The sequence below is a fragment of the Ruegeria sp. AB8 genome (assembly GCF_056542605.1).
Map to the genome: position 1 here is coordinate 56,693 of NZ_JBQGAB010000001.1, position 113,977 is coordinate 170,669.

Genomic DNA, 113,977 nt, shown 5'->3' on the forward strand with positions numbered 1-113,977 from the left:
CTACCAGTTCCAACTGGAACAGGCGGGGATGACCGATGCCGAGTTCGAAGCTGATCTTCGCAAGGAATCCGCGCGGACCATTGTCCAAGGGGCGGTTGTCGGCGGCGTCGTAATGCCTGCAACGCTGTCGGACGTATTGACGGACTATGTCGGCGCACGGCGCAGCTTTACCGTCGCGACACTTGGGGCCGATGCCCTGACCGCACCGATTGCTGAACCCACGGACGAGCAGTTGCAAACGTATTACGACGAAAACACGGATCGTTTCACCCTGCCCCGCACCAAACGCCTGACGTACGCGATCCTGTCGCCCGAAATGTTGCTCGACAGCGTTGAAATCCAGGACGACGCCTTGCGCAGCCTTTATGATCAGCGCATCGCCGAATTCCAGCAACCGGAACGACGCCTCGTCGAACGGCTGGCCTTTTCGGACGAAGCGGCCGCTATGGATGCCATGGCGCAGATCGAGGTTGGCGGCACGACATTTGAACAGCTCGTGCGCGATCGCGACCTCGAACTGAGCGACATTGATCTGGGCGATGTGACCCGCGAAGACCTCGGCGAAGCGGCCGATGCTGTTTTTGGGGCTGATCTTGATGCGGTGGTTGGACCTCTGCCGTCCGTGTTTGGCCCTGCTCTGTTCCGGATCAACGGATCACTGGCAGCAAACAACATCCCGTTTGAAGACGCTGCCCCTGACCTGCGCGAAGAACTGGCAGCCGAGCGTGCACGGCGTCTGATCGAGGCGCAGGCCGAGGACATCAACGACATGCTTGCCGGTGGGGCCACCCTGGAAGAACTGGCAGGCGAAACCGAGATGGAACTGGGCCAGATCGACTGGACCCGTGAAAACGAAGAAGGTGTCGCCGCGTATGAGGGCTTTCGCGCCGCCGCCGAAGCCGTTCGCGAAGGCGACTTCCCCGAAATCGGCTTTCTCGAAGACGGCTCGATTTTCGCGTTGCGCCTGAATGAGGTTCTGCCGCAGCGGCCTGAACCGCTTGAGACCGCCCGTGACCGTGTGGCCGAGGCATGGGTTCAGGCTGAAACAGGCAAGGCCCTGCAGGATCAAGCCAACACTGTCTTGACCCAACTGGCGACCGACGGCGACTTTGCCGCGAAAGGTTTGCCGTTCCGGGTAGAGAACGCATTGACCCGCACCGCCTTCCTTGATGACGCTCCGGTCGGATTTATGACCCAGGTCTTTGAAATGGAGCCGGGTGAGTTGCGGGTTGTCCCCGGCAATAATGCCGCCCTGATCGTCAGGCTGGACGAACTGCTGCCGCCGGCTGAGACCGACGAACTGCGCCAGATGAAAGCCGCGCTGGAAGTCCAGATGAACCAGGCGCTGGCTCAGAACATTTTTGACGCCTATGTGCGCGATGCCCAGACTCGTGCCCGCCCGGTCATTGATCAGCGTGCGCTGAACGCCGTGCAGGCGAGCTACTAAAAGAGAGCGGACATGGCCCTGACCCCAGAATTTGACGCATTCGCGCGTGCCTACGAGGCAGGCGAGAATCAGGTCGTCTATACCCGCCTGGCCGCCGATCTGGACACGCCCGTCTCGCTGATGTTGAAACTGACGGGGGCTCAGAAGGACGCTTTTGTTCTGGAATCGGTCACGGGGGGCGAAGTCCGCGGGCGCTACTCGATCATCGGTATGAAGCCGGACCTCATCTGGCATTGCCATGGCGAGACGTCCTCGCTGAACCGCTCTGCCCGGTTCGATCCGGACGCCTTCGTGCCGCAGGACGGCAATCCGATGGACAACCTGCGGTCGCTGCTGGCCGAATCCCGCATCGACCTGCCTGAAGAATTGCCGCAGGCTGCGGCTGGCCTGTTCGGCTATCTTGGCTATGACATGGTGCGGCTGGTCGAATACCTGCCGGATGTGAACCCCGACCCGTTGGGCCTGCCGGATGCGGTGATGCTGCGCCCGTCGGTGATCGCGGTTTTGGATGGGGTAAAAGGCGACGTGACGGTCGTGTCCCCTGCCTGGGTCAGCGAAGGTCAATCCGCCAAGGCCGCCTATGCGCAGGCTGCCGAACGCGTCATGGATGCTGTCCGCGATCTGGAACGCGCGATGCCGACCGAATCCAGGGATCTGGGTGATGCGCATGAGATCGCCCCGCCCGTTTCGAACTTCACCAAATCCGGCTACATGGAAGCGGTTGAGAAGGCCAAGGAATATATCCGCGCAGGCGATATCTTTCAGGTGGTTCCGGCCCAGCGTTGGACACAGGAATTCCCGCTGCCGCCCTTTGCGCTTTATCGATCCCTAAGGCGCACAAATCCTTCACCGTTCATGTTCTATTTCAATTTCGGCGGATTTCAGGTTGTCGGCGCAAGCCCGGAAATTCTGGTACGTGTCTTCGGGGATGAAGTTACGATCCGCCCCATCGCCGGCACCCGTCCGCGCGGAGCGACGCCGGAAGAGGACAAGGCGAACGAAGTCGATTTGCTTGCCGACAAGAAAGAACTGGCCGAGCACCTGATGCTGCTGGATCTGGGCCGCAATGACACCGGGCGCGTTTCCAAAATCGGCACCGTGCGCCCCACGGAAGAGTTCATCATCGAACGCTACAGCCACGTGATGCATATCGTCTCGAACGTGGTTGGCGAACTGGCAGAGGACAAAGACGCACTGGACGCGTTCTTTGCAGGGATGCCTGCGGGCACGGTCTCGGGTGCCCCGAAGGTGCGCGCGATGGAAATCATTGATGAACTGGAACCCGAAAAGCGTGGTGTATACGGCGGCGGCGTCGGATATTTCAGCGCCGGCGGCGACATGGACATGTGCATCGCCCTGCGGACGGCAATCGTTAAGGACCAGAAACTGTACATTCAGGCCGGCGGCGGTGTTGTTTATGACAGCGACCCCGAGGCGGAATATATGGAAACGGTTCATAAATCGAACGCGATCCGGCGCGCTGCGGCGGACGCCGCCCGATTTATGGGATCAGGAAACAGCTAAAGAAAAAGGCGGCGATACACCGACCAGCCGCCTTTTATTGAATTTTCCCTGACGTTTACTGAACTTCTTTCAACATCACGGCCGAGATCGGCGCCATTGCAACCCGGTTGCCGCGGTCCTCAAGCCCCCACAGCAGCAGTGCGGAAATCGTTTCTGGTCTCAAACGTCCCAGCATCACGACCGTTCCCTGCTGCCCGGCCCGGAATGCAGCCTGATCCAGAAAGCGGCGCATGATCTTCGGGTCCTGCCTTGCTCCGTCAATGTCGCGGAACACGACACCTGAAGGTGTCCCGTTGCGGGCGGCGAGTTTCTGAACCGTGTTCAAACCGTTGTCCTGCGTGATCAGACCGCGCCCGGTTCCGGCCGCAATCGCCGCAACCTGATCAGCCACCTGACGATTACCCTGAATGCCGGTGTTTACACCTTCCAGAATACCCACCGTTTCCGGCAGCGTCTCGAACCAGACCGCCAAAGACACCTCGGCGTCCTGTGCATTTGCGGCTTCCGGCAAGTCCGCGATGGCCATTACTTCAAAACCGGCCTCGCGGTGGCGCGCCATCTTTTCAGCGGCGTCAGGATCCGACGGGCTGATCGCGAAACTCAGCGGATAGGGAAAATCACGCAAAGCCTCGGCCCCAAAGGCACCTTCGTCGTCAATGAGGATGATCGACATCAAAGGCTTGGATTCCGGGTTTTCGAAGCTGGCGGCGTATGCCTCGATCGGTTTTCCGACCGGCACCTGCTCGGTCTCTTCGGCTTCCACAACAGGATCATCCCGTTCCGTCAGAGGAACCACACGCCTGCCAATTGTCGAGCCTGGCGTTGCGGGCTGATCGCCCCCGATCTGCGGCAAGGTTGCGATACGGGGCAGATTGCGAGGAAGAGTATCCTCATCCCCTTCCACGGCAATGGGGCTGTTTTCAAACGGGTTCTCGACCTTCGGTTCTTCCGGCGTGCCCGGCAGTGGTGCAGGCTCAGCTTCCGGTTCCAGAACGGCCACATCTTCGGCTGGCGGCGCCGGAGGTTCAGGCGCGGTATCGGCCACCTCAGGCAAAGCTTCGACCTGTGGCGTGCCAGCGGCAATCGCAGGAGCCGGTGGTGCAACTGGTGCGTCTGGGGCGACCGCAACTTCAGGTTCGGGCGCTACGTCCGGCATTTCGATTGCGGGGTTACTCTCTCCTACAACGGGTTGCGTATCCGGCGTGGGGTCGACATTTGTCACCCCAGCAAGGGAATCTGATTGTTCATCGACCGGTTCCGGCGCTTCAGGCGGCAGTTCGACCAGATCGGCGTCGGCCCCGGCATCCGGTGCATCGGCCGTCGACACCGGATCCTCGAGCGGCGCAGGGTCGGGTGCGTGCGTTGAGACGGCCGGTTTTGACGACAAAGGCGTGTTCAACGACAGAACCGCGCCCAAAGCCAGCACGACAACCGCACCGGCGATTATTCCTCCGACAAATCCGCCCATTTCTTTTGCCTCTCGTCTTTCTCTGCGTCGATCGCTTCTGCGCCGTCTGCTGCGGCAATTCCCTGTCAGGCCCGTCCTTTGCGGGATGTCCCCTTGACGCTGCCCCACAAGCCTGAGCATGTATGTCCCGACATTATACCGTGGCCCGTGGTTGCATCGCCAGCCCGAAATGCCCAAGCCGAGACAAGTGCCCAAATGCTGCTGCTGATCGACAACTACGACTCGTTTACTTACAACCTGGTACATTATTTGGGCGAACTCGGTGCCGAAATGGTCATTCGCCGCAATGATGCGCTGGACGTGCAGGAGGCAATGGCCATGAACCCGGCCGGCATTCTGCTCAGCCCCGGTCCCTGCGACCCGGATCAAGCCGGGATTTGCCTGGCCCTGACGCAGGCGGCCGCCGAGACACGGACTCCGTTGATGGGTGTATGTCTTGGACATCAAACCATCGGGCAGGTCTTTGGCGGGAAAGTCGTGCGGTGCCACGAGATCGTACATGGTAAGATGGGCATCATGCACCACACAGGCAAAGGGGTCTTCTCGGGCCTGCCTTCCCCGTTCGAAGCAACCCGGTACCATTCACTGATCGTGGAGCGCGAAAGCCTGCCTGATTGCCTTGAGATCACGAACGAACTGGAGGACGGCACCATCATGGGTCTGCAGCATCGGGATTTGCCGATCCACGGCGTCCAATTCCACCCCGAATCCATCGCATCGGAGCATGGGCACGCACTGTTGAAAAACTTCCTGCAAGAACTGAAAGTCCCCGCATGAGCGACGCACTGAAACCGCTGATCGGGGCCGCGGCCGACCGCCCGCTGACCCGTGCCGAGGCCGAGCAGGCCTTTGGCATCCTTTTTGATGGCGAAGCCACGCCCAGTCAGATTGGCGGGTTGCTGATGGCAATGCGCACACGCGGTGAAACCGTGGATGAATACGCCGCGGCCGCCGCCGTCATGCGCGCAAAGTGCAATGCCGTCAAAGCACCACCCGGGGCAATTGACATCGTTGGCACCGGTGGCGATGGCAAGGGTACGCTGAACATCTCCACTGCAACCGCCTTTGTTGTGGCCGGCGCGGGTGTAACGGTGGCAAAACACGGCAATCGCAATCTCAGCTCAAAATCCGGTGCAGCAGATGCGCTGGGGCAACTGGGCATCAACGTGATGGTCGGTCCGCAAACAGTTGAAAAAGCTTTGAAAGAAGCTGGCATTGGCTTCATGATGGCGCCCATGCATCATCCGGCAATTGCCCATGTGATGCCAAGCCGACAGGAACTTGGCACACGAACGATCTTCAATATCCTCGGCCCGCTTACGAACCCCGCCGGAGTAAAACGGCAGCTGACCGGCGCGTTCAGCCGCGATCTGATCCGGCCCATGGCCGAAACCCTGGGCCTGTTGGGGGCGGAGCACGCCTGGCTGGTTCACGGCTCGGACGGAACCGACGAACTGACAATCACCGGCGTCAGTTGGGTTGCCTCTTTGGAAGACGGGACCGTTAAGGAGGTTGAACTGCACCCCGAAGATGCCGGACTGCCCGTGCATCCGTTCGAAGATATCCTTGGCGGCACACCGGAAGAAAACGCAGTTGCGTTCCGGGCACTACTGGATGGCGCACCATCGGCCTATCGTGACGCCGTTCTGCTGAATTCTGCTGCGGCGCTTGTCGTTGCGGATGCTGTTAGTGACTTGCGCGACGGCGTAGAAATGGCCGTTGAGAGTATCGACAGCGGCAAAGCCCGGGAAAAAATCACAACTCTTGCCCGAATTACACAGGAAGCCGCATGACAGAGACCGTTCTGGACAAAATTAAAGCCTACAAACTGGAAGAGGTTGCGGCAGATAAGGCGAATAAGGCACTGGAAACGCTGGAAAGCGAGGCACGCGAAGCACCCGAAGTTCGTGCGTTCGCCGAAGCATTGCACACCGCCGCGCGTTCTGGGTATGGGCTGATCGCAGAGATCAAAAAAGCCAGTCCGTCGAAAGGGTTGATACGCCCGGATTTTGATCCTCCCGCACTGGCCAAAGCGTACGAGGATGGTGGTGCCGCCTGCCTTTCTGTTCTGACCGATACCCCCAGTTTTCAAGGCGCGAAGGAATATCTTGTTCAGGCGCGCGAGGCCGTTTCCTTGCCCGTTCTGCGCAAGGATTTCATGTACGACCCCTATCAGGTGATTGAGGCCCGTGCGCTTGGTGCCGATTGCATTCTGATCATCATGGCGTCCGTCGAGGACTCTCAGGCCGCCGAATTGGAACAGACCGCATTCGATTGGGGCATGGACGTCCTGATCGAAGTACATGACGAGGCAGAACTTGAACGCGCGGCAGCTTTGAAAAGCCCTTTGATCGGAATAAACAACCGTAATCTCAAAACGTTCGAGACCACTCTTGACACAACGCGGCGACTATCAAAGCTGGTTCCGGCCGATCGAACCATCGTCTGTGAAAGCGGTCTGGGATCGCCGGAAGATCTGGCTGATATCGCTCGGTACGGCGCGCGCTGTTTCCTGATCGGCGAAAGCCTGATGCGTCAGGATGATGTCGAGGCAGCGACCCGCGCCCTGTTAGCACGTCCTCTGGTTCCCGGAGGGATGTGATGCCATTGACTCATTTTGACGCTCAGGGTCAGGCGCACATGGTGGATGTGTCTGACAAGGCCGTGACGGACCGTATCGCCGTTGCAGCCGGCCACATCAGGATGGCACAGGAAACCTTTGAAATTATTTCCGAAGGTCGGGCCAAAAAGGGTGATGTCCTGGGTATTGCGCGCCTTGCGGGCATCATGGGTGCAAAAAAGACGCCAGACCTGATCCCTCTGTGCCACCCCCTGCCTGTGACGAAAGTATCGGTGGAACTGATGCTTGATCCCGATCTGCCGGGTGTACGGATTGAGGCGACGGTTAAGACGTCCGGCCAAACCGGCGTCGAGATGGAGGCGCTGACCGCCGTGTCTACCGCTGCATTGACGGTGTATGACATGGCCAAGGCCGTGGACAAGGCAATGGAGATCGGGGGCATCCGCGTTCTTCTGAAAGACGGCGGAAAATCAAGGCGTTATGAGGCGGAATGATCACCGTTGATGAAGCCCGGGAACTGCTGTTTGACCTGGTTGAACCATTGCCAGTCGAACATGTCCCGCTTGCCCAATCCGCAGGCCGCGTTCTGAATCAAGATGTAGCAGCCACACGAGATCAGCCTCCATTCGCGGCATCATCAATGGACGGATACGCCGTCAAATCGGCCGAAGTTGAACTTCATGCGATGTTCAAACTGGTGGGTGAATCCGCAGCAGGCCAACGTTTCGAAGGAACTGTCGGCCCGGGACAGGCCGTTCGGATCTTCACCGGCGCCCCGGTACCGGATGGTGCCGATTTCGTGGTCATTCAGGAAGATGTCGAGCGCCGGGGGGATCTGATCACCATAACGGATACACCTGGTCAGAAAACGAACATACGTCCTGCCGGAGTGGATTTCAGAGCCGGTGCCAAAATCACCGCGCCGCGCCAGATTCGTGCCGAAGACGTGGCTCTGATGGCTGCCATGAACATCCCGGTCGTACCGGTGACACGCAAACCGGTGGTCGCGTTGATCTCGACGGGCGATGAACTTGTAATGCCCGGCGAAATACCCGGCCCGGATCAGATCATTGCCTCCAACACCTTTGGCTTGCATGCATTGCTGCAGGGGTTGGGCGCCGAGGTGCGAATGCTGCCGATCGCACAGGACACGGTCTCATCACTTGAAACCGCGTTCGCTCTGGCGAAAGGAGCGGATCTGGTGGTTACGATTGGTGGTGCGTCAGTTGGCGACTACGACCTAGTGTCTGACGTTTCGCAAGGCCTTGGGATGCAGCGCGCCTTCTACAAAATCCGTATGCGCCCGGGAAAACCGTTGATGGCAGGACGTTTAGGGGATGCAGCTATGGTGGGTCTGCCGGGCAACCCGGTCAGTGCCATGGTATGTGGCTACCTGTTCCTCGCTCCCATGGTTCGACGCATGCTGGGGTTGGAGCAGACGCTGCAACCGCTCAGATCCGCGAAACTGACTGAACCAGTAGGGGACAACGGCCCGCGCGAACACTATATGCGCGCCGTTCGGGACGAAAACGGTATCCGGGCCTGTGCGGATCAGGACAGTTCCCTGCTTAGTGTACTTGCACAGGCAAATGCGCTGATCGTTCGCCCTCCGCACGATCCCGCACGCGATACAGGTGACGAGGTTCAGTACCTGCCGATCTGAAAACGGCAAATCCGTTGACACAAAACGTGAACATGCGTAGAACAAAAGAAAACGCATGACCATCGAGGTGTGAGCAATGCTGACCAAGAAGCAATTGGATTTGCTGGAATTCATCCACAAACGCGTGCAGTCGGACGGTGTTCCGCCAAGTTTCGATGAAATGAAGGCGGCGCTGGACCTCAGATCGAAGTCCGGCATTCATCGCCTAATCACTGCATTGGAAGAACGCGGGTTTATTCGACGCCTCGCCCACCGCGCGCGCGCGATCGAGATCGTGAAGCTGCCTGAAAGTCTCGGCGGCGAACCCACGGCCGCATTCTCGCCCCGCGTGATTGAAGGTGACAAACCAGCGGGCCCGCGCCCTGCGAATTTCGAACCTGTTTCAGTCGACGCACTGGAATTGCCGGTCATGGGGCGGATCGCTGCTGGTGTCCCGATCGAAGCGATCAGCCATGTATCGCATCGCGTGGCGGTTCCCGGCACGATGGTGTCCGGCAAGGGCGAACACTATGCGCTTGAGGTTCGCGGTGACTCGATGATCGATGCCGGGATCAACGACGGTGACGTGGTTGTAATCCGGGAAACATCGACCGCAGACAACGGCGATATCGTGGTGGCCCTTGTTGAAGAGCAGGAAGCGACATTGAAACGGTTCTTCCGCCGTGGCCAAGCCATTGCGCTGGAAGCCGCAAACCCGGCCTATGAAACCCGTGTTCTGCCCGAGGACAAAGTCAGGGTTCAGGGGCGACTCGTCGGCCTGATCCGAACTTACTGACCGCTCAGGAGTTCCCGGGCCTGCCCGGGGACCATAGCCTTTGGCCCGACAGTTCCGAGCTTGTTCGCACAGTCTGACCCGAGATGGAAAGGCTGCCGGTCTGTCGCAGAATCCCAGCATCGATGATTTGGCATCCCCCGCTCAACGACAGTTCAAAAGCAGACACGATGATCTGGTTGGATTTGCATTCATCAAACAGTTGAACCGCCTTTTTGCCGGACAGATGTACCAGTTCAGTGCCTTTCAGGTCATATCGGGCGATTTTTTTATCCGTCTGCGGCCACCTTCCGGCTGCAAGCACCTGATCAACACCGTCACCGTCATTCTCAAGCCAGACCGACGCGACAAAGCCGCTTCCTTTCGCCTTGCTCAGCGCCCGACCGTTCTCGGTCATCACACCAACCAACGCGCCGGAATCGGCGATAAGAACCTCGGGGCGATGCCCCTGCCCCCACAACAGAAAAGCCGTGGCAACGGGCACCACACCGGCCCATCTCGCCTTGCCATGCCACAGAGATAACCACAAAGCACCCAGCGCAAACACCGGCAGCACAAAGTCTGGTGGGCTGGCGACAAAGCCCTGCGCGCCTTCCAGCCCTGACACCCATTCGGAAACGCCCAAAATCCAGCGCAGGCCGATTCCCATGACGCTTAACGCTAGTGCTTCCAGCCCAAAGGGTGACAGCAAGGCCGCAACCACGGCCGATGGGACCACGATTGTTCCCATCACAGGTACCGACAAAACGTTCGCCAGCAACCCGTAGTGCGACATCGTGTTGAAATGCGCCGCGCCGATCGGGGCAGTTGCCAGGCCTGCAATTGCAGATGACAGGAGGACTCCTGCAACCGGTCTAAGCCATTTGGGACCGGGAAGCGGGCCAAAATCTCGCAATGCACCAAACACAACAACCAGGGCTGTAGTGGCAGCAAATGACATCTGAAAGCCCGGGCTCAGCAAAGATTCCGGGCGCAGAACCAAAACGGCCAGCGCGGCAAACGCCACCGCGCGCAGCGAGATCGCTCGCCGGTCGATCAGCACAGCCCCAAACATGACACTAACCATGATAAAGGCTCTTTCCGTTGCGACATTTCCACCGGAAAGCAGCAGATAGATCACGGCGGCGAACAGAGCGCACAGCGCTGCCAGCTTTCGAACTGGTGCGCGCAATGCCAATGGAGGAACCGCAGAAAGCCCGATACGGCAAATCACATAAACGAACCCGGTCAGCAGCCCCATATGCAGGCCGGATATCGCAAGTAGATGTGCCAGATTCGAGGCCCGCAGGCTTTCAAGCGTGGATTGCCCCATGCCGCTGCGGTCCCCTGTTGTAACGGCAGCGGCAAATCCTCCGACCTCACCGGGCAGGACTGAACGAACCTTGCTCGAAATCGTGGCCCGCCAGGACGCGATCCAAATTTGGCCATCACCTACTGTCGCCGCTTCGGTGGTAAGTACTGGAACGCGCGTGTATCCAACGGCCCCCAGGCGCTGGAACCATGCATGTCGGCGGAAATCGAACCCGCCAGGTTCCACCGGACCATGGGGTGGCGAAAGATGAGCCGTTGTCATAATCCGTTGCCCCGGAACCAGAGGCCCCACACTACCGTGCAAAGAAAGCCGGATGCGCCGGGGCCTGCTGTTCACGGGTAGATCCCCTAGTCGTACCCGGTCCAGCGTGACCCGCAGCGCATCCGACGCAGAGCGATCCAGGGCCACGACCCGCCCCTCGACCGGGCCGTAGTAACGCCACGACAGGACCGGCTCTGCCACCATGTGGGAACGCGCGCCAGCAAGAATGAACCCGCCAGCGATCAGCGCACCCCCCAATGCCAACGCCGCCCAGCCGGACCGCAACCGAACCCCGAGGATCCCGATTGCCAAGCCAATTCCAGCCACCCAAACATACAGCTCCCGGTCCGGCTCGAACCGCAAACTGAAGTACAGGCCAATACCCGCGGCCAGACAAACCGGAGACCAGTGGAACAAAGACCCACTCTGGTTCCGCAGCGCGACCTCAATCCGTGCAAGAACGCGCATGGTTGCCCCCGTCCTTCGGGCTCGTTAGACAGGCGCCAAACTAAACCCGACACGGTTACCAAAAGGTTAATCAACACAATGTCCGATCAGGTCGTCACCCGTTTTGCCCCTTCCCCCACCGGCTTTCTGCATATCGGTGGCGCGCGGACCGCGCTGTTCAACTGGCTGTATGCGCGGGGACGTGACGGTAAGTTCCTGCTGCGGATCGAGGATACCGACCGTGAACGTTCGACCCCGGAAGCAACAGAAGCCATCCTGCAGGGCATGGCCTGGCTGGGTCTGGATCATGACGGGGATGTGATCAGCCAGTTCGAGGGCGCGGACCGCCACGCCGAAGTTGCGCTGGAGTTGCTGGCCGAAGGCAAGGCTTACAAGTGTTTCTCGACTCAGGACGAGATCGCCGCCTTCCGCGAACAGGCGCGCGCCGAGGGAAAATCGACCCTTTTCCGCAGCCCCTGGCGCGACGCCGACCCGGCCTCGCACCCCGACGCGCCGTATGTGATCCGCATCAAGGCCCCGAAGGAAGGCAGCACCGTTATCCGCGATCAGGTTCAGGGCGACGTAACCATTCGCAACGACCAGTTGGACGACATGGTTCTGCTGCGGTCGGACGGCACCCCCGTCTATATGTTGGCCGTCGTGGTCGATGATCACGATATGGGCGTGACCCACGTCATTCGTGGCGACGACCATCTTAATAACGCTGCCCGCCAGATGATGATCTATCAGGCGATGGGCTGGGATGTCCCGGTCTGGGCCCACATCCCGCTGATTCACGGGCCTGACGGCAAGAAACTCAGCAAACGCCATGGCGCATTGGGGGCACAGGAATACCAGGCAATGGGTTATCCTGCTGCTGGAATGCGCAATTATCTGGCGCGCCTGGGCTGGAGCCACGGGGATGATGAGTTCTTCACCGATGCACAGGCCAAAGAATGGTTCGACCTGGACGGTATCGGCAAAAGCCCGGCCCGTTTCGATCTGAAAAAGCTGGAAAACCTGTGCGGCCAGCACGTCGCGATTTCGGACGATGCTGCGCTGCGGCAGGAAATCGGAGCCTACTTGGCCGCCGCTGGCGAACCTGCTCTCAGCGCGACACAAAGTAGTGATCTCGAGCGTGCGATGTATTGCCTCAAGGATCGGGCACGGACTTTCCCCGAACTGCTTGAAAAAGCACATTTTGTGCTGACGTCGCGCCCCATCGAACCCGATGAGAAAGCGGCAAAAGCTCTTTCATCTGTATCCGATGGTATACTGGGAGAATTGACGCCGCACGTGCAAAATGTTAGCTGGACGCGAAGCGAGCTGGAGGACGCCCTGAATTCGTTTGCTGAATCTCAGGGGCTCAAGTTCGGCAAGCTGGCTGGTCCCTTGCGGGCAGTGCTGGCGGGTCGGGCTGTAACGCCTTCGGTTTTTGACATGATGCTTGTGCTGGGACGGGATGAAACCCTGGCACGGCTTTCTGATGCAGCGAAATAAACCCAATCTTCATATTCGGGTAACGCTGCTCGGCTAACACCCGGTCTGTACGCCTGCGTACAGCCGTCGCCGCAAGGTCGGACTGTGATCCGGCCAGCGCATGATTGAGGAAGGGATAAAGATGACCGACAGCAAAAAAACAGCCACTCTGAATGTCCATGGCAAGGATTATGAGTTGCCGGTTCATTCGCCGACCGCCGGGCCCGACGTCATCGATATCCGCAAACTGTACAGCGAGGCGGGTGTCTTTACCTATGATCCCGGCTTCACTTCGACCGCAAGCTGCGACAGCACGATCACTTACATCGACGGCGAAAAGGGTGAGTTGCTGCATCGGGGCTATCCAATCGACCAACTGGCCGAGAAGTCGCATTTCCTCGAAGTCTGCTATCTGCTGCTTTACGGGGAACTGCCGGTCGCAAAGGATCTGGAGAAGTTCGAAACCACAATCACGCGCCACACCATGCTGCATGAGCAGATGCAATACTTCTACCGTGGCTTCCGCCGGGACGCACATCCGATGGCGATCATGGTGGGCGTTGTTGGCGCAATGTCGGCGTTTTATCACGACTCGACCGACATTTCCGACCCACACCAGCGTGAAGTCGCGTCGCACCGTCTGATCGCCAAGATGCCGACAATTGCCGCCTGGGCGTTCAAGTACCACATCGGCCAACCCTTCGTTTATCCGCGCAATGATCTTGATTATGCGTCCAACTTCCTGAGCATGTGCTTTGCAGTGCCGGCAGAGGAATATGAAGTAAACCCGATCCTGAGCCGAGCAATGGACCGGATTTTGACGCTGCACGCAGATCACGAGCAGAACGCCTCGACCTCGACCGTGCGCCTGGCTTCGTCTTCGGGCGCGAACCCGTTTGCCTGTATCGCAGCGGGTGTTGCATGCCTTTGGGGTCCTGCGCATGGCGGCGCCAACCAGGCCTGTCTTGAGATGCTGGAAGAGATCGGCAGCGTGGATCGTATTCCGGAGTACATCGCCCGCGCCAAGGACAAGAACGACCCGTTCCGCCTGATGGGCTTTGGCCACCGCGTCTACAAGAACTTTGACCCCCGCGCCAAGGTGATGAAGCAATCGGCGGACGAGGTTCTGGACCTGCTGGGTATCGAAGACAACCCAAAACTGCAGGTTGCAAAGGCGCTGGAAAAGCAGGCGCTGGATGACCCGTATTTCGCCGAGAAGAAACTGTTCCCGAATGTCGACTTTTACTCGGGCATCATTCTTGAGGCGATGGGTTTCCCGACTTCGATGTTCACCCCGATCTTTGCGCTGTCCCGCACCGTTGGCTGGGTCAGCCAGTGGAAAGAGATGATCGCCGATCCTCAGAACAAGATCGGGCGTCCGCGCCAGCTGTATCTGGGCGAAACAATGCGCGACTATGTGGATATCGAAAACCGCTGATCGCCGCTGACTATTATGCAGAACGCCCCGGCCTGCCCGGGGCGTTTTTCGTTAGAAGAGGCTAAGTTGGTCCCCAGCCTGAGGCGGCCGTTCAAACAGGTCACACCGCAAAGGCGTTGTCCGGGTACTCAGTTGCAATCGTTTGGTCGCCAGCCTGAAGCGTTTGGCGATGATCTGCGCATATTCACCTTCGCCGCGCATTCTGTGACCCCAACGCGGGTCGTATTCACGTCCTCCATGCATGTCCCGCAACAATGACATGATCTTGTTCGCCCGTGCCGGCTCATGCTCCAACAGCCATTCGCGCCAAAGCTCCGAGACTTCCCGTGGCAGGCGCAGCATGATCCAGCTAGCGGACTTGGCCCCGGCCTCCTTCCCGGCCTCAAGCAGGTTTTCGAGCTCGTGGTCCGTCAGCCCGGGCACGACCGGTGAGGTCATGACACGAACCGGGACCCCTGCCCCAGCCAACTGCCGGATCATCCGCAGGCGGCGCTGTGGCGATGGTGCACGAGGCTCAAGCCTGCGGGACAGTTGCGCATCCAGCGTCGTCAAAGAAACCCCGACGCACGCCAATCCGCGTTCAGCCATGGGCGCCAGAATATCCAGATCTCGTTCGATCAGCGCACCCTTGGTGACAACCGCGACCGGATGCTGGAAGTCCTTGAGAATGGACAGGCACGACCTTGTAATCAAACGGGTTTTCTCGACCGGCTGATAGGGATCGGTATTCGTACCGATTGCTATTGGCGCAACCCGGTAGCTTTTGGATGACATCTCGCGCCGCAGGATTTCGGCGGCGTTGGGGCGCGCAATCAGACGGGTTTCAAAATCCAAGCCCGGCGACAATCCCAGATAGGCATGAGTCGGGCGAGCAAAACAATACACGCACCCATGTTCGCACCCGCGATAAGGGTTAATCGATCTGTCGAACGAAAGATCCGGCGACCGGTTATAGGTGATCAGGCTGCGGGCGGATTCATCTCGCAGTTCCGTCCGTAAGGGCGGAAGATCTTCTTCAATGTCCCAGCCGTCATCGCAGGCAATGGTTTGCAACCGTTCAAACCGCCCCGTTGCGTTTGTCGCGACACCTCTGCCACGAATGTTAGGTTGCTGCATCCCGTTGTTCTTTTTTTGTTCTATAGCAATTTAGATGCAGCTTTTCCCCGACACAAGCATCGATTTCCGCCAAATTATCGCCGCGCTACAGCGATGGAATCCAGAGCCAGGCCATAGGTCCGTGGCTTTGCCATAATCTGAATGAGTTGCAGGATCATTCTGCAAATTATTCATTCGGGCGGGTCAATAATTTGACCTATAAGTCGGTCCCGGAACGGCCGACGTCGCAATCGTCACAGTCGAACTGCGGCAAAATGGTCAAAACGGGAAAAACGCCACCACGGGCCAAGGGTCCGCACAGCTCAGGGAAATGCCCCATGTCCGATGAGGAAGACATCGTCCTGTCCGAACTGAATGACGACGAACTTGTCGAACAGATGTTCGACGATCTTTATGACGGCCTGAAAGAAGAAATCGAAGAAGGTGTGAACATCCTGCTGGAACGCGGATGGACCCCCTACGACATTCTGACCAAAGCGCTGGTCGGCGGCATGACCATCGTTGGCCATGACTTCCGTGACGGCATCCTGTTCGTTCCCGAAGTACTCCTGGCTGCAAACGCGATGAAGGGTGGCATGGCGATCCTGAAGCCGCTGCTGGCCGAAACCGGTGCCCCACGCGTGGGCAAGATGGTGATCGGAACCGTCAAAGGCGACATCCACGACATCGGCAAAAACCTCGTGTCGATGATGATGGAAGGTGCCGGTTTTGACGTGGTCGACATCGGCATCAACAACCCGGTCGAAAACTACCTGGAAGCGCTGGAATCGGAAGAGCCGGACATTCTGGGCATGTCGGCCCTTCTGACCACCACAATGCCTTACATGAAGGTGGTGATCGACACCCTGGTCGAACAGGGCGTTCGCGATGACTACATTGTTCTGGTAGGCGGCGCGCCCCTGAACGAAGAGTTCGGCAAAGCGATTGGCGCAGACGCCTATTGCCGCGATGCGGCCGTGGCTGTGGAAACCGCCAAGGACTTTGTGTCGCGCAAGCACAATCAAATGGCGGGCTGAAAAGCTCAGGACTGAGTTCGTTAAGCCGCCCGCCACTGGGCGGCTTTTTTGTTCGCCCGGTCGCAATTCTTGCCGTGTTGCCAATCGATTTCGCGACAGGGCTTGCCACATGGATGGATCGCGCCTTTTCTGATCAAAGGACTGCCGGGGAGGCAACGCAATGCAACAGGACCGCATACCTAACGATGCCAGCCTTACAAACGAAGGCTATTCCAGCGATGAAAAGCAGGGGCGCATCCTTTTGCTGGCTTGCGGCGCGCTGGCACGTGAAATACTGGATCTGAAAAAGCGTAACGGTTGGGATCACTTGGCGCTGACCTGCCTGCCTGCCATCCTGCACATCCACCCCGATCGCATCACTCAGGCCGTTGAGGACGCCGTCGCCAAACACCGCGACAATTATGACCAGATCTTTGTTGTGTACGCCGATTGCGGTACTGGAGGGCTGTTGCAAAAGGCGTGCGCCGAACTGGGTGTCGAAATGGTTCAGGGACCGCATTGCTATTCCTTCTTCGAAGGTAACACCCGGTTCGAGGCGCGCGGCGAGGATGAAACCACGGCTTTCTATCTGACCGACTTTCTGGCCCGCCAGTTCGATGCGTTCATTTGGAAACCTCTGGGCCTCGACCGGCACCCTGAGCTGCGCGACATGTATTTTGGCAACTACACCAAGCTGGTTTACCAGGCACAAACCGACGACCCCGATCTGACCGCTCGCGCGCGCGAATGCGCCGACCGCATGGGCCTGGAATTCGAGCGGCGGTTTACCGGGTACGGAGATCTCGAAACCACGCTGGCAGACTGGGCAGCCCGGTCTTCTTCTGTCTGAAAATACCTCGGGGTGCGCGCGACTGGCCGCTCGCCCGTCCCGATCAAGCGTTTTCCCGCGCTACGTCGCGAATCCGTTCGATCATCGAACGCAGGCCGTTGGACCGTTGCGCTGACAAATGATCATTCAGACCCAATCTCGCCAGTTCCCCGCCGGCGTCCACCATCGGCACGTCACGCACTGGCAACCCATTGTACAACGACCGCAACACCGCAATCAGGCCGCGCACGATCAGTGCATCGCTGTCGCCATCAAAACGAAACACACCGTTGTCGATCATCGGATGCAGCCAGACCTGGCTGGCGCATCCATGAACCTTTGTGGCCGGAACCTTCAGCGCCTCGTCCAGAGGTTTCATCGCCTTGCCCTGATCGATGACATGACGATACCGGTCTTCCCAGTCCTCAAGGAATTCGAAATCCTCGACGATCTCTTCAAAGGCAGGCGTTGCCATGTTGCCGCGGTCCTTTTGTTACCTTCACTTTTTTGACCTATGCCGAGCATGCGCGTCTGTCCAGTCCCAGTCCGGCTTTTCAAAGCATGGAAATTGCGCTAACCCATTGTCGGAACTACTGCTCAGGGCTTTGAGACCATGAAAAAAACACTCACCTTTCTAATGGTCGCATCGTTGACCCTGTCTGCCTGCAATAGTTGGCGCGATTCTCGGGCGAACCCTTCGAACTGGTTTGGTCCGGGCACGCCCCCAACGGAGGAAGTTCCGGTCGACGAAGCCAATGCGCTTATCCCGAAGCAACGCACCGGAACCGGCCTGTTTTCCCGCCCCGAAGAAGCGGATACGAGCGTCCTGCTGGCAAGGATCGATGAACTGAGGATCGATCCAACACCTTCGGGCGCAATTGTCTATGCATCCGGCACGGCAATACGCCAGGGCGCCTTCAATGCGCGTCTGGTTCCTGTTGTTAGTGAAGAGAACTCGAAAAACGGCGTTCTGGAATTTGGCTTTCGGGTAAATTACCCAAAAGCCCAGACGCGTCAGGGCTCCGAGCGGTCCCGGATGGTTTCGGACGCGATCAATGTCAGCCTGCAGGATCTGCAATCCATCCGTCTGGTGCGGGTGGTCGGCCAGCAGAACACGTTGGAATCGCGGCGGCGCTGATCGGCGTCAGAGGGAAACGACCTTCACGACCTGCCCTTTGGCGGCCAGGGCGATCTTGCCCTCACACAGTTTCAGGGCGTCTTCACCGAACACCTCAAACCGCCAACCCGACATGGCTGGCAGTTCACGTTCGCCCGCTGCGATCTGATCCAGCTCGGAACTGGTTGCAATCAGTTTGGCCGCCACACCCGAACTCTCGGTTTTTGACTTCAGCAGAACGCGCAGCAAGTCAGATAGCGCCGGGTTGACCTTGAGGTTGTCGCGCGCCTTGTCGACCAGCGGCAGATCCGACGAAGGGCAATTCACACCTGTTTCAACCGCTGCCAGAATCCCGTTGGCAATTGCGCCTTTGCGCGCCTCGCGCAGCAACAAACGTGAACCGCCCAGATCTGACGCCGTTTTCGGTTTGGTCGATGCCAGCTCGATCAATGCGTCATCCTTGAACACGCGGCTGCGTGGCACATTGTTTTCCTGCGCGTATGCCTCGCGAAACTTGGCAAGCTCACGCACGACAGCCAGAAATCTTGCCGAATTCGTGCGCGTTTTGACACGCTTCCAAGCTTCCTCAGGCCGCATTTCATAAGTCCCGGCCTCGGTCAGAGTGCGCAGTTCTTCAGCCACCCAATGGCTGCGGCGTGTTTTTTCCAGCTCAGCCGCCAGATGTTCGTAAATCTGACGCAGGTGGGTCACGTCCGCCAGCGCATAGGTCTTTTGCGCATCGGTCAGCGGGCGCCGTGACCAATCCGTAAAGCGAGAAGTCTTGTCGACGCCCTGTCGGCAAATCTTGCGCACAAGCGTCTCATAGCCGACCTGTTCGCCAAATCCGCAGACCATTGCGGCCACCTGTGTGTCAAACAAGGGTTTTGGGAAGACACCCGCCTCGACCCAGAAAATCTCCAGATCCTGACGCGCAGCGTGGAACACCTTGACGACGTCCTCATTCCGAAACAGGTCGAAAAGCGGTTCAAGCGACAGCCCATCCGACAGTGGGTCCACCAGAACGGCGCTGTCTTCGTCGTTGGAAGGGACGGCAAGCTGAACCAGGCAGAGTTTCGAATAATAAGTACGCTCGCGCAGAAACTCGGTGTCCACGGTGACATAATGGAAGTCCGCCGCGGCCTTGCAGAATGCGGCCAGTTCTTGCGTCGTTGTCAGGGTTTTCATTCGCCGTACTGTTCTTGCTCTTGTTCTTTTAACCGCCCGTTTTTGACCTCGTCCCGAGCCTTTGAGCAAACCATAGGCAGAATAACAGCCGCGTGTAAATCACTCACAGCGGATCACGGCAGCAGAACTGGCGACCTGTTGCCTTCTGCATACCTTCTCAGCACGGCAGGATAAAGTTTGTGTTCCCAGGCCAGCACGCGCTCCGCCAAAGATTCCGGCGTATCGCCATCTTCGACCCTGACTCGCGCCTGTCCCAGTATCGGTCCGTCATCCAGCGCGGCGGTGACTTCGTGCACCGAGCATCCATGCTCTGCGTCGCCCGCCGCGATAGCCCGGGCATGCGTGTCCAGACCTTTGTACTTCGGCAACAGTGAGGGGTGGATATTCAGCATTCTGCCCTGAAACTGTGAAACGAAATCGCCGGTCAGCACCCGCATGAATCCGGCGAGGCACACAATATCCGGCTGTGCTTCCTGCAAGGGTTTCAGCAGTTCGGCTTCGAAAGCGGCGCGATCGCCCTTGAATGGGCGGTGATCCACCACAGCGGTCGGAATGCCCCGATCCGTCGCCTTTTTCAACCCGTCGGCCTGCGCGTTATTGGCCAAAACCAGACAGGGCCGCGCCGGATGGTCGTCAGTCATACTGTCAACCAAAGACACCATGTTCGATCCGCCACCGGAAATCAGGATGGCGACGCGCTTATGGCTCACAGCAATTTCCCGGAATAGGACACACCGGACTGATCGGTAACGGTGCCAATGTGGGAAACGGCTTCTCCGGTCTCTGTCAGAAGGTTTGCCAAATCATCAGCACGGTCAGCGGCGCAGACAACGATCATGCCGATACCGCAGTTGAAAGTCTTGAGCATCTCGGCCTCGGCAATGCCGCCGACCTGAGCCATCCAGCCAAAGACCGGAGGTAGTGTCCACGAACTCAAATCGATTTCGGCACCCAGATCGTCGGGCAGAACCCGAGGCAGGTTTTCGTTCAGACCGCCGCCGGTAATATGGGCCAGCGCATGTACGCCCCCGGCCCGGATCGCCTGCAGTGCTTGTTTCACATAAAGCCGTGTCGGGGTCAGCAATGCCTCGCCCAACGACCCGTCACCAAACGGAGAATCTGCATCCCAGCCCAGGCCCGACATCTCGACCAGTTTGCGCACCAGCGAATACCCGTTGGAGTGCACCCCATTGGACGCCAGTCCCAGCAGAACATCGCCTTGCTGCACACCTGCCGGCAGATGCGCACCGCGTTCCATGGCACCGACCGAGAATCCGGCCAGATCGAAATCTCCTTCCGGATACATGCCTGGCATTTCCGCCGTCTCACCGCCGATCAGGGCACAGCCGGACTGAACGCAACCTTCAGCAATACCTTCGATGATCCGGGCGGCCGTATCGGTATCCAGCTTGCCGGTCGCAAAGTAGTCCAGGAAAAACAGCGGCTCGGCCCCCTGACAGATCAGGTCGTTGACGCACATGGCGACAAGATCGATGCCCACGCCGTCGACAACGCCAGTATCAATGGCAATCCGCAGTTTCGTTCCTACTCCGTCCGTGGCACCCACCAGGATCGGATCGGTGTATCCAGCGTCTTTCAGATCGAACAAGGCGCCAAACCCGCCCAGGCCGCTCATCACTCCAGAACGGTTGGTCCGCTTGGCCGCAGGTTTAATGCGGTCCACCAATGCGTTTCCCGCATCAATATCGACACCTGCGTCAGCATAGGTGATTCCGTTCTTGCCCGCTGTCATGGCCAACCCTTCCTGAATGCTATTCGCGCGGGTTATTCGATTGCGCCGCGCGTTGCAACGGTCAGGCGCAACAGGTGTGTCACTGAACGCCGCCGGATGTCGTGAACGCCAAGAATTTCAGATTGAGCACTGAACACTCTTGGCGTGCCGATAACATTGCTGTACGTAGCGCCTGTTCCTGGGGGATTAGCTCAATTGGTTAGAGCAGAGCGCTCATAACGCTTTGGTTGGGGGTTCAAGTCCCTCATCCCCTAGGAGAGTGGATTTCCCCATATTACGTTCAGGCACTGTTCGGGTGTTAGTTGGACAAGGAACAATAGATCCGATTCGCGGACCAGAATCATAACCTTAGCCAGTTGTGGCAAACCTTGTGCAGCGAGAGGGTGGATACCGGAAAAGTGGTGAGCCGTGCAGGACTCGAACCTGCTGCCTCCAAATTAGGAATTTGGCGCTCTATCCAGATGAGCTAACGGCCCTTGCCTCCCAAAGTAATTCGGGGAATGCCCGGACAATGTCAACGGTGTAACGCTTTTGCATTCACGACGACCGGCCAAGGCACTCAATTTGCTTTTAGCCGAAATATGAAACGAAGACCGAAAAGACAAAAATTTCTGGGTGTTCTTCCGGCGGAGCGCAGTTTGAACAAGCCGCACCGAAAACCCTCTGGAACAGTTGCCACGATTCGCGCCGGAACTGCCTTTACCGTCCAATAATGATATCCGCACACAGTCCGCCCAGTCGGCTGCTTTCGGCCAGCCGCAAAACGCCGCCATGCGCGCGGGCTATGTCGGCCACAATCGCCAGCCCCAATCCCACGCCGCTGCCCTTGTTTTGATTCCGGGACGGATCAAGCCGGGTGAAGGGCTTGACCGCCTCGGTGCGCTGTTCCGCAGGGATGCCGGGTCCGTCATCTTCGACCCTGACCCGCAACGACTTCTGCGTCAGGGTCAGACTGACCTCTGCCCTGTCGCCATAGCGAACCGCATTACCGATCAGATTTTCAACGGCGCGCCGAAATGCCGTCGGGCGCAACATCACGGTTCCTCCGCCTTCGACTGAAACCAATTCAACCGCAAGACCGGCGCGTTGTGCGTCGTCCACAATCTGCCGTAAAAGGATTTCCGGGTTCACTTCTTCCGGTGCGCCCTCGGCAGCGCCCCGCGAAAACTCCAAAAATGCATCCAGCAGCGATTGCATCTCGTCTACATCCTGCAATAGGGGCGCTGCTTCATCCTCGGGCAACATCGACAGACCCAGTTTCAGACGCGTCAACGGCGTTCTCAGGTCGTGGCTGACCCCCGACAACATCAGGGTACGTTGTTCCATCTGACGTTCGATCCGCGCGCGCATGTCCAGAAAGGCGCTTCCTGCCGCGCGGACTTCGGTGGCGCCTCCGGGTGAATACGGCACGACCCTGCCCCGCCCGAAGGCCTGGGCCGCGTTTGCCAGCCGGGTGATCGGTCGCAGCTGATTGCGCATGTACAGAAACGATATCGTTGTCATCACTATGGCGAAGAACACCATCGTCACAATCAACTGATGCGGTGTTGTAGGTGACAGACGGCGACGATCGAATGTCAGTTGTAGCAGTCCCAGGTCCGTATCCAGGTACAGCCGGGCTTCGTGACCGCTGGGAAGGGCCACAGCCGTCAGATTCGGAATCAACGCTCGCAATTCTGCTTCCACCTGAGGCGCGATGAAATCGTACCAGCGCCGCCTGCCGACATCGGGCTGTTCGTTCAGGTCAAGAAACCGAAGCTGCATTTCAAGCGTGGCCAGTTCGGGCCGTAACGCAGCCAACACCTGCTGCTGCGTTTCCGCGTGTTCAACGGCCTCGGTCACCAGCATCACTTCGCGCGACGTCGCGCGCGTCATCTGCGCGGTGACATCCTCCAGGTGTTTTTGCAGAAACGCGATTCCCACCACCAGCAGCAGGACAGCCACCGGCAGAACGATGATCAGGGCAGCCCGGGCGTACAGGCTGCGCGGCATATATGGTTTGAGCCAATGCGTTGACATGCGCTAAACCTAGCGAGCCGCACCGGCAAGAGAAAGAGCACATCGCCCATGCAAGCCCCTGACGATTTCGACCCGCCGACAGGACAGGCCGAGCAATTGCAACCCGGCCTCCGACGTATTGTGGCTCCAAACCCGTCACCGATGACGTATCGCGGGACCAATACCTATCTGCTGGGCTCATCAGGCGACGTCGCGGTTATCGACCCCGGCCCCCTCAGCGAACCGCATCTCGACGCCATTCTGGGCGCGCTGAACCCTGGGCAGAAGATCAGCCACATCTTTGTCACCCACAGCCATCTGGACCATTCTCCCCTCGCCGCTCCGTTGTCGGCCCGTACCGGTGCGCCGGTTCTGGCTTTTGGCGGCCCCGAGGCCGGGCGCAGCAACGTAATGCGCGAACTTGCGCAAAACGGCCTTGTTGGCGGTGGTGAAGGAATAGACGGGGATTTTCGCCCGCATGTCGAACTGGCAGACGGCGAAACCGTTGACGGCGACGGCTGGCAGGTCGAGGTTATTCATACGCCGGGCCATCTGGGAAACCACATCGCGCTCGCCTGGGGTGATGTGTGCTTTACAGCGGATCACGTGATGGGCTGGGCCAGTTCTCTGGTGTCTCCGCCGGACGGGGATCTGACCGATTTCATGGTCGCCTGTGAACGTCTTCGTGCCCGTGACTGGTCTGTCTTTCATGCGGGACATGGTGCACCCATTGCCGATCCCGCCGTCCGGCTGGACTGGCTGATCAGCCACCGAAGAAGCCGTGAAGCCCAGATACTGCAGACGCTCAGCCACAACCCCGGCACCGCCCGTGAGCTTGCCGCACGAATTTACACCGACACGCCAGAAGCACTTCTGCCGGCAGCCGAGCGGAATGTTTTTGCGCATCTTGTTGATCTTTGGGGAAAATCGCGCGTCCGTCCGACAGGAAAATTGTCGACCGACGCTTGTTTTCACAGGGTGGAATAAGTCGAAAAGAATTTTCGTTCTTCCGGTCGTTCTGCTCTGGACGGCGAAATCCGAGGTTGCTATACGGCCCTCAGTTCCGGCGTAGCTCAGCGGTAGAGCAGTTGACTGTTAATCAATTGGTCGTAGGTTCGATCCCTACCGCCGGAGCCAAATCTCCTCAAAGTTTCTGCCTCCTGTTTAAAGAACTTGCACTTCTTAAGAAGAATGTACGTCCTTGATGCCCATTCATTTCATTGCCAAGACTCCGGCGGCAACGAACAGGCAACGCCGCCATTCAGACAACAATCACCTGCTATCATTTTTTTGATAGCGCAAAACGGTAGTCAATGGATTCGAGACCAATCGATCATGGACGGCCTCAGAGCTGAAGATTGCAGCACCTTTCTGGAATAATCGGAATTAAGGATACCGATCGTTTACTGCGGCCTGTGAGGAGGGCTGCCTTGCGGACAAAACCACCTTTTGCCGCATCGTAGAGCTGAATTTGCAATCAAAGATCTGATGCCCGCATCAAGCGGAAGCTCATCGGGGCTAGAAACAGACCGATTCCTAGGGTCACGAGCCTTCAATCGAGAGGGGCTCCCAACCGCCATGAGTGTTTCACTACCGCCTGGTCGGCTGATCCTGACGTACTTTGGCATATATATCTCATTTTGTGACTCCCACAAAATGTGTAGCATTGACGTTATGGTTTGGTGCAATCCGGGATATTCTAATGTTCAAGTCACTTGTCTGTTCGGCAGTGTTCCTCGTGGGACTAGTTTCGACCGCATCCGCCCAAGACAGGCTCAATATCGTCTATTTTCTTGTCGACAACCTCGGCTATGGCGAGCTTGGTGCATATGGCGGCGGTATACTTCGCGGCGCCCATACTGAGCACCTGGATGCGCTTGCCGAAGAAGGCATGCAACTTATGAACTTTGCGCCAGAAACGCAGTGCACGCCGTCGCGTTCCGCCCTTATGACCGGGCGGTACTCAATACGATCAGGCAATCAGACTGTGGCTCTGGCCGGAAGCGAAGGCGGGCTTGTCACTTGGGAACGTACGCTTGCCGAACTCCTATCAGACATTGGGTACGCAACCTCGATCGTTGGCAAATGGCACATTGGCGCCTCGGAGGGGCGCTGGCCAACCGATCAGGGTTTCGATGAATGGATTGGGATTGCGCACAGCTACGACGAAGCCTTTTGGGCCGATGATCCATGGCATGACCCTGAAAGAGACCCCGTGGCCTATGTCATGGAGTCCATACGAGGAGAGGCACCACAGAACATTGAGGAACTCACCGTTCCTGTAAAACTCAGCCTCGACCGTGAATATCTTGATCGCTCGAAAGACTTTATTGATCGCAGCCTTGCCGCGGAAAACCCGTTCTTTCTTTATTTCAACCATACTCTGATGCACATGCCGGTTGCTCCGCGACCGGAATTCAAAGGCAAAACCGGTCATGGTGACTGGGCGGACAGCCTGGCCCAGCTTGATGCGGATTTTGCCGAGCTGATGGCATTTCTCGATGACAGGGGGCTGCGGGACAATACCATAGTTGTCTTCTCCGGAGACAATGGCCCGGAGGAACTGGAGCCTGATCGCGGCCATCCCGGATTCTGGAACGGCACATACTTCACTGGCATGGAAGGATCGCTCAGGACGCCGGCAATGATCCGGTATCCCGGCGTCGTTCCCGAGGGGCTGAAATCGAACGAGATAGTTCACATCACCGATATGTTTACAACCCTGGCGCTATGGGCCGGCGCAGAAGTGCCTCAGGATCGTATCATAGACGGGGTGGATCAACGCGCATTCTTCGAAGGGTCCTCTGAATTCTCGGCCCGCGACGGCTTCCCCTACTGGATGGGTGACCGGATGTACGGCGTAAAATGGCGCAACTTCAAAGTCGTCCTTGTTCTACAGCGAACTTTCACGGATCCGGCGCTTGAGCTGGCCACGCCGCACATCATCAACCTCGACGTCGACCCGCAGGAGCGCGAACCCTTCAATTATCCATACCTGCATACATGGGTCATTGCACATGCCGCCCGCATTGCCACCGAATTCAAGAAAAGCCTGGATCGGGAAGAGCCGGTACCGGTCGAAGCGCCGTTGGATTTTGTTCCGTCGTCAAGGAGAGAATAGTCCAGAAGAACCGTCGCCAGATTGCGCTCTGGCGGCCAACTCGTTTTGGCCGGTTGTGTTACACGTACCGTTCAGCTGGCACCTAAACCACTGTAGAAAAGTATGTTTTCATGATTTGACCAGCCTATTTCCCGGGGCAGCTTTGCGGAACGCACAAGGCGCAAGGATTGTTCAGTAGGATATGTGATCGTTGGGCATTTTGACCCTCTGGGCGGGCTGGCCAAAAAGACTGCAGAATACTCAGAGCAACCTGATATCTGAAGGGCGGTAGAATACAAAATTTGAATGCCGTCTTTGGGCTTAACGAGGCCGTTGGCCGCGCCGTCAAGGAAAGTCCGCCTTGAGTCGCCGCCGTATCAGATCAGAGGATCTTGTACTTCACTCCTCAAAAAAACGTATTTGCATCTGGACCTCCGCTTTGCCTGTTGATACACGCAGCTCAGTTCCGGCGTAGCTCAGCGGTAGAGCAGTTGACTGTTAATCAATTGGTCGTAGGTTCGATCCCTACCGCCGGAGCCAAATTTCCAGAAAACCAAGAGCTTAACCGGTCAGCGCATTCGCGTGATCTGAACGCAAAATGCGTTTCATCACCTTGCCGGTTGCACTCAGTGGAAGGACGTCGACAAAGACGACCTTGTCCGGGATTTGCCACGAGGCGATTTTCCCATCAAAGAACGACAATATCTCGTCCGGCGCCGGATCCTGCCCTTCGGCGCGGACCGCCACAAGCAGCGGGCGCTCGCCCCATTTGGGGTGCGGTACGCCGACAACGGCGGCCGTGGCCAGTTGTGGATGTGCAACGGCGATGTTCTCCAGTTCGACCGAACTGATCCATTCGCCACCCGACTTGATGATGTCCTTGGACCGGTCGCGGATCGTCATGTATCCGTCCGCGTCCAGCGTGGCGACGTCTCCGGTCGCAAACCAGCCATCCTGCAATAGATCCTCGTCCTGCATCCGGAAATAGCTGTCCAGCACCCAATGCCCGCGCACCAACAGATCGCCCTGCGTCTTTCCGTCGTGCGGCAGATCGTTGCCTGCGTCATCCACGATTTTCAGCTCGACCCCAAACGGCGGGCGACCTTGATTTTCGCGCAACCTGTGCTGTTCTTCAACCGGTAGGTCACGGTGTTTTGCCAAAGCAACATTCGCGGTGCCCAGGGGGCTCATCTCGCTCATGCCCCAGGCGTGCACCGTGTCGACACCATAGGATTCCCTGAACGTTTCGATCATTGATGGCGGGCATGCGGCACCACCGATCACCGTACGGTTCAGACTGGCCAGTTTGCTGCCGGACTGTTCGGCATATGCCAGCAAACCCTGCCAGATCGTCGGCACACCCATGGCCAGCGTAACGCCATATTTGTCGATCAGCTTGACCAGCGCTTCCCCGTGCAGATCAGGGCCAGGCAGAACCATGCGTGATCCGGACATGGCACAGGCATAGGGCGACCCCCAGGCATTGACGTGAAACATCGGAACAACCGGCAGGACCACATCAACCGCCGAAAACCCGATGACATCCGTAGCGTTCGACGCAAAGCTGTGCAGCACCGTCGAACGATGGGAATACAGAACCCCCTTTGGGTTCCCGGTTGTTCCGGACGTGTAGCACAGGCCCGCAGCGGTATTTTCATCAAAGCTGGGCCAATCAAAGTCCGCCTTGCCGGTTTCCAGTAGCTCGTCATAGAACTGCAATCCTGGGATCTGCGACAGGGCATCCTGATTTCTCGGTCCCATCAGTACGTAGTGCTGTACTTCGGTCAGTTTGTCGCGCAGCGCCGCGACCAAGGGGATGAAGGTCGCGTCAAAGAACAGGACCCGATCCTTTGCGTGGTTGATGATGTATGTAAGCTGTTCGGGAAACAGGCGCGGGTTCACAGTATGGCAGACATACCCGGCCCCCGAAGTTGCATAGTAGATTTCCAGATGGCGGCGGTTGTTCCATGCAAGGGTACCAATCCGGTCCTGCGGCTGCAGGCCCAGTTGCGCAAGTGCGGACGCAAGCCGACGCGCATTTCGTGAAATCTCGTACCAGTTGGTCTGTGTGATGGTTCCATCGGTTTCTACCGAATGAATCTCGGTCTGTCCGTGATAGCGTTCCGCATGATCAATCAGCGACGAAATCAGCAATGGCTGCGTCATCATCTGTCCCAGCATGGGCATCCTCCCTTTGGCTGCGCCGCAGGAGGCCTGCAGCGCTGATCCCTGATCATCAATCTGCACCGGACCAAGTCTCGGCGGTCTGATCAGAGCGTCTCCCCCGAAAAATCCTGCCAATCATTTAATTGTCTGACAATAAAAGATTGTACAAAACCGCGCTAAGGGCGCCGGTGTTATTAGGGAATTCAGGCTCTGTGACGCAGGGCGTAGTCTACCAAGGCAGCGGTCGAAACGTCCTTTTCCGAAGCCTTTTCGTCGCCGTCGACGATTGGTCCCAGAGATGTGGCAAGCTCTTTGCCCAGCTCAACGCCCCATTGGTCGAACGAGTTGATGCCCAGCAAAATGCCCTCCACGAACACCCGATGTTCATAGAGTGCAATGATCTGGCCCAGCACAAACGGGGTCAGCTTTGGATAGATCAGCGTCGAGGATGGACGGTTTCCCGGAAACACGCGGTGACGCGCCTGCCGCTCCAGCTCATCGCCCTTCAACCCCTTGTCTGCCATCCGCGACCGCGCTTCGTCCAGCGAACGCCCGCGCATAAGCGCTTCGGATTGGGCAAGGCAATTGGCCAGCAAAAGGCGGTGGTGATGCGCCAGTTCAGGTTCGTGTCCTTCTGCGGCCACCATGAACTCGCACGGGATTATGTCGGTGCCCTGGTGGATCAGCTGATAAAAGGCGTGCTGTCCGTTTGTTCCCGGCTCTCCCCAGACAACCGGGCCAGACGGCACGGTCAACGGGCTGCCATCCATGGCGACCGACTTGCCGTTCGATTCCATTTCAAGCTGTTGGAAATAGGCCGGAAGACGCAGCAAACGCTGATCATAGGGCAAAACGGCGCGGCTGGGATAGCCCAGTACCTGACGGTGCCATACACCAACAAGCGCCAGCATCACCGGCATATTCTCGGACCACTCAGCCGACCGGAAATGCAGGTCCATTGCCTGACCGCCACGCAGGAACGCGTCAAAGGCGTTGGACCCGACGGCGATCATCACCGGCAGGCCAACTGGCCCCCAGACGGAATAGCGCCCGCCGACCCAGTCGGCGAAACCAAATACGCGGTCTTCGGGGATGCCAAAGGCCTGCGTCTTGTCAAGCGCGCTTGACACGGCGGCAAATTGACGGGTCGGGTCGCCGCCGCCGTCCAGCATCCAGGCGCGCGCTGTCCGGGCGTTGGTCATTGTTTCGATGGTCGTGAACGTCTTGGAGGCGACTATGACCAGCGTTCGCGTGGGATCCAGCTGGCGCAAAGTATCCGCAATATGCGCACCATCCACGTTCGAGACATAGTGCAGCCTTGGACCGTCATGGTATGGCGAAAGCGCATGGGTGGCCATGACGGGCCCCAGGTCGGATCCGCCGATCCCGATATTCACTACATCCGTAAAGCTGCCCCCTGCCCCAACGATCGAGCCACCGCGCACTTCTTCCGCAAAAACGCGCATCCGCTGCAATGTGTCCAGAACCTCTGGCATCACATCCTGACCATCGACCTCAACCGGCCCGCCATCCAGATTTCGCAGCGCGGTGTGAAGGACCGCGCGCCCTTCGGTCTGATTTATTTTTTCTCCGCCGAACATGGCGGTACGCTTGTCGGCCAGACCCGCAGAATCGCAAAGCTCGGTCAAGGCATCACGGATTTCGGAGTTGATCAGGGTTTTGGAGTAGTCGAACAGCAGATCCCCGGAAGATGCCGAAAACTGGTGCGCCCGGTCAGCGTCGCTGTCGAACAGGTCCAGAATGCTGTGATCCTTCACAGATGTTGCCAGTGATTTGAGGGTGTCCAACTGCATTGTCATCACTCCGCCCAGTGAACCGTCAAACCGCTCAGAACCGCGGCGATCGGCGCTTCTTCCGGCGGCAGTGACATTGCGCGTTCCAGCGCCTCGCGCTTGGATGCGCCATAGATGACCAGATGTTTGGACAGCGCCCCATCCAGTACCGGCGCGGTCAGGGTGATGCGCGCTTCGGGCTGAACTTCGGTGCGAGCCACCGCCAGCGTAGGTGCGTGGCTGCTCAGGGCTGCTTCAAGCCCGTCCATCCCGGGAAACAACGATGCCGTGTGCATGTCTTCGCCCATGCCCAGCACCAGAACCGACAGAGGCAGAACCGGGGCAAGCAGGCTTTCAATCTCGGGTAAAATCTCTTCGGGCGCCTTGCCGGGAACATAAAGCGGAAGATATTGCGCGACCGAGGCCCGGCTGGTCAGCAAACGCTCGCGAATGAGACGTTCGTTCGAGCGGTCGTGATCCCCCGGAACGCAGCGTTCATCCGTCGGCAGGACACATACCCGGTCCCACTCAAGATCGGCGGCGCAAAGCCCATCGAAGATCGGCCCCGGTGTCGTGCCCCCCGGAACAGCCAAAGACACCACGTCATGGTGCAGCAAGGCCGCCTCAAGATCCCCGGCCAACGCGTTTGCCACATCGATGGCCAGCATGTCGCGGTCTGCATATTCCTGAATATTCATGGCTTTATCCCTTGCCAGTGGCGACCATCTCTTTTCATCAGCTGCTCGGCGTCGCCCGGACCGGTGCTGCCTGTATCATAGGGTTTCGGCACGTCACCCCGCGCCTGCCACCCGGCAATGATCGGGTCGGTCCAGGCCCACGCGGCCTCGACCTCGTCCCCGCGCATGAACAGGGTCTGGTTGCCCCGGATCACGTCCATGACAAGCCGTTCATAAGCGTCCGGCGGGTCCTGATTTTCGGGGCCCAGAGCAACGGCAAAGCTCATGTCCAGCGGCACGTCGATCAGGCGCATCCCCCCCTGTCCCGGTTCCTTGATCGTAACCTTCAGCGTGATGCCCTCATTTGGCTGCAGCCGGATGGACAGTGCGTTGGCATGCCGCCCGGATTCCTCACCAAAGATCGAGTGCGGCGCATCCTTGAACTGCACATTGATCACCGAGGACCGCGCCACCAACCGCTTGCCTGTACGCATGTAGAACGGCGTCCCCGCCCAACGCCAATTGCTGATATGGGCCCGCAAGGCTACGTAGCTTTCCGTGGTCGAACGCGGGTTGCCCACAACGTCACGATAGCCAGGCATGCCGCCGCCTGCCGCAAATTGACCGCGCACGATGTGGTGCGGCTCAACCGGGTCCAGTGCACGAATGACTTTCAGTTTTTCATCCCGCACCGCGTCCGGGTCGAACTTGGCCGGCGGTTCCATCGCGATCAGGCACAGAAGCTGCATCAGATGGTTCTGCATCATATCACGCATTGCACCTGCGCGGTCATAATACTCCTCGCGGCCGTCTATGCCGACGGTCTCGGCAACGGTGATCTGGATGTGATCGACATACTGGCTGTTCCACAACGGTTCGAACAGCATGTTCCCAAAGCGGACAGCCATCAGGTTCTGAACCGTTTCCTTGCCCAGGTAGTGATCAATCCGATAGATTTGCCCTTCTTCGAAATGCGCCGCCAAAGTCGCATTCAGGGCCCGCGCACTGTCCAGATCATGCCCAAAGGGTTTTTCAACCACGATCCGCGTTTGCGATGTCGCCAGATCGTTGGATTTGATCCTCTCCGCCAACGGTCCAAACAATCTTGGCCCAACCGAAAAGTAAAAGGCGCGGATGCGGTCGGTTGTCAGTTTTTCCGCCAGCCGATCCCATCCCACTGTCGACACGGCATCCAGAGCGACATAATCGACACGTTGAAGGAAGCTTTCCAGCGCCGCTTCGTCCTGACAATGCCGGGACGCGTGCTGACGTAAAGATTCGGCCACGATATCGCGGAACCCCTGACGGTCATGATCCCCTCGTGCCGCGCCAATGATCTGAACATCGTCGGGCCATTGCCTTGCGCAGAACCTCCGGAACAACGCAGGAAGAATCTTGCGCTTTGCCAGATCGCCGGTTGCGCCGAAAATGACCAGATCGAACGGGTCCACAGGTATGACACGAGAAACCATGGGTTTTCCTTACCTTGCCCCTGACGGCATGTCCAATGTTAGCGCAATCAATCTTCAATTCTCGCAGGTCATCAAAACTCTGTCAGGACCGCCGCGTCATACTTAACTCTGCTGTCCTGAAAGGTTAAGTCATTCTGACGACTGCAAGGAACCGGATACGGGAATGAAAGACAACGCTGCCCAAATCGCCAATGCTGGAAAATTTCAGGACAAACTGATGACAGCAGATGGTCAGATTCGCGCCTCGGTAAAGCTGAGCAATCCCGAAACGCTTTGGTTCAACACCGGAACCCTATGCAATATCGAATGCGTGAACTGTTATATTGCCAGCAGTCCTACCAACGACGCTCTGGTCTATATCACCGCGGCGGAAGTGACCGATTTTCTGAAACAAATCAAATCCAGAAACTGGCCGGTCCGCGAAATTGGGTTCACTGGCGGCGAGCCGTTCATGAACCCTGAGATGATCGACATGACCCGTGCCGCCTTGGACCACGGGTTTGAGGTCCTGATCCTGACCAACGCCATGAAACCGATGATGCGCCGCAAGATGCGCGAGGGCCTGTTAGGTCTGCAACGTGACTTTGGCGACAAGCTGACATTGCGGGTCTCGGTCGATCACTTCCTGCCCGAACTGCACGACAAGGAACGCGGCACAGGAAGCTTTGGAAAAACCCAGACCGGGATGGAATGGCTGCGCGACAACGGGATCAAAATGGCGGTTGCCGGTCGTACGGTCTGGGGGGATACCGACACAGAAAGCCGCGCCGGCTATGCGGCGTTTTTTGCAGAGCATGGCTTTGACATCGACGCGCACGACCCTGGTCAAACTGTCCTGTTTCCCGAGATGGACGAAACCGCCGAAGTACCTGAAATCACGACCGCTTGTTGGGGCATACTGGACAAATCTCCCGACAGCGTCATGTGCGCCTCGTCCCGCATGGTGGTCAAACGCAAAGGCGCGGATCGTCCGGCGGTTCTGGCCTGCACCTTGCTACCCTATGAGGCTGAGTTCGAGATGGGGCCGACACTTGCAGACGCTGAGGCGGACGTGCACCTGAACCACCCCCATTGCGCCAAATTCTGCGTCCTGGGCGGCGCAAGCTGTTCCGCCTGAACCTCAGTTCAGTTCCGGGGATTTCCAGTATTTGGTTCCGGACGCCCCGGCAGACACGCGCCAGCCCTTTTTGCTGAGCACAAAGAACGAACGCCCCTCGGTGAACCGGACCGTCTCGCTTTTGCTGTCATCGCCGTACATGGCACCGGATTCAGCCGTCGCGTCGTATCCGTAGGCGATAAAGTGCTCCAGATCTGCGGGGGTCTCGAACAGGATGACGAACTTGGTTTCAAAACCGCCGATGCCGATGGCCGCACCTACCCCACCTGTTCCCATATTCATGTAAGTGTGCTGACCTGTTTCTTTTGATACTGCCACTCCTCGGCCATATCCTGCGGAAACCGGAAAAACCGTGACTTTACGGGAATCAAACACCGCATAGCCTGCACTGATTTCATAAAGAAACGCCGCATCCGGGTTTTCCGCCAGTAACTGGGTCAGTACCGTTTCCGCCATAGCATCCAGCTTGGCGCGTGTTTCTTCCGGGGTGGCTTCGTTAGTCACCAGATCGGCGGTTGAATTGAGCGTCTCATCAACCGCGCCTGCGCCCTTCTTGAGTGTCCCGCCGACGGCTTCGGCCCCCTGACCGATGGCGTCCGCCGTGCTTTCAGCACCCTTTTTTATCTTGTCCAAAACTCCTTCGGACGATGCCGGCCCGCAAAACGTCAAACAGGCGGCAACCGCAATCATTACTCTCTGCATCAGGCTAATCCGTGTGTGATCCGAAGTCTGAAGCGCACCTTAACCGATACAACAGAAAATGACACAGGCAACATCAACAGCTGCCTTTCTGGTCCGTTTTCAGTTCACCCGAAATTCACCTACCATGTTACGCCATTCACCCGGTGCGATCATCTTGCGATGCGTGAACCGGACGGAATGAAGCGGCCCTTCGATTTCGCGTTGCCAAAAGTCAATGAAATCAAACAGCTTCGGGTGATCCGGCGCAAGATCGTAATCCTGCCAGATGAACGTATTCAGGACATGAATGTAGTCGGGCATGTGATAGAAGAATTCCGCTGTTGTCAGCCCGTACCCCTTTAACATCAGCTCCGTTTCACTTCGCTCCATGCAGACCTCCGATTTCTGTCAAGGTCTCTTCAGCATAGCATGCAAACCACCTAATCCTTACTTAACAATATGTTACTCTGATGTTACCGAGGTTATTCTTGCGCGATTACGCAGGTTGCTTGCACCTTATGTGCCGGGTCTGATAAGGTGCATCCACAAGATATAGACTCCGCACAAAGAACGGGCAGTTTACGTGAGCGATACGCCAGAAACCCCTGAAAACATGGACGAAACCCCACCGGCACGCCCCGCTTATGACGGCCCGACGGTGTCCATCGAATCCGAGATGCGCACGTCGTACCTCGATTATGCGATGTCCGTCATCGTCAGCCGTGCAATCCCCGATCTGCGCGACGGGCTGAAACCGGTCCACCGGCGTATCCTCTATGCGATGCACGAGACGGGGAACACGCACGACAAGGCATACCGCAAGTCCGCGCGTCCTGTTGGCGATGTGATGGGTAAGTACCACCCGCACGGTGACAGCGCGATCTATGACGCGCTGGTGCGGATGGCGCAGGATTTTTCGATGTCGCTGCCGCTTCTGGATGGTCAGGGCAACTTTGGATCGATGGACGGCGACAACCCGGCGGCCATGCGGTACACCGAAGTCCGAATGGACAAACCTGCTGCGTCGCTGCTGGCCGATATCGAAAAAGAGACGGTCGATTTTCAGGACAACTACGACGGCAAGGACAAGGAACCGACTGTCCTGCCCGCGCGCTTCCCGAACATGCTGGTCAACGGTGCCGGCGGTATTGCCGTTGGTATGGCGACCAACATCCCGCCACATAATCTGGGCGAAGTGGTCGATGCCACGCTGGCGCTGATCGACGATCCGGACCTGACCTCCGAGCAACTTATCGAATACGTCCCCGGTCCCGATTTCCCGACCGGCGGCGTGATGCTGGGCCGCTCCGGTGCGCGCAAAGCCTATCTGGAAGGCCGCGGCAGCGTCATCATACGCGCCAAGACCCGCGTCGAGGAGATCCGCAAAGACCGTTACGCCATTGTCGTGGACGAGATTCCCTATCAGGTGAACAAAGCTGCGATGATCGAAAAGATCGCCGAAGCCGTGCGTGAGAAACGCATAGAAGGCGTTGCTCATGTACAGGACGAGTCCGACCGCAACGGTGTACGCGTGGTGGTCGAGCTGAAGCGCGATGCAACGCCCGAAGTGGTTCTGAACCAGCTTTACCGGTTCTCGCCGATGCAAACCTCGTTCGGCTGCAACATGCTGGCGCTGAACGGTGGCCGCCCCGAGCAGTTGACCCTGCGCCGCTTCCTGACCTCGTTCATCGACTTCCGCGAAGATGTTGTCGCCCGCCGCACGGCATACGACCTGCGCAAGGCCCGCGAACGCAGCCATATCCTGTGTGGTCTGGCAGTGGCCGTTTCGAACGTGGACGAGGTGGTCGCCACGATCCGCTCATCCGCCGACGCCGCCGAGGCGCGCGAGAAGCTGATGACCCGCCGCTGGCCCGCTGCCGAAATCGAGGGCTACCTGCGCCTGATCGACGACCCTCTGTCAAGAATGAACGACGACGGCACCTATAACCTGACCGAAGTTCAGGCCCGTGCCATCCTCGAACTGCGCTTGCAGCGTCTGACTCAACTGGGCGTCAAAGAGGTCACGGACGAGCTGGAGCAACTGGCCGCCAAGATCAAGGAATACCTGGATATTCTGTCCTCGCGCGAGCGCATCATGGGCATCATCGGCGATGAGTTGCGCGAAGTGCGTGACCAGTTCGCCGTTCCACGCCGTACCGAGATCGTCGACTGGTCCGGCGACATGGAAGACGAAGACCTGATCGAGCGTGAAGACATGGTCGTGACCGTCACTTCGGGCGGGTACATCAAACGCACGCCGCTGGCCGATTTCCGCGCCCAGAAACGCGGCGGCAAGGGTCTTTCGGGTATGCAGACCAAGGAAGAGGACGTGGTTACCACCCTCTTCGTGGCGAATACCCACACGCAGCTGCTGTTCTTCACCACCGACGGGATGGTCTACAAGCTCAAGACCTGGCGTTTGCCGCAGTCCGGGCGCACCGGCAAGGGCAAGGCTATCGTCAACATCCTGCCGATCCCGACCGGCATCTCCATCGCGGCTATCATGCCGGTGGATGTCCCAGATGAAGAATGGGAAAACCTGCAGATCGTATTCGCCACCAGCGCCGGGGATGTACGCCGCAATGCGCTGAGCGATTTCACCAACGTCAAGCGCAACGGTAAAATTGCGATGGACCTGCCGGAAGGCGTGGAACTGGTGAATGCGCGCATCTGTTCGGAAGATGACGACGTGATGCTTGTCACCAATTCCGGCCGCGCGATCCGGTTCCAGACCACGGCTGTCCGGGTTTTCAAGGGCCGCAAGTCGACGGGTGTACGCGGCATCAAGCTGACCAACGGCGACCGGGTCGTTTCAATGTCGGTCATCCGCCATTTCGAGGCGACCTCGGACGAGCGTGCCGCTTACCTCAAAATGCGTCGCCTGATGGCCGGTGTGACCGATGAGGCCGAGGCCGACGAGGATGAAGGCAACGCCGACAGCGTTCTGCCTCAGGAGCGGTATGCCGAGATGTCGGCGGCCGAAAACCTGATCCTGACCATCACGACAGGCGGTTCGGGCAAGCTGAGCTCCAGCCATGATTATCCGGTTCGCGGGCGCGGTGGCATGGGCGTTGCGGCCATGGACAAAGCCATGCGCGGTGGCGAACTGGTGGCTTCGTTCCCGGTTGAAATCGACGATCAGATCATGCTGGCCACCTCCAAGGGTCAATCAATCCGGGTGCCCGTCGATGGCATATCGTTCCGCTCTCGTTCAGCGGGCGGCGTGAAAGTGTTCAACACCGGGAAAGGCGAAGAAGTCGTCAGCGTTGCCTGGATTGCCGATCAGGGCGACGAAGAGACTGAAGAGTAAATTCTGCCGGGCCGCGCGATCATTCTCTGCGCGGCCCGACAGCAAAAAGCGTTTCTGTCTCGGTATCTTCCGACTAGAGTGACGCCATGTTCATCCTGATCGCCTGCCTGCTGCTTGTCTCTGGTTTCTTCGGCTATCGCTACTGGTCCAAACGGCAAACGCGGAACTCTCTGCTGGCGTCTCCTTTGTCCGATCACGAGCGTGCCGTGATCGCCGATCAGGTTCCCATGATCAGACGGCTCCCGGCACGGTTTCGGACCAAGCTGGAGGGCAAGGTCAACCTGTTTCTCGATCAGGTCGAGTTTTATGGCTGTGACGGCCTGGACGTGACCGAGGAGATGCAGCTTTCGATCGCGACGCAGGCCTGTCTGCTCGTGGTGAACAGTGATCTTTGGTATAACAATCTGACCACGATCCTGATTTATCCCAGCGCTTTCAAATCCCGTCAGAGCCGACGCAGCGGTTACGTCGTGACCGAAAAAGAAATTGTCCGCACCGGTGAAAGCTGGGACCGCGGGCCGGTTATCCTGTCTTGGGCGCATAGCCGTCAGGGTGCGATGGATGATCGTGACGGGCAGAATGTCGTATTGCACGAATTCGCCCACCAGATCGACGACCTGTCAGGCGGCACAAACGGCGTACCAGTCCTGAGCGAAGGTCAGAGCTTTGCCGAGTGGGAAAGCGTCTTCCTTACCGCTTTTGACGCCCATGTTCACGCGGTCGAGGCCGGGCGTCGCACCCTTATCGACCCTTATGGCGCCACAGGGCACGAAGAATTCTTCGCGGTTTCTGTCGAGGTGTTTTTCGAACGGCCCCAAGCTCTGAAACACGAGGTGCCGGATGTATACGAACAGTTGTCCAAACTGTTCCGTCTGGACCCGGTGACGTGGGGTTGAACTGCGGCCAGTCTGCGAAACCCCGGGCGCAGTTCTTTTTTTCACAATCCGTAAATCGATCCGAACTTTTCTTCCAGATAGGTCAACAGCGGCTCTGGACCCGGCTCCAAACCACTGGCGCGGGCGATGATTTCCCGCGGCGCATACAACCCGCCATGACGCTGCACATTTTCGCGCAGCCATCCGGTTGCACTCGATGTATCGCCCTTGGCAAGCTGCGCATTCAACCCCGGAACTGCGGCGCGTAAGGCCTGATGCAGACACCCTGCATACACATTGCCCAGCGAATAGGTCGGGAAGTACCCAAACAGTCCGATCGACCAGTGCACGTCCTGCAAACATCCGTTCGAGGGCTTGTCGACTGCGTAACCGAAATCGGCCTTGAACCGGTCGTTCCAGGCAGCCTCCAAGTCACTCACCTGCAGATCACCTGCCATCAGCGCACGTTCCAGATCAAAGCGCAGCATGATGTGCAGATTGTACTGCACCTCATCCGCTTCGGTCCGGATGTACCCGTTGTGGACGCGGTTGACGGTTGCATAAAACGCTTCCGCATCGGCGGGAATTCCAAAATCGCCGAAAACCTCGACCATCTGACCGAACAGCCAGCCCGTGAAGGCGCGCGAGCGGCCCAGCTGGTTCTCGTATATCCGGCTTTGGCTTTCATGCACGCCCATGGACACACCGCTGCCCAGCGGGGTCAGCAGATAGGCACTGTCAATGCCCTGTTCATACGCGGCGTGGCCAACCTCGTGAATCGTTGAGTAGAAACAATTGAACGGGTCGGTCTCGCTGGTCCGCGTGGTAATCCGCACATCCAGACCAGAGCCCGAGCTGAACGGATGCACCGCCTTGTCCACGCGGCCGTTGTTCAGGTCATAGCCGAAGGCTACAGCCAGCTGTTGCGACAGTTTCATCTGCGACGCTTCATCAAATCTTCCGCTCAGCGCAGCCGGTTCCGTCCGGTCCAGAACCGCAGCACGCAGGGCAACCAGCCGCGGGCGCATCTCATCAAAGATCGCGGCGATCTGGGCACCCGTCGTATAGGGCTCATAATCCTCGACCATCGCGTCATAGATGGCGCCGCCCTGCGCCAGGGCCTCACCTTCCTGACGTTTCAGCGAGACGACCTCAGCCAGAACCGGAAGAAAGGCCGATACATCTTCATCCGCACGAGCCTGCGCCCATTTCCCCTGCGCCGCGGATGTCACGCGGGCAATTGCCGTCGCCAGATCAGCCGGCACCTTGACCGCACGTTCATAAGCACGGCGAATTTCGCGCAGCTGGGCCTTGCCGATCTCGTCCTGAGGCGCGGCCTGATCCAGCCAATCGGCCACCCGCGGGTCGGACCGGCGGGCATGCAGAACCGCCTCGATCGCCGCCATTTCCTCGGCCCGTTGAGGGGCAGCCCCACGCGGCATGACTGTTTCCTGATCCCAACCCAAACGCCCGGCAATCTGTCCCAGGGCCGAGGTTTCGCGCTGAAAAGCCATCAGGTCATTGAATGCAGTCATGTAAGTCACGCTCCGCGTAGTGAAGTTGCGATGGGATAGGCCGTCAGGAAACGCGCACGCAGGATCAGCGTCCAAACCACAACGGCCATGAACTGATGGAATATGGCGATCTGCCATGGCGCCCCGTAGACCACCGTCAGGATTCCCACGACCACTTGCAGCGACAAGGCCGCAAAGGCCGCATTGAATGCAAATCGGGTCTGGAGATGCGCGCTGGTTCCGCCACGACGCCAAACGACAACCGCAAACGCAAACAGAAGATAACCGGCGCAGCGATGGATGAACTGTACCAGCCCCGGGCTTTCGAAGAAGTTCCGCCAGATCGGTTCCAACATTGTTGCGTCAGGCGGCAAAAGCTGCCCGCCGATCAACGGCCAGTCAGTATAGGATCGACCGGCGTCGATCCCCGCAACCAGGGCGCCAATGAGTATTTGCAAAAAGGCGAAATGCATCAGACCGGTTGAGAGAGAAAACAGCTTTGCCTCTTTCGCGCGGCGGGCCTGCATCAGGTCGCGCTCCTCCCGGCCCAGCAGAAGGATGTACCAGGCGAGGAACCCTAAAATCACGAAGGCCAGCCCCAGGTGTACTGCCAGCCGATAGCTGGCGACGGCCGTCATCCCTTCGCCCTGGGTCACGCCCGAGGCGACCATCCACCAGCCAACTGCACCCTGAACGCCACCCAATGCGCCGGGGATCAGCAATCGTCCGGTCCAGCCGGTCGGTATCTTGCGCGTCACCAAGAAGCCCAGCAACCCGAGCGCCCAGACCAGACCGATCACGCGGCCCAGCTGCCGATGACCCCATTCCCACCAGTAGATCGACTTGAAATCATCGAGTTCCATCCACTGGTTCTGAATGCGCCATTGATCGATCTGCTTGTATTTGTCGAACTCGGCCTGCCAGTCGGCCTCGGACATCGGCGGGATGGCTCCGGTAACAGGGCGCCATTCGGTGATCGACAATCCGCTGTCGGTCAGCCGCGTCAGCCCGCCTACGGCGATCATGATCACGACCAGGGCAAACAGGCTCATCAGCCAGACACGAATGGCCCCGCGCGCGCCGCCCCGGCCCCGGTCGATCATCCCCGGCTGCACCGCCTTTTGTTGTTCGGTGTCCGAGACTTCTTCGAAGATGCTGCGCTTGCCGCTCATGCCGTCCTCATGCCTTTGATTTTCACGCAAGCTAGGGCTACCGGAGTGTAAGGTCCAGCCTCAGCCCTTTTCCTTCCAGCGGACCATCTGCCGCATGACACCGTGCAACATCTGCACATCTGCCCGTGTCATGTTCATCCGCGACCAAAGATTGCGCAGGTTCACCTTCATCCCATCGGCCTTCTCAGGCGGATAAAAGAAACCCGCGGCCTCAAGCCGGTCTTCGAAATGTTCGGCCAGTTTCTCAACCTCGATCCCTGTCGCCCAGTCGCCCTTGCCCAGATCGGTGGTCTCATGCACCACGTCTCCGGTCTGGCGCATCCACTCGTAAGCGGTCAGCAGCACGCACTGCCCGAGGTTCAGCGAGGCGTATTCGGGGTTCACAGGAACCGAAATGATGGCGTTTGCCTTCGCAATATCCTCATTCTCAAGCCCTGCGCGTTCCGGTCCGAACAGAACCGCAACCTTTTGACCGGCCGCGACTTTTTCGGCGGCCAGTTGCATGGCGCGCTCGGGGCTGTAAACCGGTTTGGTCAACCCGCGCTGACGGGCCGTGGTGGCAAAGACAAAGGTGCTGTCCTCAAGCGCTCCGGCCAGGTCGTCGAACAGCTGCGCCTCATCCAGCAGCCGCCCCGCTCCACTGGACATGGCCACTGCCTTGGGGTTGGGCCAGCCGTCCCGGGGGGCCACGATACGCATCCGATCCAGACCGAAATTCCACATCGCGCGAGCGGCTGCGCCGATGTTTTCACCCATCTGCGGGCGGACAAGCACGAATGAGGGCTGGGATTTGTCGCTGGGCATGGCTTACTCCGAAAGTTCCGCCCGCTCTAATACCCTGTCACCGACGAGGCAAGCCAATCACCTTGTTCTGCTCTCAAATACCCGCTTGGCAGGCATAAAAGTTTGCTTCCCCCGCTCAATCCGCTAAACCCCGCCAAAGACAGAAATCCGAAGGACGCGCCAATGGACACCACCGAGCAGCCGCAGATCTACCTGATCACACCGCCGGCCATCGAACTGAGCCGATTCCCTGAAAGACTGGCGCGCGTTCTGGACAGCACAGAAATCGCGTGCATCCGCTTGGCGCTGGCGGGCAATGACGAAGATGCAATCGCACGCGCGGCCGATGCCTGCCGTGAAGTCGCCCATGCGCGGGACGTGGCGCTGGTGATTTCAAACCACGTTCTGTTGGCGCAACGTCTTGGTCTGGACGGGGTGCATCTGGATGACGCCGCCCGTTCCGTGCGGTCCGCCCGTAAGGAACTGGGGGCAGATGCGATCGTCGGAAGCTTTTGCGGAGCTTCCAGCCATGACGGCATGACCGCCGGTGAAGCCGGGGCGGACTATGTCGCCTTCGGGCCGGTTGGAACAGACAAGCTTGGCGACGGCACGCGCGCCGAAGAAGATCTGTTTCAGTGGTGGTCCGAGATGATCGAAGTTCCGGTTGTGGCCGAAGGCGGTCTGACGGCTGAACTGATTGGCAGTCTGGCCACCTGCACCGACTTTTTTGGGATCGGCGACGAAATCTGGGCGGGTGATGATCCTGTCGCAGCGCTGACCGCTTTATTGGCGCCACTTTCCTAGAAAGGCAGGAAGGGCCGAACAAAGGTATAGGCTCCGAAGCCGGCAATCACGAGGGATAGCAGAACCGAAATCCGAAGCCTGAGCCGGATCGATCTGCGGGAAACCGCCAGTGCCAATGCAAATACCACGGCAGCGGCCGAGACCGGCACGGTCAACGCGCCCAGACCAAAGCCCAGAACCGCCGGTGCCAGCCGATCCGGCGGTACTCCGACCGCCGTCAAAGCGAAGGCCTGGCTTAAACCGATCAGACCACCCACCAGAGCAACAGTCAGCAAACGCAGAAAGCCCGGTCGCCGGACTGTAACGTTCCACACACCTAGCACCACGGTTGCTGCGGGCATGAGATACGGCACCCAGGCAATGGGGATCGCGACAAGCTGTAACGTGCCCAATATCAGACCAACCGCCGTGGCCAGCGCGAAAGCAGAAAGCTGCCATAAGGCCGCCGACACCCAAAGGGCGTGCAGCACCAGCAGCAACGCAATCAGGATAACCGGCAGCCCGTCTGTCGTGGCATACACGATTCCGTTGGAGAAATAGGCCTTCAGGGTTTGACCCGGGTCCAGACCGGCCCCACCGCGCAGCGGAATCAGAGGGCTTGCCTCGCCCGCCACAAGATACCCGGTATAAGGCGCATCCACCCCCTGCTGCCTGAGGACCATCGGCCCGTGACCTTCCGGCCAGGTCAGCTGCAGGCTGGACGCGCCGGGTGGAAAAGCCCCGGCCAGCAGAACCCGTGAAATCCTTGGCACCTCAGGGTCTCCGGCCACAGGAACGCGGGAACCTTCGTAGGACAGCGTGACGGGTCCACCTGCCAACACGTTCATGGACGGCGACCAGCCTTTAATGAACTGCTTTATGTGCGGCTCAAGTTCCGAAGACGCCAAGCGGCGAAGTCTTCTGTACTCACCTGAAACGGGCGACGGATCCGCCGAAGGGTTAATCCCGGCGACGAATGCCTCGGCATTCATGCTGATTTCCAGAAACAATGTGCCCTGATTGATCCGAAAATCTACTACTGTCGGTTTCGCCGTCTGAGCTGATGCGTTGCCGACTGCGATCCAGAAAACCAAAGGAGCAACAAGAAGAAGAAGTACAGGGCGGGTTTTGAATAACGCTCTGACAATGCGGCTCATTTGCTTCAATCCAACATGAACATGAATACCGACAACATATCCTTCGATTGTTCTGCCGATAACACGCGATGGCAAGCCAAAACGGCAGGCCGCGCCAGGAATTCCCATTGGCGTTAACGTTCTGACTTGCACGGATCACGGGGCTGCGGCATGACAACGGCATGACTCAGACCAGTGAAATTTTATGTATCGGGTCCGTCCTGTGGGACGTGATCGGACGATCCGCCAGCGTCATGCGTCAGGGCTCGGATGTTCCGGGGCGGATTACCCGACTGCCTGGTGGCGTGGCGATGAACATCGCAATGACGCTGGTCCGCTTTGGTATGACCCCAACCTTGTTGACCGCCATTGGCCGTGATCCCGAAGGTGACGAGCTTGTGCACGCCTGTGCACGCCTTGGGATGGTGACAGACCATATCTACCGCTCGCAGGATTTGCCGACAGACCGGTACATGGCGGTCGAAGGTGCAAACGGTCTGATTGCCGCAATCGCGGATGCCCACTCTCTCGAAGCCGCCGGAGCCAAGATCCTGCGCCCCCTGATGCATGGGCCATTGGGGCGCGAGAATACGCCATTCGAAGGTCCGGTTGCGCTGGACGGGAACCTGACGCAAGACCTGCTGGAGGAGATCGCGCAAAGTCCGGCGTTCTCTCGCGCTGACCTGCGCGTTGCCCCTGCATCACCCGGCAAGGCCGAGCGCCTTCTGCCTTTCCTCAAACACGCCCGCGCGACGCTTTACGTCAACCTCGAAGAAGCCGGACTGCTGTGTCAGCGCGAGTTCGAGGATTCCGAAAGCGCTGCCCAGGGCCTGCTGGATCGGGGCGCGCTACGGGTTTTGGTAACGGATGGCGGCAACTCGGCCACTGTCGGATCGGCCGATGGCATCCAGACCCAGAAACCCCCGTCCGTATTGGTTACGCGCGTGACCGGCGCGGGTGATACTTTCATGGCGGCCCATATTGCCGCTGAAGCAAATGGCGCAGATAGCGACGCGGCCCTGACCCGCGCTTTGCACGCCGCCGCAACTTATGTTTCCGGAGAAACCCCACTGTGATCGACATCCAATACTCAGCCGAGGTCCGCGCCGCCAAAGACGCAGGCCAGCCCATCGTCGCGCTTGAAAGCACAATCATCACCCACGGAATGCCCTACCCGCAGAACATCGAGGTCGCCTCACAGGTCGAACAAGATATTCGCGACGCAGGGGCGGTTCCCGCCACCATGGCTGTGATCAGGGGCAAACTACATGTTGGGCTGGAACCTGACCAGTTGCAGGATCTGGGCAAGGCGCAGGGTGTCGCCAAAATATCGCGTGCCGACATGGCCGCCTGCATCTCGACCGGCGGCACCGGTGCGACAACCGTTGCTGCGACGATGATCGCCGCTCATTACGCGGGGATCGAGGTTTTTGCCACCGGTGGCATCGGTGGCGTGCATCAGGGGGCCGAAACCTCGTTCGATATTTCCGCCGACCTGCATGAGCTTGCCCAGACGCCGGTGACAGTCGTGGCCGCGGGCGCCAAGGCCATTCTGGATCTGGCCAAAACGCTCGAGGTTCTGGAAACACTGGGCGTACCGGTGATTGCCCATGGTCAGGATGAATTCCCGGCCTTCTGGTCAGCCAAATCACCCTATGCCGCGCCTTTGCGCATGGACAGCCCGGAAGAGATCGCAAAGGCCCACTCAACCCGCCGCGCCCTTGGCCTGCCCGGGGGACAACTTGTTGCAAACCCGATCCCCGAGACCGACCAGATCCCGGCCGATGAACTGGCACCGATTATCGCATCAGCCCAATCCGACGCCGAGACACACCGGATCACAGGAAAAGGCGTCACTCCTTATCTTCTGCAGCGTATATTCGAGCAGACCATGGGCCGATCCCTGACGGCCAATATCGCGCTTGTTCGCAACAACGCCCGCCTTGCCGCCGGCATCGCAACGGCTTTGACCCGCAACGCCGCCTGACACCGTCCCTATTGCACCATCACGCCAGACTGCTTAATTGCAGTCTGCAAACCGCTCGGAACTAAGATGAATACACCGTTTGACGAAGAACCGCATCGCCGCCCCGGCCTGTTTGCAGGCCTGCGGGCGTCGTTTCTGACGGGGATTGTCGTCATTGCGCCGGTCTGGCTTACAATCTGGTTGATCTGGTCCGTGGTGGGCTGGATCGACAGTGCGGTCCTGCCGCTGGTGCCGCAAAGGTTTCAGCCGCAGGAATATGTCGGCATCAACCTGCGCGGCGTCGGGGTCATCATCTTCCTGATCTTCACGGTGATCGTGGGCTGGGTGGCCAAGGGTATACTGGGACGTTCGCTGATCCTTTTTGCAGAACGCGTTGTTGATCGGATGCCTGTCGTCCGCTCGGTCTATTCCGGGATCAAGCAAATTTCCGAAACGGTTTTTGCCCAAACAGACCGCTCGTTCGAAAAGGCTTGCCTTATCCAGTATCCGCGCCGTGGAATCTGGGCGATCGGGTTCGTGTCCACCACCGCCAAAGGCGAGGTCAGCCGCCTTGCGGAGACCGGCGGCGAACTGCTCAGCGTGTTTGTTCCGACGACCCCGAACCCCACATCCGGGTTTCTGCTGTTTTTTCCAGCCGAAGACGTCATCCTGCTGGACATGACGATCGAGGATGCCGCGAAACTGGTGATCTCGGCAGGTCTTGTTTATCCAAACGAAAAAGACCCGACCCGCCCGCCAGAGTGATCAGCCAAACATCGCACGCAGATCTACTGTGCTACGCGCACCCAGATCGGTTTTGTGGGCTGACAGAAAGCCGTCCGCGGCTGCCCGGCCCGCCTTTTTCAGCTTGTGCAGGATCACCGGGTTGGGAACGGTCTTCGTGGCAACCGACAGACTGTTCATCAACTCATTGTCTGCGATCATGTGAACCAGAACCCGGCTCATCTCACCCGCCTTCAGTTTGCCCTCACGCAACAAGCGCTGCACAAAGTCAATCGCCCTGAGTTCGCGAAACAGGGACGAATTGAAGCTGATCTCGTTGATCCGGTTCTGAATCTGCTGTGGTGTCTTCGGAACCTCGTCCCGCTCAAGCGGGTTGATGTTCACGATGACCACATCATCCGGCAACTCGTCATTGAACAAAGGAAACAGCGCAGGATTTCCCGTAAAACCTCCGTCCCAATAGGCCTCGGTTCGCCCCGTCTTCGGATCGAATATCTCTACGGCCTTGAACAGCGTAGGCAGGCAGGCCGAGGCGAGTATGGCATCCGTCGATACATCTTCGCCCGTGAACACCCGGATCTTGCCGCTGCGCACGCAGGTCGCACAGACAAACAGCTGCGGGCCTTCGTTCGCGCAAATCTCGCCAAAGTCAAAACGGTCAACGACGGACTTCAACGGGTTCTGGTAAAACGGACCGTAGGCATAAGGCGAAACCATGCGCGACCACGCGTCGCCAATCGAATAGGGAAGCGAATACTCCACGGCCTGCGCGATCTGGGCAGGCTCAAGCGCCTGCATCCAGTTGGCAATCCGCATGTCGCCAACCGCCCCCATGCGCGTCCATAATCCGTTCAGACATTCCCGCGCCCCATCGCGCCCGGCCCGCACCATCCCGGACTTGAAAGCCGCCCCGTTTAGCGCCCCTGCGGATGTGCCGGTAATTGCGGCAACCTCAATATCCTCTTCATCCAGCAACCGGTCCAGTACACCCCAGGTAAAGGCGCCATGTGCGCCGCCGCCCTGCAAAGCCAGATTGATCCGTTTCAATAGCCCGCCCCTTCATCTTTTCCAAAATACTCCGGGGGTATGGGGGCCGCGCCCCCATGAAATCTTACAGGGCAGTCCAGCCGCCATCGACGGAAATCGTCGTTCCGGTAATCTGCGCCGCCGCATCCGAGCACAAAAACAATGCCGTCCCGCCAAGTTGCTCGACCGTTGCAAACTCTTTCGAGGGCTGGCGTTCCAGCATCACGTTCTTGATCACGTCCTCGCGGCTCATGTTGTATTCTTTCATCGTGTCGGGGATTTGCGCCTCGACCAGAGGTGTCAGAACATAGCCCGGGCAAATGGCGTTGCAGGTGATCGGCTCCTGCGCCGTTTCCAGCGCAACTGTCTTGGTCATGCCGACCACACCATGTTTGGCCGACACATAGGCCGCCTTGTAGAGTGACGCCGTCAGACCATGGGCCGACGCGATATTGACGATGCGCCCCCACCCGGCCTTTCGCATCATTGGCAAAGCTGCCGCCATCGTGTGAAAGGCCGAGTTCATGTTGATCGCGATGATCGCATCCCATTTGTCGACCGGGAACTGGTCGATCGGCGCGACGTGCTGAATGCCCGCATTATTGACAAGAATGTCGCAAGCCCCGGCCTTTTCGATCAGGGCCCGGCAATCATCCCCCTTGGACATGTCGGCCTGGATATATCGCGCGTTGGTTCCGGTCTCGTTCGAGATTTCAGCAGCCAGTGCATGGTCCTCATCCCGATCGGTGAACGAATTCAAAACCACATTGGCGCCCGCCCTGGCCAGTTCGCGCGCAACGCCCAGCCCGATCCCCGAATTCGATCCCGTGATAATTGCCGTCTTTCCCGAAACGCTCATCGCCGCTCTCCTGCTGAGTCAGAATTTCCGACACAGTGCCATGCTGCACGTGCAAAGAAAACGGGGAAAGCTGGGGCCAATGCAACTCCTCGCGCACTGGCATCCTCATCACAAAAAAACGCCCGCACGAAGCGGGCGTTAAGTTATTGAGGCAGGTTTCATACAGGCAAGAAACCTATCGAGCAGTGCATCCTTTATAAGCAATTCTGCGCCTTCGTCCAAGCTAAAAGTTTGATAATAAGAAAAATCATGGCTACGGTGAATCCCAACAAAATAAGGCCAGAGCAGGATTGTTTCCAAAATGAGCCCCGATTTTTCACCCTCCCTTCGTTCAATACTGGTGGGAATCACCGGCATTTTTGCGACCACATTTGCCCATGCAGATTCGTCTCATGGCATAGCTATGTATGGCGATCCCGCCCTACCACCGGATTTTGTGTCTCTGCCTTACGTGAACCCGGATGCACCAAAAGGAGGAAAGGTCGTTTTCGGGAATACCGGCGGCTATAACAGTTTGAACCCGTTTGTGCAAAAAGGCACGTCACCCTGGCAACTGAGATTCTGGACCCATGAGAGCCTGATGGGCCGATCCTGGGACGAACCTTTCACTCTTTACGGGTTGTTAGCCGAATCAGTTGAGACGGCCGAGGACCGATCCTGGGTGGAATTCACGCTGCGCGAGAACGCCCAATTCTCGGACGGCAGCCCAGTCACCGTGGACGACGTGATGTGGTCCTATGAAACTCTGGGGACCGAAGGGCATCTCCGGTATCGCGGGTTGTGGTCCAAGATCGGCAGCATCGAACAGACTGGTCCACGCTCGGTCAGGATCACATTCAACGAACCTGACCGCGAACTGGCGCTGATTGCGGGCCTGCGCCCGATCCTTCAAAAGGCCCAATGGGACGGCAAGGATTTTGCCGACGCGCAGTTGCACGATGTTCCAATCGGCTCGGGGCCTTATGTCGTCGAGGACTATGAGGCCGGGCGCTTCGTAAACCTGCGCCGCAATCCTGACTACTGGGGCAGCGATGTTCCCTTCCGCCGTGGCACCATGAACCTCGATGAAATGAGGATCGAGTTCTACGGCGATCAGACCGTGTTGTTCGAAGCGTTCAAGGCTGGGGAACTCTCCGCCATTCGGGAATTCAACGCCGACAAGTGGGACACGCAATACAGTTTCCCCGCCGCGCAGCGCGGAGACGTAGTCAAAACGGAAATCCCGCATGGCAAACCGTCGGGCATGACCGGCTTTGTGATGAACACGCGCAAGGCGCCATTCGATGACTGGCGCGTGCGCGAGGCGCTGACGCTGGCGTTCAACTTCGAATTCATCAACGACACCATCACCGGCGGTGCCCAGCCCCGGATCACCTCGTATTTCTCGGGCTCGGACCTGGCGATGCAACCCGGGCCGGCGACAGGCCGGGTCGCCGAGTTGCTGCAACCGTTTGCCGATGACCTTCTACCCGGAACGATTGAAGGCTACAGCCCACCACAAGGCGATGGCTCGGCGCGCAATCGCGCCAATATCCGAAAGGCCGCGAACCTGCTGTCCGAAGCGGGGTGGACCATTCAGGACGGTGTGCTGCGCAACCAGAATGGCGATGCTTTCGCCATGACCGTCTTGCTGCAGCAGGGCGACAGCGATATGGCCACCGCAGTCGAAATCTATTCCCGTGCATTGGAACGCCTTGGCATTCAGGTGACAACCGAAACGGTCGACAACGCGCAATACACCGGTCGCATCTCGGAACACGATTTCGATATGACGCCATTCCGAAGAGCCATGTCCCTGTCCCCCGGAAACGAGCAGCGCCTCTATTGGGGCAGCGATGGCGCGAACACGCCCGGAACCCGGAACCTGATGGGTGTCGCATCACCCGCGGTCGACGCGATGATCGATGCGATGCTGGCTTCGGAAACGCGGGAAGACTTTGTCGCGGCCACCCGCGCGCTTGACCGCACCCTGACCGCTGGCCGGTATGTCATTCCGATCTGGAACTTCGATGTCGGCCGTATCGCGCATGTGAAAGAGCTTAAGTACGCGCCAAACCTGCCCATTTACGGCGATGGCCCGCAATACATGCCCGAGGTCTGGTGGTATCAGGAATAAACTGCAGCGGGCGAACGCCTCCTCGCCCGCGTTTGTGCGGCGAAACCCGCTTTACCAACGCCCCACAACGCTCGTCTAACGTGTGCTGCCCGGTCTTCTCGGATGGCGGTTGTCAGGAATACTTCGGCGGAAAGTGGCACATGTCAAAATACCGCAGCATATGACTGCTTACGCGACGTCCGTCGCAATATGTTGTTGGACCTTCTAATTTCAGCGAAAATTGCTCCAATGGACACAAGAACCTTTACGGATTGGGTGCCGAGCATGTAACGTGTCATCAAATCGAACCTCAGTGAACCGTGCAAAAGTTGTTGAGTTTCGGTGATATAGTTGCGGGCGGTTCGCCCTGCCCTGGTGGTTCACGGACCGGCCGCCACTCACTCCGAAACGCAGGTCCGTGGCCCGTTGCGGACGTTCCGCAGCGGGCATTTTCCGTTCCGGTCATCACATCCCCGGGTGCGACATTTTGTCATGCATGTATATACCCCGCCCCTACGTAACCTGATATCTGGGGGCCGGGCAGTCCTGTAGCACAAGAAACGGAAAGCTCGCTGATGATTATGAAATGGACAGAACTGACGCAGGACTGGAACGGATCCTTGGCGCGCGCTAAGCGGCGCTTTCCGAACCTGCGTGATCAGGACGTCGCGCATTTCCGGCAAGACAGAAAACAGTTCGAGGCTTACTTGGCGGAACGGCACCACCTGACTGTGAACGAAGCCCGGGAAGAACTGGAAGATTTCCTGTTCACCGAAAGCCTGAATCGCGAATTCGATCAGACGTTACGCAAGTGACGTAACCCACAGGATCAACGCGTCTTCGTCACTGACCGAGACGACGTTGTGACCCATGCTTCCGTCGTAATAGGCGCTGTCGCCGCGGCGCATTTCGACAGGTTCATAATACTCGGTATAAAGCCGCACGACGCCTGTCAGAACGTACAGGAATTCCTCACCATCATGACGAACCCAGCCGTCGAACTCGTCCATCGAGCGGGCGCGTACGCGGGCCCGGTAGGGCAGCATTTGTTTTTTCGTCAGCGTTTCGGCCAGCAACTCATGCTCGTATGTCGTCGTGGCATGGGCCGCACCTTCCCCCATCCGTGTGACGGACATGCGTCCAATGACCTGATCGCGCTGGGGTGGCGTGAACAGTTGAGGCACCGAAATCCCCAGCCCCGTCGCGAGTTTCTTCAGCGCATCATAGGTTGGCGACATCTGGCCGTTTTCGATTTTGCTGAGCGTTGAGCGCGCCAGACCGGCCTGGGTCGCCGCCTGTTCCAGCGTCCATTTGCGGGCCTTGCGCAATTCGCGCACGCGCGCGCCCAGATCCAATGGCTCGGGTTCGACATTTTCACCGGCATCGCGGGCGATACGGATCAGGGATTTCGGGTCCTGCGTTCTCATGGCACTTCTATAGGGCCGGGCCGCGCCGCTTGCAACGCGCCTTGCCCCGCGTTAGCCAGACGACATGCTGTCCATATTTGATCAGGGTCTGCCTGCCCCTTGCCCCACCCCGTTTAATCTCGCAGCGCACGTTCTGCGCCACGCAGAGCGGCTTCCGGAAAAAACCGCGCTCTCCGTTCTGAATGAAACGGCGACCGAGGACTGGAGCTATCGGCAATTGCTGTCTGCCGTTCTGGGCACCGGCACAGGGTTGTTGCAGGCCGGTTTGAAACCCGGCGACATCGTTCTGATGCGCCTTGGGAATACTGTCGACTTCCCGATTGCCTACTTGGGGGCGATTGCCGTCGGTGTCGTTCCTGTTCCGACGTCATCGCAACTGACGGCGCCTGAAACGGCCCGCATGATTGACGACCTGTCCCCAGCCGCCATCCTGAAGGCACCGGATGTTGCCTGTGCCCCGCACCCCCGCCAGATCGATCTGGCAACGTTGCGTGCCATGCGTGATCTGCCGCCCGCCACCTTTGATCTCGGTGATCCGGATCGGCTGGCTTATGTGGTCTATACCTCTGGGACATCGGGCAAGCCGCGTGCGGTTGCGCATGCGCATCGCGCGATCTGGGCACGGCAAATGATGGTGGACGGGTGGTATGGGCTGCGCCCCGAGGATCGGCTGTGTCATGCCGGTGCGTTCAACTGGACCTACACTCTGGGCACTGGCCTGATGGATCCGTGGACCATCGGGGCGACAGCGCTGATCCCCGAACCGGGAACCGATCCGGCAGCATTGCCCGACTTGTTGCGGCGTCACGGAGCCACAATCTTTGCCGCAGCACCCGGCGTGTACCGAAAGATGGTTCAGCGGACAGACCGGCTCAGACTGCCCGACCTGCGCCACGGACTGTGCGCAGGCGAAAAACTGTCGCGCCACCTGCACGAACGCTGGACCGAGGTTACGGGAACCGAACTTTACGAAGCCTACGGCATGTCCGAATGCTCGACCTTCATTTCCTCCAGCCCTGAAAACCCGGCCCGGGGCGAGGCATTGGGCCAGCCGCAACCCGGTCGCAAGATCGCCATTCTGGGACCCGATGGCCCTGTTCCGCAGGGACAGGAAGGCACAATCGCGATCCACCGGTCCGACCCCGGCCTGATGCTGACCTATCTGAACGCCCCGGATGAGGCTCAGGCCCGCATGCAGGGTGACTGGTTTCTGACCGGAGATCAGGGCGCCATGGCGGTCGACGGGCAAATCACCTATCTGGGTCGCGACGATGATATGATGAATGCGGGCGGCTATCGGGTTTCGCCGGTCGAGGTCGAAGCCGTCTTGTCAAAATACCCCGGGATCACACAGGTCGGTGCCGCGGCGGTCGAGGTCAAGCAGGACACATTTGTGATAGCTGCCTTTTACACCGGCCCCGAAACTCTGGACGAGACGGCCTTGCGTGCCTATGTCCAGGACAACCTTGCGCGATACAAACAGCCCCGCGCTTTCATACATCTGCCGGCGCTTCCCGCAGGTGGCAATGGCAAACTCCTGCGCCGCGCATTGCCGGCCTATTTCAAGGCACCGAACTCATGACCCAATCCGTCAAGCTTGATATTCTGTCCGATCCGATCTGCCCGTGGTGCTATATTGGCAAAACCCATCTGGACAAAGCGCTGGCCGCCATACCGGACCATCCTTTCGTGATCGAATGGCACCCGTTTCAACTGAACCCCGACATGCCGGACGCGGGCATGGACCGCCGAGAATACCTTGAGCGCAAGTTTGGCGGCAAGGATGGTGCCGTGCAGGCCTATGCGCCCGTGGTCGAACACGCCGAAAATGCTGGCCTGAAAATCGATTTCGAAGGCATGAAACGTACGCCCAACACACTTGATGCGCACCGGCTGATCCATTGGGCCGGGATTGAAGGCAAGCAGGACGCGGTGGTCGACGCCTTGTTCGATGCTTATTTTGTGCAGGCACGCGACATCGGCGACCATGAGGTGCTTGCCGACATCGCCGACAGTCAGGGAATGGACGCGGCTGTCGTCATGAAGCTGCTGAAATCCGACGCGGACCGGGACGATATCCGCAACCGCGATACGCATTCACGGGAAATGGGTGTTGGGTCCGTACCGACCTTCATCGTGGCCAACAAACACGCAGTTCCTGGCGCCCAGCAGCCGGAAATGTGGGAAAAAGTCATCCGCGAAATCATGTCTCAACTTGAGGCTTCCCCTGCAAACTAGCACATAGTCCTGTGCGTTTGCGCTATAGCGCCGCCTGATTTGCCGTGATAGCGCAAGCAGGTAAGGAGTTCCCCATGACCAATCGCATGTCGCGGGGCGAGTTCATTGCGTTGATAGCAATGATGTTCGCCACGATCGCGTTCTCTATCGACTCGATGCTGCCTGCCCTGCCCGAAATCGGCGCAGAGCTCAGCCCTGATGATGTGAACCGGGCGCAACTGATCCTGACATCCTTCGTTCTGGGCATGGGGCTTGGCACATTTTTCACCGGCCCGATCTCGGACGCGCTGGGGCGCAAGCCCGTCATCTTTGGCGGTGCAGTGCTATATATCGTGGCGTCCGCTGTTGCCTGGGCAAGTTCCTCGCTTGAACTGGTTCTAGCTGCGCGTGTTCTTCAGGGACTTGGTGCCGCCGGTCCCCGCGTGGTGGCCATGGCCATTATCCGCGACCTCTATTCCGGGCGCGAAATGGCCCGGATCATTTCGATCGCGATGATGATATTTACGCTTGTTCCCGCAATTGCGCCGATGCTGGGCGCAGGCGTGATTGCCCTGTTCGGCTGGCGCGGGATTTTCGTATCCTTCATCCTGTTCGCCCTGATTGTCGTGACGTGGATGGGAAAACGGTTGCCGGAATCGCTGGCCCGCGAAGACCGTCGCCCATTTCGCCTGCCGCTGCTGGTAGCGGCCACGCACGAGATGATGTCACACCCCACGGTGCGCCTTTCGATATTGGTTCAGACCCTGTGCATGGGCATTCTGTTCACCATGCTGACCATGGTGCAGCCGGTCTATGACGTGATCCATGACAGTGCGGACAGTTTCCCGTTCTGGTTCGGGTTTGTCGCGCTGATGTCTGGTTCGGCCAGCCTGCTGAACGCCGCGATTGTCGTCCGCGTGGGTATGCGGCGCGTGGTGACATGGGCGCTTGGGGCGCAGATTCTGATCACGTCCTGCGTCATTTTTCTGAATATGGCGAACCTGACGCCCGCCGCCTCATTCGCGGTGTTTGTATTCTGGCAGACCACCATCTTCTTCATGGCTGGCGTCACTCTGGGCAATTTGAATGCCATCGCGATGGAACCGATGGGCCACATCGCAGGCATGGCGGCATCTGTGATCGGGTCGATTTCGACCGTTCTGGCCGCAGCCATCGCTTCACCTGTGGGCCTTTTGTTCGATGGCTCAGTGACACCGCTGACAACGGGCATTCTTGCCATGTGCGTCATGGCTTTCGGCGTGATGGTTCACATGGGTCGCGTCGAAAACAGACTGCTGGTCTGAGCCTGTGCAAATGCACTGAATCACGTTAAGCTTTCCGCGATTTTCGGGGGAGTTTTCTATGAGTGATTATTATGATCTGGGCACATACTCCTGCCCCGTCACCACATCATCGGAAAAGGCGCAGCTGTGGTTCGACCGAGGTCTGAACTGGACCTACGGCTACAACCACACCGAGGCCCTGGCCTGTTTCCAGCGCGCGGCGGAACATGATCCGGACTGCGCCATGGCGCATTGGGGCGTGGCTTACGCAGCCGGACCAAACTACAACCTGCCGTGGGAATTGCTGGACAATCAGGGACAAGAGAAGGCATTGGCCGAGGCTTATGACGCCACCCAAAAAGCACTGGCGCTTGTAGAATGGTGCACTCCGGTTGAACAGGCGCTCATCCGCGCCCTGCCCGCCCGCTATCCTCAGCGCGAGCCGATCGCGGATATGCACGACTGGGACCACGATTTTGCGGACGCTATGCGCGCGGTTTTTGCAGCTTTTCCCGATCACCTGGATCTGCGCACCATATTTGTCGAGGCGTTGCTGAACCTGACCCCCTGGAAAATGTGGGATCTGGAAACCGGTCAACCCGCCGACGGCGCCGCCACCCTCGAAGCGCAGGATACCCTGGAATGGGCCATGGGGAACGACCCGGCCGCCATGTCGCATCCGGGGATTTTGCACTTGTATGTGCACCTGATGGAGATGTCGCCCACTCCTGAAAAGGCGCTGAAAGCCGGGGACGTGTTGCGCACGCTGGTGCCGGACGCAGGTCATCTGGTGCACATGCCCACCCATATCGACGTCCAGTGCGGCCACTACCAGAACGTCACCCATTGGAACGAAAAAGCCACCGAAGCAGATTTGAAGTATTACGAACGCGAAGGTCCGTTCAACATCTACACCGGTTACCGTCAGCACAACTATCACTTCACCATCTACGGCGCGCTGTTTATGGGCCAGATGGAACCGGCCCTGCGTGCCAATCAGGGCATCTGGGACACCACGCCCGAGGAAATGCTGCGCATCGAAAGCCCGCCGATGGCGGACTATTTCGAAAGCTACATGTCCATGGGGCCGCATATCCTTATCCGTTTTGGCCGTTGGGACGAAGCCAAGGCTCTGGAACTGCCCGAAGACCCGGATCTCTACTGCACATTGACCGCGACCACGCACTACGCCCGTGCCATCGCATTTGCAGCGACGGATCAGGTGGCCGAGGCCGAAGCGGAAGAACAAAGATTTCTTGCCGCCCGGGGCCGCGTCCCCGAAACCCGGCGACTGCACAATAATCGTGTCGTCGACCTGCTGGATATCGCAGCTGAAATGCTGCGGGGCGAAATCGAATACCGCAAGGGAAACTACGACACGGCCTATGCACACCTGCGCCGCTCGGTCGAATTGGATGACACTTTGCCTTATGACGAACCTTGGGGCTGGATGCAGCCAACCCGCCACGCACTCGGGGCCTTGCTGTTTGAACAGGGCCACGTTGCCGAGGCCGAAGCTGTCTACCGCGAGGATCTAGGACTGGGCGGCACGCTCAGCCGTGCGTCGATCCATCCCGACAATGTCTGGAGCCTAAGGGGGCTATACGATTGCCTGAAATCTCGAGGTGACTCCATTGAAATCAGGCAGATCAAACAAAGACTGGATCTGGCTCTGGCCCGTGCAGACCGCGCGGTCGCCGCTTCGTGCTTCTGCGCCCAGTCCGCAATGAAGGCCGCCGAATGAGACTGCTCCCTGCCCTGATGCTTTTGACCGCCGGTCTTCCCGTTCAGGCCGAACGCATGACGTTTACCCCGGTCGACCAGGCCGAACGTGACCCGACGCTGGTGACGTTCCGCGCCAACCTGCTAGCTGATATCGCGGCCCGCGACACCGAAGCGGTTGTGGCGGTGGCCTGCCCGGACATCTATCTCAGCCACGGCGGCAATGGCGGCCCCCGGGAACTCAGGGAAAACCTGACACTTCCTGCCGACACCCTGGCCGAGGAATACCGAGATCAGGCCGACGAGATGCGCGAAGCCTACTGGTCCGCCCTCGAGGAAACCCTCGCCGCGCCCGGTTATTTTGACGATCTGGGCGAATTTTGGATGCCGTATCAGTGGAAGATCGGCCTGCCCGCATCCGTCGACCCGTTCAACGCTTATTTTGTGAATGGCTCCGGGGTGTCACTGCGGGTGGGCGCAGACCGGACCGCTGACATTGTCGATCTGATAAGCCATGAGGTCGTCCTGATTAGCGAATACGATCCTGACGCCGAATACCAGAAGGTCATGCTGACCGACGGCGCGCGAGGCTTCATGCACCGCGACTACCTCTGGCCTATGACCGGTCATCGCGCGGCGCTGGTAAAATCCGACCAGGGGGAATGGCAGTTGTGCACCTTCGTGGGCGGTGACTGAGCGCGACGCTCAGACCTTGGCCTTGTTCTTCACGGCAACCACCTTCTCGGCCAGATCGCGGGCAATGGCAAACGCGCCCTTGATCTTGTCGCTGTCTTTCTTCCAATCCCTGCGCACAACAATCTTGTTGTCCTTGACCTTCGCCAGTCCGCGCTGGTTCTGAATGAAATCGACCAATCCCTGAGGTGAGGCGAACTTGTCGTTGTGGAACTGGATCGTCGCGCCCTTCGGTCCGCCATCCAGTTTGGCGATACCCGCCCGCTTGCACATCGCCTTGATGCGCACGACCAGCATCAGGGTGTTCACCTCTTTCGGAAGCGTGCCAAAGCGGTCGATCAGTTCGGCTGCAAACCCTTCCAACTCGACCTTGGTCGAGAGCGACGAGAGGCGGCGATACAAGCCCAGTCGCACATCCAGATCCGGCACGTAATCCTCGGGGATCAGGACCGGCACGCCCAGATTGATCTGCGGAGCCCATTGATCATCAGCATCCGACAGTCCTTCAATCTCGCCCGCCTTGATCTTGGCAATCGCCTCTTCCAGCATCGACTGATACAGTTCATAGCCCACATCGCGCATCTGGCCGGACTGCTCCTCGCCCAGCAGGTTGCCTGCACCACGAATGTCCAGATCCTGGCTGGCAAGGGTGAAACCTGCGCCAAGCGTATCCAGCGAACCCAGAACGCGCAGGCGTTTTTCGGCCGTGGCGGTCAGCTTCTGGCGCGGCTTGGTGGTCAGATAAGCATAGGCGCGGGCCTTCGAACGCCCGACCCGGCCCCGTATCTGATACAACTGCGAAAGGCCGAACATATCCGCGCGGTGCACGACCATGGTATTTGCGGTCGGGATATCCAGACCGCTTTCCACAATCGTCGTGGCCAGCAGTACATCGTATTTGCCGTCGTAGAACGCATTCATCCGGTCATCAAGCTCGCCAGCCGCCATTTGCCCATGAGCGATGACATAAGTCAGTTCCGGCAGCTGTTCTTTCAGGAATTCCTCGATCTCGCGAAGATCGGATATTCGCGGCACCACGTAGAAGCTCTGCCCACCCCGATAATGTTCGCGCAGCAGCGCCTCGCGGACAGTGACCGCATCGAATTCGCTGACGTAGGTACGGATGGCCAGACGGTCGATAGGCGGGGTGCCGATGATCGAAAGATCACGCACGCCCGTCAGCGAAAGTTGCAAAGTACGCGGGATCGGCGTGGCCGTCAGGGTCAGCACGTGAATGTCCGAGCGCAACTGTTTCAGACGCTCTTTATGCACCACTCCGAAATGCTGTTCCTCGTCGATAATCAGAAGGCCCAGATTGTTGAACCGAATACCCTTGGCCAGCAACGCATGGGTACCGACCACGATATCAACCGTTCCCCGCGCCAGTCCGTCCCGGGTTTGCTGCGCCTCTTTGGCCGAAACAAAGCGTGAGAGCTGCCGGACCTCCAGGGGGAACCCTCTGAAACGGTCCCTGAAGCTGGCCGCGTGCTGGCGGGCCAGCAGCGTCGTCGGCGCAACAACCGCCACCTGAACACCGGACATGGCAGCGACAAAGGCCGCGCGCATTGCGACCTCGGTCTTGCCAAAGCCCACATCGCCGCAGATCAGGCGGTCCATCGGCGCGCCTGAATGCATGTCCTCCATCACCTCGGCAATGGCGCGCAACTGGTCGTCGGTTTCCTGATAGGGGAAACGGGCGCTGAACTCCTCCCACGCATGCGGCGGCGGGTCCATGACCGGAGCCTTGCGCAGGGCGCGTTCGGCGGCGATACGGATCAACTTGTCCGCCATTTCGCGGATGCGTTCTTTCAGCTTCGCTTTCTTAGCCTGCCAGGCGCCACCGCCCAAACGGTCCAGCAGACCTTCTTCGTGACCGTATTTTGACAGCAACTCAATGTTTTCAACCGGCAGATATAGTTTGGACTGTTCCGCGTATTCCAGCAGAAGGCATTCGTGCGCGGCCCCCGCTGCCGTCACCACTTCCATCCCCATGTAGCGACCGATGCCGTGGTCGACATGAACAACAAGATCACCGGGGCTGAGCGATTGGGTCTCGGTCAGGAAATTCTCGGCCTTGCGGCGTTTTCTTGGCTGCCGGATCAAGCGGTCGCCCAGAACATCCTGTTCTCCAATCACCGTCAGACCGGGGGTTTCGAACCCGTGCTCCAGCGCCCAGACAGCAAGGTACAACCCGCGCTTGCCGATGCGAGTGCCGTCCTTCACCGGGATCGCCTCGGCCAGGCCTTCATCCTCGATCAGACCGGTCAGGCGTTCGCGGGCACCTTCGGAATAGGACGCAATCAGAACCGGCCCCTTGGCCAGTTTGTCGGTGATGTGACTGGCCAGTGCGCCAAACAGGCTGATGTTTTCCTGCTGTCGTTCGGGGGCGAAATTGCGCCCGATCCGGCCACCCGCGTCGATCACGCCCGGTCCGCTTGCCTGCGGCAACGGGCTGAACTGCATCACGCGCCGGTCTGCAGCAGCCTGTTCCCAGGCCCCGTCATCCATGTACAGCAAGGCTGGCGGAGTTGGCTTGTAGACCGTGTCCAAGCGCGACCGGTTTTCCAGCGCCAGCCTGCGGGTTTCATACTGATCCGCGATACTGTCCCACCGGGCCAGCCGCGCGGGCGTTACCTGATCATCCAGTAGGATCGTCGCACCGGACAGATAGTCGAACAGTGTCTCCAGCCGGTCATGGAAAAAAGGCAGCCAGTGCTCCATCCCCTGATGCTTGCGCCCGGCACTGACCGCTTCGTAAAGCGGGTCATCTGTACCTGCGGCGCCGAATTCGATGCGATAGTTCTGACGGAACCGGGTGATCGCGGCTTCGTCCAGAATGACTTCCGATACCGGGGCCAGTTCGACAATTTGCAGTTTCTCGGTGGTTCGTTGCGATACCGGGTCGAACCGGCGGGCACCGTCCAGCACATCGCCAAACAGGTCCAGACGAACGGGGCCGGATTCACCGGGCGGGAATATGTCGATGATCCCGCCCCGGATGGCATAGTCGCCGGGCTCCATTACAGTGGGGCTTTGGGTGAACCCCATGCGAACCAGAAAATTGCGCAATGCGTCTTCGTCAATGCGATGCCCGACCCGCGCGGTAAAGGCCGCTTCGCGCAGGACCTCACGGGCCGGCACGCGCTGGGTTGCGGCATTCAGGGTCGTCAACAGCACGAATTGCTGCGGCATCTGATGCACCAGCGCCGCCAGGGTCGCCACCCTTGTGGCCGAAATATCGGCGTTGGGCGAAACCCGATCGTAAGGTAAGCAATCCCAGCCGGGAAAAACAAAGACTGGTATCTCCGGCGCAAAAAAGGCCAGCGCGGCCCGCATCGCCTCCATCCGCTTGTCATCACGTGCGACATGGGCCACCGGACCGCCGGTCCGCGAAATCTCTTTCAGAACAAGCTGCGCATCAAACCCTTCGGGGGCTCCGCCAACTGTTACGTGGTCCGCAGCCTTCATCGCCTCGCCTTTCCGACTTGTCTATCCCAGTGGTCCCAGAGAAAAGTTCTGATACATGCCCCAGAAGGCCGTGACCAGTATCGAAAACATGCCGATCAACTGGGTGTACAGCCTGCATCGCATCAGGGTCCGGATGACCAAGTCAGGTTTGGGGATCTGCTGCAGCCGACGCGCGGTCGCCACATACAGCATGACCACGATCGACATCGGAAACATCAGCAGGAAAACAGCCTGCGCGAACTCCACCCCATAATAAAAGCCCGATATCGCAAGCCCGGTCAGCACAAAGCACGAAATCGCAAACAAAATGGCACCGGACATGTCCATGATGTACAGCATGCGGTTCGTGTTGATCCGGACGATATCCATCAGATCCGTTTCGGCCTGCCCGCCCGAGCGTCGCGCGCGCACGATCAGATCATAGGGCACGCCAAGGACCCAATGGCTCACCGATGACCACATGACAGCCAGTGCGATCCAGAACCACAGGTTCGAGAAGCTTCGCAAATCAATGACTTCGGTAATCGAAGAGTATAAGTCCAAGCCATAACCCCTTAAACATTGTCTTACGGGGTTTTGTCACAATGCCGCGTCGATTGTTACCCTTGAGACCTACGCGTTTTCATGCCACCCAAAGCACGATTGTTCAAGGAGAACGCGCCATGAAACCGACCATCGCCCCCTATCCGCTCGCCCGTTTCCGCCGGGCCCGCCAGTCTGCGGCGATCCGGGGGCTGGTCCGCGAGAATACGCTGACGCCGGATGACCTGATCTGGCCGGTGTTCGTGCGCGACGGTGAAGGGGTCGAGGAACCTGTGCCGTCAATGCCGGGCGTCGTTCGCCGATCGGTCGATCTGATCGCCCAGGCCGCGGTCGAGGCGCAGGCGCTTGGCATCCCTGCAATCTGCATTTTCCCCTATACCGACAGCGCCCTGAAAACCGAAGACTGCGCCGAAGCGTGGAATCCTGACAACCTGTCGAACCGGGCCATTCGTGCCATCAAGGATGCTGCCCCCGATATCGCCGTCATGACCGATGTGGCGCTGGATCCGTACAACATCAACGGCCATGACGGGTATGTCGTCGATGGCGAGATCGTAAATGACCGCACGGTCGAAGCACTGGTGAAAATGACGCTGGCGCAGGCGGATGCCGGTGCGGATATCATCGGCCCGTCGGACATGATGGATGGACGTATCGGTGCGATGCGCCACGCGCTCGAGGCTGCGGGGCATCACAACGTCATGATTCTCAGCTACGCCGCCAAGTATGCCAGCGCGTTTTACGGTCCATTCCGCGATGCGGTTGGCGCATCGGGCGCACTGACCGGCGACAAGAAGACCTATCAGATGGACCCGGCCAATTCGAACGAGGCGCTTCGTCTGATCGAACGCGACCTGACCGAAGGTGCCGATATGGTGATGATCAAGCCGGGCATGCCTTATCTTGATATCTGCCGTCAGGTTAAAGACACGTTTGGCGCGCCGACCTATGCCTACCAGGTGTCGGGCGAGTTTGCGATGATCCGGGCGGCCGCCCAGAACGGATGGATCGATGGCGAGAAGGTGATGCTGGAAAGTCTGATGGCGTTCAAACGCGCGGGCTGTGACGGAGTTCTGACCTATTTCGCGCCCGAAGTAGCGCGCCTTCTGCAAGGCTAAAACCCCGCCCTGTCGCAATTTTTCGCCGATTGAAGGCCCCTGACCCGCAGCTTTCCCGTGACAGCCGGGCGCAATCGGCGTATTCTTGCACACAAGATCGGGAATACCCGACATATCAGGCACTTATTACAGAGACAGGAAACATGAGCAGTTCCAATTCCCCCCGACTGGGTCGTCGCGGCTTTGCACTTGGCATGGCCGGGCTGACGCTTACCGCCGCCTGCGGCAACGGCGTCGGCAACACCAACGCAGCGACCATCGACGCCCGTGTCGATGCGACGCTGAACGAAATGTACAGCAAGTACCCCAACACGATCGAGATCGCGAGCAAGGCGAACGGTATGCTTGTAATGCCTCTGATCACCGAAGCCGGGTTCATCTTCGGCGGCGGTTTTGGCCAGGGCGCATTGCGAGTTCAGGGCGCGACAGTCGACTATTATTCCGCTGTCAAAGGCTCAGCCGGGCTGCAGATCGGCGCGCAGCAATACGCGCATGTTCTGTTCTTCATGACCGAAGACGCGCTGAACGACTTCCGCCGCTCCAACGGTTGGACCGCAGGCGCGGACATCGGCTATGTGGTCGATGCAACAGGCAGCAGCGTCGGGGCCAGTACCACGACATTGCGCACGCCTGTGATCGCCGCGGTCTTTGGTCAGGCGGGCCTGCTGTTCGGGGCGACCGTCGAAGGCGTCAAATACACGCGTATCATTCCATAACACCGGATTGCCACTCCCCCTCCTGCGGAGCCCCGCCACGTGCCGTTCAGCAGTGGCGGGGCTTACGTTTTTTGCGTTGACGAAACGGAAATTGTTGTTCGGCTCCTCTTTCGGTTGGAACCGCCTTCCACTACTCTCGCCGCAAACGAATACCAATAAACTGTGGGGCAAGGATGGGTCTTGTATTTCGCTGGCTGGTGCGCATCACGTCGGGTCTTGTCCTGCTGGCCGTGGCGGCGGTTGCACTGGTCTATTTTCTCGCCAGCCGGTCTTTGCCCGAATACAATCAGACCCTTAAGGTCAGTGGCCTGACCAGCCCGGTTGAAATCGTGCGCGACACATCAAACGTGCCGCATATTCTGGCCGAAAATGATCCGGATGTGTTCTTCGGCCTCGGATATGTGCATGCGCAGGATCGTCTTTGGCAGATGACCGTTATGCGCCGCACCGCGCAGGGGCGTCTGTCGGAAATTTTCGGTGCCCGAACTGTCAATATCGACAAGCTGCTGCGCCGTCTCGACCTTTATGGACTGGCCCATCGTTCTGTCGAGGTTCAGGACGACTACACCAAAGCCGCGCTGAAAGCCTACACCGCTGGCGTGAACGCCCGGCTGAATGAAATCAACGACAAGGCCCTTGGGCGCGGCGCACCCGAGATGTTCCTGTTCAACGCCCCGGTCTCCCCCTGGCAACCGGGGGACAGCATCGCCGTAGTCAAACTGATGGGCCTGCAATTGTCGGGCCATTTGCAGGACGAGGTGCTGCGCGCACGTACTTCACTGATGCTGAATAACCCGGACCGACTGGCGGACATACTGCCCGACGTTCCCGGCCCGGGGATCGCCGCATTGCCCGAATATGCCAGCCTGTTCCCCGGCATGCCCCGATACGCGCGCGGAACGCCGATGCCTGACACCCCGCTTTCGCCCTTTCCAAAACGCGGCCTTGCCGGTGCGTCGAATGCCTGGAGCGCCGCGCCATCACGGTCTGCCAGTGGCGGAACCCTGCTTGCGAACGACCCACATCTTGGCTTTACCGCACCCGGCGTGTGGTATCTGGCACGGCTGGGGCTGGCCAAAGGCGGCGTGATCGGCGCGAGTATTCCCGGCATTCCCGCCATCATGACCGGGCGCAGCGACCGGTTGGGCTGGGGCCTGACCTCATCTTATCTGGACGATCAGGATGTCCATATCGAACAACTGAACCCGGAAAACCCCGAAGAATACCTGACACCGGACGGATACAAAACATTCCAGACCCGCCCGTCGATCATCGAGATCAAAGACCAGCCGCCCATCACTCTGACCCTGCGCTGGACGGAAAACGGCCCGGTGCTGCCCGGCACTCACTACGATCTGGAAGCCATCACACCCACGGGCCATGTGGCCTCGCTTGCATGGACGGCGCTTAGCCCGCGTGACACGTCGATGACCGCTTCGATGGCGCTGATGAATGCGGATACGGTGCAGCAGGCCATCACGGCCGCCGAAGATTTCATCTCGCCGTCGCAAAACCTGTCACTGGTGGACAAGGACACGATCGCCATGAAGCTGATTGGTGCCATGCCACAACGCGACCTGCGCAACCAAAGCAGGGGCCGCATTCCGACCCCTGGCTGGCTGGCCGAGAACCGCTGGCAAGGCCGCATGCCTTATGCCGACAACCCAGAGTTCGTGGCCCCAAGGGGTGGCGTTCTGGGTAACACCAACAACAAGATCATAGGCCGCCCCTTCCCTCAGCACGTGTCGTATGAATGGGGCGACACTCAGCGTGTCCATCGCTGGGAACGCCTGATGCAGTCACGCGAGGTGCACACCCGCGACAGCTTTATCGAGGCGCAGCTCGACACCGTCAGTTTCACCGCCCGGTCTCTGTTACCCCTGATTGGAGCGGACCTGTGGTTCACCGGCGAATCCGCCCCCGTCGGCACAGCGGAACGTCAGCGCCAGATCGCTCTAGCCCTACTGGCCGAGTGGAACGGCGAGATGAACGAGCATCTGCCGGAACCGCTGATCTATGCGGCATGGCTGCGCGCGCTGCAAAACCGGCTGATCGCGGATGAACTGGGCCCGCTGGCCAGCGAGTTCAAACATGTCGAACCGCTGTTCATCGAAAGGGTCTACCGCGACATCGACGGGGCCTCGGTCTGGTGTGACGTCCGTCAAAGTGCGCCGGTTGAGACCTGCACCGACATGGCAAGACTAGCGCTGGACGATGCTCTGATCTGGATTGCCGAGAATTACGGCAGCGCCCTGGAATCCCAGCGCTGGGGCGACGCGCATCAGGCCACCCATGACCACCCGGTTCTGGGTTCGGTTCCGGTGCTGCGCTATTTCGTGAACATTCGTCAATCGACCAGCGGCGGAGACAACACTCTGCTGCGCGGCCGAACCTCGGGCGAAGGGCCCGACCCGTTCCAGAACGTACATGGCGCAGGCTATCGCGGCGTCTATGACTTCGCCGACCCGGACAGTTCGGTCTTTATTACCGCCACGGGTCAGTCAGGCCATTTTCTGTCACGCTATTACGACGATCAGGCGCAGCTGTGGCGGCGCGGAGAGTATCTGCCAATGTCCCTGGACATCGATCTTGCCCGAGCTGCGGCCGTCGGTGTCACCCACCTGATCCCGCGTTAATACCCCGCGTCGGCAAGACCTTGCCCCTTTTTTGCGCGGACGTGGACGCAAACGGGTGTTTTCGCCTACGATCTGCGGGCGGACTATTTGGGACCGGGGGCACAGATGGCCAGTATTCAGGACAGGCTGAACAATCTCGCGCGCGACTATGCGATTGCATGGAGTTCGGGCGACGCAGATGTCGTAGCCAGTTTTTTTGCATCAGACGGCCAGATTTCAATCAACCGGGGAGAACCGATCGTAGGTCGCGCGGCGATTGCTGAAATGGCGCTTGGCCTTTTCGCAGAATTTCCCGATCTGGAAGTCAGGTGCGATATGCTGCGTTGGGCCGGAAATCACGCGATTTTTGTCTGGACGCTGGAAGGGCACCATGCGCAAACCGGAAACCATGTCGTCACCCGCGGCTGGGAAGAATGGGAACTGACGGCCGATCATGAAGTCCAGTCTTCACTGGATTGGTTCGACGCCGATGACTATCAGCGTCAAATCGACGGGCGATAGGCACAAGTCCAGACCGGGTTATTCCGAGATAATCGAATATTTGCGTGGAATGCCTTCTGTAACCATGAACCAGCGCGAGGCTTTCATGCGTTCCTGATGTGCGTCGAACGCAGCCCGGTTCTCAAAAACCTCATGAACGTTGAACTGACCGGGGATGTCCGGATCCTCAACGACCTCGAAGGTGACACAACCGGGTTCGGCGCGCGTCAGCGCTATATGTTCTGAAAGCGCGGCACGGACCTGTTCAAGCCGGTCGGCAGGCACAGCGATGTGCCCACTCAAATAGACCTTCTTGCTGTCTTCCTTCGTCAAAACCAGACCCCGGATCAAAGAGCAGCAAATTGCGCCGCTTGTTTCGCGGTCCAAAGTACCGTGATCTCGAACCCGTTCTCGGTCTGTTGCTCTGACCGGACCACATCCTGCCGAAACAGCCACGCGCGCTTGCCGCCATCGGCAAACCCCAGCGTCAAAGTTTCCTTGTGCCGCACGCCCTGCAATTTGGTTGCAATCTCGGCCAGTAGCGCCTCGACGCCTTCGCCGGTCACCGCCGAGATGGCAAAGATCGAAGCATCACGTTCCGCACGCGCCAAAGCGGCCTCACGTTCGTCGTCAGTCATCAGGTCGATCTTGTTCCAGACCTCCAGCCGGGGCCGTTCATCATCGACCCCCAGCGAGGTCAGAATGGCCTCGACATCCTGTGCCTGTGCATCAGTGTCCTCGTGGCTGATATCGCGGACATGCACGACCAGATCGGCACCCAGCACCTCCTCCAGCGTGGCGCGAAATGCGGCGACCAGTTCGGTGGGCAGGTTCGAGATAAAACCAACGGTATCCGACAGGATCACCTCGGGGCCGTCGGGCAACTCGACCCGCCGCATGGTCGGGTCCAGCGTAGCGAACAACATGTCCTTGGCCATGACTTCCGCACCCGTCAGGCGGTTGAACAGGGTCGATTTTCCGGCGTTGGTATACCCAACCAGCGCGACAATCGGATACGGAACCTTGGCCCGCGCGGCGCGGTGCAGCGTGCGGGTCTTGACCACCTTCTGCAACCGGCGGCGCAGGCGCACAAGCTGTTCGTCAATCGCACGCCGGTCGGCCTCGATCTGGGTTTCGCCGGGTCCACCGACAAACCCCAGGCCGCCCCGCTGGCGTTCCAGGTGGGTCCAGGCCCGAACAAGCCGCGTCCGCTGGTAGCTGAGCGCGGCCATCTCGACCTGCAACACACCTTCGCGGGTACGTGCCCGATCGCTGAAGATCTCCAGGATCAATCCGGTCCGGTCAAGGATCTTGACCTTCCACGCTTTCTCAAGATTGCGTTGCTGAACCGGCGTCACCAGACCATCGATCAGAACCAGTTCGACATCGTGCTCGTGCAGTCGCTCGCCTAGTTCTTCGATCTTGCCGCTGCCGAACAAAAGCCCCGGCTGGGCCCGTGGCAGGCGAACGATTTCCGACCCGACCACATCCAGATCGGGCAAAGCAGCGGCTAGTGCCACCGCTTCTTCCAGCGCCGGTCCCGGGACACGGCGCTGTTCATCTGATTTGATTTCAGGATGCAGCACCCAGGCCCGGGTGCGCGCCCTCTCATGTTCCATCAAGAGGCGTCTTCGCCCTCATACAGGCTGATCGGCTGCGACGGCATGATCGTCGAAATCGCGTGCTTGTAGACAAGCTGCGACTGTCCGTCGCGGCGCAACAATACGCAGAAATTGTCGAACCAGGTGATCACACCCTGCAATTTCACACCGTTGATCAGGAAAATCGTGACCGGAACCTTTGCTTTCCGTACATTATTCAGGAACGCGTCCTGAAGATTCTGTCTGTCCGAAGCCATATTTTTATAATCTCGCCATTGTTCTTGCTACGCGCTGCGGACCAACGCGCTCCCTCCGGGTGAGTATGGAGCGGAGTTCACAGATATTCCAGATTAAAAATCAGGCACTAATTCCTTTTGCTGACCCCACGTCAGTCCCGCCAAAGGGCCGGGGTGATCAAGGCAATGATCGCCAGTGTTTCAAGCCGGCCGATTACCATTGCTGCGCACATCGTCAGTTTTGCACCTGCAGTCATATCGATCAGCCGGATCGGAACGTCAGTTGCCAGTTCAATCAAGGGGCCGGTCGTACTCAGCGCGGCAACAGTCAGAACCATTGCCTGTTCGAACCCGGCCCCCATTGCGGCGAGCAACAGATTGAACACCGCCGCCGTAAGCGCGAACATCATCAAGAAGATCCAGGCGATGAAGGCGCCATTGGTCTGAATGCGCCGGTTCCCGCCGCCAACGCCGCTGACCGATGACGGATAGATCAGCCGGTCGATCTCGCGCGCGCCATTGAGGTATAGCGCAAACACACGCAACAGCTTGACCCCGCCGGCCGTGGTGGCGACCCCTCCCCCGATCAGGGCCAGCCCCATCAGGATCAGACCCGGTGTTCCCAGCCCCGAAAGCTGTTGCGCATCGTCCCAGTTGCTGCTTTCGAATCCTGCCGTTGTCAGAAAAGACAAGGCTGTAAATGTCATGCCCCATATCACCTTAAGGCCCTGAAGCACCGACATCTGGCCGTCGATTTCGTTCACACCAGCCAGCACGCGAAAGAACAGCAGGGCTGCTACGGCAACCACGATCAACAATCCGATGCGGAATTCGGGGTCCTTATCCAGCCGGGAGTAGCCCGAGGTCGCCGTATCTGCCGAAAACGTCAGCCTTGACAATGCAAAGAACAGGAACAGGAACAGGATCGCCTCACCGGTCAAACCTGCCTGAGCCCCTTCCATCCCGCCCACCGGGGAAATGCCGGAGGTCGCCATGACCGACATCGCGTGGCTTACGGCGGTCAGGCCAACCTCACCGGCAATCAGCAGCAATATCCAGACCACCGCAGTCAGCCCTGCATAGACGGGTGTCAGGGTTCGCGCCACACGCAGCAGGCGTCCCCTTGGATCAACCTTTTCGCTTTGCGCAACACCGGAAACCGGTCGTCCCGGCTGACCCTGCGCGGTAATCTCAAACCCGCCCAAGGACAACGGCGCCAGAATCGCCGCTGCGGAAATCCACATCAGCAAACCACCCATCCAGCCCACAAACGCCCGCCACAGATGCAGCGGCGCAGTCAGGCGGTCGGGGTTCGGAAACAGGTCGGCGCCGGTTGTGGTCATCGCGCTGACCATATCAAAATACGCGTTCAGGAAGGTGGTGTTGCCAAGCGCATCGTGAAACGGGATCGCCAAAAACACGGGCAGAACGGTAAAACAGCCCAGCAGAACGGCCAACTGCCCCAATGTGCCGCGCCGAGGTATCCTGTTGGACGAGGCCAGCGCGATGCTCGCCACAAGAAACAGTCCAAGCAGGCCCGAGTAGAAGAACGATCGCGACGTGTCGTGGTCATCCAATACCAGCGCGTAGACTGCGGGCACCCACATCGAGAACGCGGTTATTCCCCAAATCAACAGAAACAGCGGCAAACGCCGCAAAAGCCCGATCCGTTGTGTCCGCGCGTGTGCCATCAGAAGAAATCGATCGAAACCTGCATCAAGCGCTCGACCTCGGGCACGTCCTTGGCCATGGCAAAGATGGCCACCACATCCTTTTCATCAATCCGCAGGCTGCCGGTCGGGCGCAGCAACTCGTCGCCCTTGCGCACCGCGCCAACCAGAACGCCTTCGGGGAAATCGATGTCGCGCAGTCTCTGCCCCGCCATGGGAGAGGTCGACAGAACTTCGGCCTCGATCACTTCGGCCTCGGCATCGCCGATGGAATAGACCTGCCGCACGCGACCGTGACGGACATGGCGCAAGATCGAACTGACGGTGGTTGCGCGCGGGTTGATATAGGCGTCGATCCCCAAAGGCCCCATCAGCGCCACCATGCTGGGGTCATTGATCAGCGCAATCGCCAGCGCGCATCCCTCGGCCTTGGCGCGTACTGCGGCCAACAGGTTGGCACGGTCGTCATCCGTGACGGCCAGCATCGCGTCGGCCCGTTCAATGCCTGCCTCGCGCAGCAATGCCGCATCCAGCCCGTCGCCGTTCAGAACAATCGTCCGCTCCAGCGCTTCTGCGGCCAGTTCGGCGCATCGGCGGTCGCGTTCGATGATCTTGGCGCGCACGCGGCTTTCGCGTTCCTCCAGTGTACGGGCCACTTCAAGGCCGACATTGCCGCCACCCACAATGACGACTCGGTCCTGTTTCTTTTGTGCTTTGCCAAAGACCTCCATCGTGCGTTCAACGTCATTGACGTTGGTAAAGACATAGCATTCGTCACCGACAAACAGCTGATCCTCGGATTCCGGTGCAAAAAGCGTGCCATCCCGGCGCACCCCGACGACGATCGAGCTGAGCGTCGAAAACAAGTCGGTCAGCTGCCTGAGCGGCGTGTTGATGATCGGACAGTCTTCATCCACCCGGATGCCCAGCAGCTGCGCCTTGCCATCCATGAAAATCTCGGTGTCAAAAGCCGCCGGGGCCGACAGGCGGCGCATGGCGGCAGCGGCGACCTCGCGTTCCGGGCTGATCACCACGTCGATGGGCAGATGGTCCCGGCGAAACAGGTCCGCATGAATCGCTGTCAGATAGGATTTGGACCGAAGACGAGCGATCTTTCGCGGAATCGAAAACACCGAATGCGCCATCTGGCAGGTGACCATGTTCACCTCATCCGAGTGGGTCGCGGCGATGATCATGTCTGCATCGCGGGCTCCGGCCCGTTCCAGCACATCCGGATAGCTGGCGAAGCCTGCGATACCCTGCACGTCCAGCGTTTCGGTCGCGCGGCGCACCAGATCAGGATTGTTGTCCACCACTGTCACGTCGTTCAGTTCGCCCGAAAGGTGCCGTGCAATTTGCCAGCCGACCTGACCCGCACCGCAAATGATGACCTTCATGTTCCTGGCCCTTCTGCCTGAAATCTTTGAATGACAGATGCCCCCAAAACGGTCAATTGAATTGTCATGGAACAGGGAGTGAGGCAAGATATGCGCATGAAAACAATGCTACGCGCCTTTATTCCTTTGTTCTTGCTCTCTTCCTGCGGGCCTCTGTCACTCTATTACCGCGAAGGTGCCAGCGTGGCGCGATTGCAGCAGGAGACCACGCAATGCCAGGTAAAGGCCCTGAATGAGGTGCCTGTCGCCAACCAGGTCCGGCAAAGCCCACCCGTCTATTGGCCAGGGCGCACCTATTGCGACGGCCGCGGCCACTGCTACCGTTCACCCGGATGGTGGGAACCCGGACGCGTCTACACAGTTGATGTGAATCAGGACCTGCGCAACACTGTCGAGGCGCAATGCATGGCCAAGAAAGGTTTTCGCCCGGTCAGCCTGCCGCCTTGCAAACAAGCGGTGAAATCCCGGGTATCGCTGACCCGTACAACAACCCTGCCGCCGCTAAGCACCGAGTCCTGTTTCGTGAAGTTCGACGACGGGTCGTTTCAGATCATAACGCCGGGCCACACCGGCTGAACCGGCGGGTTATTCCGCCGGCTCCGGTTCATCCAGTTGCGCGACACGCGCGCCGGATTTGTTCGATGTGACCACGCCAAGCGACTTGAGTTTGCGGTGCAGCGCACTGCGCTCCATACCTACGAAACTGGCAGTGCGGCTGATATTGCCACCGAACCGGTTGATCTGTGTCAGAAGATATTCGCGCTCGAACGCCTCGCGCGCTTCGCGTAACGGCAAAGTCGCCAGCGCGCCGGACAGAACCACGCGACCAGAATCTTCGGCCTTTTCCTCGTCGTTGGGCAGTTCCCGCGCCTCGATCGGGCCGGTTCCATCCCCCAGGATCAGCACACGTTCGATCAGGTTTTTGAGCTGACGCACATTGCCCGGCCATGTCATGGTCTGCAGCAGTGCAATTGCCTCATCCGACAATTCGCGAACGGGCAAGCCCTGCGCTTCGTTGCACATTTCGATAAAGTGCTGCGCCAATACCGGAATGTCCTCGCGCCGGTCTTCTAGAGACGGCACCGCAATCGGAACAACGTTCAGGCGGTGATACAACTCTTCCCTGAACCGTTCAGCGGTGATTTCTTCCTCCAGGTCCCGATTGGTCGAAGATATGACGCGTAGATCAACCCGGACCTTGTCGGTTCCGCCAACCCGCTGAAACTGCTGATCCACAAGAACCCGCAGAATCTTCGATTGCGTGCCCAGCGGCATATCGGCGACCTCATCAAAGAAGATCACGCCGCCATGGGCTTCCTCAAGCAGGCCTGATTCAACACCGCGTTCAGATGTCTCGCGGCCAAACAGCACCTCTTCCATCCGCTCGGGCTCGACCCCGGCGCAATTCACGGTCACGAAAGGCGCATTGGCACGGTTGGAATGTGCGTGGATATAGCGTGCCGCGATTTCCTTGCCCGACCCGGCAGGGCCGCTCAGCATCACGCGGCCGTTGGACTTCGTCACCTTGTCCAACTGGCCCTGCATCGCACGGAACGATGCCGATTTGCCGATCATGTCCGAGCAGCTGACTTCCTTCCGCTTGAGCGAAGCGTTTTCGCGACGCAGACGCGAGGTTTCCATCGCGCGCCGGATCACCACCATCAACTGGTCAATGTTGAATGGCTTTTCGATAAAGTCATAAGCGCCCTGCTTGATGGCTGCCACGGCAATCTCGATATTCCCGTGACCGGAAATAATCACAACGGGCACGTCCGGGTTGTCGCGCTTTACCGCTTTCAGGATGTCGATCCCGTCCATTCGGCTGTCCTTGAGCCAGATGTCGAGGATCAAAAGACCCGGAGGTTCAGCGTTGATCGACGCCATGCAATCGTCCGAATTGCCGGCAAGTCGGGTTGAATAGCCTTCGTCCTCCAGAATGTCTGACACCAGCTCGCGAATATCGCGTTCGTCATCTACGATCAGAATGTCGCTCATCTTTGGCCTGCTTTCAGTTTGTTGGTTTTAATAGCCTGCTTCTGTGGCGCGACTGACGGGGAAACACTGCCCCCGGGTAACCGGATCACGGCCATTGCGCCAAAATGGTCCTGTCCGTCAAATACGGGCGCGTCTTCCAAAGTCAGCGCTCCGCCATGTTCTTCGATGATCTTCTTCACGATGGGCAGGCCAAGGCCGGTGCCCTCGTCGCGGGTGGTCACATAGGGTTCAAACAGACGCGCCCGGTCTTCCGGCAGCCCGATTCCGTTGTCCGCGATGGTGATCTGTGTCCCGGCATCATCTGTCGATACCCTAACCTTGATCTGCGGCTTGAGGTTTTCAGGTGCACCTTTTTCCTTTAAGGTTCCAATGGCTTCGCCGGCGTTCTTGATAAGGTTGGTCAGGGCCTGCTTCAACATCGTCGCATCCACATCCGCCGGAATCGCGCGGTTGGGCAGATCTGCATCGATCTGCACATCCGGCTGCCCGGCCTGCTGGAGCAGAACAGCCTCGCGCACCAGATCAACGATGTTTTCCTCGCGCCGTTCCGGTTCAGGCATGCGAGCGAACTTCGAGAATTCGTCAACAATGCGCCGCAGGTCGTTCGTCTGCCGGACAATGACATCCGTCATCGATTCCAGGCTGCTGCTGTCCTCCTCGTCCAGCTTGCGCGAGAACTTTCGCTTGATTCTCTCGGCGCTCAACTGAATCGGGGTCAGAGGGTTTTTGATCTCATGCGCGATCCGGCGCGCCACGTCGCCCCAGGCTGCCATCCGCTGCGCGCTGACCAGGTCGGTCACGTCGTCAAAGGCAACCACGTAACCTTCCAGCCCGCCATCCTCACCGCGCCGAGTTGCCATGCGGACCAGAAGATTCTCCAACTGGCCCTTGCGGGTGACTTTTATCTCTTCCTGAACAGCCTCTTGCCCGCTTTCCTTAAGGTTCTCGAACAAAGGCAGGAACTCGGGTACCGCGATACCGATCGCCAAAAGTTCTTCGCCCCGCGACCAGTCCAGCAGACGCTGGGCGGATCGGTTCACAAATGTAACGCACCCGTCAGGATCAACTCCGACAACCCCCGAGGTGACCGAACTGAGCACTGAATCGAACAGTCGACGACGGCGTTCAATATGACGGGTGTTTTCCAGCAACGTGTCCCGCTGACCCTTCAACTGGCGGGTCATCTGGTTGAAATACCGACCCAGCATCGCGATCTCGTCATCGCTGGCCTCTTCAATAACCTGAACGCTCAGGTCACCCGCGCCAACACGCTGCGCTGCTGTGGTCAGGCGGCCCACCGGGCGAGACAAGCGTTCAGCAAACCACATGCCCAGCGACATCGCCGCCAGGATCAGGATCACCGCGAAACCCAGATACAACAGGCCAAACTCGAACAGCACCCTGCCCCTTTCGCTTTCAAGCTGCTGATAGAACTGCGCTGTTTCCTTGGTGTCATCCAGAAGCGTCAGCAATTGCCCGTCCACGTCACGGCTGACATAGAGGTAACGGTCCAGATACGCCCGCAGAGGGACCAGCGCCCTGAATTCGCTGTTTTGCCAGTCCGCGATGATCAGCAAGCCCCGGTGGGTCGCGTTCGCCAGTTGCTCAGCCGTGGGTTCTTCGTAGTTGAACAGGTACGACCTGTCGCCCCGGGCCCGGATTTCGCCGCTACCGTCAATGACATAAGCTTCACGCAGGCCACGCTGGATCTGCGACTGGCCCTGGGCCAGAACTTCGCGCAACTCAGCGTCAGAAATGTAGTAATCCAGAGACCGGGCATTATCCAAAAACCGGGCCAAGACAGTCGCGTCCTGAGTCAGGCCCTGACGGTGTTCCTGTTCATACGCTTCGGCCGCACTGAGCGACGACCCGACAACTTCGCGCACACGATCCGAAAACCAACCCTCCAGACCGATATTCACGGTCAGTCCGGCAAAAATCGCCACGGTCACAGTCGGCACCAGCGCCAGCAGCGTGAACGCGCCGATCAGGCGCAAATGCAAACGGGAACCTGCTGACTTGGCGCGTCGCGCCGCGATCAGACTGCCGACCTGACTTAGTACAAGTGCGGCCACGACCAGCACATAGACAAGGTCGGCCAATAGGATCAGGCGCAATGTCGGCGCGGCCGAACCCAGATCGAACGGACCAATGACAAGATAGGTGGCAAGCGCCAGTGCTGGCCCCAGAAGAACCAGCCCCAAGGTGCCGAAATTGCGCAGTTTTCGGGATTTTCGCCATCGATTAATCGATGGTATTGGCCCGCTCTGTGCCCGGGTTGCCACCGTCTGCCCTCATCCTGATGTGCCGCTTGCGCGGCTTACCGCCATATGTCGTGGTCCTTGTCAGGTAGAAACCCGAATGCCACGGTTTGTGTGGCGATATTACATCAGTTTGCGACGGCGTGTCACCTCAATATCGAGGTCGATGATCTTTTTTCGCAGCGTATTTCGGTTAATCCCTAGTAAATCCGAACATTTTGCCTGATTTCCGCCGGTTGCGTCCAATGCGATTTCGATCAGCGGTGCCTCAACTTCGCGCAGGATACGCTGATACAGGCCCGGAGGCGGCAACATGTTGCCGTGAAGGTCGAAATACCGCCGCAGATGCCGCGCGACCGAGGCCGACAGTTTCTCACGCTCTCCGCCCCCCAGAACCGGTTCCGCCTCGGGCTGGCTGCCCAGAACCATTTCGACTTCGGTTTTGGATATCTCGTCCGCCTGACTGGTCAATCCAAGGCGGCGCACCGCGTTTTCCAGTTGCCGCACATTCCCGGGCCACGAATAACGGCGCACCAGTTCAACCGCTTCGCCGCTGAGCCAGCGTTTCGTGCCGGTCTCACGCTCTTCCCGTGCCAGAAAGTGATCGGCCAGCAAAGTAATGTCGTCCATTCTTTCACGCAGGGCCGGAACGTGGATCGTCGCGCCACACAGACGATAATACAAATCCTGGCGCACGCGTCCGCTTTCCATTGCTTCGGTCAGGTCCGACTGGCTGGTTGCCATGAAGCGCGGCAGATGATCGCCCGGGCTGTCCATCATCCGCACGATCCGGGCCTGAATGTCGTCTTCGATATCTGCGATTTCGTCGATCAGCAGGGTGCCACCCCGAACCCGCGCCATGACGCGGGCAGGTCCTTCCAGATCCCGCAACTCAGACGCGGTGACGGAAACAAAAGGCAATGTCCGACGATCCGAGAAGTCATGTATTGCTTTCGCAATCAGAGACTTGCCGGTTCCACTTTCACCGGAAATCATAACCGGCAGATCGGTGTTCATGACCCGCGCCACCAGCCGGTACAGCGCCTGCATAACCGGCGTACGCCCCACCAGAGGCAATTCCTCCGGGCGATCCCGAACCAATTCCGAGGCACCAGACTGCGGGCGTTGCTTCTGATCCAGCGCCCGGGCCGTTCTTTTCATCAGATCCGGCAGATCAAAAGGCTTCGGTAGATAGTCATAAGCGTCGGCCTCAGCCGCCTGAATTGCCGTCATGATCGTGTTCTGGGCCGAGATCACGATAACCGGCAAACCCGGCCTGTCCTGCGCGATCTTCGGCAGCATCTCAAGCCCGTTCCCGTCCGGCATGACTACGTCCGAGATGACCACATCGCCTTTGCCCTCTCCGACCCAGCGCATCAGCGTGGTCAAAGAAGAAGTTGCGTGCACCTTGCATCCCGCCCGGGTCAGTGCCTGCGTCAGAACCGTGCGGATCGTGCGGTCGTCATCTGCGACCAGAACTGTGCCATCCATCTGCTGTTCTCCTTGCTATGCCATTTGCCGCCGGTTTCAATTTCATTGCGCGTCCCGTGGCGCCCGCCTGAGTGACAGGCGAAAAACCGTCCGGCCCGGAACCGACTCGGCCGAAACCCAGCCGTCGTGGTCGGAGACGATCTTGCTGACCAGCGCCAGACCAAGACCCGTGCCGTTTTCCCTGCCAGAGACAAAGGGATCGAAAATGTCGCTCAGGATGTCTTCGGGCAAGCCGGGGCCGTCATCGATGATTTCGATCTGCAGCGGCAGGGAATGGCCGGACCCATCGTTGCGCCGCAGACGAAATGAGTGTTCGAAATAGGTACGCAGGCGAATGGTCCCGCCTTCCGGCCCGGCTGCCTCGGATGCGTTTTTCAGAAGGTTCAGAATGACCTGCAGGATCTGGTCCTGATCGCCATAAGCCAGCGGCAGCGACGGATCATAATCCTCGACGATCTTCATATGCGCGCCGAACCCCAACAGCGCCGAACGCCGCGCACGGTCCAGCACGTCATGCAGGTTGACCGGCTGGAAGTCCGGCTGCGACAGGTTTCCGAACTGCTCCACCTGCTCCAACAGCTTTACGATCCGGCGGCTTTCTTCGACAATTAAGTCTGTTAACTCAATATCTTGCTGAGAGATATTCATGCTAAGCAACTGGGCAGCTCCAGTGATTCCAGCCAGCGGGTTTTTGATCTCATGCGCCAGCATTTCGGCCATTCCAATGGCTGATTGCGCGGCGGATTTCACCGTGTTCCCGCGAGTCATCCGTCCGGCCAGTTCGCGCGGAGAAAGGATCATGATCATTGATCCCGAATGACCCATCAACGGCGCGATCTGCAGCGCACATTGCAGAGGCGCACGACTGCCCGATCCAACATCCACATCATTGACGAACAAAGGCGAACCATTCTGCCGTGCTCTCAGAAACGCCTCCTCCAGGGGGGCGTCGACGGCTATCTGATCCCACACCGGATGCCCGACAACCGAACGGCGCGAGGCGTTCAGGAACCCCTCACCCGCCGAATTGACATCAGCGATCCGATCGTCACCGTCGATGATGAATGCGGGAACCGGCAATGAGGCCCAAATGCTCTGGTCCGAGGTCATGCCGCCGCTTCCCCCTGATGCGGGATTGCATCCGCGATCAAACGCAGAACTTCGGATGTATCACGCGATGTCAGTATCGCGCGGCGCAAGCCGACGGGTGTTCCTGCTTCGTCCATGTACCACCCAAGATGCTTGCGCGCGACGCGCAGACCAAGGTCGGGTCCATAGAAATACAGCATGGCCTGATAGTGCTCCTGCACCATCGCGCTCAGATCATGCCCTGTCGGAACGTCCGGCGCGTCGGCACCGAACAGGTCGTGACATAACTGCGCCAGCAACCAGGGCTTTCCTTGCGCCCCACGTCCGACCATCACGCCGTCGGCGCCCGAGTGATCCAAGGCGGTCCGTGCGGTTTGCGTGTCGACGATGTCGCCGTTTGCTATGACCGGAATGGTCACTGCCTCTTTCACCGCACGGATGGCCTGCCAGTTTGCGTGTCCCTTGTAGAACTGACACCGTGTTCGACCGTGGATCGTGACCATCCGAATACCGGCATCCTGCGCCCTGCGCGCCACATCCGGCGCGTTGAGCAGGCTGTCGTCCCAACCCAGCCGGGTCTTCAGCGTCACTGGGACATCCACCGCCTCCACCACCGCCTCGATCAGTGTCAGGGCATGGTCGGGCGTTTTCAGCAGGGCCGAACCCGAATACCCGTTGGTCACCTTCTTGGCTGGACAGCCCATGTTTATGTCGATCACCCGCGCGCCGCGATCAGCGACCTGCCGCGCGGCTTCCGCCATCCAGCGTGCTTCACGCCCGGCAAGCTGAACGGCGGTATTTTCGACATCCGCCGAAAGCTCGGCCCGTTCGCGCACGCCCGGTTTTGCCTGCACCATTTCCTGGCTGGCGACCATTTCGCTGACAACCATGCCCGCGCCAAAGCGCATCACCAGATCGCGATACGGGCGATCAGTGATTCCGGCCATCGGCGCCAGCAAAACCGGCGGGTACAAAGGCTTGTCAGCAAGATGCAGGGTCAAAGTGCTTATTCCTTGCGCAGTTGCGCATTTAATATCGAATTCTGCGCATATGACCAAGAAATCCGCATGTCACAAGCCTGCAAAATCATCACATGCCTAATTTTTAGGCAGATTGACGCGGGCGATTGCCTCTGCATTCACCGCATCCTAAACAATGACCCAACGCAGGAGAGCAGACCTCATGACCACCGCCGCCATTATTGTCGCCGCCGGACGCGGAATGCGCGCGGGTGGCGGAACGCCTAAACAATGGCGCACTCTGTCCGGACGTCGCGTGGCCGACTGGACAATCGACAGGTTCCGGGGACTGGTTGATCATATCGTTCTGGTCCTTTCCCCCGACGACCACGTCGCACGGGCCGAATTTGACGGTACCGATCTGATTTTGGCGACAGGAGGAGCAGACCGCGCCGGGTCTGTCCGCAATGGCCTGCAGGCGCTGGCGGACAAGACCGTGGCGCGCGTCCTCATCCACGATGTCGCCCGGCCTTGTGTCAGCCGCGCCACCATCCTCGACGTACTGGCGGCACTGAACGACAACAGCGCCGCGGCACCGGGGGTGGCGGTGACCGACGCGCTCTGGACGGGGGACGGTTCCGCTGTCACGGGCACACAAGATCGCACTGGATTGTATGCGGCCCAGACCCCTCAGGGGTTTCACTATGACGCCATCGTTGCAGCCCATGCCGCACACCCCGGCGGTGCCATGGACGACGTTGAAGTCGCCCGCGCGGCAGGGATAGGCGTGGCTATCGTGCCCGGCGACGCAGACAACATCAAAATCACCCGACCCGAGGATTTTGCCCGGGCGGAACGTATCATGGGAACGAACATGGAAGTAAGGCTGGGCAACGGGTACGACGTTCACCGATTTGGCGATGGAGATCATGTGATCCTGTGCGGTGTAAAAGTGCCGCATGATCGCGGGCTTCAGGGACATTCAGATGCCGATGTCGGGATGCACGCCGTAACCGACGCAATCTATGGCGCGCTGGCGCAGGGAGATATCGGTCAGCATTTCCCACCATCGGATCCGCAATGGAAAGGGGCCGCCAGCGCGATATTTCTGCGGCACGCGGTCGAACTGGCCGAACAGATGGGCTACCGCATCTCGAATGTCGATTGCACACTTGTTTGCGAATATCCCAAGATCGGTCCTCACGCGCCCGCAATGCGCGAAGAAATGTCGAAAATCATGGGATTGCGGGCCGACCAGGTCTCGGTCAAGGCGACCACGTCCGAACGTCTGGGCTTTACCGGCCGCAGTGAGGGCATCGCGTCACTGGCCACGGCCTGTCTGGTGAAGTCATGAACGCGGCGCGTCTGATTGGAACCGTTGGCGGCGTAGGCTACCTGCGCCCCGCCCCCGGCACCTGGGGGTCACTGGCCGCGCTGCCGATGGTCTGGGTATTGCACACGCTGGGTGGCTTCCCCTTGCTGGCCCTGGCTACTCTGATCGTCTTTGTTGCAGGGATCTGGGCCACAAAGGTCATGACCGCAGGTCAGGATGACCACGACCCGTCGGAAATCGTGATTGACGAGGTTGCAGGGCAGTTCATCGCCCTCTGGGCCATTTCCTACCCGGCCTGGGCGCACGGGCTGGAAATCACCGCGCTCTGGCCCGGTTGGGTGGCGGGTTTCGTGCTGTTTCGCCTGTTCGACATCACCAAGCCCGGCCCAGTCGGCTGGGCCGACCGGCGTGGCGACCCGATGGGCGTGATGCTGGATGACGTGATCGCCGGTGTGTTTTCAGCCATCTGCGTCGCGCTGCTGGCCGGCTTTTCGCATGGGGTACTGGGCCTGTGAGCGTCACCGACATCCTGAACCGGGCCAAGGCACAGGGGGTGATGATCGCCACAGCCGAAAGCTGCACTGGCGGCCTTGTTGCCGCCGCGCTGACAGATTTTCCCGGCAGCTCTGCCGTGGTGGAACGCGGCTTTGTCACCTACACCAATACCGCCAAACAGCAGATGCTGGGCGTGCAGGCTGACACGCTGGAAACCCACGGAGCAGTATCAGAGCAGGTCGCCCGGGAAATGGCCGAGGGCGCGCTGAAGCATTCGGGCGCTCAGCTGACTGTCTCTGTCACCGGAATTGCCGGTCCGGGTGGGTCTGAATTCAAGCCGGAAGGGCGTGTGTGCTTCGGTCTGGCGGCCGAAGATCAGGACACCATGACCGAAACCGTCGAGTTTGGTGCCCTGGGCCGGGACAAGGTGCGCATCGCCGCGCGGGACCACGCCCTTGATCTGTTGTATCGGCACCTCCTGAAAGGCGCCAAAGCTCAGGGCCTGTGACCTAAGACCACTCAACGCACAATCACGTGATGCCAAGTAACATCATCCAGGGTGAAGGCGGCCGGCGTTCCCCCTTTTCCTTCCGCCACACTGCTCACAAAGTGCTGAGCTGTAACGTGTTTCCTCAGGTCGGCACACCTGACTGCGGGCATACTGTTTCAGCTACCGCACTTGCATGACTGACTCTAAGCGGGCGGCAATTTGCCGGTTGCACAGCGAAGTCCCTTTCGCGTAAATGCCCTGATCCGGGCAGGCCTAGCCCACCTAGGCCCGTCCAGCAGCCCGCAAGGGCAAAAGCGGACCTTATTCAGGGTCCGCTTTTCTTTTGGGCCAACCCCTCTCGACAGCGCCCCTTTGGACGGGCTATCAGCCCGCAACGTCATTTCAGCCCCGAGGTTCCGCCATGATCCCCAGTTCATTTCCCGACAGCACTGAAATCGCCCGTTTGACCGCGCGGATGCTGCTGGAGATCAGGGCCGTGCATTTCAACGCACGCGAGCCATTCACTCTAGCCAGCGGCTTGCCCAGCCCGACCTATATCGATTGCCGCAAGCTTATCTCGTACCCTCGCATCCGTTCGACCTTGATGGATTTCCTGACCGTCACCGTGATGCGCGATGCGGGCTTTGAAGCATTCGACAACATTGCCGGCGGCGAAACCGCGGGTATTCCTTTTGCCGCAATGGTGGCCGAGCGTATGGCTCTGCCGATGACCTATGTGCGCAAGAAACCCAAAGGCTATGGCCGCAACGCCCGGATCGAAGGCGCCATGAGCGAAGGCGAACGCGTTCTGTTGGTCGAAGACCTGACCACCGATGGCGGCTCGAAACTGTCCTTCGTCGACGCGATCCGCGAAACCGGCGCGACCTGCGGCCATACTGCCGTTATCTTCTACTACGGCATCTTCCCCGAAACCGAAAAAACCCTGGGTGATCATGGGGTGCAACTGCACAGCCTGTGTACCTGGTGGGATGTTCTGGCCGAGGCCAAGGCGCAAAAAGCGTTTGATCAGGAAACACTTGATGGGGTCGAAGCATTCCTGAACGACCCGCGCGGCTGGCAGGAAGCGAATAAGGGCTGACGTGACGCAAACCGTTTCCCAATCGGAAACATTGCCGAATACGCCCGACACTCCATCCACAACATGTTGACGGACCCCCGCCCAATCCTGCAATATGATGGGGCGGGAAGATATGCACAGGCTATCCCCAGAAAACATACAATTTGCGCCGACTCAGGGCGCTACGTTATGGCCTCTGTCCAAGGGGCAAGAGAACAGCAATGAACGAGATCAGCAGTATCGAGCAGGCAGCGGCGCAAATTCAGAACGCCGAAACAATGCCGCACTCCATCGAGGCCGAGCAGCAGCTTCTGGGCGCGATCCTGACCAATAACGACCTTTATGACCGGGTAGCTTCGATCATCGGGGCCGAGCATTTCTATGATCCGGTCCACGCCCGCATCTACGAAGTCGCGGCCGCGCGCATCGCCAAGAATGCGCTGGCCTCGCCTGTGACGCTGAAATCTTTCATGGCCGAGGATGAAGGCCTGAAGGAACTTGGCGGGCCGGCCTATCTGGTCAAACTGGCCGGCGCCTCGATCAGCGCCTTCGCGGTGCATGACTACGCGCAAATGATCTATGACCTCGCCATCCGGCGCGAGCTAATCCGTCTGGGCCGGGACATCTCGGACAAGGCGGCGCGGGTTGACGTTTCCAGCGAACCAAAAGAACAGATCGTCGAGGCCGAGCAGCAGCTTTACCAGTTGTCCGAGCAGGGCCAGACCGAACAGGGTTTTCAATCCTTCCTCAAGGCGGTCACAGAAGCCGTCAATGTCACCAACGAGGCGTACCAGCGCGGTGGCGGCATGGCGGGGATTTCCACCGGTCTGGCCGATTTGGACAAGCAACTGGGGGGCCTGCACCCGTCGGACCTGATCATTTTGGCGGGCCGCCCGTCGATGGGAAAAACATCGCTGGCGACCAACGTGGCCTTCAACGTGGCCAAAGCGTACAAGCGTGGCTTGAAGTCGGACGGCAGCGAGGGCGCGGTTGACGGTGGAGTGGTCGGCTTCTTCTCGTTGGAGATGAGCGCCGAGCAGCTTGCGGGTCGGGTTCTGGCCGAAGCGTCCGAGATTTCCTCGCACAAGATCCGCCAAGGTGACATGACCGAAGCCGAGTTCCGCCGCTTCGTCGATGCCGCCAAGGAGCTTGAGGCGTGCCCCCTGTTCATCGACGACACGCCCGCCCTGCCGATTTCACAGCTGGCCGCCCGTGCGCGGCGGTTGAAACGGACACATGGGCTGGACCTGCTGGTGATCGACTATCTGCAACTTTGCCGCGGCATGTCCGACAACCGCGTCAACGAGATCGCCGAGATTTCGATGGGCATGAAAGCCATCGCTAAGGAACTGAACATCCCGGTGATCGCGCTGTCTCAGCTTTCCCGTCAGGTCGAGAACCGCGACGACAAGCGCCCGCAACTGTCCGACCTGCGGGAATCGGGATCGATCGAACAGGATGCGGACGTGGTGATGTTCGTGTTCCGCGAGGAATACTACAAAGAACGCGAAAAGCCCGGCGATCACGAGTTGGAAAAGATGGAAGAGTGGAAGCAGGCCATGGAACGCCTGCACGGCAAGGCCGAAGTTATCGTCGGCAAGCAGCGTCACGGCCCCATCGGCACGGTCGAGCTGTCCTTCGAGGCCCAGTTCACCCGTTTCGGAAATCTGGTCAAACCCTGGCAACAGGGCGGACAGATCGAAGGGTATTGATCCCTTGACCCTGGCAAACTGATATGCACGGATCGGGCCATGCTGTTTTGTCTTGCTCATAAACCCCGTCGCGTGGTGCTTGAACGCCACTTCGGGCACCGCCGCAAACGCTTTGCCGGATAGATCGGGGGCATTTTCTGCCCCTGCAATCTTCCTCAACAAAGCGAAAGAACAATGACAGAATTCACTGAAATCCCCGTCATCCGTCTGGGCGCGCGCGCCGAGGATGAAATCGCAGCCGATTTTCGGGCTGCTTATGGAACAACAGGCTTCGGCTATATCGAAGATCACGGCATAGACGCCGATCTGATCAGCGATGTCTTCGAGGTCTCAAGACAGTTTCACGCGCTTCCGCTTGACGAAAAACTTGCGATCGCCGTTGACCGAACCCACCGCGGCTATATCGCCATCGATACGTCAACGGATGTAAACTCGACCCTGGCCGATGTGACCAAACCCAATCAGTCGGCAAGCTTCATGATGATGCGCGAAGACACAAAGGCCGATCCCGGTATCTACCTGTCAGGCCCGAACCGGTGGCCGGATCTGCCGGGTTTTCGGACCACGCTGGAGGCCTATGCCCGCGCCATGTCCGACCTGGGGCGCAGGTTGATGAGAATTGCCCTGAAGGCCAGTGGCGCCACCGATTTCTCTGTTCTTTCGGCCTTCGACACTCCGACCATCTGGCTGCGGTTGCTGCACTATCCACCGCAATCCGAAGCCAGCCCTGGTGATCTGTTCGGCTCGGCACCCCATACCGATTTTGGTTGCCTGACCTTGCTGGCTCAGGATCAGGTGGGTGGATTGCAGGTCAGAACCCCTGCCGGAAATTGGGTCGATGTCCCCACACGCCCCGGGGCATTTGTCGTCAATGTCGGGGACATGCTGCATCGGATGTCGAATGGCCGCCTGTTGTCCACACCGCATCGCGTCATCAACCGTTCGGGTCGTGAACGATACAGCGTGCCGTTCTTCTTTGACCCGCATGTGAGCACAATTGTCGAACCTCTGCCCGGCACCGGCGCCCCCGGGTTCAAGCCTTTGTTGTTTGCCGATTTCCTGCGATCTGAGCTTGAAGCTGCTTATGAGGCCCATAAACCCGAGGGGAATTGAAGCATTCCCTCTTGACCTGCCGCGATCCAATGTCATGAACAGTTCCATGAGTACTGCACGTTTGACGATCAATCTTCAGGCGCTCGCCAGCAATTGGCGGGCGCTCGACGCAAAAACGGATGTCGAAACCGGCGCCGTGGTCAAGGCGGATGCCTATGGCCTGGGTGCTGGGCCTGTCTCGGCGACGCTGGCCGAAGAAGGCGTCCGGAAGTTCTTTGTCGCCGTCGCCGAAGAAGGCGCCGTTGTCCGGCAGGCGGTCGGCCCCGGTCCGATGATTGGCGTGTTCTCCGGCCACATGGAAGGCGACGCCGATCTGCTGCGGGATCACGACCTGACACCGCTGATCAACTCGCCCCAGCAGTTTCAGCGCCATCGCGAGGCACTGCCGGATCACGGCTTTGGTATTCAGCTCGACAGCGGCATGAACCGCCTGGGATTGGAACCTTCCGACTGGGCCGCACTGCGCCCGCAGGCCGAGGCCCTGAACCCGGTCGTGGTGATGTCACATCTGGCTTGTTCGGACGAGCCCGATCACCCTATGAACCAACAACAGTTGCGCACCTTCCGCGAGATGACAGACGGGGTTGCCGCCCCAAGATCGCTGGCGGCCACCGGCGGCATCTTGCTGGGACCCGAATTCCATTTCGACTTCTGTCGCCCGGGCGTCGGACTATATGGCGGTCTGCCGTTCGCCGCCGCAAAACCCGTCGTGACAGCCGATCTGCCTGTTGTGCAGATCAGGGATCTGGCCGTGGGTGAAACCGTTGGCTATGGCAACAGCTGGACCGCGCGCCGACCGTCACGGATTGCAACCGTCGCGGCTGGCTATGCCGACGGGCTGCACCGCGCCATCGGTGGCGGCATAGACATGTTCTCTGGCAATCAGCCATGCCCCGTGGTCGGCCGCATCTCGATGGATCTCATCACCGTCGATGTCACCGACCTGCCGCATGCGCCCGAGCGTCTGCGCATTCTGAACGGACATCAAACCGTGGATGATCTGGCCGAGGCCGCGGGTACTATTGGCTATGAAATCCTGACCTCACTGGGCAACCGCTATTCCAAGGGCTACGTGGAATGAACCCCATTTCCCTTCTGGGTGGTCTTGGACGCGTCGTCCTGACCATGTTGGCGGCATTCGGCCGCGTCGGACTGTTCGCGTTGGATGCGGTCTCTCATATCTTTCGCCCGCCGTTTTACCCGCGCGAATTCGGCATCGCGCTGCTGAATATCGGCTGGCTGTCGCTGCCCGTCGTCGGCCTGACCGCGATTTTCACCGGCGGCGCGCTGGCGTTGCAGATCTACGCGGGCGGCGCGCGTTTCAATGCCGAAGCCGTCGTACCCCAGATCGTTGCGATCGGCATGGTACGCGAGCTTGGTCCGGTGCTGGTTGGCCTGATGATCGCCGCGCGCGTAACTTCGTCCATCGCCGCCGAAATCGCGACAATGAAAGTGACCGAGCAGATCGACGCGCTGGTCACGCTGTCCACGCACCCGATGAAATACCTCACCGCACCGCGTGTGTTGGCGGCGCTGATCACCGTGCCTGCTCTGGTCGCGGTTGGCGACGTAATCGGCATCATGGGCGGCTATACGGTCGCCACGCAAAACCTGGGCTTCAACCCGGCGGCCTATCTGAAAAACACCGTGGATTTCCTGGAAACCCGCGACATCGTCTCGTCGCTGGTCAAAGGTGCAGCCTTCGGCATGATCGCAGCCATCATGGGATGTTACTACGGCATGAATTCGGGCCGTGGCGCGCAGGGCGTGGGCCGCGCCACCAAGGGCTCGGTCGAGGCCGCCGCTGTCCTGATCCTCGCCGCAAATTTCGTTCTGACAGGGGTGTTCTTCTCGCTATGATCCGGATGGAGAACGTACAGAAAGCCTTTGGCGACAACCACGTGCTGCAGGGCATGAACCTTGAGATCCCCAAAGGCACCTCGATGGTCATCATCGGTGGTTCGGGCACCGGCAAGTCCGTGGCGCTGAAATGCATCCTCGGCCTGATCAAGCCCGACAGCGGCATGATCTATGTCGATGGCAAAGACGCCACTAAGGGTGACCGAGATGCGTTTCTGGCGCGCTTTGGGATGCTGTTTCAGGGGGCTGCTCTGTTCGACTCCCTGCCCGTCTGGCAAAACGTCGCCTTCCGCCTTCTGCGCGGTTCGCTGAAACGCCCGGCGGATGAGGCGCGCGAAATCGCCATCGAGAAACTGCGCCGCGTCGGCCTGAAATCCAACGTCGCCGATCGCTTTCCGGCCGAACTGTCAGGTGGGATGCAAAAACGCGTGGGCCTCGCCCGCGCCATCGCCGCCGAACCCGAGATCATCTTCTTCGACGAACCCACCACGGGATTGGACCCGATCATGTCCGGCGTCATCAACGACCTGATCCGTGAAATCGTGACCGAGATGGGCGCAACCGCGATGACCATCACCCACGACATGAGCTCCGTCCGCGCGATTGCCGACAATGTTGCCATGCTGCACGGAGGCGTGATCCAGTGGACCGGCCCGGTCGGGCAGATGGACGCCTCGGGTGATCCCTATGTGGAGCAGTTCATAAGTGGCAGTGCCGAGGGGCCGATCGAGGCGGTGCGGTGATGGACGACGCAATAGTTGTCCTGCAACAATTGCTATTTTATTACCTTTTGTCGGTAACGATCGCTTGGTTTATTATTCACTTCATCGGAGGAAAATCAGGAGTACCCCGTTCACTCAAAACTGAAGTAATCTTCTTTCCAGTGATCTTTTCGATAGTCAAAGGCCTGCTACCCGGCATGCTAGTCGGCGTTCTTTTGTCGCAAGTTTTTGGTTTTAAATGTCAAATATCACTAGCTCCAATTATGGGAGGCTCAGTGGTTTCTGCAGTTATCCTGCATCGGAAATTGCGATCAACAGTATCACACAAACTACAGTCTGACCTCCTCGTCGGAGCCATCTTATTGATTTACACTCTGGGTTTAACGCTTTCCGTCAAAGGCATGAGTGCCTAAGTCTGCACACATGACCCTTCGCCTCGCCACCCTCTCCCTCCTGATCCTCTACCCCATCGCATGGTTCGCCCCGCTGATGCGCGCGGGTCTGCTCCCGATCTTCGGCCTCAGCGAAATCAGCGTCGTCACCGGCCTCCAATCCCTCTGGAAATCCGACATCTTCCTCGCGCTGATCGTCACCGTCTTCGCCCTCTTCGCGCCCTACGTCAAAACCATCGGCACCGCGCTGATCCAGTGGAATCTGCTGGACGCCCGCGTCCAACCCGCGCTGAACATCCTCGGCAAACTGGCCATGGCCGACATTTTCCTCATCGCGCTTTACATCACGCTGGCCAAGGGCATCTCCTACGCGACCATCGAAACGGCGTGGGGTCTTTATCTGTTCACGGGCTGTATTCTGGCGTCAATCGCCGTGGGCCACGTTACGGAAATGACATGCAGTTCACGAAATCCTCAGGTCTAATTGATTGAAATCATTATACTGAGTATCATCTTCCTAATTCGAGCAGTTTAGTTTTTGTACCTTGCCGGTCCATTGCGGATCACGTTGTGTGTTTGACGAACCCCGCCGCCCGGACCCGGCCAGTGCCGGTTTGCGAGAAGGAGTTGGGACGTCATGGACGCCATCCATACTATCACATTGCAATGTCAGAATGCCTTTCTACGATTGACTTTTTTCCTGATCTGCGCATCGGCCCTCGCAGCGGTTTTCGCCACCACTCTATCGGCCGCCGGCTTCTGGCCCTGGTTGTCGGTGCAGGCCGGAATTGCGGGGTCCCGCACGATAGATGCGGGCATGTTTGTCCAGATCGGCCTGACTGCACTGATTCTCATGCTGGCCTTCTACCTGCCCTCAAACGCCAGAATGATGGCGCTGGAAAAGACGCATCGAGAGTTTTCCCTGAACATGCAGGATGTGGTCGATGCCTATCAGGTGGCCCATGCCGCCGATCGCAGCGGAGCCTTCGCGCTTGCCTCCGAGTTCGACGCAGTAAAGGAACGCCTGGCCTTTCTGCGCGATCACCCGGACCTTCAGTCGCTCGAACCCGAGGTTCTGGAACTGGCCGCACAGATGAGCCAGGTCAGCCACGAACTGGCACAGACCTATGGCGCGGACAAAGTGGCCCGCGCCCGCACCTTCCTGAAACAACGTCAAGAAGAGATCGAGCTGTTCCGTCAACGAATCGAAGATGCCCAGACCGTCCAGCACGAGCTGCGCCAGTGGACCCGCGATATCGAGATCGAGGAATCCATCGCCAAATCCCAGCTTGCGCGCCTTCGCGATGAACTGTTCGAGCTTCTGCCTGAACTTTCGACCCAATTGCAAACACCGCCCGACGCAAGTGACCCCAGCGCCGCAAGCGTCATTGCCATGTCACCGCCCCGGGCCGCCGAATAAGCCACCCACCCCGGCGCGCCAGCGCCCGCCATGGCCGACGGCCCGCAGGGCCCGAGGTCGTGGCCGCCACCGGCGGTGAAGAAAGCCCCGCAAGGGCTTGAAGAACCGCCCCGGCTCGGGCACGAATTGCGCCATGGCTAAAACGACTTCTTTCTCCTGCAACGCCTGCGGCGCGTCGCATTCCCGCTGGTCCGGACGATGTGACGCCTGCGGTGAATGGAACACCATCACTCAGGAAACGCCACTTTCCGCCGGCCCGGCGAAGAAATCGCTGGGTGGCAAGCGTGGACAGGCCGTAGCGCTTTCCGACCTGTCGACCGAGGAAACACCCCCGCCGCGCACCCTGTGCGGCGTCGAGGAACTGGACCGGGTGTTGGGCGGTGGTCTTGTGCCTGCCTCGGCCCTGTTGGTCGGCGGCGACCCCGGCATCGGCAAATCCACCCTGCTGTTACAGGCAGCGGCCAGATTTGCCCGGGCAGGCGTTAAGACGATCTATGTCTCGGGCGAAGAAGCCAGCGCGCAGGTCCGCATGCGCGCGCGCCGTCTGGGACTGGAAGATGCCCCCGTGCAACTCGCCGCTGAAACCAACCTGCGCGACATCCTGACGACGCTGGAAACGGAAAAACCGGGCCTCGCCATCATCGACTCGATCCAGACCATGTGGGCCGACAATGTCGACAGCGCCCCCGGTTCAGTGTCTCAGGTCCGGGCCGCGGCTCACGAGCTGACAACATTTGCAAAGCGCCACGGGGTCTCGATCATCATGGTTGGCCATGTCACCAAGGAAGGCCAGATCGCCGGTCCCCGCGTGGTCGAGCATATGGTCGACACGGTGCTGTATTTCGAAGGCGAGCGTGGCCATCAGTTCCGCATCCTGCGCGCGGTCAAGAACCGCTTTGGCCCCGCCGACGAAATCGGAGTGTTCGAAATGACCGGCAAAGGGCTGGCACAGGTCACGAACCCCTCAGCCCTGTTCCTGTCGGAACGTGGCACACCCAGCCCAGGCTCGGCCGTCTTTGCCGGGATCGAGGGCACCCGGCCCGTGCTGGTGGAATTGCAGGCCCTCGTTGCGCCCTCGCCGCATTCCCAGCCCCGCCGCACTGTCGTCGGGTGGGACAGCGGAAGGCTTGCGATGATCCTCGCCGTGCTTGAAGCCCGATGTGGTATCCCCTTTGCCGGTCTCGATGTTTACCTGAACGTGGCAGGCGGGCTGAAAGTCAGCGAACCCGCTGCCGATCTGGCCGTGGCCGCAGCACTGCTCAGCGCGCGTGAGGACACTGCCTTGCCCGCCGACACGGTCGTTTTCGGAGAAATCTCGCTTTCCGGGGCACTTAGACCGGCCCCGCAGACCGAAAACAGGTTGAAAGAAGCGCAAAAACTTGGTTTCACGGCGGCAATTGCTCCGGCAGGTGGCAAAACCGGCACTGTGGCAGGTCTGACACTCACCCGACCCTCTGATTTGGTCGGGTTTGTTGGCGAAACCTTCGGAGCAGGTTAAAGTCGCGCCCCGAGGGGCAGAAACGAACAGGCGAGGGCCATGGAAGGTTTTACAATAATTGACGGGGTAGTCGCCCTGATCGTCGTGCTGTCGGGCATTCTGGCCTATTCGCGCGGCTTCATGCGCGAGGTTATGGCCATCGCAGGTTGGGTCGCCGCCGCAGTTCTGGCCTTTATCTTCGCACCACAGGCCGTTCCGCTGGTCAAGGAAATCCCGGTCGTCGGAGACTTCCTGCGCGACAGCTGCGAATTGTCGGTGATCACCGGCTTTGCGGGTGTCTTTGCCATCGCACTGATCGTGGTCAGCATCTTCACGCCGCTGTTTTCATCGCTGGTCCAGCGCTCGGCGCTTGGCGGCCTGGATCAGGCGCTCGGTTTTTTCTTCGGCATCGCGCGCGGCATTCTGTTGGTGGCCATCGCCTTCTTTGTCTACGACACGGTGATGACCGGCCAAAGCTATACCATCGTTGACGAAAGCCGTTCGGCCAAAGTCTTCGAACAGTTCAGCGGCAAAATCGAAGAGCAAAACCCCGAAGCGGCTTTGGGTTGGGTTACGACCCAGTATGAAGAACTGGTCGCCAGCTGCACCGCGGGCAACTCGGAAGGTTGATACGCCTTATCAGTTGAGTTTGCAGACAGGCCCGGCAATGCCCGGGCCTTTTTGTTTGCGGGTCTCAGACAAACCCCTCGCCGCCGCAGACCGTGCATCGGATCGTTTTTAGCCCAAAACATCCGTCGCATCTGCTTGAGATCGGTTTACCAAGGATATCGCGGCTTTTGACCACTTCTCCGGCACCGTTGCAGATCTGGCATGGCGCGCGTCCCATGCCCCGGCATCGGTGACATCGGCGCTTTGCTGGGGCCGCTTCCTTGGCCTTTGGCTTATGCTGCCACATAGGTAACATCCAGTCCGATAACAAACCGCCTTAACGGTCGGCATTGTTCGCATGACAGCATAAGTCGGAAAAAATGTCATCTTCCGCGTGAATTCAGACAAATATTGGCCTGCGGCAAATCGCGATTGTGATCGTTAGATGACACACGCGCCGTTAGGTATTATGTGGAACCGAACCGACATGGAATCGGAGCTGCCGGTCTTGCTGTATCTGTTTTCTTTCGCGCTTGCCCTTTTTGCGATGGCGCGACTTTGCCGTTCTATAAACTGGCGACAACGGGTACGAATACCATCCGGCAAATACTCCGGTTCCGGCCATTGAGAACACTCAGCACAAGAACGTCATAGGAATTGGAGCCCGTACATGTGTGGGATTTTGGGGATCGCCAGCAGGACACATGATGTCTTTGCGGAAATCTATGACGGGCTGCTAATGCTGCAGCACCGGGGTCAGGACGCCTCGGGCATCGTCACATATAACGGTGAGTACTTTCGTGAAAAGAAGGCGAACGGGCTGGTCAAGGACGTCTTCAACGCGCAAGACGCCGAAACCCTTCTGGGGAAAACCGGTATTGGTCATGTCCGCTATCCCACGGCAGGTTCGCTCAGCGCGGCCGAGGCGCAACCGTTCTTCGTGAACGCGCCTTACGGCATCTATCTTGTTCATAACGGCAACATCACCAACACCGCAGAACAGCGCGAGAAGGTCACCGGCAAATACAGCCGCCACCTGCGCACCACATCCGACTCGGAAATCCTGCTGAATGTTCTGGCCGACAAGGTGGCCGATGCCATCAAGGTCAACGGCAATGCCGAGCCCATTCGCAATATCTTTGCCGGCGTAAAGATGACGATGGAGCGGGTTCAGGGTGCCTATTCGGTGATCTGTCTGGTAGCCGGCGTCGGGATGCTGGCGTTCCGCGATCCCTATGGAATCCGCCCCTTGTCCGTTGCCAAACGCGATGTGGACGGAAATGGCGACGACTATGCCTTTGCGTCCGAAGACGTGGCATTCGGCATCAACGGCTTTGACAAGCTGCGTGACGTGAAACCCGGTGAGGCGATCCTGATCGATCTGGAAGGAAACATGCACGCGTTCCAGGCGGTTGAGGGCCAACTGACCCCCTGTATCTTCGAATACGTCTACCTTGCGCGGCCGGATTCGCTATTGGACGGCGTCTCGGTCTACAAAACACAGATGCGCATGGGCCAAACGCTGGCCCGCCAGATCGAGGCGGCGGGGCTTGAGATTGATCGCATCATCCCCGTGCCGGACAGCGCACGCCCCGTCGCGCTCGAGGCCGCCAAGATCACCGGCATCCCCTATCGCGAAGGTCTGGTCAAAAACCGCTATGTCGGGCGCACATTCATCATGCCTGGCCAGCAGGAACGACAGAAATCCGTGCGCCGCAAGCTGAATGCCATTCCGCTTGAGTTCGAGGACCAGAACGTTCTGCTGATCGACGATTCGATCGTGCGCGGCAACACGATCAAGAAGATCGTCCAGATGTGCCGCGAGGCCGGCGCCAAAAAGGTGTACGTCGCCAGCGCCTCGCCCCCGGTCAAATACCCGAATGTCTACGGCATTGACATGCCCACCAAGCATGAACTGATCGCCAACGGCAAAACAATCGAGGAAATCCGCCAGGAACTGGGCGCGGACGCCCTGTTCTATCAGGAACTGGATGACCTGATCTGGGCCGCAAAAGAAGGCAACCCCGAGATCAAGCAATTCGACTGTTCGTGTTTTGACGGCAATTACCCAACCGGAAGTGTCAGCGAGGAATATCTTGAAAGCCTCGAAAACAGCAGCCGGGTCAGCCAGAAGAAACAGGACATGATGGTTGTCGGCGGGTCGTGGAACGCAGCCAAGCTCGCGTCTGGTTGAACTGCGTCAACTGACACGATCCGGCCGCACGATTCGAACCAACCCACCGCCCGAAAGCTATGTATGAGTGGGTTTCCGCTCACAACCCGGCGGCGAACGCTGCGTGAATCCAACCAGTTCCTGCCAGCGTGATCACTTGCCCGTGTCGCCACGTACGACCGGGCTTTTGTTCGTCGAACGCATTTGGTAGGCGCAAGCCAACCACCACCCGATAACAGGGGCCGGGCCCTGCCCGGCCAGAGCTTATGTCGAACTCCAAAGTGAAGGCCGCAGCCACCCAGAAGGGTGCGCTGAAAAAGGGGTCTGTTTCCCTCCTTGGGGTCTTTGGCCCCTCTACGAATATGCGCGCATTGATGCGGATGTCTTCGGGCCGCGTAAAAGAAGTCAAGACCGGCAGCCGAGTGGCTTCGGGCACTATTGTTGCGATTGATGAAGACGGCGTCATGCTGCGACAAAGCGGCCAAACGCACCGGATTGCCATTCCCGGCTCGTGATCGCGACTTGACGCCCTGCGCGCACGGGTCCAAACCGCAACCATGACTGATCAGACCAAAATCGCCCTCATCACCGGGGCCTCGCGCGGGCTGGGTGCCGCTCTGGCCGAAGCGTTGGCACCCGAACACCACATTGTTGCCGTTGCCCGCACCACGGGCGGGCTTGAGGAACTGGACGACCGCATCAAGGCCAAGGGCGGCAGCGCCACTCTGGCGCCGATGGACATTGCCGATCCTAACGCCATGGCAACCCTGTGCCGGGGCATTCACGACCGCTGGGGCAAGGTCGATCTTTGGCTGCACACCGCAATCCACACCTCGGCCCTGACACCTGCGCATTTCATCGACCCCAAGGAATGGACCAAGGCGGTGAATACCAACGCCAACGCAACCTCGGTGCTGATCCCGTATATCGCGCCGCTGCTGGGCGAAACCGGCCACGCCGTGTTCTTTGACGACCCCAAGGCGGGCGAGAAGTTCTACGGCATCTACGGCGCAACCAAGGCCGCGCAAATGGCGCTGGCCCGCAGTTGGGCGGCCGAAACCGAACGGACAGGACCGCGAGTTTCCATTGTGGATCCTGCGCCAATGCCAACCGCCGTGCGCGCCCGCTTCCACCCCGGTGAAGACCGCGAAGCCTTGACCAGCACAGCGGACGAGGCCGCGCGTATTCTGGCGCTGCTATAGGAATGGCCCTGACGGGCCATGCCTCCGGCGGGGATATTTTTGGCCAGATGAAGCGAGCGGGTCAGGCGATATGAACGCCGTTGCGCCCGGCCAGATCGACGAAGAACTGCCAGGCCACGCGACCGGACCTTGCGCCACGCGTGGCCTGCCATTCAATGGCTTCGGCCCGAAGGATCTGAGCATCGACCGAAACGCCGTAGGCGGCGCAGTATTGGTCGATCATCGCCAGATACTCATCCTGATCACAGGGATGGAAACCCAACCACAGGCCGAACCGGTCCGACAGGGAAACCTTTTCCTCGACCGCTTCGGAAGGGTTGATGGCGCTTGAGCGTTCGTTCTCGATCATGTCACGTGGCATCAAATGGCGACGGTTCGAGGTGGCATAGAACACCACGTTCTCGGGGCGGCCCTCGATACCACCATCCAGCACCGCCTTCAGTGACTTGTAGTGTTGGTCATCGTGGCTGAACGACAGGTCGTCGCAGAACAGAATGAACCGGTAAGGCGCGGCCCGCAGATGGTTCAGAAGACGCGCGACCGAGCCCATGTCCTCGCGTTGCAATTCCACCAGTTTGAGATCCGGATGCTCATCCTGCAAAGTGCCGTGCACAGCTTTGACGAGGCTGGATTTCCCCATTCCCCGTGCCCCCCACAGCAAAGCGTTGTTGGCCTTGAATCCTGCAGCGAAACGGCGCGTGTTGTCCAGAAGCGTGTCGCGAGAGCGGTTGATCCCCACCAGCAGATCCAGATCGACCCTGTTGACCTGCTCGACCGGCGTCAGGCGATCCGGCTCAACATGCCAGACAAATGCCGATGCCACGGCGAAGTCGGGCGCGGCCAACGGTGCAGGTACCATACGCTCCAGCGCGTCGGCGATACGGTTCAGGGCTTGGTCGTCCATCGGCTCCTCCGGTCATCTCTGCCTGTGTCAAACCATGTTCGCCCGGACGCAACAAGGGCCGGGCACGAAAAAGGCGCGCCAGAAACCGGCGCGCCTGATCCAATACTTTCAGCAGGTTTGCTTACCTGGCGTCTTCTTCCTGTACGATCTCTTCGTCTGCTTCTTCTTCGTCGTCATAGTAGCCATCGGCGCGCAATTGCTCTTCGCGCTTTTTCTCGACCCGAGCCACCAGGAATATCGAAATCTCGTACAGCCCGTAGACCACGACGAACAGGATAATCTGGGTGATCACGTCCGGCGGTGTCACGATGGCGGCCAGCACCAGAATGCCAACAACCGCGTATTTGCGCACCGCGCCCAGCCCCTCGGCGCTGACCAGCCCGGCCTTGCCCATCAGGGTCAACAAAACCGGCAACTGGAAGCACAGGCCAAAGGCCACGATGAACTTGATCGTCAGGTTCAGGTATTCCTGCGCTGAGCCCTGGAACACCACACTCAGCGGCGCTGCGTTTGTTCCGTCGGCCACCGCTTCGCCTTCCGCCCCGAACTGCTGGAAGCCCAGGAAAAAGTCATAGGCCAAAGGTGTGACCACGTAGAAGGCAAAGCTTGCCCCCAGCAGAAACATGAAGGGCGACGCCAGCATGAATGGCAGAAAGGCGTTCTTTTCCGACCGATAGAGGCCGGGCGCCACGAACCGCCACATCTGCATCCCGATATAGGGAAAAGCCAGCATGAAACCGCCCAGCAACGAGACCTTGATGGCGACAAAGAACCCTTCCTGCGGCGATATGAAGATCAGCCCGCAATCCTGTCCACGCTCGGTCAATACCTCGCACAGTGGCTGCGTCAGAAAGTTGAAGATCGGCGTGGCCACCGTAAAGCAGATGATCATACCGATCAGAAACGCCACCACGCAATGGATCAACCGGGTGCGCAGCTCCGCCAGATGCTCGATCAATGGGGCCGAGGTATCTTCGATCTCGTCGGTCTTGGTCATGTCTTTCTTTCAGTGTTCAGCGCCGCTTCCGCCTCTTCTGCCTTGGCCAACGCGTCTGCGGCTTCTTTCGCCTTGCGGTCGGCGGCGGCGCGAGCTGTTGCGGCCTGTATCTTCTTGGCCTGTTCCGCCCTTTCAGCAGCCAGTTTGCCGGTTTCGCTGTCCGGGTCGAACTTGGTCGGATCCATGCTTTTGGCCATATCCTGCGCGGCCTGCTTTACCCCGTCCATGGCGGTGTTGACAGGATTGGCAGCGGCATTCAGACCCTTCTTGATCTCGTTCACACCTGCCTGGTCCGCCGCTTCGTTCATGGCGCTGGAAAACTCACGCGCCATACCGCGCGCCTTGCCGACGAATCGACCGACATTGCGAAACAGAACCGGCAGGTCTTTGGGCCCCACCACGATCAGCGCAACGATGCCGATGACAAGAAGCTCGGTCCAGCCCAGATCAAACATCCGCGCTTAGACCTTGTCTTTCTCGGTCTCGGGCGTGACATCCTTGGCCAGCTCGGACGCGTCCTGTTCAATCTCTTCCGTTCCGTCCTTGACGCCTTTCTTGAACGCGGTGATGCCTTTGCCCACTTCGCCCATCAGCGAGCTGATTTTGCCGCGGCCAAACAGCACCAGCACCACGACGGCAATCAGCAGAAGGCCGGGAAGACCGATATTGTTGAGCATGTCTTTTCTCCTCTTACGTCGGCGCCACGCGCCGGAAATGTGAACTGGGTCCGTGTCTACGCCTGCAAAGCGCTCTGCAAAAGTGAGGCAGGTCAATTCCGCGCATAAATGTGAACCGGTGGCGCGTTTTTTGCGGACTCGCAATTCTCAACTGACAGGTTTATGTCAGTTGTAAAGGGCTAGGCAGAGGGCATTGAAACCTGGTCAACGGAGAATCAAATGACCCATGTTGCTGAAATCGTCACCTTTACCCTTGCCAACGGAACCACCCCGGAAGAGTTCGTGAAACTCAGCCAGGCGTCCGAGGCATTTGTCCGCGCGGCCCCCGGATTTGCCCATCGCCAACTGAGCCAGGGTGAGGATGGCCGCTGGACGGATTACGTAATCTGGACAGACATGAAGGCGGCCAAGGATGCCGCAGCGCAGTTCCCGCAGCAGGATTTTTGCGCGGGCCTGATGGCTGCCATCAACCCCGAAAGCATCCAGATGCGCCACGAGAATGTGTTATGGAACATGACCGCCTGAGGCAGGTCAGGACGGTGCGTCATGCGCCGCTCTGACCGCCTGTTCGACATCATCCAGATCCTGCGCGACGGCAAACTGCACCGCGCGCAGGACATCGCGGACCGGCTCGAGGTGTCGGTCCGCACCATCTATCGCGACATGGACACGCTGGTCGCCTCGGGCGTTCCGGTCGAGGGAGAACGCGGCGTCGGCTATATGGTGCGCGAGCAGATCACCCTGCCACCGTTGAACCTGACCCCCGCTGAACTCGAGGCGCTGAACCTCGGCATGGCGATTGTGGCCGAGGCGGCCGATCCCGACCTTAAATCCGCTGCTGAATCACTGGCCGACAAAATCGACGCCGTGCTGCCCACTCAGGTCGTGGCCGAAGCCGACAGCTGGAAGTTCGCCGTCTACCCCTTTGCCGACGCGGCGCGCGGACTGGCGCATATGGCCCCGATCCGCGCCGCGATCAAATCACGCCAGAAACTGCGCCTGTCCTACCGCCGCATCGACGGCGTCCTGACCGATCGCGTGATCCGTCCGCTGCACATGGAATACTGGGGCCGAGTATGGACCCTCACTGCCTGGTGCGAGCTGCGAGACGGTTTCCGCGTCTTCCGTATCGATCTGATCGAGGCAGTCACACCAATGCCCGAGATCTTCCCCGACGAACCCGGCAAAAGGCTCAGCGACTACGACCCGCACAGCTAACAGGCTTCATCTTTTTCAAAATACTCCCGCCGGAGGCATGGCCCGGAACGGGCCATTTCCGTCACTTGAGATAAGGTTCGGGATCGACGGCTTCGAACCCCTGCCGCACCTCGAAATGCACATAGGCCTCGTCACCGCCCCGCAGGGCCGCGATTTGCTGCCCTCTCCGGACCCTGTCGCCTTTCTTGACGGCAACGTCGGCAACATTGGCATAAATCGTGACCAGATCATTGCTGTGCTTCACCAGTACGATCGGAACCTGATTTGCGTCCTCCGTCACAGCAGCCACAGTCCCGGCATCAGCTGCCTTGACCGGCGCCCCCGCACTCGAGGCGATGTCGATCCCCTTGTTTTTGTTCTTGTCGAACGTGCGGATGATCGTCCCGCTGACCGGCAAGGACAAGGCGGCGGTGCTGGTGTTTGTCGGCGCTTCCGCCGTCACATCAGGCGCTTCGGCCAATGGCGCAACCTCTTCGTCCGGCAAGGGCTGCGTGGCACTGGGGGGTGTCGGCGTCGGAGATCCCTGCCCCGGCTGCGTGACATTCGTTGCAGTAGTGGCCGCTGCCGCAGACCTGCGCGGCGCTGGCTGATCCTTGACCGGGATCAGCAGGTACTGTCCCTCGCGTACGGTGAAATCGGACCCAAGACCGTTCCACTCCGCCAGGGACTCCACCGGCACCTGATACAAACGCGAAATGGTATAGGCCGTTTCCCCACGCTTGACCTTGTGCCGAACCGGTTCGGGCCCCACCGGTGCAGGTGTGGGTGATACAGGCTTTGCCGGCTCCAATGTCGTGGTCTGAACACCCCCGCTCTCGGGAGCCTCATCAATGGCGGACCCGGCCAGGGCTGCAATATCGACGTTGCTGCCGCCGCCGACCGAACGCGGCAGCGCCAGAACTTCGCCATCGCGCAGAGGGTCAGTGACATTCAAACCGTTGAACCGGGCTAGTTCCGCCGGAGGCAGCCCAACACGTGCGGCCACGTCATTGACGGTATCGCCGCCGCGGGCCACCGCGACCTGATAGTTGGGATAGGTGATGACCCCACGCGCGTCAGGAGCCGGACGATTGCCCGTGGCCGCCAGCGCCGCATCGGCGGTCGAAAATCCGCCTACATTGCCCCGCAGGTCATAGTCCAATGGCACCTCGCACCCGGCAAGAATTACCAATGCCGTCGCTCCAAGGGCGCAACGGCGCATTGCTGATTTGGAAACTGCTCTCATCATGCTGTCCTCAACGCCTGCCCCTGTTTTCCGGGGTTCCGGCGCATAGTTCGGAAATATCAACTACGCCCCATCCTTCCCAAGCCCTTCCAGCAAGGGCACAAAACGGACAGGCAACAATTCATCATAGTCCAGCCCGGTTTCGGTTCGCCTGACCCGGATCAGAGTCTGAACCGCATCCGACTGGCCCACCGGCAACACCATAATACCGCCGATTTTAAGCTGCGCCAAGAGCGGCCCGGGCGGGTCTTCCGCAGCGGCGGTCACAATGATCCGATCGAACGGGGCCTGTTCGGGCAAACCATACGATCCATCCGACAGCATGGCCGTCACATTTGTCAGGCCCAGTTCACGAAACAACTCACCGGTTTCGCGCACCAGGCGCTTGTGGCGTTCAACCGTGTAGACCCGGCGCGCCAGCTTTGCCAGGATCGCCGCCTGATAGCCCGAGCCGGTTCCGATCTCCAGAACCGTGTCCCTTGGTCGAACCTCGAGCGCCTGCGTCATAAGCCCCACGACCGACGGCTGGCTGATCGTCTGACCACATGCAATCGGCAGGGGTGTATCCTCATAGGCGCGTTCCGCGAACAGGCCCTTGACGAAGCGGCCCCGGTCGATCTGTTCCATCGCCGCCAGAACGCGCGCATCCGTCACCCCGCGTTTACGCAGGGCGAACAGGAACTGCATGGTTGTTTCAGGGTTCAGTCCGCTCATTCGATCGCCTTCAGCGCCTCCAGCGTATCATGCGCCGTCAGGTCTGCCCGCATCGGCGTGACCGAGATGTAGCCTTCCAGATTGACCGCCGCGTCGGTCCCCGGAGCAGTCGGGTTATGCTGATACCCGCCCTTGATCCACAAGAACTGCCGCCCCGAGGGCGAGCTGTGCGGTTCTACCGAAAAGCATGTGTCCCGGCGATACCCCTGCGCTGCGACACGGGTGCCCAACACTTCATTCGCAGGCACTGGTGGGAAATTCACGTTGTAGAACAACCGGTAATCGCCCTGCTCTTGCGGTGTGGCATCCAGAATGCGCCGGACAAGATCCGCGCCGAACCGGCCAGCGGCCTCGAACGGATCCTCGAGGCCCAGATTCCGGGGGCCAAAATATTGCGACAGGGCAATCGCAGGCACGCCCTGTAATGCCGCCTCCATCGCGCCACCGATGGTCCCGGAATAAAGCGTGTTCTCGGCCGAATTGTTGCCCCGGTTGACGCCGGACAAAACCAGATCGGGCCGCTGGTTCTTCATCACATCATGCAGGCCCGCAAGAACGCAGTCAGCGGGCGAGCCTTCGGCGGCAAAGCGACGCTCGCCCATTTTGGCGATCATCATGGGATGGGTATAGCTGATGCAATGACCAACGCCGGACTGTTCGAAGGCCGGTGCAACGACCCAGACCTCTCCGTCTGGCCCTGCCAGTTCGGCGGCAATCGCCTCAAGCGTGATCAATCCCGGCGCATTGATGCCGTCATCGTTGGTCAGAAGAATACGCATGTGCCCGAATTACCCCCGCGTTTCGCCCTTGATAGACCCAGCCCCACGCTGCGGCAAGCAATGCACGTCCGCAATCTGCGGCTTTCACGCACCACTTGGCACTAAACTGAGCCATAGCCCATCAGACCGGGAATACGAAACACCGGTTGCGGCGAACCGTCAGCCACATGACCCGACCCGGGCTGGGTACAAAAACATTCGGAACAGTGGCTTTCAGGGTCGAGCCATCATGATCCATCTCAAACTCGACAAGGCTTTCATTGCCCAGAAAGCGCGCGCGCTGCACCACCCCCCGCGCAGCAACCCCATCCGTGTGCGTCGGCAGCGGCCCCTTGCCGCCCCGGTCGAAGTCCAGTCGCACATGCTGTGGTCGAAACACTATCTCGACATCGGTGCCATCCGGGACACCCGGCGCCAGAAACTGCCCGAAAGGCGTTTCCGCCAAAGCTCCGTTCACCTGCGAACGCAACACGTTGACATCGCTGAAAAAAGCAACAGCCGCCTTGTCTGCCGGACGCGTATACACGTTATACGGCGCGCCCTGCTGAATGATCTTGCCGCGGCGCATCAGGGCAATCTCATCGGCCATACGCATCGCCTCTTCGGGCTCGTGCGTTACAAGCACCACCGCCGCGTCTTCTTCCTTGAGGATGGCCAGCGTCTCATCCCGGATGCCATCGCGCAAACGATTGTCGAGGCCCGAAAAAGGCTCGTCCATCAACATGATGCGCGGGCGCGGTGCCAGCGCGCGGGCCAGCGCCACGCGTTGCTGCTCACCACCTGACAGGTGATGCGGAAACCCATCGATGAACCGCATCAGATCGACTTTGGTCAGCAGTTCCTCAACCCGGGCGCGTTTTTCCTCTTTCCGGCCTTTCAGACCGAACGCAACGTTGTCCGCCACGCTCAGATGTGGAAACAGGGCAAAGTCCTGAAACATCAACCCGATCTCGCGCCGTTCCGGCGGGACACGGAAAACCGTGTCGCAGATCAGCTTGCCATCGACGTAGATCTCGCCCGAGTCTTGCATCTCGACCCCGGCAATCATGCGCAGCGTGGTGGACTTACCACAGCCGGACGGTCCCAGCAGACATGTCACCTGCCCTGCCTGCACCGTCAGCGAGACGTTATCCACCACGACCTGACCGTCATAGCGCGCGACCAGATTGCGAATCTCCAGACGAGGAGGAGGAGCTTTCTCTACTGTCACCGATGAACCCCGTTGCCTTTCCCGATCAAATTCATCGGGCTTGGGCGGGGATAACAATCCCGCCCCTCAGGCGCAAGGGATCAGCAGCATCCACCAGAGGCGGCTTCTCCTGTGGCTTCGAACGGACTTTCGCCCCCGCAACCTTCGAAGATGCCATAGTGGTTCGAGAAATCACCAATGAACTGGAAATGCCGTGCAAAGCGCGTATCGTGCAGCATCATCCAGGTGTTGCCGCAAACCGGGAAAACCTTGCCGGTTTCTATGGCATGGTGGTCGTCCAGCTCAAACAGATGCGGCGCGTTGGGAATGGTGCCCTTGTAGATTACGGCCTGACCGTAATCCTCGCAGGCAGGTTCCAGATCAGGCAGCTTGAACAACCGGTAGGTGGCCGAAAGAAATTTCAGCGGCGCGACGCGCTCTTCCAGAAACGGATTTTCAATGGTCAGCGGACGATGCGTCACCCGGCGCGGATCACCAAACCCGGCCTTGCGCGCCATTGACAGGAAGTCGTTCCAGTACAATGCCCCGGACAGGCACTCGCCGTACAGAACCTCATCCTCAGCCATGGCGGCAGGAACACGGCGGTCAGCGTACACGTCCGAGAAATACATCTCGCCGCCCTCTTTCAGCAGCCGATGCACGCCACGCAGGACAGCATCCTTGTCGGTGGCCAGATTAATAACGCAGTTGGACACGATGATGTCGAACGATCCGGGCTCAAGATCCAGTTCGTCCAGCTTTTCGATGTAGCCGTGATGGAATTCCACATTGCTGGCGGCATATCCGAACGCATTCGCGTGATAGTTCTGATGCGCCCGCGCGACGTCCAGCTGTTCCGGTGTCATGTCCACGCCAACGACGCGGCCCTTTTCGCCGACCATGGCGGACAACGCATAAACGTCACGGCCCGCACCGCACCCCAGATCGAGGATCGACATTCCTTCCAGGTCCAGCGGCGCAATCAGGCCGCAGCCGTAGTACCGTGTCAGCACCTCGTCATGCACCCGGGACAGAATCTTCTTCAGATGATCCGGCATGTCATCGGGCGTGCAGCATGCGTTGGTCTGCAAATCCGAACTGCCTTGCAGGACTTCGCCATAATAGTTCTGTACCGCCTCATGCTTCATCACCGGAATCCTTTCCTCAGCCCCTGTTCAGCAGCTAGTGCAAGACCGGCTGGCGCGCAATCAGGCGACCGCCATTCTGACAAAAGCGTGAGAGCTTCTTGCCGTCTCAGCCAAGCAGTTCGAAATCCGCACCGGCGCGTATTTTACCATTCACCTGAATCTCCAACCGGTGCATGCCCGGCACCAACCGAAAGGTGGTGGCATCGCCTTTCAGCTTGTGTTTCTTGGCCAGTCTCAGTGTGCCATCGCGCAGAACGGACTGCTTCAGCTTGTGAACCTTGGGTGAAACCTTTCCGCCAGGCCTCTGAAAATGAATGATATAATCAACCAATACTGGCTGATCGCCTGAACCTCTCAGATCAACTGAAAACTCCAGCGCCTCACCAATCCGGGCATCCCCATGCAGGTCAACCGCAACGATCAGTTCGGCATCGGGATCATAACCCAGCATCTTCATCGCCCTTGCATGGCCCGATTTCACCAGCCCGCGCAGGGCATGAGAGGTCATCCAGCTTAGCTCGTCAGCGTTCTGTCGGCTGTCCGCCTGCCAGATCTGCAATCGATCCAGAGCCAGATCCGGGTCCGTTTTGGTGATATCGTTCAGATGGTTCGCCACAGACCGCGTGACATATCGCGTGTTGTCGCCGTGCAATCTGTCAAGCAGTGGCACCGGATCGCTCAACTCCAACCCCACCGCCTGCCCCCAAGGTAATCGAGGCCGCGTGCCTTCACTGACCAGACGACGCACGTGATAGCTGGAATGCACGCACCAATCCTGCATCCTTTCGATCACAAGATCCGGGTGGGCATTCAAAAACGGTCTGATCGCCCATTCCATCGAGAACCGCTGCGTCAGTTCCTCAAGTACATCCAGTGCCAGATCGGGGTGGTTCAGCCCTGCCGACACCACCCAATCGCCCAAGGGCGCAAAGATGAAATCTCCGAAATCATCATCGGACTTGTCCGGATCCAGAGGCGGCGGCAGCGCGCGCAGGATCACCGGGGCCACATCAGGCAATTCACCGGGAGCTGACTGTTGCAGGCACTCGGCAATCCAGGCCATCCGCTCTTTCAACTCAAGTTCTGGCAACCGCTGCATGACACGCGCCTGAAAGGCAGGTGCGTCGAAATCAGCATCAGAAGCAGAGAATAAACCCGCAAGATAGCTGGTTTTTTCCGCGTTGTACAATTGGTCCTTAAGTGAAAAACCCTGCGCCATGCTCACATCGTCAGATTGGTGCCGCCGCCATCCAACAGGATGTTCTGTCCAACGATGAACCCGGCATGTTGAGAGCACAAAAATGCACAGGCCGCGCCGAATTCCTGCCGCGTGCCATATCGCCGGGCAGGAATGGTCGCCTCGCGTTCCGCGCGCGCCTCATCCATGGAAATCCCCTTCTGCGTCGCCACGCCGCCGTCCAGCGACACCGCGCGATCCGTGGCGTGAATACCCGGCAGCAGATTGTTGATGGTAACCCCGCGCGGGGCCACCTGTCGGGACGTCCCGGCTACATAGCCCGTCAGTCCGGTCCGCGCCGCGTTCGACAAACCCAGCGCCGGGATCGGCGCGCGCACGGATTGCGAGGTGATATTCACCACCCGGCCCCAGCCCTTGTCCATCATCCCCGGCAGCAGTGCCTTCATGAACGCAATCGGCGTCAGCATGTTGCCGTCCAGCGCCTTGATAAAATCATCCCGATCCCAGTCAGACCACAATCCGGGCGGTGGTCCACCGGCATTTGTCACAAGAATATCAACACCCTGCGCGGCGTCTATCACCTGGCTTTGCCCCTCGGCCGAGGTCACGTCGCAGGCCACCGTCTGCACGTCGACGCCATGTTCCGTCCTCAACCGGGCGGCTTCGGCTTCCAAAGCGTCCACCCCGCGTGCGTTCATCACCAGATCGACACCGGCTGCGGCCAGGGCTTCGGCACAGCCAAGACCCAAACCCTTGCTGCTGGCACAGACAAGTGCGCGTTTTCCACGTATTCCCAGATCCATCCGATCCTCCCCATCTGTTGTTGACCGCATGTCTAGCACCGGCCAGACAGGGAAGACCAGAAGTCAAAGCGCGTCAGTAAAAGAACTCTTCGCGCACGATCTTTCCATTGGCGACGTGATAGATGCCTACCTCTTTCATGTCGAAGCTTTCACCGCTTTCCTTGACGGTGCCCTGCACTTCAAAGATCACGGCAAAACGGTCGTCGCCGTGCGGGAACGGATCGCTGACGGATGCGCCAGACACCTCATGCGCGCTTTCCCACCATTCATGCTTGCCCCGGATCGTATCGCGGCCATGGGTTTCACGGCCCATGCCTTCCATTTCATGCGCTTCGACCGAAACAGCATCCTGCGCATAGAGCTTCTCCAAATTCTCCTTGGCCCGGTTTTCGCGGCAACCGGCAACCAGTTCGTCGGCAATCTCTTTCAAATTCATCGATCTTCTCCGCAATTTGTTCACTATATGTTCTTATTGCCACAACTGTATGATTCGAACCAGCCCCTTTGTCTTGCCTCGGCAGGATTCCACGCCTATACGCGCGCTCATGCTTGATACCGCCTCGAACCAACCCGTATTGCCGCCCGAGATTGCCCGGCGCCGGACATTCGCCATCATCTCGCACCCGGATGCGGGCAAAACAACGCTGACTGAAAAGTTCCTGTTGTACGGGGGCGCAATTCAGATGGCTGGCCAGGTGCGCGCCAAGGGTGAGGCGCGGCGGACGCGGTCCGACTTCATGCAGATGGAGAAGGATCGCGGTATCTCGGTTTCCGCCTCTGCGATGTCGTTCGATTATGGGAACTTTCGGTTCAATCTGGTGGACACGCCCGGTCACTCGGACTTCTCAGAGGATACCTATCGCACCCTGACAGCCGTGGACGCCGCCGTGATGGTGATCGATGGCGCAAAGGGCGTGGAAAGCCAGACCCAGAAACTGTTCGAGGTTTGCCGCCTGCGCGATCTGCCCATCCTGACCTTCTGTAACAAGATGGACCGCGAAAGCCGCGATACGTTCGAGATCATCGACGAAATTCAGGAAATGCTGGCCATCGACGTCACGCCCGCCGCGTGGCCTATCGGTGTCGGGCGCGACTTTATCGGCTGCTACGACATGCTGCGCGACCGGCTGGAACTGATGGACCGGGCCGACCGCAACAAGGTGGCCGAAAGCATTGAGATCAACGGGTTGGACGACCCCAAACTGGCCGAGCATGTGCCCGAACAATTGCTGGAAAAGCTGCTGGAAGAGGTCGAAATGGCGCGCGAACTGCTGCCCGCCCTGGACCCGCAGGCGGTACTGGAAGGCCACATGACCCCGATCTGGTTCGGCTCGGCGATCAACTCGTTCGGCGTGAAGGAACTGATGGAGGGCATCGGTGCTTACGGACCGCATCCGCAGGTTCAGTCCGCTGAACCGCGCCAGATCGCACCCGACGAAAAGAAGGTCGCAGGCTTCGTTTTCAAGGTGCAGGCCAATATGGACCCAAAGCACCGCGACCGTGTGGCGTTCGTGCGCATGGCTTCTGGCCATTTCAAGCGCGGCATGAAGCTGACGCATGTGCGATCGAAAAAACCGATGGCGATCTCGAACCCCGTCCTGTTCCTGGCCTCCGACCGCGAATTGGCGGAAGAAGCCTGGGCTGGGGACATCATCGGCATTCCGAACCACGGCCAACTTCGCATCGGCGACACGCTTACAGAAGGCGAAGCGCTGCGCGTGACCGGCATCCCATCGTTCGCTCCGGAGTTGTTACAAGGTGTTCGCGCAGGCGACCCGATGAAGGCTAAGCACCTTGAAAAGGCTCTGATGCAGTTTGCCGAAGAAGGCGCGGCCAAGGTGTTCAAACCCTCGATCGGCTCGGGTTTCATCGTAGGCGTCGTTGGCGCGCTGCAATTCGAAGTGCTCGCAAGCCGGATCGAGATGGAATACGGCCTGCCCGTGCGTTTCGAGGCGTCGCAGTTCACCAGTGCCCGCTGGGTCAGCGGCGACAAGCCCGAAGTTGAAAAGTTCGTGAATGCCAACAAGCAGCACATCGCCCATGACCACGATGGTGACATTGTCTATCTGACCCGCTTGCAATGGGACATCGACCGGGTCGTCCGCGACTATCCGGCGCTGAACCTGACGGCGACCAAAGAGATGATGACCTGAGCCCTTGCCTGCTCTAACCTGCAGGCAAGAAGGCGAAACCGGGCACGGCATGGCAAGAAAACCAACCTGGGGCATTGTGTCCACAATTCGGGGTCCGGCTCCGGATATCCTCGGATTTGCGGCCTATCACCTCGAACTGGGGCTCGACCGGATGTACCTTTTTCTGGACGAACCCAATCCGCAGGCTTTCGAAGCCCTCCGGGCCCATCCAAAGATAGACGTGTGGGTCTGTGACGCCGCATTCTGGGCAAGGCGAAAGCGGGACCGCCCGGACAGACACCAGGTGCGCCAGACAGCAAACGCCACCTACACGTACCGCAAGACAGATCTGAATTGGCTGGCCCATATCGACCTGGACGAGTTCCTGTGGCCGAAACGCCCGGTTCCGGACCTGCTGGCGCAGATTCCAGATGACATTCCCGCCGCCCGCACCCGCCCGAGCGAGGCGCTGGCGACCGGCAAAGATCTGTACAAGGCCTTTATTCCCAAAGGCCGGGGCCGAGACACGCTGGTGCAAACCCTTTATCCCACCTATGGCGCTTTTGTTCTGGGCGGTTTCCTCAGCCACATCCAGGGCAAGCTGTTCGTTCGAACCGGCATGTCGAAGATCAACTTTCGCATCCACAACCTGTTCCAAAACGGGGAAATTCTGCGGGATTGCGTGGAACTGGATGGCATGGAGCTTTGCCACCGCCATGCGCCCGATTGGGAACACTGGCTGGCCCACTATCCGTTCCGGATCGCACGCGGGTCCTATCAGCCCGGCATGTCCCCCAACGTCGCGCGCGAGCGTGGCGGCGTGAACATGAATGAGCTTCTGGGCATGATCGAAGCAGAAGATGGCATAGATGGGCTGCGCCGCTTTTTTGACGAGATGAGCGGCGCAGACCCCGCGACACGCACCCGGCTGGAAGATCACGGCATGATCCGGCACCGCCCCCTTGATCTGGACGCAAAAGTCGCGAAACACTTTCCCGGAACCAATTGAATTGTTGCGGAAAACTGAATACACGCCTTTAGCGCCTCCAGATTAACCGCTCTTCATTTGACCTGGTGTTACGATTTTGTTATGTCCCGCCCAAGCCGAAATGCGCATGGGGCGCATGGCCATCCGGGCCCGGCATTTTACAGACGCGCGGGCCAGGTCAAGTGTCCGCATGAACCGGACATATATGACAAAGTTTAACGAACTGAACCTGAACCCGAAGGTCCTCAAGGCTATTGAGGAAGCCGGATACGAAACACCCACTCCGATCCAGGAAGGCGCGATTCCACCTGCGCTTGAGGGCCGCGATGTGTTGGGGATCGCCCAGACCGGTACTGGCAAAACCGCCAGCTTTACCCTGCCGATGATCACCCTGCTAGCCCGTGGCCGCGCGCGTGCACGTATGCCGCGCTCGCTGGTGCTGTGCCCGACCCGGGAACTGGCCGCTCAGGTGGCGGAAAACTTCGACACCTATTCCAAGCACCTGAAACTAACCAAAGCGCTGCTAATCGGCGGTGTCAGCTTCAAGGAGCAGGAAGCGCTGATTGATCGGGGGGTCGATGTTCTGATCGCCACGCCGGGCCGCCTGCTGGACCATTTCGAACGCGGCAAGCTGTTGCTGACCGGGGTGCAGATCATGGTGGTAGACGAAGCCGACCGGATGCTGGACATGGGATTCATCCCCGATATCGAACGCATCTTCTCGCTGACGCCGTTCACCCGGCAGACCCTGTTCTTCTCGGCCACCATGGCGTCCGAGATCGAACGCATCACGGACACCTTCTTGTCTGCCCCCGCCCGGATCGAGGTTGCCCGTCAGGCGACCGCGTCCGAGACCATCGAGCAGGGCGTGGTCATGTTCAAGGGTGGTCGCCGCGACCGTGAAGCCAGCAACAAACGCAAGGTTCTACGCGCGCTGATCGACTCCGAAGGCGACAAGTGCACCAACGCGATCATCTTCTGCAACCGGAAGACCGACGTGGATATCTGCGCGAAATCGCTGAAGAAATACGGCTACAATGCCGCCGCTATCCATGGCGATCTGGACCAGTCGCAACGGATGAAAACACTGGACGGTTTCCGCGACGGCTCTCTGCGCCTGCTGGTCGCCTCCGACGTGGCAGCACGCGGCTTGGATATTCCATCGGTCAGCCATGTGTTCAATTTCGACGTACCGGGCCATGCCGAGGATTACGTCCACCGCATCGGTCGCACAGGCCGCGCCGGGCGTGAGGGCAAGGCCATCACGATCTGCTCGGGCCGCGATGAAAAGGCACTGGATGCGATTGAAAAACTGATCCAGAAGGATATTCCGCGCATCGACAACCCGGTCAAGGATGAACCCAAACCGGACACCCCGAAGCCCGAGAAGAAATCCAGATCTTCCGAAGGCCGAAAAAGTGAAGGCAAGCGGGAAAAAGAACCCAAACCCCGCGGGCGCAACCGTCACGAGGACAACGGCCCATCAGTCGTGGGCATGGGCGATCACCTGCCAAGCTTCATCGCCCTCAGCTTTGATGAACGCCGTGCGGGCTAGATCGCCAGCACCAACGCCAGAATTGATACTCCAAGCAAAGACATCCCGGCGATCTCACGCCGGGTGATGGTTTCGCGGAAAAACAGCAACGAAGCCAGCAGGCTGAGGATCAGTTCCACCTGCCCCAACGCTTTGACGTAGGCCGCATTTTGCAGCGTGAACGCAAAGAACCAGCAGAACGAACCACACAAGCTGGTCAGCCCGACAAAAACACCGGTTCGCCGGGTGTCCCAAACGGCCCGCAATTCGGCGCGGTCACGCCATAGCAGCCACAGCCCCATGCTGAGGAACTGAAACATGATCACGGCGGCCAGCGTGACCAGCGCGCGGAACCACGCGTCCAGATCGCCCAATTGCATCGATGCACCGCGATAACTGACTGATGAAAAGGCAAAAAGCACGCCGGACCCCAACCCCAGCTGTGACGCCTTGTTGGTCAGGTGGCGCCACCACTCTCCGTCGCCGCCCGGTGTTTTGGACAACAAGAACACCGCCGCCAAACCCAGCAGGATGGCAATTAATGCCCCTGATGAAACCTGATCGCCAAGGATCAGGAAACCGACGATAGCCGTCTGAATCACTTCGGTTTTCTTGAAGGTGATCCCCACCGCAAAATTGCGCTGTTTGAACAGAGCTACGACGCAGATCGTCGCCAGAATCTGAGTGGTTCCGCCAAGAACCGCAAACATCCAGAATTTCACGGATAAATGTGGCAGCGCAAAACCGGTCGATTGCGTGGCAAGGATCAGGCCAATGACGGCCAGCGGCATCGAATAGGCAAACCGCGCGAATGTGGCGCCTGCCGCACTCAGCTGCACGCGGCTCAGTGATTTTTGCAGCATGAACCGCACGGTCTGAAACGCAGCGGCCGCAACAGTGACGGGAATCCATAGGCTCATGGCTTCCCTTTTGTCCTTAAATCAACCCTTTGGCCAGAGAGGATGCGCCACCGGATCCTTGGCGCTCCAGAAATGCTGACGGAAGATTTGTCCGTAAGAACGATAGACATACGCCTCGTTGCAGGCCAGATACCGTTCCTTGTTGTTCCGGTAAAGCGCAGGCAGCTGATACCAAGGCGTGCCCGGGTTCATATGATGAACGACATGCAGGTTGTTGTTCAGAAACAGAAAAGCCAGCGGACCTCGATCTTCGACGATAACGGTTCGGGCCCGCGATTTCTCATGCGCGCGATGCTCCAGAAAAGTGCGGATCTTTACCAGTGCCAGCCCGATATATGCGGAAATGACAAACGCCCAAACTGGCATGGCCGACGCAGCAGCAATCCACAACACCACGGCCACCCCGGGCAGATGCAATGCCCATGCCAGCAAAATGGCCGGATCGCCACGCAGCGCCCCGCGCAACTCATCGCGAAAGAATGCGGTCTGGCCAATAAGCGGCCCTAGAACCATGCGGCCCAAAAGCGTGTTATTGGCGCTGTAAACCAGCTTTTGCCAACCAGCCAAAGACTCCCATACCTTGGGGTCCAGATAGTTGGTTTCGGGGTCATCATAGGGGTCGGTCAGTGCGGCATCACGATGATGCGCAAGATGCATATCCCGGAACCGGTTGTAGGGAATGAACAATGTCAGCGGCAGCGCCATTAGCGCCTCGTTCACCCATTTGGTTCGAAACGGATGGCCATGCAAAGCCTCATGAGTCAGGGAAGAATGTAGGGCCGCTATGACCCCCATTGCCGGGATGGCCAACCAAAGGCTCCAGGACGCCACGAAGAAGACTGTCAGCAACCACGCCCCGTAACAAGCAAGAATTAATGCGAAAGTGCGCCACTCGGGACCGGAACGCTCAGACATCACGCCCCCATGTGATGCCGGCCCAGACACGTTCGTAAATCACATACAGGGTCAGTCCGATGGCTGTGTTGATGATTGCCAGCGTACCGCCAACTGCCGCCGATCCGGTTGCGATCAACCCGACCAGCGTCATCATTGCCAGCCCCATCGCATTCCAAACCGCAGCCTTCACGACTGATCTGCGCCGTGTCTCCATTCCGTCACCCATAGTCTTGTTATGTTTCAAGATTTATCGGCAACAGAGGGGCGTGAGAATTCTGAATATGATTAACAAAATTCATCAAACGTGATATTTATTATCATATGCAGAAAAAAGTCGACAAACGAGATCGCGCTGCGCAGTTTCGTCTGCGTCTGGCCCGCGCCATGGAAGAGCGCGGTGTCAGTCAAAGCGCACTGGCCCGGGGAATCGGTGTGGACCGATCCACAGTTTCACAGCTTTTGGCCGACGCGGGCGCCCGACTGCCTAACGCGCATGTAGTTGGCAGTTGCGCTTCGGCGCTTGGTGTTTCGGCGGACTGGCTGCTCAGCCTCTCCAACCGCCCTGAAAGCGCGGCAGAGCTGCTGGCCAGTTCCCTGACAATGGCCGAAGCCCCCCGCGCCTTGGTTGATGAGCGTATCTTTGAGTGGCATCAGGAGGCGGCGGGATACAAGATCCGCTATGTCCCGGCCACCCTGCCCGACATGCTGAAAACCCGTGCCGTTCTGGAATGGGAATACGCCCCCCATCTGGGTCGTACGGCCGATCAGGCGATCGGTGCGTCTGCCGACCGACTCGCGTGGATGCGCAGTGCGCAATCGGACTATGAGATCGCGATGCCGCTTTATGAAATCCACAGCTTTGCCCATGGCACGGGCTACTATCAGGATCTGCCTTTGCAGGTCCGGCTGGATCAGATCGATC

Annotated in this window: 105 protein-coding genes and 4 tRNA genes (2 of these 109 cut by a window edge); 60 read left to right on the forward strand and 49 right to left on the reverse strand. The window is 59.2% G+C overall.

What is annotated here, in order from left to right; all coding sequences use genetic code 11:
- Both ACR0CG_RS00275 and trpE read left to right on the forward strand, forming a co-directional pair.
- Positions 1-1,447 carry the 3' portion of a SurA N-terminal domain-containing protein gene (locus ACR0CG_RS00275; RefSeq protein WP_480522348.1) on the forward strand. Its footprint begins 395 nt before the window's first position, so only the last 1,447 of its 1,842 coding nucleotides appear in the window; the start codon falls outside the window, past its left edge; the stop codon is at positions 1,445-1,447.
- A gap of 12 nt (positions 1,448-1,459) precedes the next feature.
- Entirely contained in the window at positions 1,460-2,971 is a 1,512-nt protein-coding gene (gene trpE, locus ACR0CG_RS00280) for an anthranilate synthase component I (RefSeq protein WP_480522349.1), read from the forward strand.
- A 55-nt stretch (positions 2,972-3,026) separates the two neighbouring features.
- On the opposite strand, the gene ACR0CG_RS00285 is transcribed toward trpE, so the two are convergent.
- Complete coding sequence (locus tag ACR0CG_RS00285; protein ID WP_480522350.1) at positions 3,027-4,439, reverse strand: divergent polysaccharide deacetylase family protein; 1,413 nt, start codon at positions 4,437-4,439, stop codon at positions 3,027-3,029.
- 195 nt (positions 4,440-4,634) lie between these two features.
- Between ACR0CG_RS00285 and ACR0CG_RS00290 the strand changes: the two genes are divergently transcribed.
- From ACR0CG_RS00290 to lexA, 6 genes are all read left to right on the forward strand, one after another.
- Entirely contained in the window at positions 4,635-5,216 is a 582-nt protein-coding gene (locus tag ACR0CG_RS00290) for an anthranilate synthase component II (RefSeq protein WP_480522351.1), read from the forward strand.
- The gene (gene trpD / locus ACR0CG_RS00295) at positions 5,213-6,232 is read left to right on the forward strand and encodes an anthranilate phosphoribosyltransferase (protein WP_170805640.1); all 1,020 of its coding nucleotides are present in this window, start codon (positions 5,213-5,215) and stop codon (positions 6,230-6,232) included. Before ACR0CG_RS00290 ends, trpD begins: the two co-directional genes overlap by 4 nt.
- Positions 6,229-7,041: an indole-3-glycerol phosphate synthase TrpC gene (gene trpC / locus ACR0CG_RS00300; RefSeq protein ID WP_480522352.1), complete on the forward strand. Its 813-nt coding sequence runs from the start codon at positions 6,229-6,231 to the stop codon at positions 7,039-7,041. The genes trpD and trpC overlap by 4 nt, the downstream gene beginning before the upstream one ends.
- Positions 7,041-7,514, forward strand: a complete 474-nt coding sequence (gene moaC / locus ACR0CG_RS00305) for a cyclic pyranopterin monophosphate synthase MoaC (RefSeq protein WP_480522353.1) — start codon at positions 7,041-7,043, stop codon at positions 7,512-7,514. Before trpC ends, moaC begins: the two co-directional genes overlap by 1 nt.
- Positions 7,511-8,683 carry a molybdopterin molybdotransferase MoeA gene (locus ACR0CG_RS00310; RefSeq protein WP_480522354.1) on the forward strand — a complete coding sequence of 391 codons (1,173 nt, stop codon included), beginning with the start codon at positions 7,511-7,513 and terminating at the stop codon, positions 8,681-8,683. The genes moaC and ACR0CG_RS00310 overlap by 4 nt, the downstream gene beginning before the upstream one ends.
- A 76-nt stretch (positions 8,684-8,759) precedes the next feature.
- The gene (gene lexA, locus ACR0CG_RS00315; RefSeq protein ID WP_170614924.1) at positions 8,760-9,458 is read left to right on the forward strand and encodes a transcriptional repressor LexA; all 699 of its coding nucleotides are present in this window, start codon (positions 8,760-8,762) and stop codon (positions 9,456-9,458) included.
- 4 nt (positions 9,459-9,462) lie between these two features.
- Here the strand turns inward: lexA and ACR0CG_RS00320 are convergent, their stop codons facing one another.
- A complete protein-coding gene (locus ACR0CG_RS00320) occupies positions 9,463-11,496 on the reverse strand; it encodes a ComEC/Rec2 family competence protein (RefSeq protein ID WP_480522355.1) in 2,034 nt (677 codons plus the stop codon).
- Between the two features lie 78 nt (positions 11,497-11,574).
- Between ACR0CG_RS00320 and gltX the strand changes: the two genes are divergently transcribed.
- Both gltX and gltA read left to right on the forward strand, forming a co-directional pair.
- Positions 11,575-12,975, forward strand: coding sequence for a glutamate--tRNA ligase (gene gltX, locus ACR0CG_RS00325; RefSeq protein WP_480522356.1), 1,401 nt, complete (start codon positions 11,575-11,577; stop codon positions 12,973-12,975).
- Positions 12,976-13,096: 121 nt separating this feature from the next.
- Positions 13,097-14,392, forward strand: coding sequence for a citrate synthase (gene gltA, locus ACR0CG_RS00330; protein WP_170614921.1), 1,296 nt, complete (start codon positions 13,097-13,099; stop codon positions 14,390-14,392).
- Positions 14,393-14,443: 51 nt separating this feature from the next.
- On the opposite strand, the gene ACR0CG_RS00335 is transcribed toward gltA, so the two are convergent.
- Entirely contained in the window at positions 14,444-15,508 is a 1,065-nt protein-coding gene (locus tag ACR0CG_RS00335; RefSeq protein WP_480522357.1) for a PA0069 family radical SAM protein, read from the reverse strand.
- Between the two features lie 317 nt (positions 15,509-15,825).
- On the opposite strand from ACR0CG_RS00335, the gene ACR0CG_RS00340 reads away from it, so the two are divergent.
- Both ACR0CG_RS00340 and ACR0CG_RS00345 read left to right on the forward strand, forming a co-directional pair.
- Positions 15,826-16,524: a corrinoid protein gene (locus ACR0CG_RS00340; RefSeq protein ID WP_170614919.1), complete on the forward strand. Its 699-nt coding sequence runs from the start codon at positions 15,826-15,828 to the stop codon at positions 16,522-16,524.
- Positions 16,525-16,684: 160 nt separating this feature from the next.
- Positions 16,685-17,353 (forward strand): DUF1638 domain-containing protein, encoded by a 669-nt coding sequence (locus tag ACR0CG_RS00345; RefSeq protein WP_480522358.1) that lies wholly within the window; start codon positions 16,685-16,687, stop codon positions 17,351-17,353.
- Between the two features lie 43 nt (positions 17,354-17,396).
- Here ACR0CG_RS00345 and ACR0CG_RS00350 read toward each other — a convergent pair whose 3' ends face one another.
- Positions 17,397-17,807, reverse strand: coding sequence for a SufE family protein (locus tag ACR0CG_RS00350; RefSeq protein WP_480522359.1), 411 nt, complete (start codon positions 17,805-17,807; stop codon positions 17,397-17,399).
- 138 nt (positions 17,808-17,945) lie between these two features.
- On the opposite strand from ACR0CG_RS00350, the gene ACR0CG_RS00355 reads away from it, so the two are divergent.
- Positions 17,946-18,470 (forward strand): hypothetical protein, encoded by a 525-nt coding sequence (locus ACR0CG_RS00355; RefSeq protein WP_480522360.1) that lies wholly within the window; start codon positions 17,946-17,948, stop codon positions 18,468-18,470.
- Positions 18,471-18,476: 6 nt separating this feature from the next.
- On the opposite strand, the gene rnd is transcribed toward ACR0CG_RS00355, so the two are convergent.
- The 3 genes from rnd to purM all read right to left on the reverse strand — a co-directional run bounded on the left by rnd (position 18,477) and on the right by purM (position 21,387).
- The gene (rnd, locus tag ACR0CG_RS00360; protein ID WP_480522361.1) at positions 18,477-19,634 is read right to left on the reverse strand and encodes a ribonuclease D; all 1,158 of its coding nucleotides are present in this window, start codon (positions 19,632-19,634) and stop codon (positions 18,477-18,479) included.
- A 113-nt stretch (positions 19,635-19,747) separates the two neighbouring features.
- Complete coding sequence (purN, locus tag ACR0CG_RS00365; protein WP_480522362.1) at positions 19,748-20,344, reverse strand: phosphoribosylglycinamide formyltransferase; 597 nt, start codon at positions 20,342-20,344, stop codon at positions 19,748-19,750.
- The gene (gene purM / locus ACR0CG_RS00370) at positions 20,341-21,387 is read right to left on the reverse strand and encodes a phosphoribosylformylglycinamidine cyclo-ligase (protein ID WP_480522363.1); all 1,047 of its coding nucleotides are present in this window, start codon (positions 21,385-21,387) and stop codon (positions 20,341-20,343) included. Before purM ends, purN begins: the two co-directional genes overlap by 4 nt.
- 180 nt (positions 21,388-21,567) lie before the next feature.
- On the opposite strand from purM, the gene ACR0CG_RS00375 reads away from it, so the two are divergent.
- Positions 21,568-21,641: transfer RNA gene (locus ACR0CG_RS00375), tRNA-Met, on the forward strand.
- Positions 21,642-21,786: 145 nt separating this feature from the next.
- On the opposite strand, the gene ACR0CG_RS00380 is transcribed toward ACR0CG_RS00375, so the two are convergent.
- Together ACR0CG_RS00380 and ACR0CG_RS00385 are read right to left on the reverse strand one after the other, a co-directional pair.
- Positions 21,787-21,863 (reverse strand) — tRNA-Arg (locus tag ACR0CG_RS00380).
- Between the two features lie 223 nt (positions 21,864-22,086).
- Positions 22,087-23,406 (reverse strand): ATP-binding protein, encoded by a 1,320-nt coding sequence (locus ACR0CG_RS00385; protein ID WP_480522364.1) that lies wholly within the window; start codon positions 23,404-23,406, stop codon positions 22,087-22,089.
- Between the two features lie 48 nt (positions 23,407-23,454).
- Here ACR0CG_RS00385 and ACR0CG_RS00390 point away from each other — a divergent pair, with 48 nt between their 5' ends.
- The 4 genes from ACR0CG_RS00390 to ACR0CG_RS00405 all read left to right on the forward strand — a co-directional run bounded on the left by ACR0CG_RS00390 (position 23,455) and on the right by ACR0CG_RS00405 (position 27,025).
- Positions 23,455-24,372, forward strand: a complete 918-nt coding sequence (locus tag ACR0CG_RS00390; RefSeq protein ID WP_480522365.1) for an MBL fold metallo-hydrolase — start codon at positions 23,455-23,457, stop codon at positions 24,370-24,372.
- 75 nt (positions 24,373-24,447) lie between these two features.
- Positions 24,448-24,522: transfer RNA gene (locus tag ACR0CG_RS00395), tRNA-Asn, on the forward strand.
- Positions 24,523-25,087: 565 nt separating this feature from the next.
- On the forward strand, positions 25,088-26,506 hold the full coding sequence (locus ACR0CG_RS00400) for a sulfatase-like hydrolase/transferase (RefSeq protein WP_480522366.1): 1,419 nt from the start codon (positions 25,088-25,090) through the stop codon (positions 26,504-26,506).
- 444 nt (positions 26,507-26,950) lie between these two features.
- Positions 26,951-27,025 (forward strand) — tRNA-Asn (locus ACR0CG_RS00405).
- Between the two features lie 21 nt (positions 27,026-27,046).
- Here ACR0CG_RS00405 and ACR0CG_RS00410 read toward each other — a convergent pair.
- The 4 genes from ACR0CG_RS00410 to zwf all read right to left on the reverse strand — a co-directional run bounded on the left by ACR0CG_RS00410 (position 27,047) and on the right by zwf (position 32,593).
- On the reverse strand, positions 27,047-28,666 hold the full coding sequence (locus ACR0CG_RS00410; protein ID WP_480522367.1) for a long-chain-fatty-acid--CoA ligase: 1,620 nt from the start codon (positions 28,664-28,666) through the stop codon (positions 27,047-27,049).
- Positions 28,667-28,854: 188 nt separating this feature from the next.
- The gene (pgi, locus tag ACR0CG_RS00415; RefSeq protein WP_480522368.1) at positions 28,855-30,465 is read right to left on the reverse strand and encodes a glucose-6-phosphate isomerase; all 1,611 of its coding nucleotides are present in this window, start codon (positions 30,463-30,465) and stop codon (positions 28,855-28,857) included.
- A 5-nt stretch (positions 30,466-30,470) separates the two neighbouring features.
- Complete coding sequence (gene pgl, locus ACR0CG_RS00420) at positions 30,471-31,142, reverse strand: 6-phosphogluconolactonase (protein WP_321252732.1); 672 nt, start codon at positions 31,140-31,142, stop codon at positions 30,471-30,473.
- Positions 31,139-32,593 carry a glucose-6-phosphate dehydrogenase gene (gene zwf / locus ACR0CG_RS00425; protein ID WP_480522369.1) on the reverse strand — a complete coding sequence of 485 codons (1,455 nt, stop codon included), beginning with the start codon at positions 32,591-32,593 and terminating at the stop codon, positions 31,139-31,141. The genes pgl and zwf overlap by 4 nt, the downstream gene beginning before the upstream one ends.
- 163 nt (positions 32,594-32,756) lie before the next feature.
- Here zwf and ACR0CG_RS00430 point away from each other — a divergent pair, with 163 nt between their 5' ends.
- The gene (locus ACR0CG_RS00430; RefSeq protein ID WP_480490047.1) at positions 32,757-33,710 is read left to right on the forward strand and encodes a radical SAM protein; all 954 of its coding nucleotides are present in this window, start codon (positions 32,757-32,759) and stop codon (positions 33,708-33,710) included.
- 3 nt (positions 33,711-33,713) lie between these two features.
- Here ACR0CG_RS00430 and ACR0CG_RS00435 read toward each other — a convergent pair whose 3' ends face one another.
- Entirely contained in the window at positions 33,714-34,412 is a 699-nt protein-coding gene (locus ACR0CG_RS00435) for a hypothetical protein (RefSeq protein ID WP_170610838.1), read from the reverse strand.
- A gap of 99 nt (positions 34,413-34,511) precedes the next feature.
- Positions 34,512-34,781, reverse strand: a complete 270-nt coding sequence (locus tag ACR0CG_RS00440) for an usg protein (protein WP_170610835.1) — start codon at positions 34,779-34,781, stop codon at positions 34,512-34,514.
- A gap of 193 nt (positions 34,782-34,974) precedes the next feature.
- On the opposite strand from ACR0CG_RS00440, the gene gyrA reads away from it, so the two are divergent.
- Complete coding sequence (gene gyrA / locus ACR0CG_RS00445; protein ID WP_480522370.1) at positions 34,975-37,701, forward strand: DNA gyrase subunit A; 2,727 nt, start codon at positions 34,975-34,977, stop codon at positions 37,699-37,701.
- Between the two features lie 86 nt (positions 37,702-37,787).
- The gene (locus ACR0CG_RS00450) at positions 37,788-38,597 is read left to right on the forward strand and encodes a M90 family metallopeptidase (protein WP_480522371.1); all 810 of its coding nucleotides are present in this window, start codon (positions 37,788-37,790) and stop codon (positions 38,595-38,597) included.
- Positions 38,598-38,638: 41 nt separating this feature from the next.
- Here ACR0CG_RS00450 and ACR0CG_RS00455 read toward each other — a convergent pair whose 3' ends face one another.
- The 3 genes from ACR0CG_RS00455 to ACR0CG_RS00465 are packed head-to-tail and all read right to left on the reverse strand — an operon-like array spanning position 38,639 to position 42,066.
- A complete protein-coding gene (locus tag ACR0CG_RS00455) occupies positions 38,639-40,111 on the reverse strand; it encodes a carboxypeptidase M32 (protein WP_480522372.1) in 1,473 nt (490 codons plus the stop codon).
- 5 nt (positions 40,112-40,116) lie between these two features.
- Entirely contained in the window at positions 40,117-41,262 is a 1,146-nt protein-coding gene (gene ctaA, locus ACR0CG_RS00460; RefSeq protein WP_480522373.1) for a heme A synthase, read from the reverse strand.
- Positions 41,263-41,322: 60 nt separating this feature from the next.
- Positions 41,323-42,066 carry an RNA methyltransferase gene (locus tag ACR0CG_RS00465; protein WP_480522374.1) on the reverse strand — a complete coding sequence of 248 codons (744 nt, stop codon included), beginning with the start codon at positions 42,064-42,066 and terminating at the stop codon, positions 41,323-41,325.
- Between the two features lie 162 nt (positions 42,067-42,228).
- Between ACR0CG_RS00465 and ACR0CG_RS00470 the strand changes: the two genes are divergently transcribed.
- Positions 42,229-42,849 (forward strand): thiamine phosphate synthase, encoded by a 621-nt coding sequence (locus ACR0CG_RS00470; RefSeq protein WP_480522375.1) that lies wholly within the window; start codon positions 42,229-42,231, stop codon positions 42,847-42,849.
- Here ACR0CG_RS00470 and ACR0CG_RS00475 read toward each other — a convergent pair.
- Complete coding sequence (locus tag ACR0CG_RS00475; protein ID WP_480522376.1) at positions 42,846-43,985, reverse strand: HupE/UreJ family protein; 1,140 nt, start codon at positions 43,983-43,985, stop codon at positions 42,846-42,848. The two genes, ACR0CG_RS00470 and ACR0CG_RS00475, sit on opposite strands and share 4 nt — an antisense overlap.
- A gap of 161 nt (positions 43,986-44,146) precedes the next feature.
- On the opposite strand from ACR0CG_RS00475, the gene ACR0CG_RS00480 reads away from it, so the two are divergent.
- The 3 genes from ACR0CG_RS00480 (at position 44,147) to ACR0CG_RS00490 (ending at position 46,695) form a co-directional block, all read left to right on the forward strand.
- On the forward strand, positions 44,147-45,040 hold the full coding sequence (locus ACR0CG_RS00480; RefSeq protein WP_480522377.1) for a PfkB family carbohydrate kinase: 894 nt from the start codon (positions 44,147-44,149) through the stop codon (positions 45,038-45,040).
- Positions 45,037-45,951, forward strand: coding sequence for a pseudouridine-5'-phosphate glycosidase (locus ACR0CG_RS00485; RefSeq protein WP_480522378.1), 915 nt, complete (start codon positions 45,037-45,039; stop codon positions 45,949-45,951). Before ACR0CG_RS00480 ends, ACR0CG_RS00485 begins: the two co-directional genes overlap by 4 nt.
- Positions 45,952-46,017: 66 nt before the next feature.
- Positions 46,018-46,695 carry a DUF502 domain-containing protein gene (locus ACR0CG_RS00490; RefSeq protein ID WP_170610807.1) on the forward strand — a complete coding sequence of 226 codons (678 nt, stop codon included), beginning with the start codon at positions 46,018-46,020 and terminating at the stop codon, positions 46,693-46,695.
- Here ACR0CG_RS00490 and ACR0CG_RS00495 read toward each other — a convergent pair whose 3' ends face one another.
- On the reverse strand, positions 46,696-47,721 hold the full coding sequence (locus ACR0CG_RS00495) for a patatin-like phospholipase family protein (protein ID WP_480522379.1): 1,026 nt from the start codon (positions 47,719-47,721) through the stop codon (positions 46,696-46,698).
- A 64-nt stretch (positions 47,722-47,785) separates the two neighbouring features.
- On the reverse strand, positions 47,786-48,559 hold the full coding sequence (locus ACR0CG_RS00500; RefSeq protein WP_480522380.1) for a 3-hydroxybutyrate dehydrogenase: 774 nt from the start codon (positions 48,557-48,559) through the stop codon (positions 47,786-47,788).
- Between the two features lie 301 nt (positions 48,560-48,860).
- Here ACR0CG_RS00500 and ACR0CG_RS00505 point away from each other — a divergent pair, with 301 nt between their 5' ends.
- Positions 48,861-50,675, forward strand: coding sequence for an extracellular solute-binding protein (locus ACR0CG_RS00505; RefSeq protein ID WP_480522381.1), 1,815 nt, complete (start codon positions 48,861-48,863; stop codon positions 50,673-50,675).
- 554 nt (positions 50,676-51,229) lie between these two features.
- Positions 51,230-51,469, forward strand: coding sequence for a hypothetical protein (locus ACR0CG_RS00510; RefSeq protein ID WP_480490055.1), 240 nt, complete (start codon positions 51,230-51,232; stop codon positions 51,467-51,469).
- Here the strand turns inward: ACR0CG_RS00510 and ACR0CG_RS00515 are convergent.
- A complete protein-coding gene (locus tag ACR0CG_RS00515) occupies positions 51,458-52,081 on the reverse strand; it encodes an XRE family transcriptional regulator (RefSeq protein WP_170610796.1) in 624 nt (207 codons plus the stop codon). The genes ACR0CG_RS00510 and ACR0CG_RS00515 overlap by 12 nt on opposite strands.
- 64 nt (positions 52,082-52,145) lie before the next feature.
- Here ACR0CG_RS00515 and ACR0CG_RS00520 point away from each other — a divergent pair, with 64 nt between their 5' ends.
- The 5 genes from ACR0CG_RS00520 to ACR0CG_RS00540 all read left to right on the forward strand — a co-directional run bounded on the left by ACR0CG_RS00520 (position 52,146) and on the right by ACR0CG_RS00540 (position 57,999).
- Positions 52,146-53,663, forward strand: coding sequence for a class I adenylate-forming enzyme family protein (locus ACR0CG_RS00520; RefSeq protein WP_480522382.1), 1,518 nt, complete (start codon positions 52,146-52,148; stop codon positions 53,661-53,663).
- On the forward strand, positions 53,660-54,319 hold the full coding sequence (locus ACR0CG_RS00525; RefSeq protein WP_170610790.1) for a DsbA family oxidoreductase: 660 nt from the start codon (positions 53,660-53,662) through the stop codon (positions 54,317-54,319). The genes ACR0CG_RS00520 and ACR0CG_RS00525 overlap by 4 nt, the downstream gene beginning before the upstream one ends.
- Positions 54,320-54,393: 74 nt before the next feature.
- The gene (locus ACR0CG_RS00530; RefSeq protein ID WP_480522383.1) at positions 54,394-55,602 is read left to right on the forward strand and encodes an MFS transporter; all 1,209 of its coding nucleotides are present in this window, start codon (positions 54,394-54,396) and stop codon (positions 55,600-55,602) included.
- 58 nt (positions 55,603-55,660) lie between these two features.
- Positions 55,661-57,325, forward strand: coding sequence for a tetratricopeptide repeat protein (locus tag ACR0CG_RS00535; RefSeq protein ID WP_480522384.1), 1,665 nt, complete (start codon positions 55,661-55,663; stop codon positions 57,323-57,325).
- Complete coding sequence (locus ACR0CG_RS00540; protein ID WP_480522385.1) at positions 57,322-57,999, forward strand: SH3 domain-containing protein; 678 nt, start codon at positions 57,322-57,324, stop codon at positions 57,997-57,999. Before ACR0CG_RS00535 ends, ACR0CG_RS00540 begins: the two co-directional genes overlap by 4 nt.
- Before the next feature lie 9 nt (positions 58,000-58,008).
- Here ACR0CG_RS00540 and mfd read toward each other — a convergent pair whose 3' ends face one another.
- On the reverse strand, positions 58,009-61,464 hold the full coding sequence (gene mfd, locus ACR0CG_RS00545; RefSeq protein ID WP_480522386.1) for a transcription-repair coupling factor: 3,456 nt from the start codon (positions 61,462-61,464) through the stop codon (positions 58,009-58,011).
- A 21-nt stretch (positions 61,465-61,485) separates the two neighbouring features.
- On the reverse strand, positions 61,486-62,007 hold the full coding sequence (locus tag ACR0CG_RS00550) for a component of SufBCD complex (protein ID WP_170610777.1): 522 nt from the start codon (positions 62,005-62,007) through the stop codon (positions 61,486-61,488).
- A 119-nt stretch (positions 62,008-62,126) separates the two neighbouring features.
- Between ACR0CG_RS00550 and hemB the strand changes: the two genes are divergently transcribed.
- The 4 genes from hemB to ACR0CG_RS00570 all read left to right on the forward strand — a co-directional run bounded on the left by hemB (position 62,127) and on the right by ACR0CG_RS00570 (position 66,978).
- The gene (gene hemB, locus ACR0CG_RS00555) at positions 62,127-63,125 is read left to right on the forward strand and encodes a porphobilinogen synthase (protein ID WP_480522387.1); all 999 of its coding nucleotides are present in this window, start codon (positions 62,127-62,129) and stop codon (positions 63,123-63,125) included.
- Positions 63,126-63,268: 143 nt separating this feature from the next.
- Positions 63,269-63,841, forward strand: coding sequence for a lipid-binding SYLF domain-containing protein (locus tag ACR0CG_RS00560; RefSeq protein WP_480522388.1), 573 nt, complete (start codon positions 63,269-63,271; stop codon positions 63,839-63,841).
- Positions 63,842-64,014: 173 nt separating this feature from the next.
- A complete protein-coding gene (locus tag ACR0CG_RS00565; protein WP_480522389.1) occupies positions 64,015-66,477 on the forward strand; it encodes a penicillin acylase family protein in 2,463 nt (820 codons plus the stop codon).
- A 105-nt stretch (positions 66,478-66,582) separates the two neighbouring features.
- Complete coding sequence (locus ACR0CG_RS00570; RefSeq protein WP_480522390.1) at positions 66,583-66,978, forward strand: SgcJ/EcaC family oxidoreductase; 396 nt, start codon at positions 66,583-66,585, stop codon at positions 66,976-66,978.
- 18 nt (positions 66,979-66,996) lie between these two features.
- Here ACR0CG_RS00570 and ACR0CG_RS00575 read toward each other — a convergent pair whose 3' ends face one another.
- The 5 genes from ACR0CG_RS00575 to trkA all read right to left on the reverse strand — a co-directional run bounded on the left by ACR0CG_RS00575 (position 66,997) and on the right by trkA (position 71,861).
- Complete coding sequence (locus tag ACR0CG_RS00575) at positions 66,997-67,290, reverse strand: putative quinol monooxygenase (RefSeq protein ID WP_480522391.1); 294 nt, start codon at positions 67,288-67,290, stop codon at positions 66,997-66,999.
- A gap of 14 nt (positions 67,291-67,304) precedes the next feature.
- Positions 67,305-68,576, reverse strand: coding sequence for a GTPase HflX (gene hflX / locus ACR0CG_RS00580; RefSeq protein WP_480522392.1), 1,272 nt, complete (start codon positions 68,574-68,576; stop codon positions 67,305-67,307).
- Complete coding sequence (hfq, locus tag ACR0CG_RS00585) at positions 68,576-68,815, reverse strand: RNA chaperone Hfq (RefSeq protein WP_010440340.1); 240 nt, start codon at positions 68,813-68,815, stop codon at positions 68,576-68,578. The genes hflX and hfq overlap by 1 nt, the downstream gene beginning before the upstream one ends.
- A 131-nt stretch (positions 68,816-68,946) precedes the next feature.
- A complete protein-coding gene (locus tag ACR0CG_RS00590) occupies positions 68,947-70,485 on the reverse strand; it encodes a TrkH family potassium uptake protein (RefSeq protein ID WP_170610757.1) in 1,539 nt (512 codons plus the stop codon).
- Positions 70,485-71,861, reverse strand: coding sequence for a Trk system potassium transporter TrkA (gene trkA, locus ACR0CG_RS00595; RefSeq protein ID WP_480522393.1), 1,377 nt, complete (start codon positions 71,859-71,861; stop codon positions 70,485-70,487). Before trkA ends, ACR0CG_RS00590 begins: the two co-directional genes overlap by 1 nt.
- A 96-nt stretch (positions 71,862-71,957) precedes the next feature.
- Between trkA and ACR0CG_RS00600 the strand changes: the two genes are divergently transcribed.
- Positions 71,958-72,437 carry a hypothetical protein gene (locus ACR0CG_RS00600; protein ID WP_170619163.1) on the forward strand — a complete coding sequence of 160 codons (480 nt, stop codon included), beginning with the start codon at positions 71,958-71,960 and terminating at the stop codon, positions 72,435-72,437.
- A 9-nt stretch (positions 72,438-72,446) separates the two neighbouring features.
- On the opposite strand, the gene ntrX is transcribed toward ACR0CG_RS00600, so the two are convergent.
- The 5 genes from ntrX to dusB form a co-directional block, all read right to left on the reverse strand.
- Positions 72,447-73,856 carry a nitrogen assimilation response regulator NtrX gene (gene ntrX / locus ACR0CG_RS00605; RefSeq protein ID WP_170610749.1) on the reverse strand — a complete coding sequence of 470 codons (1,410 nt, stop codon included), beginning with the start codon at positions 73,854-73,856 and terminating at the stop codon, positions 72,447-72,449.
- Positions 73,853-76,141 carry a sensor histidine kinase NtrY-like gene (locus ACR0CG_RS00610; protein ID WP_480522394.1) on the reverse strand — a complete coding sequence of 763 codons (2,289 nt, stop codon included), beginning with the start codon at positions 76,139-76,141 and terminating at the stop codon, positions 73,853-73,855. The genes ntrX and ACR0CG_RS00610 overlap by 4 nt, the downstream gene beginning before the upstream one ends.
- A gap of 99 nt (positions 76,142-76,240) precedes the next feature.
- Positions 76,241-77,608: a response regulator gene (locus ACR0CG_RS00615; protein ID WP_480522395.1), complete on the reverse strand. Its 1,368-nt coding sequence runs from the start codon at positions 77,606-77,608 to the stop codon at positions 76,241-76,243.
- 42 nt (positions 77,609-77,650) lie between these two features.
- Positions 77,651-78,718, reverse strand: a complete 1,068-nt coding sequence (locus tag ACR0CG_RS00620; protein ID WP_480522396.1) for a two-component system sensor histidine kinase NtrB — start codon at positions 78,716-78,718, stop codon at positions 77,651-77,653.
- Positions 78,715-79,698: a tRNA dihydrouridine synthase DusB gene (gene dusB, locus ACR0CG_RS00625; RefSeq protein ID WP_480522397.1), complete on the reverse strand. Its 984-nt coding sequence runs from the start codon at positions 79,696-79,698 to the stop codon at positions 78,715-78,717. The genes ACR0CG_RS00620 and dusB overlap by 4 nt, the downstream gene beginning before the upstream one ends.
- Positions 79,699-79,879: 181 nt before the next feature.
- On the opposite strand from dusB, the gene ACR0CG_RS00630 reads away from it, so the two are divergent.
- From ACR0CG_RS00630 to ACR0CG_RS00710, 17 genes are all read left to right on the forward strand, one after another.
- Positions 79,880-81,010: a bifunctional 2-C-methyl-D-erythritol 4-phosphate cytidylyltransferase/2-C-methyl-D-erythritol 2,4-cyclodiphosphate synthase gene (locus tag ACR0CG_RS00630; protein WP_480522398.1), complete on the forward strand. Its 1,131-nt coding sequence runs from the start codon at positions 79,880-79,882 to the stop codon at positions 81,008-81,010.
- On the forward strand, positions 81,007-81,504 hold the full coding sequence (locus tag ACR0CG_RS00635) for a phosphatidylglycerophosphatase A family protein (protein WP_480522399.1): 498 nt from the start codon (positions 81,007-81,009) through the stop codon (positions 81,502-81,504). The genes ACR0CG_RS00630 and ACR0CG_RS00635 overlap by 4 nt, the downstream gene beginning before the upstream one ends.
- Entirely contained in the window at positions 81,501-81,992 is a 492-nt protein-coding gene (locus ACR0CG_RS00640; protein WP_480522400.1) for a CinA family protein, read from the forward strand. Before ACR0CG_RS00635 ends, ACR0CG_RS00640 begins: the two co-directional genes overlap by 4 nt.
- Before the next feature lie 403 nt (positions 81,993-82,395).
- Positions 82,396-83,073 carry an orotate phosphoribosyltransferase gene (locus ACR0CG_RS00645; RefSeq protein ID WP_480522401.1) on the forward strand — a complete coding sequence of 226 codons (678 nt, stop codon included), beginning with the start codon at positions 82,396-82,398 and terminating at the stop codon, positions 83,071-83,073.
- A gap of 200 nt (positions 83,074-83,273) precedes the next feature.
- On the forward strand, positions 83,274-84,764 hold the full coding sequence (locus tag ACR0CG_RS00650; protein WP_170610722.1) for a replicative DNA helicase: 1,491 nt from the start codon (positions 83,274-83,276) through the stop codon (positions 84,762-84,764).
- Positions 84,765-84,938: 174 nt separating this feature from the next.
- Complete coding sequence (locus ACR0CG_RS00655; protein WP_480522402.1) at positions 84,939-85,877, forward strand: isopenicillin N synthase family dioxygenase; 939 nt, start codon at positions 84,939-84,941, stop codon at positions 85,875-85,877.
- Positions 85,878-85,923: 46 nt separating this feature from the next.
- A complete protein-coding gene (alr, locus tag ACR0CG_RS00660; protein ID WP_170610717.1) occupies positions 85,924-86,958 on the forward strand; it encodes an alanine racemase in 1,035 nt (344 codons plus the stop codon).
- The gene (locus tag ACR0CG_RS00665; RefSeq protein ID WP_170677381.1) at positions 86,955-87,737 is read left to right on the forward strand and encodes an MlaE family ABC transporter permease; all 783 of its coding nucleotides are present in this window, start codon (positions 86,955-86,957) and stop codon (positions 87,735-87,737) included. Before alr ends, ACR0CG_RS00665 begins: the two co-directional genes overlap by 4 nt.
- Entirely contained in the window at positions 87,734-88,480 is a 747-nt protein-coding gene (locus ACR0CG_RS00670) for an ABC transporter ATP-binding protein (RefSeq protein ID WP_480522403.1), read from the forward strand. The genes ACR0CG_RS00665 and ACR0CG_RS00670 overlap by 4 nt, the downstream gene beginning before the upstream one ends.
- Positions 88,480-88,872: a hypothetical protein gene (locus ACR0CG_RS00675; protein ID WP_480522404.1), complete on the forward strand. Its 393-nt coding sequence runs from the start codon at positions 88,480-88,482 to the stop codon at positions 88,870-88,872. Before ACR0CG_RS00670 ends, ACR0CG_RS00675 begins: the two co-directional genes overlap by 1 nt.
- 10 nt (positions 88,873-88,882) lie before the next feature.
- A complete protein-coding gene (locus ACR0CG_RS00680) occupies positions 88,883-89,335 on the forward strand; it encodes a paraquat-inducible protein A (RefSeq protein WP_480440358.1) in 453 nt (150 codons plus the stop codon).
- A gap of 153 nt (positions 89,336-89,488) precedes the next feature.
- Entirely contained in the window at positions 89,489-90,271 is a 783-nt protein-coding gene (locus ACR0CG_RS00685; protein WP_480522405.1) for a DNA repair protein, read from the forward strand.
- Positions 90,272-90,404: 133 nt separating this feature from the next.
- Positions 90,405-91,769: a DNA repair protein RadA gene (radA, locus tag ACR0CG_RS00690; RefSeq protein ID WP_170677391.1), complete on the forward strand. Its 1,365-nt coding sequence runs from the start codon at positions 90,405-90,407 to the stop codon at positions 91,767-91,769.
- A 39-nt stretch (positions 91,770-91,808) separates the two neighbouring features.
- Positions 91,809-92,378 (forward strand): CvpA family protein, encoded by a 570-nt coding sequence (locus ACR0CG_RS00695; RefSeq protein WP_170610697.1) that lies wholly within the window; start codon positions 91,809-91,811, stop codon positions 92,376-92,378.
- Positions 92,379-93,027: 649 nt separating this feature from the next.
- Positions 93,028-94,551: an amidophosphoribosyltransferase gene (gene purF / locus ACR0CG_RS00700; protein ID WP_480522406.1), complete on the forward strand. Its 1,524-nt coding sequence runs from the start codon at positions 93,028-93,030 to the stop codon at positions 94,549-94,551.
- A 245-nt stretch (positions 94,552-94,796) separates the two neighbouring features.
- A complete protein-coding gene (locus tag ACR0CG_RS00705; RefSeq protein ID WP_170610692.1) occupies positions 94,797-95,045 on the forward strand; it encodes a hypothetical protein in 249 nt (82 codons plus the stop codon).
- 42 nt (positions 95,046-95,087) lie between these two features.
- A complete protein-coding gene (locus tag ACR0CG_RS00710) occupies positions 95,088-95,732 on the forward strand; it encodes an SDR family NAD(P)-dependent oxidoreductase (RefSeq protein ID WP_480522407.1) in 645 nt (214 codons plus the stop codon).
- Positions 95,733-95,793: 61 nt separating this feature from the next.
- On the opposite strand, the gene ACR0CG_RS00715 is transcribed toward ACR0CG_RS00710, so the two are convergent.
- The 4 genes from ACR0CG_RS00715 to ACR0CG_RS00730 form a co-directional block, all read right to left on the reverse strand.
- Positions 95,794-96,636, reverse strand: a complete 843-nt coding sequence (locus ACR0CG_RS00715) for an ATP-binding protein (RefSeq protein ID WP_480522408.1) — start codon at positions 96,634-96,636, stop codon at positions 95,794-95,796.
- Between the two features lie 121 nt (positions 96,637-96,757).
- Positions 96,758-97,633 carry a twin-arginine translocase subunit TatC gene (gene tatC / locus ACR0CG_RS00720; protein ID WP_170677401.1) on the reverse strand — a complete coding sequence of 292 codons (876 nt, stop codon included), beginning with the start codon at positions 97,631-97,633 and terminating at the stop codon, positions 96,758-96,760.
- On the reverse strand, positions 97,630-98,088 hold the full coding sequence (tatB, locus tag ACR0CG_RS00725; protein WP_480522409.1) for a Sec-independent protein translocase protein TatB: 459 nt from the start codon (positions 98,086-98,088) through the stop codon (positions 97,630-97,632). Before tatB ends, tatC begins: the two co-directional genes overlap by 4 nt.
- A 6-nt stretch (positions 98,089-98,094) precedes the next feature.
- The gene (locus ACR0CG_RS00730) at positions 98,095-98,310 is read right to left on the reverse strand and encodes a twin-arginine translocase TatA/TatE family subunit (RefSeq protein WP_170610679.1); all 216 of its coding nucleotides are present in this window, start codon (positions 98,308-98,310) and stop codon (positions 98,095-98,097) included.
- Positions 98,311-98,529: 219 nt separating this feature from the next.
- Here ACR0CG_RS00730 and ACR0CG_RS00735 point away from each other — a divergent pair, with 219 nt between their 5' ends.
- Positions 98,530-98,835, forward strand: a complete 306-nt coding sequence (locus ACR0CG_RS00735) for a hypothetical protein (RefSeq protein WP_170610676.1) — start codon at positions 98,530-98,532, stop codon at positions 98,833-98,835.
- A 21-nt stretch (positions 98,836-98,856) separates the two neighbouring features.
- Entirely contained in the window at positions 98,857-99,528 is a 672-nt protein-coding gene (locus ACR0CG_RS00740) for a helix-turn-helix transcriptional regulator (protein ID WP_480490080.1), read from the forward strand.
- 61 nt (positions 99,529-99,589) lie between these two features.
- Here ACR0CG_RS00740 and ACR0CG_RS00745 read toward each other — a convergent pair whose 3' ends face one another.
- From ACR0CG_RS00745 to ACR0CG_RS00780, 8 genes are all read right to left on the reverse strand, one after another.
- Complete coding sequence (locus tag ACR0CG_RS00745) at positions 99,590-100,753, reverse strand: peptidoglycan DD-metalloendopeptidase family protein (protein WP_480522627.1); 1,164 nt, start codon at positions 100,751-100,753, stop codon at positions 99,590-99,592.
- Positions 100,754-100,816: 63 nt separating this feature from the next.
- Positions 100,817-101,467 (reverse strand): protein-L-isoaspartate(D-aspartate) O-methyltransferase, encoded by a 651-nt coding sequence (locus tag ACR0CG_RS00750; protein ID WP_170610670.1) that lies wholly within the window; start codon positions 101,465-101,467, stop codon positions 100,817-100,819.
- A complete protein-coding gene (gene surE, locus ACR0CG_RS00755) occupies positions 101,464-102,246 on the reverse strand; it encodes a 5'/3'-nucleotidase SurE (protein ID WP_480522410.1) in 783 nt (260 codons plus the stop codon). The genes ACR0CG_RS00750 and surE overlap by 4 nt, the downstream gene beginning before the upstream one ends.
- Before the next feature lie 121 nt (positions 102,247-102,367).
- On the reverse strand, positions 102,368-103,456 hold the full coding sequence (locus ACR0CG_RS00760) for an ABC transporter ATP-binding protein (RefSeq protein ID WP_480522411.1): 1,089 nt from the start codon (positions 103,454-103,456) through the stop codon (positions 102,368-102,370).
- 80 nt (positions 103,457-103,536) lie between these two features.
- Positions 103,537-104,583, reverse strand: a complete 1,047-nt coding sequence (locus tag ACR0CG_RS00765; RefSeq protein ID WP_480522412.1) for a methyltransferase domain-containing protein — start codon at positions 104,581-104,583, stop codon at positions 103,537-103,539.
- A gap of 106 nt (positions 104,584-104,689) precedes the next feature.
- Positions 104,690-105,802 (reverse strand): hypothetical protein, encoded by a 1,113-nt coding sequence (locus ACR0CG_RS00770; protein ID WP_480522413.1) that lies wholly within the window; start codon positions 105,800-105,802, stop codon positions 104,690-104,692.
- 2 nt (positions 105,803-105,804) lie between these two features.
- The gene (locus ACR0CG_RS00775) at positions 105,805-106,584 is read right to left on the reverse strand and encodes an SDR family oxidoreductase (protein ID WP_480522414.1); all 780 of its coding nucleotides are present in this window, start codon (positions 106,582-106,584) and stop codon (positions 105,805-105,807) included.
- 73 nt (positions 106,585-106,657) lie between these two features.
- Positions 106,658-107,020, reverse strand: a complete 363-nt coding sequence (locus ACR0CG_RS00780) for a SnoaL-like domain-containing protein (RefSeq protein WP_480522415.1) — start codon at positions 107,018-107,020, stop codon at positions 106,658-106,660.
- A 109-nt stretch (positions 107,021-107,129) separates the two neighbouring features.
- On the opposite strand from ACR0CG_RS00780, the gene ACR0CG_RS00785 reads away from it, so the two are divergent.
- From ACR0CG_RS00785 to ACR0CG_RS00795, 3 genes are all read left to right on the forward strand, one after another.
- A complete protein-coding gene (locus tag ACR0CG_RS00785; protein ID WP_480522416.1) occupies positions 107,130-108,737 on the forward strand; it encodes a peptide chain release factor 3 in 1,608 nt (535 codons plus the stop codon).
- 49 nt (positions 108,738-108,786) lie between these two features.
- Complete coding sequence (locus tag ACR0CG_RS00790; RefSeq protein WP_480522417.1) at positions 108,787-109,725, forward strand: glycosyltransferase family 2 protein; 939 nt, start codon at positions 108,787-108,789, stop codon at positions 109,723-109,725.
- Positions 109,726-109,909: 184 nt separating this feature from the next.
- Positions 109,910-111,259 carry a DEAD/DEAH box helicase gene (locus tag ACR0CG_RS00795; RefSeq protein WP_170619159.1) on the forward strand — a complete coding sequence of 450 codons (1,350 nt, stop codon included), beginning with the start codon at positions 109,910-109,912 and terminating at the stop codon, positions 111,257-111,259.
- On the opposite strand, the gene ACR0CG_RS00800 is transcribed toward ACR0CG_RS00795, so the two are convergent.
- The 3 genes from ACR0CG_RS00800 to ACR0CG_RS00810 are packed head-to-tail and all read right to left on the reverse strand — an operon-like array spanning position 111,256 to position 113,269.
- Positions 111,256-112,158, reverse strand: a complete 903-nt coding sequence (locus ACR0CG_RS00800; protein ID WP_480522418.1) for an EamA family transporter — start codon at positions 112,156-112,158, stop codon at positions 111,256-111,258. The two genes, ACR0CG_RS00795 and ACR0CG_RS00800, sit on opposite strands and share 4 nt — an antisense overlap.
- Positions 112,159-112,179: 21 nt before the next feature.
- On the reverse strand, positions 112,180-113,073 hold the full coding sequence (locus tag ACR0CG_RS00805) for a fatty acid desaturase (RefSeq protein ID WP_480522419.1): 894 nt from the start codon (positions 113,071-113,073) through the stop codon (positions 112,180-112,182).
- The gene (locus tag ACR0CG_RS00810) at positions 113,066-113,269 is read right to left on the reverse strand and encodes a DUF2061 domain-containing protein (protein ID WP_480522629.1); all 204 of its coding nucleotides are present in this window, start codon (positions 113,267-113,269) and stop codon (positions 113,066-113,068) included. The genes ACR0CG_RS00805 and ACR0CG_RS00810 overlap by 8 nt, the downstream gene beginning before the upstream one ends.
- Positions 113,270-113,376: 107 nt before the next feature.
- Between ACR0CG_RS00810 and ACR0CG_RS00815 the strand changes: the two genes are divergently transcribed.
- Positions 113,377-113,977, forward strand: the 5' portion of a protein-coding gene (locus tag ACR0CG_RS00815) for a helix-turn-helix domain-containing protein (RefSeq protein WP_480522420.1). Its footprint extends 278 nt past the window's final position; 601 of the gene's 879 nt are visible here — the first part of the coding sequence; it begins with the start codon at positions 113,377-113,379; its stop codon lies beyond the right edge, outside the window.

Excerpts from the sequence above, each read along its gene's own strand:
- trpE (WP_480522349.1), top strand. The coding sequence starts at position 1,460 with ATGGCCCTGACCCCAGAATTTGACGCATTCGCGCGTGCCTACGAGGCA.
- ACR0CG_RS00285 (WP_480522350.1), bottom strand. The coding sequence starts at position 4,439 with ATGGGCGGATTTGTCGGAGGAATAATCGCCGGTGCGGTTGTCGTGCTG.
- ACR0CG_RS00290 (WP_480522351.1), top strand. The coding sequence starts at position 4,635 with ATGCTGCTGCTGATCGACAACTACGACTCGTTTACTTACAACCTGGTA.
- trpD (WP_170805640.1), top strand. The coding sequence starts at position 5,213 with ATGAGCGACGCACTGAAACCGCTGATCGGGGCCGCGGCCGACCGCCCG.
- trpC (WP_480522352.1), top strand. The coding sequence starts at position 6,229 with ATGACAGAGACCGTTCTGGACAAAATTAAAGCCTACAAACTGGAAGAG.
- moaC (WP_480522353.1), top strand. The coding sequence starts at position 7,041 with ATGCCATTGACTCATTTTGACGCTCAGGGTCAGGCGCACATGGTGGAT.
- ACR0CG_RS00310 (WP_480522354.1), top strand. The coding sequence starts at position 7,511 with ATGATCACCGTTGATGAAGCCCGGGAACTGCTGTTTGACCTGGTTGAA.
- lexA (WP_170614924.1), top strand. The coding sequence starts at position 8,760 with ATGCTGACCAAGAAGCAATTGGATTTGCTGGAATTCATCCACAAACGC.
- ACR0CG_RS00320 (WP_480522355.1), bottom strand. The coding sequence starts at position 11,496 with ATGCGCGTTCTTGCACGGATTGAGGTCGCGCTGCGGAACCAGAGTGGG.
- gltX (WP_480522356.1), top strand. The coding sequence starts at position 11,575 with ATGTCCGATCAGGTCGTCACCCGTTTTGCCCCTTCCCCCACCGGCTTT.
- gltA (WP_170614921.1), top strand. The coding sequence starts at position 13,097 with ATGACCGACAGCAAAAAAACAGCCACTCTGAATGTCCATGGCAAGGAT.
- ACR0CG_RS00335 (WP_480522357.1), bottom strand. The coding sequence starts at position 15,508 with ATGCAGCAACCTAACATTCGTGGCAGAGGTGTCGCGACAAACGCAACG.
- ACR0CG_RS00340 (WP_170614919.1), top strand. The coding sequence starts at position 15,826 with ATGTCCGATGAGGAAGACATCGTCCTGTCCGAACTGAATGACGACGAA.
- ACR0CG_RS00345 (WP_480522358.1), top strand. The coding sequence starts at position 16,685 with ATGCAACAGGACCGCATACCTAACGATGCCAGCCTTACAAACGAAGGC.
- ACR0CG_RS00350 (WP_480522359.1), bottom strand. The coding sequence starts at position 17,807 with ATGGCAACGCCTGCCTTTGAAGAGATCGTCGAGGATTTCGAATTCCTT.
- ACR0CG_RS00355 (WP_480522360.1), top strand. The coding sequence starts at position 17,946 with ATGAAAAAAACACTCACCTTTCTAATGGTCGCATCGTTGACCCTGTCT.
- rnd (WP_480522361.1), bottom strand. The coding sequence starts at position 19,634 with ATGAAAACCCTGACAACGACGCAAGAACTGGCCGCATTCTGCAAGGCC.
- purM (WP_480522363.1), bottom strand. The coding sequence starts at position 21,387 with ATGACAGCGGGCAAGAACGGAATCACCTATGCTGACGCAGGTGTCGAT.
- ACR0CG_RS00385 (WP_480522364.1), bottom strand. The coding sequence starts at position 23,406 with ATGTCAACGCATTGGCTCAAACCATATATGCCGCGCAGCCTGTACGCC.
- ACR0CG_RS00390 (WP_480522365.1), top strand. The coding sequence starts at position 23,455 with ATGCAAGCCCCTGACGATTTCGACCCGCCGACAGGACAGGCCGAGCAA.
- ACR0CG_RS00400 (WP_480522366.1), top strand. The coding sequence starts at position 25,088 with ATGTTCAAGTCACTTGTCTGTTCGGCAGTGTTCCTCGTGGGACTAGTT.
- ACR0CG_RS00410 (WP_480522367.1), bottom strand. The coding sequence starts at position 28,666 with ATGCTGGGACAGATGATGACGCAGCCATTGCTGATTTCGTCGCTGATT.
- pgi (WP_480522368.1), bottom strand. The coding sequence starts at position 30,465 with ATGCAGTTGGACACCCTCAAATCACTGGCAACATCTGTGAAGGATCAC.
- pgl (WP_321252732.1), bottom strand. The coding sequence starts at position 31,142 with ATGAATATTCAGGAATATGCAGACCGCGACATGCTGGCCATCGATGTG.
- zwf (WP_480522369.1), bottom strand. The coding sequence starts at position 32,593 with ATGGTTTCTCGTGTCATACCTGTGGACCCGTTCGATCTGGTCATTTTC.
- ACR0CG_RS00430 (WP_480490047.1), top strand. The coding sequence starts at position 32,757 with ATGAAAGACAACGCTGCCCAAATCGCCAATGCTGGAAAATTTCAGGAC.
- ACR0CG_RS00435 (WP_170610838.1), bottom strand. The coding sequence starts at position 34,412 with ATGCAGAGAGTAATGATTGCGGTTGCCGCCTGTTTGACGTTTTGCGGG.
- ACR0CG_RS00440 (WP_170610835.1), bottom strand. The coding sequence starts at position 34,781 with ATGGAGCGAAGTGAAACGGAGCTGATGTTAAAGGGGTACGGGCTGACA.
- ACR0CG_RS00450 (WP_480522371.1), top strand. The coding sequence starts at position 37,788 with ATGTTCATCCTGATCGCCTGCCTGCTGCTTGTCTCTGGTTTCTTCGGC.
- ACR0CG_RS00455 (WP_480522372.1), bottom strand. The coding sequence starts at position 40,111 with ATGACTGCATTCAATGACCTGATGGCTTTTCAGCGCGAAACCTCGGCC.
- ctaA (WP_480522373.1), bottom strand. The coding sequence starts at position 41,262 with ATGAGCGGCAAGCGCAGCATCTTCGAAGAAGTCTCGGACACCGAACAA.
- ACR0CG_RS00465 (WP_480522374.1), bottom strand. The coding sequence starts at position 42,066 with ATGCCCAGCGACAAATCCCAGCCCTCATTCGTGCTTGTCCGCCCGCAG.
- ACR0CG_RS00470 (WP_480522375.1), top strand. The coding sequence starts at position 42,229 with ATGGACACCACCGAGCAGCCGCAGATCTACCTGATCACACCGCCGGCC.
- ACR0CG_RS00475 (WP_480522376.1), bottom strand. The coding sequence starts at position 43,985 with ATGAGCCGCATTGTCAGAGCGTTATTCAAAACCCGCCCTGTACTTCTT.
- ACR0CG_RS00480 (WP_480522377.1), top strand. The coding sequence starts at position 44,147 with ATGACTCAGACCAGTGAAATTTTATGTATCGGGTCCGTCCTGTGGGAC.
- ACR0CG_RS00490 (WP_170610807.1), top strand. The coding sequence starts at position 46,018 with ATGAATACACCGTTTGACGAAGAACCGCATCGCCGCCCCGGCCTGTTT.
- ACR0CG_RS00500 (WP_480522380.1), bottom strand. The coding sequence starts at position 48,559 with ATGAGCGTTTCGGGAAAGACGGCAATTATCACGGGATCGAATTCGGGG.
- ACR0CG_RS00505 (WP_480522381.1), top strand. The coding sequence starts at position 48,861 with ATGAGCCCCGATTTTTCACCCTCCCTTCGTTCAATACTGGTGGGAATC.
- ACR0CG_RS00510 (WP_480490055.1), top strand. The coding sequence starts at position 51,230 with ATGATTATGAAATGGACAGAACTGACGCAGGACTGGAACGGATCCTTG.
- ACR0CG_RS00515 (WP_170610796.1), bottom strand. The coding sequence starts at position 52,081 with ATGAGAACGCAGGACCCGAAATCCCTGATCCGTATCGCCCGCGATGCC.
- ACR0CG_RS00520 (WP_480522382.1), top strand. The coding sequence starts at position 52,146 with ATGCTGTCCATATTTGATCAGGGTCTGCCTGCCCCTTGCCCCACCCCG.
- ACR0CG_RS00525 (WP_170610790.1), top strand. The coding sequence starts at position 53,660 with ATGACCCAATCCGTCAAGCTTGATATTCTGTCCGATCCGATCTGCCCG.
- ACR0CG_RS00530 (WP_480522383.1), top strand. The coding sequence starts at position 54,394 with ATGACCAATCGCATGTCGCGGGGCGAGTTCATTGCGTTGATAGCAATG.
- ACR0CG_RS00535 (WP_480522384.1), top strand. The coding sequence starts at position 55,661 with ATGAGTGATTATTATGATCTGGGCACATACTCCTGCCCCGTCACCACA.
- ACR0CG_RS00540 (WP_480522385.1), top strand. The coding sequence starts at position 57,322 with ATGAGACTGCTCCCTGCCCTGATGCTTTTGACCGCCGGTCTTCCCGTT.
- mfd (WP_480522386.1), bottom strand. The coding sequence starts at position 61,464 with ATGAAGGCTGCGGACCACGTAACAGTTGGCGGAGCCCCCGAAGGGTTT.
- hemB (WP_480522387.1), top strand. The coding sequence starts at position 62,127 with ATGAAACCGACCATCGCCCCCTATCCGCTCGCCCGTTTCCGCCGGGCC.
- ACR0CG_RS00560 (WP_480522388.1), top strand. The coding sequence starts at position 63,269 with ATGAGCAGTTCCAATTCCCCCCGACTGGGTCGTCGCGGCTTTGCACTT.
- ACR0CG_RS00565 (WP_480522389.1), top strand. The coding sequence starts at position 64,015 with ATGGGTCTTGTATTTCGCTGGCTGGTGCGCATCACGTCGGGTCTTGTC.
- ACR0CG_RS00570 (WP_480522390.1), top strand. The coding sequence starts at position 66,583 with ATGGCCAGTATTCAGGACAGGCTGAACAATCTCGCGCGCGACTATGCG.
- hflX (WP_480522392.1), bottom strand. The coding sequence starts at position 68,576 with ATGGAACATGAGAGGGCGCGCACCCGGGCCTGGGTGCTGCATCCTGAA.
- hfq (WP_010440340.1), bottom strand. The coding sequence starts at position 68,815 with ATGGCTTCGGACAGACAGAATCTTCAGGACGCGTTCCTGAATAATGTA.
- ACR0CG_RS00590 (WP_170610757.1), bottom strand. The coding sequence starts at position 70,485 with ATGGCACACGCGCGGACACAACGGATCGGGCTTTTGCGGCGTTTGCCG.
- trkA (WP_480522393.1), bottom strand. The coding sequence starts at position 71,861 with ATGAAGGTCATCATTTGCGGTGCGGGTCAGGTCGGCTGGCAAATTGCA.
- ACR0CG_RS00600 (WP_170619163.1), top strand. The coding sequence starts at position 71,958 with ATGAAAACAATGCTACGCGCCTTTATTCCTTTGTTCTTGCTCTCTTCC.
- ntrX (WP_170610749.1), bottom strand. The coding sequence starts at position 73,856 with ATGAGCGACATTCTGATCGTAGATGACGAACGCGATATTCGCGAGCTG.
- ACR0CG_RS00615 (WP_480522395.1), bottom strand. The coding sequence starts at position 77,608 with ATGGATGGCACAGTTCTGGTCGCAGATGACGACCGCACGATCCGCACG.
- ACR0CG_RS00620 (WP_480522396.1), bottom strand. The coding sequence starts at position 78,718 with ATGACCTCGGACCAGAGCATTTGGGCCTCATTGCCGGTTCCCGCATTC.
- ACR0CG_RS00630 (WP_480522398.1), top strand. The coding sequence starts at position 79,880 with ATGACCACCGCCGCCATTATTGTCGCCGCCGGACGCGGAATGCGCGCG.
- ACR0CG_RS00635 (WP_480522399.1), top strand. The coding sequence starts at position 81,007 with ATGAACGCGGCGCGTCTGATTGGAACCGTTGGCGGCGTAGGCTACCTG.
- ACR0CG_RS00645 (WP_480522401.1), top strand. The coding sequence starts at position 82,396 with ATGATCCCCAGTTCATTTCCCGACAGCACTGAAATCGCCCGTTTGACC.
- ACR0CG_RS00650 (WP_170610722.1), top strand. The coding sequence starts at position 83,274 with ATGAACGAGATCAGCAGTATCGAGCAGGCAGCGGCGCAAATTCAGAAC.
- ACR0CG_RS00655 (WP_480522402.1), top strand. The coding sequence starts at position 84,939 with ATGACAGAATTCACTGAAATCCCCGTCATCCGTCTGGGCGCGCGCGCC.
- alr (WP_170610717.1), top strand. The coding sequence starts at position 85,924 with ATGAGTACTGCACGTTTGACGATCAATCTTCAGGCGCTCGCCAGCAAT.
- ACR0CG_RS00665 (WP_170677381.1), top strand. The coding sequence starts at position 86,955 with ATGAACCCCATTTCCCTTCTGGGTGGTCTTGGACGCGTCGTCCTGACC.
- ACR0CG_RS00670 (WP_480522403.1), top strand. The coding sequence starts at position 87,734 with ATGATCCGGATGGAGAACGTACAGAAAGCCTTTGGCGACAACCACGTG.
- ACR0CG_RS00675 (WP_480522404.1), top strand. The coding sequence starts at position 88,480 with ATGGACGACGCAATAGTTGTCCTGCAACAATTGCTATTTTATTACCTT.
- ACR0CG_RS00680 (WP_480440358.1), top strand. The coding sequence starts at position 88,883 with ATGACCCTTCGCCTCGCCACCCTCTCCCTCCTGATCCTCTACCCCATC.
- ACR0CG_RS00685 (WP_480522405.1), top strand. The coding sequence starts at position 89,489 with ATGGACGCCATCCATACTATCACATTGCAATGTCAGAATGCCTTTCTA.
- radA (WP_170677391.1), top strand. The coding sequence starts at position 90,405 with ATGGCTAAAACGACTTCTTTCTCCTGCAACGCCTGCGGCGCGTCGCAT.
- ACR0CG_RS00695 (WP_170610697.1), top strand. The coding sequence starts at position 91,809 with ATGGAAGGTTTTACAATAATTGACGGGGTAGTCGCCCTGATCGTCGTG.
- purF (WP_480522406.1), top strand. The coding sequence starts at position 93,028 with ATGTGTGGGATTTTGGGGATCGCCAGCAGGACACATGATGTCTTTGCG.
- ACR0CG_RS00705 (WP_170610692.1), top strand. The coding sequence starts at position 94,797 with ATGTCGAACTCCAAAGTGAAGGCCGCAGCCACCCAGAAGGGTGCGCTG.
- ACR0CG_RS00710 (WP_480522407.1), top strand. The coding sequence starts at position 95,088 with ATGACTGATCAGACCAAAATCGCCCTCATCACCGGGGCCTCGCGCGGG.
- ACR0CG_RS00715 (WP_480522408.1), bottom strand. The coding sequence starts at position 96,636 with ATGGACGACCAAGCCCTGAACCGTATCGCCGACGCGCTGGAGCGTATG.
- tatC (WP_170677401.1), bottom strand. The coding sequence starts at position 97,633 with ATGACCAAGACCGACGAGATCGAAGATACCTCGGCCCCATTGATCGAG.
- tatB (WP_480522409.1), bottom strand. The coding sequence starts at position 98,088 with ATGTTTGATCTGGGCTGGACCGAGCTTCTTGTCATCGGCATCGTTGCG.
- ACR0CG_RS00730 (WP_170610679.1), bottom strand. The coding sequence starts at position 98,310 with ATGCTCAACAATATCGGTCTTCCCGGCCTTCTGCTGATTGCCGTCGTG.
- ACR0CG_RS00735 (WP_170610676.1), top strand. The coding sequence starts at position 98,530 with ATGACCCATGTTGCTGAAATCGTCACCTTTACCCTTGCCAACGGAACC.
- ACR0CG_RS00740 (WP_480490080.1), top strand. The coding sequence starts at position 98,857 with ATGCGCCGCTCTGACCGCCTGTTCGACATCATCCAGATCCTGCGCGAC.
- ACR0CG_RS00745 (WP_480522627.1), bottom strand. The coding sequence starts at position 100,753 with ATGAGAGCAGTTTCCAAATCAGCAATGCGCCGTTGCGCCCTTGGAGCG.
- ACR0CG_RS00750 (WP_170610670.1), bottom strand. The coding sequence starts at position 101,467 with ATGAGCGGACTGAACCCTGAAACAACCATGCAGTTCCTGTTCGCCCTG.
- surE (WP_480522410.1), bottom strand. The coding sequence starts at position 102,246 with ATGCGTATTCTTCTGACCAACGATGACGGCATCAATGCGCCGGGATTG.
- ACR0CG_RS00765 (WP_480522412.1), bottom strand. The coding sequence starts at position 104,583 with ATGAAGCATGAGGCGGTACAGAACTATTATGGCGAAGTCCTGCAAGGC.
- ACR0CG_RS00770 (WP_480522413.1), bottom strand. The coding sequence starts at position 105,802 with ATGGCGCAGGGTTTTTCACTTAAGGACCAATTGTACAACGCGGAAAAA.
- ACR0CG_RS00775 (WP_480522414.1), bottom strand. The coding sequence starts at position 106,584 with ATGGATCTGGGAATACGTGGAAAACGCGCACTTGTCTGTGCCAGCAGC.
- ACR0CG_RS00780 (WP_480522415.1), bottom strand. The coding sequence starts at position 107,020 with ATGAATTTGAAAGAGATTGCCGACGAACTGGTTGCCGGTTGCCGCGAA.
- ACR0CG_RS00785 (WP_480522416.1), top strand. The coding sequence starts at position 107,130 with ATGCTTGATACCGCCTCGAACCAACCCGTATTGCCGCCCGAGATTGCC.
- ACR0CG_RS00790 (WP_480522417.1), top strand. The coding sequence starts at position 108,787 with ATGGCAAGAAAACCAACCTGGGGCATTGTGTCCACAATTCGGGGTCCG.
- ACR0CG_RS00795 (WP_170619159.1), top strand. The coding sequence starts at position 109,910 with ATGACAAAGTTTAACGAACTGAACCTGAACCCGAAGGTCCTCAAGGCT.
- ACR0CG_RS00800 (WP_480522418.1), bottom strand. The coding sequence starts at position 112,158 with ATGAGCCTATGGATTCCCGTCACTGTTGCGGCCGCTGCGTTTCAGACC.
- ACR0CG_RS00805 (WP_480522419.1), bottom strand. The coding sequence starts at position 113,073 with ATGTCTGAGCGTTCCGGTCCCGAGTGGCGCACTTTCGCATTAATTCTT.
- ACR0CG_RS00810 (WP_480522629.1), bottom strand. The coding sequence starts at position 113,269 with ATGGAGACACGGCGCAGATCAGTCGTGAAGGCTGCGGTTTGGAATGCG.